Annotated in this window: 120 protein-coding genes, 1 tRNA gene and 3 pseudogenes; 48 read left to right on the forward strand and 76 right to left on the reverse strand. The window is 41.9% G+C overall.

Annotated elements, in window-relative coordinates; all coding sequences use genetic code 11:
* Positions 1-166: 166 nt before the first annotated feature.
* The 7 genes from V7K60_RS01600 to V7K60_RS01630 form a co-directional block, all read right to left on the reverse strand.
* Positions 167-1,570, reverse strand: a complete 1,404-nt coding sequence (locus V7K60_RS01600; protein ID WP_334922414.1) for a ferredoxin:protochlorophyllide reductase (ATP-dependent) subunit N — start codon at positions 1,568-1,570, stop codon at positions 167-169.
* A 200-nt stretch (positions 1,571-1,770) separates the two neighbouring features.
* Positions 1,771-2,565 (reverse strand): DUF5331 domain-containing protein, encoded by a 795-nt coding sequence (locus tag V7K60_RS01605; RefSeq protein WP_334922415.1) that lies wholly within the window; start codon positions 2,563-2,565, stop codon positions 1,771-1,773.
* A gap of 32 nt (positions 2,566-2,597) precedes the next feature.
* A complete protein-coding gene (bchL, locus tag V7K60_RS01610) occupies positions 2,598-3,464 on the reverse strand; it encodes a ferredoxin:protochlorophyllide reductase (ATP-dependent) iron-sulfur ATP-binding protein (RefSeq protein WP_012410753.1) in 867 nt (288 codons plus the stop codon).
* Positions 3,465-4,148: 684 nt separating this feature from the next.
* Positions 4,149-4,403 carry a TIGR02450 family Trp-rich protein gene (locus tag V7K60_RS01615; RefSeq protein ID WP_334922417.1) on the reverse strand — a complete coding sequence of 85 codons (255 nt, stop codon included), beginning with the start codon at positions 4,401-4,403 and terminating at the stop codon, positions 4,149-4,151.
* A gap of 190 nt (positions 4,404-4,593) precedes the next feature.
* Positions 4,594-4,977, reverse strand: a complete 384-nt coding sequence (locus tag V7K60_RS01620) for a hypothetical protein (RefSeq protein WP_334922419.1) — start codon at positions 4,975-4,977, stop codon at positions 4,594-4,596.
* A 125-nt stretch (positions 4,978-5,102) separates the two neighbouring features.
* Positions 5,103-5,759 carry a GDYXXLXY domain-containing protein gene (locus V7K60_RS01625; RefSeq protein ID WP_334922421.1) on the reverse strand — a complete coding sequence of 219 codons (657 nt, stop codon included), beginning with the start codon at positions 5,757-5,759 and terminating at the stop codon, positions 5,103-5,105.
* Between the two features lie 175 nt (positions 5,760-5,934).
* Positions 5,935-7,383, reverse strand: a complete 1,449-nt coding sequence (locus V7K60_RS01630; protein ID WP_334922423.1) for a DUF2157 domain-containing protein — start codon at positions 7,381-7,383, stop codon at positions 5,935-5,937.
* Positions 7,384-7,862: 479 nt separating this feature from the next.
* Here V7K60_RS01630 and clpB point away from each other — a divergent pair, with 479 nt between their 5' ends.
* Positions 7,863-10,481, forward strand: a complete 2,619-nt coding sequence (gene clpB / locus V7K60_RS01635; protein WP_334922586.1) for an ATP-dependent chaperone ClpB — start codon at positions 7,863-7,865, stop codon at positions 10,479-10,481.
* 104 nt (positions 10,482-10,585) lie between these two features.
* Here the strand turns inward: clpB and V7K60_RS01640 are convergent, their stop codons facing one another.
* Complete coding sequence (locus V7K60_RS01640; protein WP_334922425.1) at positions 10,586-11,143, reverse strand: SRPBCC family protein; 558 nt, start codon at positions 11,141-11,143, stop codon at positions 10,586-10,588.
* A 422-nt stretch (positions 11,144-11,565) separates the two neighbouring features.
* Here V7K60_RS01640 and V7K60_RS01645 point away from each other — a divergent pair, with 422 nt between their 5' ends.
* The 3 genes from V7K60_RS01645 (at position 11,566) to V7K60_RS01655 (ending at position 13,392) form a co-directional block, all read left to right on the forward strand.
* Positions 11,566-11,760, forward strand: coding sequence for a hypothetical protein (locus V7K60_RS01645; RefSeq protein ID WP_334821467.1), 195 nt, complete (start codon positions 11,566-11,568; stop codon positions 11,758-11,760).
* A 177-nt stretch (positions 11,761-11,937) separates the two neighbouring features.
* Positions 11,938-12,102: a rubredoxin gene (gene rd / locus V7K60_RS01650; RefSeq protein WP_292774831.1), complete on the forward strand. Its 165-nt coding sequence runs from the start codon at positions 11,938-11,940 to the stop codon at positions 12,100-12,102.
* Between the two features lie 51 nt (positions 12,103-12,153).
* Positions 12,154-13,392: an NAD(P)/FAD-dependent oxidoreductase gene (locus tag V7K60_RS01655; RefSeq protein ID WP_334922588.1), complete on the forward strand. Its 1,239-nt coding sequence runs from the start codon at positions 12,154-12,156 to the stop codon at positions 13,390-13,392.
* A gap of 288 nt (positions 13,393-13,680) precedes the next feature.
* On the opposite strand, the gene V7K60_RS01660 is transcribed toward V7K60_RS01655, so the two are convergent.
* Positions 13,681-14,709 carry a catalase family protein gene (locus tag V7K60_RS01660; RefSeq protein WP_334922427.1) on the reverse strand — a complete coding sequence of 343 codons (1,029 nt, stop codon included), beginning with the start codon at positions 14,707-14,709 and terminating at the stop codon, positions 13,681-13,683.
* A gap of 179 nt (positions 14,710-14,888) precedes the next feature.
* Between V7K60_RS01660 and lpxD the strand changes: the two genes are divergently transcribed.
* The gene (lpxD, locus tag V7K60_RS01665; protein WP_334922429.1) at positions 14,889-15,941 is read left to right on the forward strand and encodes a UDP-3-O-(3-hydroxymyristoyl)glucosamine N-acyltransferase; all 1,053 of its coding nucleotides are present in this window, start codon (positions 14,889-14,891) and stop codon (positions 15,939-15,941) included.
* Between the two features lie 438 nt (positions 15,942-16,379).
* On the opposite strand, the gene V7K60_RS01670 is transcribed toward lpxD, so the two are convergent.
* Positions 16,380-17,285 (reverse strand): CoB--CoM heterodisulfide reductase iron-sulfur subunit B family protein, encoded by a 906-nt coding sequence (locus V7K60_RS01670; protein WP_334922431.1) that lies wholly within the window; start codon positions 17,283-17,285, stop codon positions 16,380-16,382.
* A gap of 422 nt (positions 17,286-17,707) precedes the next feature.
* Between V7K60_RS01670 and acpP the strand changes: the two genes are divergently transcribed.
* The 5 genes from acpP to V7K60_RS01695 all read left to right on the forward strand — a co-directional run bounded on the left by acpP (position 17,708) and on the right by V7K60_RS01695 (position 22,637).
* Positions 17,708-17,962: an acyl carrier protein gene (gene acpP / locus V7K60_RS01675; protein WP_094349173.1), complete on the forward strand. Its 255-nt coding sequence runs from the start codon at positions 17,708-17,710 to the stop codon at positions 17,960-17,962.
* A 234-nt stretch (positions 17,963-18,196) separates the two neighbouring features.
* On the forward strand, positions 18,197-19,447 hold the full coding sequence (fabF, locus tag V7K60_RS01680) for a beta-ketoacyl-ACP synthase II (protein ID WP_334922433.1): 1,251 nt from the start codon (positions 18,197-18,199) through the stop codon (positions 19,445-19,447).
* Between the two features lie 337 nt (positions 19,448-19,784).
* Positions 19,785-21,812 carry a transketolase gene (tkt, locus tag V7K60_RS01685; RefSeq protein ID WP_334922435.1) on the forward strand — a complete coding sequence of 676 codons (2,028 nt, stop codon included), beginning with the start codon at positions 19,785-19,787 and terminating at the stop codon, positions 21,810-21,812.
* Between the two features lie 115 nt (positions 21,813-21,927).
* The gene (locus V7K60_RS01690; protein ID WP_334922436.1) at positions 21,928-22,221 is read left to right on the forward strand and encodes a hypothetical protein; all 294 of its coding nucleotides are present in this window, start codon (positions 21,928-21,930) and stop codon (positions 22,219-22,221) included.
* Between the two features lie 5 nt (positions 22,222-22,226).
* On the forward strand, positions 22,227-22,637 hold the full coding sequence (locus tag V7K60_RS01695; protein WP_334922438.1) for a PIN domain-containing protein: 411 nt from the start codon (positions 22,227-22,229) through the stop codon (positions 22,635-22,637).
* Positions 22,638-22,730: 93 nt separating this feature from the next.
* Here V7K60_RS01695 and V7K60_RS01700 read toward each other — a convergent pair whose 3' ends face one another.
* The 4 genes from V7K60_RS01700 to V7K60_RS01715 all read right to left on the reverse strand — a co-directional run bounded on the left by V7K60_RS01700 (position 22,731) and on the right by V7K60_RS01715 (position 25,990).
* Complete coding sequence (locus tag V7K60_RS01700; RefSeq protein ID WP_334922439.1) at positions 22,731-23,078, reverse strand: hypothetical protein; 348 nt, start codon at positions 23,076-23,078, stop codon at positions 22,731-22,733.
* A 99-nt stretch (positions 23,079-23,177) separates the two neighbouring features.
* Positions 23,178-23,381 carry a hypothetical protein gene (locus V7K60_RS01705; protein ID WP_334922441.1) on the reverse strand — a complete coding sequence of 68 codons (204 nt, stop codon included), beginning with the start codon at positions 23,379-23,381 and terminating at the stop codon, positions 23,178-23,180.
* Between the two features lie 492 nt (positions 23,382-23,873).
* Positions 23,874-24,953 carry a hypothetical protein gene (locus V7K60_RS01710; RefSeq protein WP_334922443.1) on the reverse strand — a complete coding sequence of 360 codons (1,080 nt, stop codon included), beginning with the start codon at positions 24,951-24,953 and terminating at the stop codon, positions 23,874-23,876.
* Between the two features lie 53 nt (positions 24,954-25,006).
* Positions 25,007-25,990: a hypothetical protein gene (locus V7K60_RS01715; RefSeq protein WP_334922444.1), complete on the reverse strand. Its 984-nt coding sequence runs from the start codon at positions 25,988-25,990 to the stop codon at positions 25,007-25,009.
* 512 nt (positions 25,991-26,502) lie between these two features.
* On the opposite strand from V7K60_RS01715, the gene V7K60_RS01720 reads away from it, so the two are divergent.
* From V7K60_RS01720 to V7K60_RS01740, 5 genes are all read left to right on the forward strand, one after another.
* Positions 26,503-27,255 (forward strand): response regulator transcription factor, encoded by a 753-nt coding sequence (locus V7K60_RS01720; RefSeq protein WP_334922446.1) that lies wholly within the window; start codon positions 26,503-26,505, stop codon positions 27,253-27,255.
* 53 nt (positions 27,256-27,308) lie between these two features.
* On the forward strand, positions 27,309-28,628 hold the full coding sequence (locus V7K60_RS01725; protein WP_334922448.1) for a sensor histidine kinase: 1,320 nt from the start codon (positions 27,309-27,311) through the stop codon (positions 28,626-28,628).
* A 28-nt stretch (positions 28,629-28,656) separates the two neighbouring features.
* Positions 28,657-29,325 (forward strand): phosphate signaling complex protein PhoU, encoded by a 669-nt coding sequence (gene phoU / locus V7K60_RS01730; protein ID WP_334922450.1) that lies wholly within the window; start codon positions 28,657-28,659, stop codon positions 29,323-29,325.
* A gap of 430 nt (positions 29,326-29,755) precedes the next feature.
* Entirely contained in the window at positions 29,756-30,388 is a 633-nt protein-coding gene (locus tag V7K60_RS01735) for a Crp/Fnr family transcriptional regulator (protein ID WP_334922452.1), read from the forward strand.
* Positions 30,389-30,515: 127 nt separating this feature from the next.
* On the forward strand, positions 30,516-32,183 hold the full coding sequence (locus tag V7K60_RS01740; protein ID WP_334922590.1) for an iron uptake porin: 1,668 nt from the start codon (positions 30,516-30,518) through the stop codon (positions 32,181-32,183).
* Positions 32,184-32,339: 156 nt separating this feature from the next.
* Here the strand turns inward: V7K60_RS01740 and V7K60_RS01745 are convergent, their stop codons facing one another.
* Entirely contained in the window at positions 32,340-32,600 is a 261-nt protein-coding gene (locus tag V7K60_RS01745) for a hypothetical protein (RefSeq protein ID WP_334922454.1), read from the reverse strand.
* A gap of 232 nt (positions 32,601-32,832) precedes the next feature.
* Here V7K60_RS01745 and V7K60_RS01750 point away from each other — a divergent pair, with 232 nt between their 5' ends.
* Entirely contained in the window at positions 32,833-33,438 is a 606-nt protein-coding gene (locus V7K60_RS01750; RefSeq protein WP_334922455.1) for a DUF3318 domain-containing protein, read from the forward strand.
* Between the two features lie 251 nt (positions 33,439-33,689).
* Positions 33,690-33,881, forward strand: a complete 192-nt coding sequence (locus V7K60_RS01755; RefSeq protein WP_334922457.1) for a hypothetical protein — start codon at positions 33,690-33,692, stop codon at positions 33,879-33,881.
* A gap of 187 nt (positions 33,882-34,068) precedes the next feature.
* Here the strand turns inward: V7K60_RS01755 and V7K60_RS01760 are convergent, their stop codons facing one another.
* From V7K60_RS01760 to V7K60_RS01780, 5 genes are all read right to left on the reverse strand, one after another.
* On the reverse strand, positions 34,069-34,473 hold the full coding sequence (locus V7K60_RS01760; RefSeq protein WP_334922459.1) for a hypothetical protein: 405 nt from the start codon (positions 34,471-34,473) through the stop codon (positions 34,069-34,071).
* Positions 34,474-34,809: 336 nt separating this feature from the next.
* Positions 34,810-35,517, reverse strand: coding sequence for a Uma2 family endonuclease (locus V7K60_RS01765; protein WP_334922461.1), 708 nt, complete (start codon positions 35,515-35,517; stop codon positions 34,810-34,812).
* Positions 35,518-35,729: 212 nt separating this feature from the next.
* Positions 35,730-36,503, reverse strand: a complete 774-nt coding sequence (gene hisA, locus V7K60_RS01770; RefSeq protein ID WP_334922463.1) for a 1-(5-phosphoribosyl)-5-[(5-phosphoribosylamino)methylideneamino]imidazole-4-carboxamide isomerase — start codon at positions 36,501-36,503, stop codon at positions 35,730-35,732.
* A 184-nt stretch (positions 36,504-36,687) separates the two neighbouring features.
* On the reverse strand, positions 36,688-36,990 hold the full coding sequence (locus tag V7K60_RS01775) for a DUF3593 domain-containing protein (protein WP_334922465.1): 303 nt from the start codon (positions 36,988-36,990) through the stop codon (positions 36,688-36,690).
* Positions 36,987-37,322, reverse strand: coding sequence for a DUF2499 domain-containing protein (locus V7K60_RS01780; RefSeq protein ID WP_334922467.1), 336 nt, complete (start codon positions 37,320-37,322; stop codon positions 36,987-36,989). The genes V7K60_RS01775 and V7K60_RS01780 overlap by 4 nt, the downstream gene beginning before the upstream one ends.
* A 373-nt stretch (positions 37,323-37,695) precedes the next feature.
* On the opposite strand from V7K60_RS01780, the gene csaB reads away from it, so the two are divergent.
* Together csaB and V7K60_RS01790 are read left to right on the forward strand one after the other, a co-directional pair.
* Positions 37,696-38,739, forward strand: coding sequence for a polysaccharide pyruvyl transferase CsaB (gene csaB, locus V7K60_RS01785; RefSeq protein ID WP_334922592.1), 1,044 nt, complete (start codon positions 37,696-37,698; stop codon positions 38,737-38,739).
* A gap of 530 nt (positions 38,740-39,269) precedes the next feature.
* On the forward strand, positions 39,270-40,745 hold the full coding sequence (locus tag V7K60_RS01790; protein ID WP_334922469.1) for a glycosyltransferase family 87 protein: 1,476 nt from the start codon (positions 39,270-39,272) through the stop codon (positions 40,743-40,745).
* Between the two features lie 200 nt (positions 40,746-40,945).
* Here the strand turns inward: V7K60_RS01790 and pgeF are convergent, their stop codons facing one another.
* On the reverse strand, positions 40,946-41,725 hold the full coding sequence (pgeF, locus tag V7K60_RS01795; RefSeq protein ID WP_334922471.1) for a peptidoglycan editing factor PgeF: 780 nt from the start codon (positions 41,723-41,725) through the stop codon (positions 40,946-40,948).
* Between the two features lie 77 nt (positions 41,726-41,802).
* On the opposite strand from pgeF, the gene V7K60_RS01800 reads away from it, so the two are divergent.
* Positions 41,803-42,621, forward strand: coding sequence for a biotin--[acetyl-CoA-carboxylase] ligase (locus V7K60_RS01800; protein ID WP_334922473.1), 819 nt, complete (start codon positions 41,803-41,805; stop codon positions 42,619-42,621).
* A 90-nt stretch (positions 42,622-42,711) separates the two neighbouring features.
* Positions 42,712-44,283 carry a M23 family metallopeptidase gene (locus tag V7K60_RS01805; RefSeq protein WP_334922474.1) on the forward strand — a complete coding sequence of 524 codons (1,572 nt, stop codon included), beginning with the start codon at positions 42,712-42,714 and terminating at the stop codon, positions 44,281-44,283.
* A gap of 86 nt (positions 44,284-44,369) precedes the next feature.
* On the opposite strand, the gene V7K60_RS01810 is transcribed toward V7K60_RS01805, so the two are convergent.
* Positions 44,370-45,050 (reverse strand): riboflavin synthase, encoded by a 681-nt coding sequence (locus tag V7K60_RS01810; protein ID WP_334922476.1) that lies wholly within the window; start codon positions 45,048-45,050, stop codon positions 44,370-44,372.
* Positions 45,051-45,390: 340 nt separating this feature from the next.
* Here V7K60_RS01810 and V7K60_RS01815 point away from each other — a divergent pair, with 340 nt between their 5' ends.
* The 4 genes from V7K60_RS01815 (at position 45,391) to V7K60_RS01830 (ending at position 49,941) form a co-directional block, all read left to right on the forward strand.
* Positions 45,391-45,888 carry a bifunctional nuclease family protein gene (locus V7K60_RS01815; RefSeq protein ID WP_012406891.1) on the forward strand — a complete coding sequence of 166 codons (498 nt, stop codon included), beginning with the start codon at positions 45,391-45,393 and terminating at the stop codon, positions 45,886-45,888.
* A 155-nt stretch (positions 45,889-46,043) separates the two neighbouring features.
* On the forward strand, positions 46,044-47,174 hold the full coding sequence (locus tag V7K60_RS01820) for an aldo/keto reductase (RefSeq protein WP_334922478.1): 1,131 nt from the start codon (positions 46,044-46,046) through the stop codon (positions 47,172-47,174).
* A gap of 179 nt (positions 47,175-47,353) precedes the next feature.
* Entirely contained in the window at positions 47,354-49,162 is a 1,809-nt protein-coding gene (locus V7K60_RS01825; protein ID WP_334922594.1) for an ABC transporter ATP-binding protein, read from the forward strand.
* Positions 49,163-49,323: 161 nt separating this feature from the next.
* Complete coding sequence (locus tag V7K60_RS01830) at positions 49,324-49,941, forward strand: Uma2 family endonuclease (protein ID WP_334922479.1); 618 nt, start codon at positions 49,324-49,326, stop codon at positions 49,939-49,941.
* 28 nt (positions 49,942-49,969) lie between these two features.
* On the opposite strand, the gene V7K60_RS01835 is transcribed toward V7K60_RS01830, so the two are convergent.
* Positions 49,970-50,200 (reverse strand): type II toxin-antitoxin system HicB family antitoxin, encoded by a 231-nt coding sequence (locus tag V7K60_RS01835; protein WP_334922481.1) that lies wholly within the window; start codon positions 50,198-50,200, stop codon positions 49,970-49,972.
* Entirely contained in the window at positions 50,197-50,412 is a 216-nt protein-coding gene (locus V7K60_RS01840) for a type II toxin-antitoxin system HicA family toxin (RefSeq protein WP_334922483.1), read from the reverse strand. The genes V7K60_RS01835 and V7K60_RS01840 overlap by 4 nt, the downstream gene beginning before the upstream one ends.
* Before the next feature lie 95 nt (positions 50,413-50,507).
* Between V7K60_RS01840 and V7K60_RS01845 the strand changes: the two genes are divergently transcribed.
* Complete coding sequence (locus tag V7K60_RS01845; RefSeq protein WP_334922485.1) at positions 50,508-51,110, forward strand: hypothetical protein; 603 nt, start codon at positions 50,508-50,510, stop codon at positions 51,108-51,110.
* A 135-nt stretch (positions 51,111-51,245) separates the two neighbouring features.
* Here the strand turns inward: V7K60_RS01845 and V7K60_RS01850 are convergent, their stop codons facing one another.
* Positions 51,246-52,127, reverse strand: coding sequence for a LysR family transcriptional regulator (locus tag V7K60_RS01850; protein ID WP_334922486.1), 882 nt, complete (start codon positions 52,125-52,127; stop codon positions 51,246-51,248).
* A 675-nt stretch (positions 52,128-52,802) separates the two neighbouring features.
* Between V7K60_RS01850 and V7K60_RS01855 the strand changes: the two genes are divergently transcribed.
* Positions 52,803-53,360, forward strand: a complete 558-nt coding sequence (locus tag V7K60_RS01855) for a hypothetical protein (RefSeq protein ID WP_334922487.1) — start codon at positions 52,803-52,805, stop codon at positions 53,358-53,360.
* 77 nt (positions 53,361-53,437) lie between these two features.
* Complete coding sequence (locus V7K60_RS01860) at positions 53,438-54,082, forward strand: DUF3318 domain-containing protein (RefSeq protein WP_334922489.1); 645 nt, start codon at positions 53,438-53,440, stop codon at positions 54,080-54,082.
* A 279-nt stretch (positions 54,083-54,361) separates the two neighbouring features.
* Here the strand turns inward: V7K60_RS01860 and V7K60_RS01865 are convergent, their stop codons facing one another.
* Positions 54,362-55,159, reverse strand: coding sequence for a 7-carboxy-7-deazaguanine synthase QueE (locus V7K60_RS01865; RefSeq protein WP_334922490.1), 798 nt, complete (start codon positions 55,157-55,159; stop codon positions 54,362-54,364).
* 198 nt (positions 55,160-55,357) lie between these two features.
* Between V7K60_RS01865 and V7K60_RS01870 the strand changes: the two genes are divergently transcribed.
* Positions 55,358-56,407: a sugar transferase gene (locus V7K60_RS01870; RefSeq protein ID WP_334922492.1), complete on the forward strand. Its 1,050-nt coding sequence runs from the start codon at positions 55,358-55,360 to the stop codon at positions 56,405-56,407.
* 297 nt (positions 56,408-56,704) lie between these two features.
* Here the strand turns inward: V7K60_RS01870 and V7K60_RS01875 are convergent, their stop codons facing one another.
* The 6 genes from V7K60_RS01875 to V7K60_RS01900 form a co-directional block, all read right to left on the reverse strand.
* Positions 56,705-58,159: a YcjF family protein gene (locus V7K60_RS01875; protein ID WP_334922494.1), complete on the reverse strand. Its 1,455-nt coding sequence runs from the start codon at positions 58,157-58,159 to the stop codon at positions 56,705-56,707.
* 103 nt (positions 58,160-58,262) lie between these two features.
* Positions 58,263-58,339, reverse strand: a tRNA-Met gene (locus V7K60_RS01880).
* A gap of 46 nt (positions 58,340-58,385) precedes the next feature.
* Positions 58,386-59,339 carry an asparaginase gene (locus V7K60_RS01885; RefSeq protein WP_289799287.1) on the reverse strand — a complete coding sequence of 318 codons (954 nt, stop codon included), beginning with the start codon at positions 59,337-59,339 and terminating at the stop codon, positions 58,386-58,388.
* A 101-nt stretch (positions 59,340-59,440) separates the two neighbouring features.
* Complete coding sequence (locus V7K60_RS01890; protein WP_334922496.1) at positions 59,441-59,941, reverse strand: CGLD27 family protein; 501 nt, start codon at positions 59,939-59,941, stop codon at positions 59,441-59,443.
* Positions 59,938-60,396, reverse strand: coding sequence for a ribosome silencing factor (gene rsfS, locus V7K60_RS01895; RefSeq protein WP_334922497.1), 459 nt, complete (start codon positions 60,394-60,396; stop codon positions 59,938-59,940). The genes V7K60_RS01890 and rsfS overlap by 4 nt, the downstream gene beginning before the upstream one ends.
* A 609-nt stretch (positions 60,397-61,005) precedes the next feature.
* A complete protein-coding gene (locus V7K60_RS01900) occupies positions 61,006-62,280 on the reverse strand; it encodes a WcaI family glycosyltransferase (RefSeq protein WP_334922498.1) in 1,275 nt (424 codons plus the stop codon).
* Positions 62,281-62,653: 373 nt separating this feature from the next.
* On the opposite strand from V7K60_RS01900, the gene V7K60_RS01905 reads away from it, so the two are divergent.
* Positions 62,654-63,847 (forward strand): DNA cytosine methyltransferase, encoded by a 1,194-nt coding sequence (locus tag V7K60_RS01905; protein WP_334922500.1) that lies wholly within the window; start codon positions 62,654-62,656, stop codon positions 63,845-63,847.
* 100 nt (positions 63,848-63,947) lie between these two features.
* Here the strand turns inward: V7K60_RS01905 and V7K60_RS01910 are convergent.
* Positions 63,948-64,739 (reverse strand): annotated as a pseudogene (locus V7K60_RS01910) (Cfr10I/Bse634I family restriction endonuclease).
* Between the two features lie 264 nt (positions 64,740-65,003).
* Here V7K60_RS01910 and deoC point away from each other — a divergent pair.
* The 4 genes from deoC (at position 65,004) to V7K60_RS01930 (ending at position 69,963) form a co-directional block, all read left to right on the forward strand.
* The gene (gene deoC, locus V7K60_RS01915) at positions 65,004-65,684 is read left to right on the forward strand and encodes a deoxyribose-phosphate aldolase (protein WP_334922502.1); all 681 of its coding nucleotides are present in this window, start codon (positions 65,004-65,006) and stop codon (positions 65,682-65,684) included.
* A 98-nt stretch (positions 65,685-65,782) separates the two neighbouring features.
* Positions 65,783-66,808, forward strand: a complete 1,026-nt coding sequence (recO, locus tag V7K60_RS01920) for a DNA repair protein RecO (protein ID WP_334922504.1) — start codon at positions 65,783-65,785, stop codon at positions 66,806-66,808.
* Positions 66,795-68,447, forward strand: coding sequence for an MFS transporter (locus V7K60_RS01925; protein WP_334922596.1), 1,653 nt, complete (start codon positions 66,795-66,797; stop codon positions 68,445-68,447). Before recO ends, V7K60_RS01925 begins: the two co-directional genes overlap by 14 nt.
* A 367-nt stretch (positions 68,448-68,814) precedes the next feature.
* Positions 68,815-69,963 (forward strand): glycosyltransferase family 4 protein, encoded by a 1,149-nt coding sequence (locus V7K60_RS01930; RefSeq protein ID WP_334922506.1) that lies wholly within the window; start codon positions 68,815-68,817, stop codon positions 69,961-69,963.
* Positions 69,964-70,322: 359 nt separating this feature from the next.
* On the opposite strand, the gene V7K60_RS01935 is transcribed toward V7K60_RS01930, so the two are convergent.
* Positions 70,323-71,225, reverse strand: a complete 903-nt coding sequence (locus V7K60_RS01935; RefSeq protein WP_334922508.1) for a pentapeptide repeat-containing protein — start codon at positions 71,223-71,225, stop codon at positions 70,323-70,325.
* Positions 71,226-71,545: 320 nt separating this feature from the next.
* Here V7K60_RS01935 and V7K60_RS01940 point away from each other — a divergent pair, with 320 nt between their 5' ends.
* Positions 71,546-71,989 (forward strand): DUF29 domain-containing protein, encoded by a 444-nt coding sequence (locus tag V7K60_RS01940; RefSeq protein ID WP_334922509.1) that lies wholly within the window; start codon positions 71,546-71,548, stop codon positions 71,987-71,989.
* Between the two features lie 61 nt (positions 71,990-72,050).
* Here the strand turns inward: V7K60_RS01940 and V7K60_RS01945 are convergent, their stop codons facing one another.
* The 6 genes and pseudogenes from V7K60_RS01945 to V7K60_RS01980 form a co-directional block, all read right to left on the reverse strand.
* Positions 72,051-72,857, reverse strand: coding sequence for a peptidase (locus V7K60_RS01945; RefSeq protein WP_334922510.1), 807 nt, complete (start codon positions 72,855-72,857; stop codon positions 72,051-72,053).
* A 10-nt stretch (positions 72,858-72,867) separates the two neighbouring features.
* Positions 72,868-73,101: a preprotein translocase subunit SecG gene (gene secG, locus V7K60_RS01950; RefSeq protein ID WP_094328436.1), complete on the reverse strand. Its 234-nt coding sequence runs from the start codon at positions 73,099-73,101 to the stop codon at positions 72,868-72,870.
* A 151-nt stretch (positions 73,102-73,252) separates the two neighbouring features.
* Positions 73,253-74,851 (reverse strand): 2,3-bisphosphoglycerate-independent phosphoglycerate mutase, encoded by a 1,599-nt coding sequence (gene gpmI, locus V7K60_RS01955; RefSeq protein ID WP_334922511.1) that lies wholly within the window; start codon positions 74,849-74,851, stop codon positions 73,253-73,255.
* A gap of 221 nt (positions 74,852-75,072) precedes the next feature.
* Entirely contained in the window at positions 75,073-76,758 is a 1,686-nt protein-coding gene (locus tag V7K60_RS01960; protein WP_334922513.1) for an ABC-F family ATP-binding cassette domain-containing protein, read from the reverse strand.
* A gap of 156 nt (positions 76,759-76,914) precedes the next feature.
* A pseudogene (locus V7K60_RS35010) lies at positions 76,915-77,697 on the reverse strand (Rpn family recombination-promoting nuclease/putative transposase).
* A gap of 34 nt (positions 77,698-77,731) precedes the next feature.
* On the reverse strand, positions 77,732-78,274 hold the full coding sequence (locus V7K60_RS01980; RefSeq protein WP_334922521.1) for a hypothetical protein: 543 nt from the start codon (positions 78,272-78,274) through the stop codon (positions 77,732-77,734).
* Positions 78,275-78,294: 20 nt separating this feature from the next.
* Here V7K60_RS01980 and V7K60_RS01985 point away from each other — a divergent pair, with 20 nt between their 5' ends.
* The 3 genes from V7K60_RS01985 (at position 78,295) to V7K60_RS01995 (ending at position 81,433) form a co-directional block, all read left to right on the forward strand.
* A complete protein-coding gene (locus tag V7K60_RS01985) occupies positions 78,295-78,516 on the forward strand; it encodes a hypothetical protein (protein ID WP_334922523.1) in 222 nt (73 codons plus the stop codon).
* Positions 78,517-78,593: 77 nt separating this feature from the next.
* Entirely contained in the window at positions 78,594-80,609 is a 2,016-nt protein-coding gene (locus tag V7K60_RS01990; protein WP_334922525.1) for a hypothetical protein, read from the forward strand.
* Between the two features lie 95 nt (positions 80,610-80,704).
* Positions 80,705-81,433 carry a type I restriction enzyme HsdR N-terminal domain-containing protein gene (locus tag V7K60_RS01995; protein WP_334922527.1) on the forward strand — a complete coding sequence of 243 codons (729 nt, stop codon included), beginning with the start codon at positions 80,705-80,707 and terminating at the stop codon, positions 81,431-81,433.
* Between the two features lie 61 nt (positions 81,434-81,494).
* Here the strand turns inward: V7K60_RS01995 and V7K60_RS02000 are convergent.
* Positions 81,495-81,944 (reverse strand): annotated as a pseudogene (locus V7K60_RS02000) (DUF29 domain-containing protein).
* 68 nt (positions 81,945-82,012) lie between these two features.
* Complete coding sequence (locus V7K60_RS02005) at positions 82,013-82,375, reverse strand: helix-turn-helix domain-containing protein (protein ID WP_229497738.1); 363 nt, start codon at positions 82,373-82,375, stop codon at positions 82,013-82,015.
* Between the two features lie 244 nt (positions 82,376-82,619).
* Between V7K60_RS02005 and V7K60_RS02010 the strand changes: the two genes are divergently transcribed.
* On the forward strand, positions 82,620-83,066 hold the full coding sequence (locus V7K60_RS02010) for a hypothetical protein (RefSeq protein ID WP_334922528.1): 447 nt from the start codon (positions 82,620-82,622) through the stop codon (positions 83,064-83,066).
* 9 nt (positions 83,067-83,075) lie between these two features.
* Here the strand turns inward: V7K60_RS02010 and prfA are convergent, their stop codons facing one another.
* The 31 genes from prfA to rplC all read right to left on the reverse strand — a co-directional run bounded on the left by prfA (position 83,076) and on the right by rplC (position 101,111).
* The gene (gene prfA / locus V7K60_RS02015) at positions 83,076-84,173 is read right to left on the reverse strand and encodes a peptide chain release factor 1 (protein ID WP_334922530.1); all 1,098 of its coding nucleotides are present in this window, start codon (positions 84,171-84,173) and stop codon (positions 83,076-83,078) included.
* Between the two features lie 104 nt (positions 84,174-84,277).
* Positions 84,278-84,520 carry a 50S ribosomal protein L31 gene (gene rpmE / locus V7K60_RS02020; RefSeq protein ID WP_109011936.1) on the reverse strand — a complete coding sequence of 81 codons (243 nt, stop codon included), beginning with the start codon at positions 84,518-84,520 and terminating at the stop codon, positions 84,278-84,280.
* 133 nt (positions 84,521-84,653) lie between these two features.
* Positions 84,654-85,070, reverse strand: a complete 417-nt coding sequence (gene rpsI / locus V7K60_RS02025; protein ID WP_229547641.1) for a 30S ribosomal protein S9 — start codon at positions 85,068-85,070, stop codon at positions 84,654-84,656.
* Entirely contained in the window at positions 85,070-85,531 is a 462-nt protein-coding gene (gene rplM / locus V7K60_RS02030; protein ID WP_012410699.1) for a 50S ribosomal protein L13, read from the reverse strand. The genes rpsI and rplM overlap by 1 nt, the downstream gene beginning before the upstream one ends.
* A gap of 116 nt (positions 85,532-85,647) precedes the next feature.
* Positions 85,648-86,496: a tRNA pseudouridine(38-40) synthase TruA gene (truA, locus tag V7K60_RS02035; protein ID WP_334922533.1), complete on the reverse strand. Its 849-nt coding sequence runs from the start codon at positions 86,494-86,496 to the stop codon at positions 85,648-85,650.
* Positions 86,497-86,607: 111 nt separating this feature from the next.
* Positions 86,608-86,958 (reverse strand): 50S ribosomal protein L17, encoded by a 351-nt coding sequence (rplQ, locus tag V7K60_RS02040; RefSeq protein ID WP_069070759.1) that lies wholly within the window; start codon positions 86,956-86,958, stop codon positions 86,608-86,610.
* 32 nt (positions 86,959-86,990) lie between these two features.
* Positions 86,991-87,938: a DNA-directed RNA polymerase subunit alpha gene (locus V7K60_RS02045; protein ID WP_104906412.1), complete on the reverse strand. Its 948-nt coding sequence runs from the start codon at positions 87,936-87,938 to the stop codon at positions 86,991-86,993.
* Between the two features lie 310 nt (positions 87,939-88,248).
* Complete coding sequence (gene rpsK, locus V7K60_RS02050; protein ID WP_012410703.1) at positions 88,249-88,644, reverse strand: 30S ribosomal protein S11; 396 nt, start codon at positions 88,642-88,644, stop codon at positions 88,249-88,251.
* Between the two features lie 51 nt (positions 88,645-88,695).
* A complete protein-coding gene (gene rpsM / locus V7K60_RS02055; protein ID WP_104906411.1) occupies positions 88,696-89,076 on the reverse strand; it encodes a 30S ribosomal protein S13 in 381 nt (126 codons plus the stop codon).
* Positions 89,077-89,191: 115 nt separating this feature from the next.
* A complete protein-coding gene (gene rpmJ / locus V7K60_RS02060; RefSeq protein ID WP_015129703.1) occupies positions 89,192-89,305 on the reverse strand; it encodes a 50S ribosomal protein L36 in 114 nt (37 codons plus the stop codon).
* 117 nt (positions 89,306-89,422) lie between these two features.
* Positions 89,423-89,647 (reverse strand): translation initiation factor IF-1, encoded by a 225-nt coding sequence (infA, locus tag V7K60_RS02065; RefSeq protein ID WP_006276978.1) that lies wholly within the window; start codon positions 89,645-89,647, stop codon positions 89,423-89,425.
* Between the two features lie 176 nt (positions 89,648-89,823).
* The gene (locus tag V7K60_RS02070) at positions 89,824-90,378 is read right to left on the reverse strand and encodes an adenylate kinase (RefSeq protein WP_334922537.1); all 555 of its coding nucleotides are present in this window, start codon (positions 90,376-90,378) and stop codon (positions 89,824-89,826) included.
* A 2-nt stretch (positions 90,379-90,380) separates the two neighbouring features.
* Positions 90,381-91,691: a preprotein translocase subunit SecY gene (gene secY / locus V7K60_RS02075; protein WP_334922539.1), complete on the reverse strand. Its 1,311-nt coding sequence runs from the start codon at positions 91,689-91,691 to the stop codon at positions 90,381-90,383.
* A gap of 74 nt (positions 91,692-91,765) precedes the next feature.
* Complete coding sequence (gene rplO, locus V7K60_RS02080) at positions 91,766-92,209, reverse strand: 50S ribosomal protein L15 (RefSeq protein ID WP_334922540.1); 444 nt, start codon at positions 92,207-92,209, stop codon at positions 91,766-91,768.
* 103 nt (positions 92,210-92,312) lie between these two features.
* Positions 92,313-92,840 (reverse strand): 30S ribosomal protein S5, encoded by a 528-nt coding sequence (gene rpsE / locus V7K60_RS02085; protein WP_334730166.1) that lies wholly within the window; start codon positions 92,838-92,840, stop codon positions 92,313-92,315.
* Positions 92,841-92,933: 93 nt separating this feature from the next.
* Positions 92,934-93,296, reverse strand: a complete 363-nt coding sequence (gene rplR / locus V7K60_RS02090; RefSeq protein ID WP_334922542.1) for a 50S ribosomal protein L18 — start codon at positions 93,294-93,296, stop codon at positions 92,934-92,936.
* 2 nt (positions 93,297-93,298) lie between these two features.
* Positions 93,299-93,847, reverse strand: coding sequence for a 50S ribosomal protein L6 (gene rplF, locus V7K60_RS02095; RefSeq protein WP_114081987.1), 549 nt, complete (start codon positions 93,845-93,847; stop codon positions 93,299-93,301).
* A 79-nt stretch (positions 93,848-93,926) separates the two neighbouring features.
* A complete protein-coding gene (rpsH, locus tag V7K60_RS02100; RefSeq protein WP_094349096.1) occupies positions 93,927-94,328 on the reverse strand; it encodes a 30S ribosomal protein S8 in 402 nt (133 codons plus the stop codon).
* Between the two features lie 20 nt (positions 94,329-94,348).
* Positions 94,349-94,897 carry a 50S ribosomal protein L5 gene (gene rplE, locus V7K60_RS02105; protein ID WP_292774910.1) on the reverse strand — a complete coding sequence of 183 codons (549 nt, stop codon included), beginning with the start codon at positions 94,895-94,897 and terminating at the stop codon, positions 94,349-94,351.
* 96 nt (positions 94,898-94,993) lie between these two features.
* A complete protein-coding gene (rplX, locus tag V7K60_RS02110; RefSeq protein WP_069070771.1) occupies positions 94,994-95,347 on the reverse strand; it encodes a 50S ribosomal protein L24 in 354 nt (117 codons plus the stop codon).
* Positions 95,347-95,715: a 50S ribosomal protein L14 gene (rplN, locus tag V7K60_RS02115; RefSeq protein ID WP_069070772.1), complete on the reverse strand. Its 369-nt coding sequence runs from the start codon at positions 95,713-95,715 to the stop codon at positions 95,347-95,349. The genes rplX and rplN overlap by 1 nt, the downstream gene beginning before the upstream one ends.
* A gap of 46 nt (positions 95,716-95,761) precedes the next feature.
* The gene (rpsQ, locus tag V7K60_RS02120; protein ID WP_094349093.1) at positions 95,762-96,010 is read right to left on the reverse strand and encodes a 30S ribosomal protein S17; all 249 of its coding nucleotides are present in this window, start codon (positions 96,008-96,010) and stop codon (positions 95,762-95,764) included.
* A 6-nt stretch (positions 96,011-96,016) separates the two neighbouring features.
* On the reverse strand, positions 96,017-96,244 hold the full coding sequence (rpmC, locus tag V7K60_RS02125; RefSeq protein WP_179068334.1) for a 50S ribosomal protein L29: 228 nt from the start codon (positions 96,242-96,244) through the stop codon (positions 96,017-96,019).
* Between the two features lie 3 nt (positions 96,245-96,247).
* Complete coding sequence (gene rplP, locus V7K60_RS02130) at positions 96,248-96,673, reverse strand: 50S ribosomal protein L16 (protein WP_012410718.1); 426 nt, start codon at positions 96,671-96,673, stop codon at positions 96,248-96,250.
* 132 nt (positions 96,674-96,805) lie between these two features.
* Entirely contained in the window at positions 96,806-97,585 is a 780-nt protein-coding gene (gene rpsC / locus V7K60_RS02135; RefSeq protein ID WP_334922544.1) for a 30S ribosomal protein S3, read from the reverse strand.
* Positions 97,586-97,639: 54 nt separating this feature from the next.
* A complete protein-coding gene (rplV, locus tag V7K60_RS02140) occupies positions 97,640-97,996 on the reverse strand; it encodes a 50S ribosomal protein L22 (RefSeq protein ID WP_069070777.1) in 357 nt (118 codons plus the stop codon).
* Positions 97,997-98,104: 108 nt separating this feature from the next.
* The gene (gene rpsS / locus V7K60_RS02145; protein ID WP_012410721.1) at positions 98,105-98,383 is read right to left on the reverse strand and encodes a 30S ribosomal protein S19; all 279 of its coding nucleotides are present in this window, start codon (positions 98,381-98,383) and stop codon (positions 98,105-98,107) included.
* A gap of 93 nt (positions 98,384-98,476) precedes the next feature.
* Entirely contained in the window at positions 98,477-99,340 is an 864-nt protein-coding gene (gene rplB, locus V7K60_RS02150) for a 50S ribosomal protein L2 (RefSeq protein ID WP_292729109.1), read from the reverse strand.
* 102 nt (positions 99,341-99,442) lie between these two features.
* Positions 99,443-99,757: a 50S ribosomal protein L23 gene (locus tag V7K60_RS02155; protein ID WP_094349089.1), complete on the reverse strand. Its 315-nt coding sequence runs from the start codon at positions 99,755-99,757 to the stop codon at positions 99,443-99,445.
* Positions 99,750-100,388: a 50S ribosomal protein L4 gene (gene rplD / locus V7K60_RS02160; protein ID WP_334922546.1), complete on the reverse strand. Its 639-nt coding sequence runs from the start codon at positions 100,386-100,388 to the stop codon at positions 99,750-99,752. Before rplD ends, V7K60_RS02155 begins: the two co-directional genes overlap by 8 nt.
* Before the next feature lie 90 nt (positions 100,389-100,478).
* Entirely contained in the window at positions 100,479-101,111 is a 633-nt protein-coding gene (gene rplC, locus V7K60_RS02165) for a 50S ribosomal protein L3 (RefSeq protein WP_289799260.1), read from the reverse strand.
* Between the two features lie 929 nt (positions 101,112-102,040).
* Here rplC and V7K60_RS02170 point away from each other — a divergent pair.
* Positions 102,041-102,517 carry an NAD(P)H-quinone oxidoreductase subunit N gene (locus V7K60_RS02170; protein WP_292774912.1) on the forward strand — a complete coding sequence of 159 codons (477 nt, stop codon included), beginning with the start codon at positions 102,041-102,043 and terminating at the stop codon, positions 102,515-102,517.
* A gap of 35 nt (positions 102,518-102,552) precedes the next feature.
* Here V7K60_RS02170 and V7K60_RS02175 read toward each other — a convergent pair whose 3' ends face one another.
* The 3 genes from V7K60_RS02175 to V7K60_RS02185 all read right to left on the reverse strand — a co-directional run bounded on the left by V7K60_RS02175 (position 102,553) and on the right by V7K60_RS02185 (position 108,296).
* A complete protein-coding gene (locus V7K60_RS02175) occupies positions 102,553-103,026 on the reverse strand; it encodes a GNAT family N-acetyltransferase (RefSeq protein WP_334922548.1) in 474 nt (157 codons plus the stop codon).
* 428 nt (positions 103,027-103,454) lie between these two features.
* Positions 103,455-106,784 carry an efflux RND transporter permease subunit gene (locus V7K60_RS02180; RefSeq protein WP_334922550.1) on the reverse strand — a complete coding sequence of 1,110 codons (3,330 nt, stop codon included), beginning with the start codon at positions 106,782-106,784 and terminating at the stop codon, positions 103,455-103,457.
* A gap of 75 nt (positions 106,785-106,859) precedes the next feature.
* Positions 106,860-108,296, reverse strand: coding sequence for an efflux RND transporter periplasmic adaptor subunit (locus V7K60_RS02185; RefSeq protein ID WP_334922552.1), 1,437 nt, complete (start codon positions 108,294-108,296; stop codon positions 106,860-106,862).
* 511 nt (positions 108,297-108,807) lie between these two features.
* Here V7K60_RS02185 and V7K60_RS02190 point away from each other — a divergent pair.
* The 8 genes from V7K60_RS02190 to V7K60_RS02225 all read left to right on the forward strand — a co-directional run bounded on the left by V7K60_RS02190 (position 108,808) and on the right by V7K60_RS02225 (position 114,744).
* Positions 108,808-109,347 carry a phycobiliprotein lyase gene (locus V7K60_RS02190; RefSeq protein ID WP_334922553.1) on the forward strand — a complete coding sequence of 180 codons (540 nt, stop codon included), beginning with the start codon at positions 108,808-108,810 and terminating at the stop codon, positions 109,345-109,347.
* A gap of 265 nt (positions 109,348-109,612) precedes the next feature.
* On the forward strand, positions 109,613-109,933 hold the full coding sequence (locus V7K60_RS02195; protein ID WP_334818687.1) for an RNA recognition motif domain-containing protein: 321 nt from the start codon (positions 109,613-109,615) through the stop codon (positions 109,931-109,933).
* A 518-nt stretch (positions 109,934-110,451) separates the two neighbouring features.
* Positions 110,452-111,597: a GTPase gene (locus tag V7K60_RS02200; protein WP_334922555.1), complete on the forward strand. Its 1,146-nt coding sequence runs from the start codon at positions 110,452-110,454 to the stop codon at positions 111,595-111,597.
* Positions 111,598-111,618: 21 nt separating this feature from the next.
* On the forward strand, positions 111,619-112,050 hold the full coding sequence (locus V7K60_RS02205; RefSeq protein ID WP_334922557.1) for a hypothetical protein: 432 nt from the start codon (positions 111,619-111,621) through the stop codon (positions 112,048-112,050).
* Positions 112,051-112,374: 324 nt separating this feature from the next.
* Entirely contained in the window at positions 112,375-112,968 is a 594-nt protein-coding gene (locus tag V7K60_RS02210) for a hypothetical protein (RefSeq protein ID WP_334922559.1), read from the forward strand.
* A gap of 15 nt (positions 112,969-112,983) precedes the next feature.
* Entirely contained in the window at positions 112,984-113,139 is a 156-nt protein-coding gene (locus V7K60_RS02215) for a hypothetical protein (protein ID WP_334922561.1), read from the forward strand.
* Positions 113,140-113,145: 6 nt separating this feature from the next.
* On the forward strand, positions 113,146-114,360 hold the full coding sequence (locus V7K60_RS02220) for a GTPase (protein WP_334922597.1): 1,215 nt from the start codon (positions 113,146-113,148) through the stop codon (positions 114,358-114,360).
* 39 nt (positions 114,361-114,399) lie between these two features.
* Positions 114,400-114,744 (forward strand): hypothetical protein, encoded by a 345-nt coding sequence (locus V7K60_RS02225; protein WP_334922563.1) that lies wholly within the window; start codon positions 114,400-114,402, stop codon positions 114,742-114,744.
* Positions 114,745-115,343: the final 599 nt, after the last annotated feature.

Consider the following 115,343-nt stretch of genomic DNA (forward strand, 5'->3'; position numbering starts at 1 on the left):
TTATTAATTTAAGCAAGAGCCTTTTTGGACGTTCACTCTCAGTAATATATATGTACTGTTAAATGGCGATCGCTGTGCCAGTTGCGTAAGTCCTGGTAAAAAAAGGACGAACCTAAAAGTTCGCCCCTAACATAGTATTATGCTGTTGCTGAATCCAAACCTAAATCTAAATCTTCGCTTCTTCTCTCACTAACTTATCCCAACCCAAATCTTTTAAATTATTATTTCGACGCAACGGACGAGTTACCAACTCTAACATGTCACGCGCATTCGTAAAGCCGTGAATTTGAGCAAAAGTGAACTCCACCGACCACTTAGTATTAATACCGCGTGCTTCCAACGGATTAGCGTGAGCCATACCAGTAATTACCAAATCTGGTTTCAACTCATAAATTCGCTGAAGTTGATTGTAATTATCCGGCTTCTCCACAATCCTTGGCAAAGGTGAATTCATTTCCTGGCAAGTTTTCTCTAATAATGCCAACTCAGCAGCTTGATAGCGCTTATCCATGTAGGGAATGCCGATTTCGTGAACTGTCATCCCACAACGGATTAAGAATCTTGCTTGGGAAATTTCCAGCAAGTTATCACCCATGAAGAATACAGACTTACCGCGAATCAGTTTCACATAATCTTCCAAGCCTGCCCAAATTTGTGCTTCCCGTTCATCCAAACCCTTGGGAGTAATACCGAACACCGAGCAGATTTTCTCAATCCAAGCGCGGGTGCCATCGGGGCCAATCGGGAAGGGTGCGCCAATGAGTTTACACTTGCGGCGGCGCATTAAGGTGGTAGCTGTGCGGCTGAGGAAAGGGTTGACACCAGCGACATAATACCCTTCTTCCAGTACTGGCAATTCAGTGAAGCGCTTCGCGGGTAGCCAGCCGGAAACTTTGATGCCTTGTTTCTTCAGTTCCAAGGTTAACTGAGTAACCACAGGGTCGGGAAGGGAGCCAAAGAGAACTAAGGGTGGATGATCTACGTACTCAGATTCATCTTGGGCGACATCTTCTTTCTTCTTACCGAAGTTGAGCAATTTAGCGATCGCATTGCGTTCATTTTTCTCTGTTTCCGCCACCGGAGCCTTATCAGGACAACGGTTTGCCATTGCTGCTAACACGGTGTCTTCCCCTTGGGTGAAGGCGTAATCTAGACCATTTGCACGCGCTACAACAATGGGAATTCCAATTTCGGATTCCAGTTTTGGTGCTAAACCTTCCAAATCTGTTTTGATAATTTCGGTAGTGCAAGTGCCAATCCAGACAATTACACTAGGATTGCGATCGCGTTTAATCTGCAAGCACAACCGCTTTAACTCTTCATAATCACTCAGTTGTGCCGAAATATCGCCCTCTTCCAACTCTGCCATTGCATAGCGGGGTTCAGCAAAAATCATCACCCCCATCGCGTTTTGCAGGAAGTAGCCACAAGTTTTTGTCCCAATCACCAAAAAGAAGCTATCTTCAATTTTTTGGTATAACCATGCCACGCAGCTAATTGGGCAAAAGGTATGGTAATTCCCGGTTTCACATTCAAAGTTTAAAGCTTCTGGTTGTTGAGCGACAGTCATTTTGGTTTTTTCTCCCCTTGATATTTAATGGCAGGTCAACCAATTTCAGATTTTAGACTTCGGCTTTGCTCAGTCGAACGATTGATAATTTTGGATTGAAGGCTGGGACAACAAAAGTATCCTCTGTCTAACGACAATTTCCCTAATTCTTCATCCAAAACCCCAAATCTAAAACTTAAAATTGCGAAGAACGGCAATAATTAGGCGTTGGGGAAGAGGCGGGCAATTTCTGATTCATCAAAAACACCTGCTGGCAGTTCTTCCCCCAAAAAATCGTTACTTTCTTCAGCCTTTTGCAAAGCTGTTTCATCACCCCAGACATCTGACAACACGTCTTTAAACGCATTCTCATCTAGTGGACTATCTTCAAGCGCCTCGTCTTCGTCTTCATCCAGCTTTACTTCCGTTGCAGCTGTTATATCGAAGGCAATTTCCCCAAATTCATCTGCTTCTAAACTAGAGGTTTGGAGAGACTCATCTTTTGAGTTGTGTCCGTTAATTAAGGAAATATCGCCAAAGCCATTTTCTGTTTCCTCCAACTCGCTGATTCCCAGGCTTTCATCCTCAGAATCCACGATTGCGAACTCTTGAACTACCGCCACCGATACAAAGCCATTTGTATGAGCATGTGTCAATGTTTCATCTTCAGGCTTTTCATCAATGACAGCTGCTGCTTCTTCTACGTATTTCTCTACATCTGGGCTGACGACGAAGCGATTACCGAGAGCGAAATCTGGGTCAAAATGCAAATCCAGCACCTCAATTAGGGTATCGGCGTCAGGATTAAGTTTGGCAAAGGGCAACATTAACTGCGCTAGCTTTGGCTCTAGAGCGTTAAGAACTCCCAGGATGAGGTAAGAAGGTGGTCGCTTCCCGCCATCAGGGGTGTACACTGATTCCACTTGCATGTGCAGGGTAATCCAGTCTCGATTATTCTGGAAAAATTGCAACCACTTTTGCTTTATTGAATCTGTAAAGCTGTGAAAGAATGCCATGTTATTGTCCCCCATCCTGAGAACTTGGTGATTTATACAATCATCAAGTCTAGTTCCTCTTCTGAATTAGGAACCTGGGGTTTACCCGGATTTAGATAAAAATCGGACAACAAAGAGAACAACTCCCGATCTGGTGTGTCGTTAGGTACAACACCTTCGGGACGCGCCAAAATTTGGTCGGCGATGTTGAGATAGTAGTCGCAAACGTAGTCTAGGGAAGGATCTTGCTCTGCCATCTCAAACAAAGTTTTACCTTTCACACGGGAAACACGGATATCTTCAATTAAAGGTAAAACTTCTAGAACTGGCATGGGCACTGCTTCTATATATTTTTCAATCAAGTCGCGCTTGGAGGTGCGATTGCCAATTAACCCAGCTAAACGCAATGGGTGAGTTCGGGCTTTTTCGCGGACTGAAGCAGCGATCCGATTAGCAGCAAACAAAGCATCAAAGCCGTTGTCTGTAACAATCAGGCAGTAATCTGCATAGTTGAGTGGTGCTGCAAAACCACCACAAACTACGTCACCCAGAACGTCAAAGAGAATTACATCGTATTCATCAAAGGCGTTGAGTTCTTTAAGTAATTTTACGGTTTCACCGACTACGTACCCGCCACACCCAGCACCCGCAGGTGGGCCACCAGCTTCTACGCAATCCACACCACCGTAGCCTTTATAAATTACATCTTCCGGCCAGACATCTTCGTAGTGATAGTCTTTTTCTTGGAGGGTGTCGATAATTGTCGGAATCAAAAACCCAGTCAGGGTAAAGGTACTGTCGTGTTTGGGGTCGCAACCAATTTGCAGCACTTTTTTGCCACGTTTAGCTAGGGCGACGGATATATTACAGCTAGTTGTGGATTTACCGATACCACCTTTTCCGTAGACTGCTAGTTTCACTGTTGTTTCCCTCTTATAGCTTTTTGTCAAACTTGTGGCTCAAACATTTGCCTTCACCTTTCCTGAGATGGCGATGCGTGAGGTCTGTTGATGTCATTATTGGGCAAATTACCTAGAAAAGAAAGTGCCTCCTAATCTGTAAAACCGTCTTATCTGATGAATTAAATCTTAATTAGGTCTATTTGGCCCTTTATGAACCTTAAAGACTTTAAAAGCTCTTAAAAGACTCAATAAAAAATTTTTATTACTTATTTTTATAAAAATAGTTACAAAATACAAAAATTAGAAATCGGCTTTTTTGAATGCTTTTCATAGAATTAGCTGATGTTTTTACAACGTGTTTTCAAGGCATTGGGGCGCAGGGTCAAGGGGAAACAGAGGTATATGCAGCCTGATACTGGAAATACTACTGGAGTTTGCGTTAGCGTAGCTCACCGTACCCCTACAGGGAAGCAAGCTACGCGTAGCGTTCCGCAGGAAAGGTATCGTAGATAAATTACCAGTTTTCAGTCGGTAGTCACAACCATTTAATTGCTGCTTGAGAGTAAGTTAGTGTGATTTTGTAAAAAATTATTAAATTGTCAAATATTATCTAAGCTGATTAAAATCTTTTGGTTGCCGCCTCCTTCATTGACGGCATCCCACTAATGGGCATTCCCAGTCTCAGACTGGGAACGAGTCAAATCAGGACACCTCAGTTTCAATTTCCTGGATTTCCTGTAATGTTTGCCAGCCTGCTTGCCACTGGGAGCTATCTTGTAATAATTTGGCATTTATCCAAAAACGGACTTTAGGATCGCAAGCAGAAACCATTTCGGCGTAAACCCACTTAGCTTGATTTTTCCGGTTAACAACTTGGAAGTGCCGCCAGCCATCAACTTTTCGCTGTGCTGTCCACTTAGAACCAACTAGGTAAGGAAATTTTTGTTTTTTAGTCATTTGTCATTTGTCATTTGTCATTGGGCACTTGTACTGAACGACTTGCCCTCTTGGTAGTCGTTGGTGCAGCCTCTTGTAGAGAAGGGAGTCGAAGTATTGGGCATTGGGCATTGGGAAGAGACAAGGAAGAAACTTGTTCAATAATTCTCCCTCATCCCCCTCATCCCCCTTATCCTCCCCCAGTCCCCAATTAAGATGTCACCAAATCACCATTACGGGTAAACTTCTGGCAATGCAACTCACTATCTTGCTGGACACATAGCGAAAACCATCTGATATGACTCCAGCAGGTGTTGATGTTGTTGGTAATTTTGCGCTTTTTCTTGGAAAGTCGTTGCCTTACGACTTCGTTAGGGCAAAGTATTTCTAACGTACCCGTACCATCTTCATAATCGACGATGCGAAATAGACAGTCTTGCAACATAGCACGGCTACTGCTGTCGAAGAACCGCTTAAACCTCTGTAGCTTTTCCCCTTCAGTCATTTGGCTGATGGGTTTTATTTTCAAGAAATCCTCATCCTCAAAGTCAAAGTCATCATCTTCAAAGTCGTAGGGGTCAATCATTTTCAGCATCCACTAGGCGACCTGGAATTATGGTAACTCTGTGTGGGAGCAGGGGAATGAGAAGATACGGAGATGGTTTTGTACCATTGACTTGAAAGTTGATGGAGTTTAACAACACCTTGCACTGCTGAGAATTAAAAATGATATTTGCGATCGCGTACCCACATATTTATAGGTATTGCTTTACCTTGTGCATTCACTTTCACTTCCACTACTATCGGTTGCGGCTGTCCTGGTTTGATTGATCGGGCTTTAGAGATATCGTTATTAATATCGTTCCGTTGATCCTCTGGGATGTAGTAAGTTTCTAAGCCATAAGTAATCGAATTATAGGCACTATATTGACCTTTTAAGGCTATCTGATTTGCAGCTAGGGAAGTTGGGAATTGTCCACTTACGCGCACAGGTTTCCAAGCTTGAGGAATTCCACTAGAGGATTTTTGCTCTTCCAAAATTATATACAAGTTGGTTCCCTGCACCAAAGGCTCGCCTCGTTTGTCGGGAACAGGATTTTGCTTCACCAAATCTTCCCAACCAGGAAGTTTTTTTAAATTATCTATGCGAGAAATTTGATAATTTAGCGTCACAGAGTAACCGCGCAGCAAATCGTAAGGATCTACAGGTAGAGTTTGCAAAATAGCTGTTTTACCTGTAACAAGTGTGTAAACTGATTGGGCTGGTACTGCTAAGATGATCGCTGTTTGAATTAGCAGAGGAACTACAAACTGCCAAAGAGCTATAGGCTTTTTTGAAGGTTCATTTTGCAAAGGTAATGCTTGATTAGTTTCCATAGGGGATAATCCAAAAAATGAGTTTTAAGTATTGAACGATCAGCTTTTTTGAATTCATAAATTTTTTACACAAATTATGCATGAAGATGCACTTGATATTTATTAAACGAACTGTCAAAGATGCAAAGGAAGATATGGTTCAAGTAATTAGTGCTTTTTTTACAGAGAATTTGTATTATGACCGATTTTCATCAGAAGTTGATAAAACTGGTAAAAACGACAAATAACGTTCAAACCACAATCCAGCAAAAATTACAGTAATACCGCACAAAACAAAAACTAAAGATTTGAAGAGTAAAGCGGTGTCGTACTCTAGGGTTCGGCTGATAATTTGTAGTGTTAATAATATTAGTCCACCCCAAAAATCGCGTCGTTGTCCTAACTCCAGCGCTTCCCGAATTAGTTCAAATCCTAACACTGCTAAAAGGACATTAAAAGCAAATATGGGAATGGCTGGAATCAAAGTGATAGCTTGATGAACGAAGATTAATAAAGCAGTTATGACAATCAAGCTGCCAATAAAGATTGTTTTGATATCTATTCCCTGGCGTTCCCTGTTGCTTGTTGGTCGTAGCAAATGCCACCATTGCCACAGAGCTAAAACTGTGAAAATTGCCACATCAATAAAGGGTAGCGAAGTTGCTAAGTGATTATTTTGAAATTCAGTGTAATAACCAACAGATGGGGCTGACCATAACCAACGGAAAGACAGGTAGTAAAACGTGATGCTGAAAAACACCCTAGCTAGAGTCCTGGCAAAGGGCTGAAATAGCCTGGAAGAAACTCGCCAAAATAGTAAGTCATCGTAACTCCACAATAATGCTGGGGGGAGGGCAAAGGCGGCTATAGCAATCCAAGATGGAGCATCTCTATATGTCAGAACTTGCAGGGATTGGAGATGAAATTGCCAGGATGTAACAAATGCGATCGCCGCAATTCTGAAAATCCAACGGGAACGACACCAGTAAGCTAGAGGTACAAACACTACACCTAAAAGTAGGGGCAGATGTTGTATTACCAGCCGCGCCCATGTCAGCTCATTTTGTACAAAGTACCCATCAAATAATCCGATCGAATACCCAATTAGCACTAGAATCAGGGCAAGCATCCCCAAGGAAGTCAAGCGCAGACTGTAAGCCATTAGTAAAACAGCCAACCCCCAAATTAAGAACAGTTCGTAACTTGAACCGCTAATATGGAACATTTGCGCCAACAGCGCTATATTTGCGCCAATCGTCAACGCACCTAAAAGTAGCAAGCCTTCTCCGAAGACCTTTTGGCGGCGTTTTCGGCTTCTTGGGGAAATATTATTGCTTGCAGGTTGTCTCCACAAAATAAAACCAGCAATATTAGTTGTCAGGAATAAACTTAACAGTAGTGCTAACTTGGCTTCTCTATTCAAAGCTTGCCAGTTAGCAGCTACAAAAGTAATTACACCTAAGCCTAATAATGTTGCACCCACAGCGATCAAGATAAAAACGAAGCGATCGCGAGCGGCAGTTTCTAGATTATTAAATTGATACCTTTGTGCGAGTATTTGGTAAAAATCAGCATCAATAAGTCCTTCATCCTGCCATAGTTGCGCTTCTTGACGCAACTGGCGGCGAAAATTATCAAGTAACATGATTCTCTCCGAGGCTGTAAGCAAATGGAATGTGGAACGAGAACTATGCTCGTCAGATCGATGAAGCTAATTATACTTACAGTGTCGAGCGATTGTTTTACGCAATACAGGCGTGAAAGTAAACATGGGCTTGACACCATTTAAGGCGATGATCGCCTAGTTCATTGCCTCAAACATCTCACGACTGCCTAGAAAGTACAAATAATGATTGTTTTTTTCCACGGGCGGTAATACTACTACTCTATAAAGATGTGAAGACCGATCCAGCTAGTCGCCTCCATGTTTTTACAATGACGATATCAGAACAAAACTGATTCTTGTTCTGTATGCGATGGACACTTCGCCCAAAAAGTGTTCCCCCAAAGTTCTGATATCTGAAGACAAGCTGCCGTCTAGGCGATTATGTCGGAAGTCGGCACTCAGACAACTCTGGGCAGCATTGTCTCATGGTTGGGCGTCTACGTTCTTCAAAAAAGCCTATGCAACCAACTAATCCAGATCAATTTACAGAAAAAGCCTGGGAAGCGATCGCCCATACCCCGGATATTGTGAAACAATATCAACAGCAGCAGATAGAAAGTGAACACCTGATGAAAGCGCTGTTAGAACAAGATGGTCTAGCAACTGGCATTCTCACCAAGGCAGGTGTTAATCTTCAAAAACTGCGCGATCGCACTGAACAATTTTTCCAACGTCAGCCGAAAGTATCTGGTACCAGCAGTTCTGTCTACTTGGGACGTAGCTTAGATACACTTCTAGATCGGGCAGACGGATATCGCAAAGAGTTTGAAGACGAATATATTTCAATTGAACACTTATTGTTGGCTTACGCTAAAGATGACCGTTTTGGCAAAAGTTTATTCCAAGAATTTGGTTTAGACGAAGGCAAGCTAAAAAATATTATTAAACAAATTCGTGGGAGTCAAAAAGTGACCGACCAAAATCCAGAAGGCAAATACGAAGCACTGGAAAAATACGGGCGTGACCTTACAGAAGCTGCACGTAAAGGTCAACTCGATCCAGTGATTGGGCGGGATGATGAAATTCGTCGGACTGTGCAAATTCTCTCTCGCCGTACCAAGAATAATCCTGTGCTAATTGGTGAACCAGGTGTTGGTAAAACTGCGATCGCCGAAGGATTAGCACAGCGTATTATTGCAGGTGATGTACCTCAATCCCTCAAAGACTGCAAGCTAATTGCTTTAGATATGGGTGCTTTGATTGCAGGGGCAAAATTCCGAGGTGAATTTGAAGAACGTCTGAAAGCAGTATTAAAAGAAGTTACTGAATCTACCGGCAAGATTGTTTTATTTATTGATGAAATTCACACTGTTGTCGGCGCTGGTGCAACCCAAGGCGCGATGGATGCTAGTAACTTGTTAAAACCGATGTTGGCGCGGGGCGAATTGCGCTGTATTGGGGCGACAACCCTAGACGAATACCGCAAACATATCGAAAAAGATGCCGCACTAGAAAGACGTTTCCAACAAGTTTATGTCGATCAGCCCAGTGTAGAAGATAGTATTTCGATTTTGCGCGGGTTGAGAGAACGTTATGAAAACCACCACGGGGTGAAGATTTCTGATAGTGCTTTAGTTGCAGCCGCCGTATTGTCAAGTCGATATATTAGCGATCGCTTCTTACCAGATAAAGCAATTGATTTGGTAGACGAAGCCGCCGCGAGATTAAAAATGGAAATTACCTCAAAACCAGAAGAACTCGACGAAATCGATCGCAAAATTCTGCAATTGGAAATGGAGAAGCTTTCGCTGCAAAAAGAAAGCGATGCCGCTTCTCGTGAACGTTTAGGAAGATTGGAAAAAGAAATTGCCGATCTCAAAGAAGAACAAAAAACTCTGAATACTCAATGGCAATCTGAAAAAGATATCATTGATAAAATTCAGTCTGTGAAAAAAGAGATTGAACGGGTCAACTTAGAGATTCAGCAAGCAGAACGTGACTACGACCTTAACCGCGCTGCGGAGTTAAAATACGGCAATTTAACCAGTTTACATCGTCAACTGGAAGCAATAGAAGCGGAATTGGCAAGCACTCAAAGAAGTGGGAAATCACTATTACGAGAAGAAGTCACTGAAGGTGATATTGCCGAAATTATTTCTAAATGGACAGGAATTCCCATCAGCAAGTTGGTGGAATCTGAGAAAGAAAAGCTGCTGCATTTAGAAGATGAACTGCACCGCCGCGTGGTTGGACAAGAAGAAGCAGTCACAGCTGTAGCGGATGCAATTCAGCGATCGCGAGCTGGATTAGCCGATCCTAATCGTCCCATTGCTAGCTTTATTTTCCTTGGGCCTACGGGTGTGGGTAAAACCGAATTGGCGAAAGCACTGGCGGCGTATATGTTCGATAGTGAAGATGCGCTGGTGCGAATCGATATGTCTGAGTACATGGAGAAACACGCTGTCTCTCGCTTAATCGGTGCGCCTCCAGGATACGTGGGTTACGAAGAAGGCGGACAACTTACAGAAGCGATTCGCCGCCGTCCTTACTCAGTGATTCTTTTCGACGAAATCGAGAAAGCACACCCCGATGTCTTTAATATCTTTTTGCAAATTCTTGATGATGGTCGCGTCACTGATGCCCAAGGTCATAAGGTGGACTTCAAGAACGCTATTATCATCATGACCAGCAACATCGGTTCGCAGTACATTCTTGATATCGCCGGGGATAACGCCCACTACGACGAAATGCGCCGTCGAGTCATGGAAGCAATGCGAAATAGCTTCCGTCCAGAGTTCCTGAACCGGATTGATGAAATCATCATCTTCCACGGTTTGGATAAGAGGGAATTGCGGCAAATTGTGCTGTTGCAAGTGGAAAGATTGCGGCAAAGATTGAGCGATCGCAAAATATCTCTCAAACTATCGGATGCTGCACTTGACTTTTTAGCAGAAGTAGGCTATGACCCAGTGTATGGGGCGCGTCCACTGAAGCGGGCGATTCAGCGAGAGTTAGAAACTCAAATTGCTAAATCCATCTTGCGCGGCGAATTCAACGACGGCAACACCATTTTTGTAGATGTGCAAAATGAAAGGTTGTCCTTTAGCCGTTTACCAGTTGAAGTCTTTACCGGATAATTACACCTCACAAATCACACACAAAAACCCGTTTTCTCACAGAGAGCGGGTTTTTGAATTATCTATAGGTAAAGTGAAAATCCAATCAGCAACGTCTGAATTTTTTATTGAGTCTTACACATAACTTGTCGCATTTTACGCATATTTGCAGGCAACTCAAAATTCATCGCTTGTTGAATAAAAATAGATGGAATCGGAATTAGAGGTGTCGCTTGCACAGTATAAGCAAGTATTGTGCCATTACCACAATCTTTTAGTTCTAAATTGGCGTCAAAGTCCTCAAAAGTTCCATTTACCATGCGAAATTGGATTTGCTGCCCCAGCACTTCTACAACATTGAGGTAAATTTCCACTTGAGCCGTGAAAAAGAAAAAGGCTTTTTGTGCTGCTTGATACAGACGTTTGACTTCACCTTTATCTACTACCTCACTCTTGGTGATATCAGGAAAATATTGTACCCAGCGGGGATAATCAGTTAATTGCTGCCAAACGTGCGATCGCACCATCGGCAAATACATCCAGGCTGTTACTGAACCACCCGACATCTTGTGTGATCGCGTTTCTACCAAAATTTCACCCTGTACCAGCAACTTTTGCTTGTCTTGACTCCAAGCCATATCTGAACCTGCAATAATTGAATCTGATATATAAGACGCAGACATAATGATTAAGTTACTCCTCAACTCATCCATTTAAATAGAGTTGAAACTACAAGCCATAAAACTTGATTTAGATCCAACCCATTATTAAATTAGTTCCAGTTTAATACTTATCTTTTCTGGAAAGCATGATTTTTCGCTAATCATTTCAGTTACTTTACTGTAAAAACTGTGTTTCTTATCACAATTAACATAATTAATACTCCAGTGAGTTTTATCAAAGTAATACTTGTAAATGAAAAACTGCGTTGTTAACAGCTAGAATGGCACAAACACGATTTAACATCAAGTACCTTACCTCAATGTTTGGATAGTATCTCTCAATTTTTACGTGTTATTTATGATGAAACTGCAACTTCATCGTAACTTCATATCTTAATTATCAATATCAAGTGTAATGTCTGTTGAGTTAAAAGGAAAATTAGGTGAATCAATCTTCTTTAAATCGTAGATTAATCCAGATTTTTGGTATACTTCTCGGCATTAGCGTTGCCATCTGGGTACTTAGAGGTATTGGTATTCTCACTTTTATCCCAGGTGGAATTATTTGGTTACTGCTACTTGGGGCGATCGCGATCGGAATTATCAGTTACGCCCAAAGGACATGGTGGCGTTTTTAATCTGATTTGTTTTGAGAATAGCTGGTATAGTCTCGGAAATTTCCCCTCAAGTACAACCTTTATTTGATAATTTTCATGTCGTAGTCTCGTTTAAGAATTGTAGCTTGCCTATTTTGACTCACTGTCAAAAGTATTTAATAGGGAAGCAATGCCAAAAATTTACGAGGGGAAACGAACATGGCAAAGTATAAATGTACTGTTTGTGGCTATATATATGACCCAGCAGAAGGCGATCCAGATAGTGATATAGCACCGGGAACAGCCTTTGAAGATATACCAGAAGATTGGTCATGTCCAACTTGTGGTGCGACAAAAGACGACTTTGAACCTGATGAAGAGTGAAAATAACAGCTAGCCTAGAAAGTAGGTGCTGTAAAAGAGATATTTTTGAAATTGTTACCGTTACAAATTGTAGTTATTGGGGGTGGGGCTGCGGGATTTTTTGGCGCGATCGCTTGTGCTAAAGCCAATCCTGATGCCCAAATTACTTTACTCGAAGCTAGTCGCCAACCCCTAGCGAAAGTACTAATTTCTGGTGGCGGACGCTGCAACGTAACTCACGCTTGCTTTGAGGCGGAGGAGTTAGTGCAAAATTACCCCAGAGGTGCAAAAGCTTTGCGGGGTGCTTTGACTCGGTTTGGGCCTCAAGACACAGTAGCTTGGTTTGCTGCTGGTGGAGTCTATCTCAAAACGGAAGCCGATGGCCGGATGTTTCCTGTCACCAATACTTCAGAAACCATTGTGGAATCTCTGATTAAAGCAGTGGCGACATCTGGGGTAAAACTTCGTATCGGTACGCATGTAACTTCAGTGAAACGAACCGCAGCAGAGGGTGGGTTTGATATTCTTCTGAAGTCGGGAGAGACGATTAAATGCGATCGCCTACTTCTGGCGACTGGTAGCAGCCTTGCGGGTTATAAAATTGTCCGAGAGTTAGGTCATGAAATTGAACCGCCAGTACCCTCGTTATTTACCTTCAACATTGTCGATCAAAAATTGCGGGAATTGGCTGGAGTTAGCGTTAACCCTGCTCAATTGCGGTTATCTGCGGGCAGAAAATCTCAATTGCAACAAACTGGGCCATTACTAATTACCCACTGGGGTTTGAGTGGCCCGGCTGTTTTGAAGCTTTCGGCTTGGGGTGCAAGAGTTCTGCACGAAAGCCGCTACCAAGCCACATTATTGATTAATTGGCTGCCTGATTTGCACCAAGAACAAGTGCGAGAAAAAGTTTTAGCAGTTAAAGATGAATGGGGAAAGAAAGCGATCGCATTGCATCGTGGAGTTGATCTACCTCATCGTCTCTGGCAATACATCATTGCTCGTGTAGGCATTACTACAGAAGACCGTTGGGCAGAAATATCTAGTAAAACCTTAAATCAACTGGTGCAAGAACTTACTCAAGGAGAATATTTAATCAACGGTAAAGGAGCCTTCAAAGAAGAATTTGTTACCTGTGGCGGTGTTAAACTCAAAGAAGTCAACTTCAAGACAATGGAAAGTCGGTTAGTTCCTGGTCTTTATTTTGCCGGAGAAATCTTAGATATTGATGGCGTCACCGGTGGGTTTAACTTCCAAAGTGCTTGGACAACTGGGTATTTAGCAGGCGTAGCAATGGCGACTAGCGATTAGTACCACCATCGGGATTATGACAGCTTAAGAGAGTTCGTAGTAAGCAGTTTAGTGCTTAGAAAATAAGGACTAAAGTCCTTACTACGGTTCTGGGCACTGCTGATTGGGGGCTTTTTTAGCTGTTACTTTTAACTACGACAAGATTATTGGTTCTGATTTTGATCAACCAAGTAGCAGTATCAAGGCAACAATAGAAAAACCTCAGTTAGATTCACTCAGTCAATCTCTACCCCCGTTTCCTTGCCAATTGCGAGTCCGGTTGAAGATAAAAAAGCATCTGATTACTAATTACGAGTTAGTATCAGGCTCATCTAAAATCTCACTATAAGGTTGAGGTTCTCTTAGGCGCTGTTCAGCATACTTATGGCGTAACTTCACAGCTTCTAAGTAGATTTTTTTCCGAGCTAAATTAATAATACCTAAAGGCTCATGTTCAGGTAAGGTGTGCCAAGGAGAGAAAGATAACCCCTCATTTAATCGGTTGCGTTCTTCAAATTCGAATTTCTGAGCCGGAATTTTGACAGTAGCCAGTTTAATATATGGTGCATCCTCTTCCTTCCACTCTTTAGTGGGATCTTCAATAGGTGTCTTTTCGTCATCTACAAAAAGCTGTACTAGAAAGTCAAAATTTGCTTCTTTTGCTTCTTGAGTGAGATATTTGACTACTGCTTCACGCAGATAATTTTCGGAATCAGGTTTCCCATCGGAAATTTCATCCGGTTGGTGTGGCTGAAGTGAGAATTTAATCACATGAGAGCCAAGTTTATACGGAGTCGTACTCCAGTATGGGATGAGTAAGGGATTCGCTACCTGTTTGCTGCTAGCAGCTTGGATAATTTCAAATACTGGTGCAAGCGATCGCAATAATTCTGGATCAGCCTGATCACTACCAACTTTCCCCAAATCAGCAAACTGTTGCAGGGTTCGCGTTATAAAAACTGGGTGACTAAGAAAAATAAAATCTTGTGTGTACTTCTCGTCATCAAGTACCTTTTCCCCTTCTACCTCCAGAAGTTTGATAGCTAAACCGTGAATATCTGGTTCCAAGTCTGATTTGAATTTGCCACGTTTTTCAGGTGCAGAAGCATTAGATAACCGTACCCAAATTGGATAACTCCGTTTTTTGGCAAACACACCCACCCGCCAGGATTCGGGTATGCTGTCTTCGACAATGAATTCTCCCCAAACCAAACCATGACTTTTAGGATGTGTTTGGCGCAAGTCAGGCCCTTTCTGTGCTTGTTCCTGTAAGACATTTGCCAATATGGCATCGGTTTCTGCTGACTGTGTGGGTAAGGATAAGCTCAAATCGCTCATACTTTTTTCCTTGAGTACAAAATTTTCACCAATCAATACAATTTAAGTACTGTAATGAGTATATAGGCTCAAAATATATTTATGAGAGTTTTAAAATTAACTTTATAAATAAGGCTTTAAGTTAACATTCTTCAATAAAGCTACTATCCTTTGTAGATCAATTTTGAATATAGCCAACAATGAAATTCAGTGAAATCCTCCGCCAATTTGGTGACGCAGCCACCAATCATAGCCTGACTAACAACCCAGACCATGACCCTGAAATTACAGGGGTAGCAGCCATTGATGAAGCTACCAACGGTACGATCAGTTATGTAGAAAGTGCAAAATTTGGGTCTTTTGTCGGCAATACCCATGCTAGTGCTTTAATTTTGCCCCAAAACGAAAAATTACAAGCGCTTGCACAAGAAAGAGGTATTGTCTGGCTAGCGACCTCAGATCCGCGACTGTTGTTTGCCAAAGCGATCGCACTTTTTTATCAACCATATCGCCCTATCCCAGAAATTCATCCTAGCGCTGTAATTCACTCCACTGCAAAAGTTGGTAGTGATGTTTATATTGGCCCCCATGCTGTGATTCAACAAGGGGTAGAAATTGGCAATGGTGCAATTATTCATCCGAATGTGGTGATTTATCCAGATGTTAAAATAGGCGATCGCACCACCTTACACGCTAACTGTACCATCCACGAACGCACCCGCATCGGTGCAGATTGCGTCATTCACAGTGGTGCTGTCATCGGTGCAGAAGGCTTTGGTTTTGTTCCTACCCGAACTGGTTGGTTCAAAATGGAACAATCCGGCTATACAGTTTTAGAAGATGGCGTGGAAGTTGGTTGCAACACTGGTATTGACCGCCCATCTGTCGGAGAAACACGGGTAGGTCGGAATACAGTAATTGATAGCTTAGTGCAAATAGGTCATGGTTGCCAAATCGGTTCTGGTTGTGCGATCGCAGGTCAGGTTGGCATGGCGGGAGGTGTTAAACTGGGAAATCGCGTTATTTTAGCTGGACAAACAGGAATAGTCAATCAAGTGAAGATGGGAGATGGGTCGATGACATCTGCTCAAACTGGAATTCACAACGATGTTGCACCAGGAGAAGTTGTCTGCGGAACTCCAGCCCTTCCTTACAAACTATATCTCAAGGTATCTGCTGTTTATGGTCGCCTGCCAGATATGTATCAATCGCTAAAGCAATTGCAACGTCAATTCAAAAATAGCAATGAATAAGCTGAAAGTTATCTAAATTGCATAATCAAATTCAAAATTACTCTTGTGGGGCGCGAATCTTGCACGTCCCATTCTGTATTCTTATTCAAGAGGATTTTGTTTTAATTCCTATTGACAGATGGGAATTTGAATGAGAATAGTTGAATTAGTTTCGTCGGGTGAAATGGTACTTGTACCATATTATTTTTTGAGAAAAAGTGTGAGAGAAGCAGAAAAAGGTATGAAGTGAAGGATATCTGAACAAGGGAGAAATTTTCCCCCATACCTCTTTTCCTTTGCTTTGCTCCTGATATAAGTCGGCACAATAAAACTAAACTGTGTAAAGAAAAGTAAACAAGGCTCAAACCCTTTTTCCTTTTGCCCCCTGCCTTATCCCAACGATAATTATTTACGCCTACCTACTTATACAAGGGACTTAAGCCCCTTGTACTCCATAAACTAAAATCCTAATTTTTCCAACACTGGCTTTGTGGAAACAACGTGACGGTCTAAACCCAGTTCTTTTGGACTAACGCCAAGTGCCAAAGCAATCAACTGGGGTAAATGCAATACTGGTAAACCTAGCTTTTGTTCAATCACCTTTTCTACCTCTGGCTGACGCGAATCTAAATTTAAGTGGCACAGAGGACAAGGCGTAACTATACAGTCAGCACCAGATGCTAAAGCGTCCTGAATATGCATCCCCGCCATCTTAAAAGATTGGGTAGTGGCATAACTAGCAAGGGGCCAACCACAACATTGTGTCCGACCTCGGTAATAAATTGGTGTTGCACCCACCGCCCGAAACATATTTTCCATCGCTTCCGGTTGGAAGGGGTCGTCATAAGGCATAGATTTTTGGGCGCGGAGGAGATAACAGCCATAAAAAGCCGCACATTTTAATCCAGTTAACTTCCGGGTAACACGTTTGGTAATTTCCTCTAAACCGTAATCTGTTACTAAGGCGTAAAGAAGATGTTTAACGTCAGTACTGCCGCGATAAGGGGAACAGCCTTCTTTATTTAGCAAGCCATTAACCTGTTCAATATAAACAGGGTTAGAAGTCTTACATTCTTTCAGGTGTTCGTTGACGTGACCGATAACACCTTGACAAGTGCTGCAATGGGTAAGTAAGGGCAGATTTAATTCTTCTGCTAGGGCAATATTTCTAGCGTTGACTGTATCTTCTAGCAGTTGCGAATCTTCTTTAAATGTGCCAGAACCACAGCAAGCAGCTTTTTTAAGTTCAACTAGTTCAATACCCAATGCTTGGGTAAGCGCTTGAGTTGATTGGTAAAGTTCCCGACAGGCCCCTTGAGCAACACAACCGGGGAAGTAAGCATATTTCAGTGTCTGAGGTAGCATAGAAGTATGTTTGGGTTAGAGCGATCGCTCTAAACAATAACTGTTTTATCATTCCCTTGTTAGCACTAAAGTTATGATGTTTGACGTTTAGCTACCCTTTAACCTAGACAGTTAGGGGTCGCAGCATCTACATATTCTTAATTGCTAGCAAGACTGTAAATACTGACCGAGACATTGTAAAAAATTTTAGCAATAATTGAAAAGCCGAAGCATTTACACGGTATCAGTGATGGCGTAGCGCGCTCCACAGTTCAAGTGTTCCCAGAAAACTTACCCGATTTATTTTAGGAATGGGAGAGGTTTTCTAACAGAAAAACCCTTGGAAGTATGCGGGCGATCGCGCTTGACGATAAGATGTATATGCTCAAAACAATGTCTCCTCTAAAGAGCAGATCGTAGCAAGTGGTTAAGGACTTTTATTTATGAGCCAAGCGGAACTTTTTGAAAAGGTCAAGAAAATCGTTATCGAACAACTGAGTGTTGATCCCCCAGATAAAGTCACACCACAAGCCAAGTTTATGGAAGACCTGGGAGCAGATTCCCTCGATACCGTTGAGTTGGTGATGGCTTTGGAAGAAGAATTTGATATCGAAATTCCCGACGAAGCTGCCGAGCAGATTACATCGGTTCAAGACGCAGTAGATTACATCAATAACAAAGTTACCGCCTCAGCTTAACTGGGGATTGGAATTGGGGATTGGGATTGGGGAGATTTTTCTCTAATATCTAGCCACTCTTCACGTGACGCTGCTAATGTCACTAATGCTGACGTTAACGCCAGTCGCTTGAAGTCAGCAATCCGATGCCAGTCGCTCGTAAAGGAAACCTTTAAGACCGCGCTGGCTCACCAGTACCTAGTCGCTAACCTCAAATTTTTTGCCTGCTGCTTTTTCGCCATTTTTAACTGAATCATGACAGATCATACACGTAAACGCGTTGTTGTAACTGGTGTTGGCGCGATTACACCTATAGGTAACACAGCAACAGAATATTGGAATGGATTATTGAGTGGACGCAATGGCATTGACAACATCACATTATTTGATGCGTCTCGCCATGATTGCCGGATTGCTGGTGAGGTGAAAAACTTCGATCCGCATGATTACTTGGAGCGTAAAGAGGCCAAGCGCATGGATCGATTTTCCCAATTTGGGGTTGCAGCAGCAAAACAGGCTCTAGCTAACGCGGAGTTAGCGATCAATGACCTGAATGCAGAACAGGTAGGTGTGATGATCGGTTCTGGCGTTGGTGGAATTAAGGTATTAGAAGACCAGCAAACTATCTACCTCAACCGTGGCCCCGATCGCTGTAGTCCATTCATGATTCCGATGATGATCGCCAATATGGCCGCAGGATTAACGGCAATTCACACAGGTGCTAAAGGGCCAAACTCTTGTCCTGTAACTGCCTGTGCTGCTGGTTCCAACGCTATTGGAGATGCTTTTCGCTTAATTCAAGGGGGATATGCCCAAGCGATGATTTGTGGGGGAACGGAATCAGCTGTCACACCCTTATCGATAGCTGGGTTCGCCGCCTGCAAAGCACTCTCTTTTAACAATGATGACCCGGCTCATGCTTGCCGTCCCTTTGACCGCGATCGCAACGGATTTGTTTTGGGTGAAGGTTCAGGAATTTTAATTCTAGAAGAACTGCAACACGCCATCAGTCGCGGCGCTCACATTTATGCGGAAATGATCGGTTATGGCATGACCTGTGATGCCTACCACATCACCTCCCCCGTACCTGGTGGACTTGGAGCCGCTAGAGCAATCGAACTAGCGCTCAAAGATGCCAGTATAACTCCCGAACAAATTAGCTATATTAACGCCCACGGCACTAGCACCCCAGCTAATGATTCAACTGAAACCTCAGCAATCAAAAAAGCCTTGGGAGAATATGCCTATAAGGTGGCAATTAGCTCCACCAAATCGATGACAGGTCATTTATTGGGCGGTTCTGGAGGTATTGAAGCAGTCGCAACAGTACTAGCGATCGCTAATGACCAAATTCCACCGACAATCAATCTGGAAAATCCCGATCCAGAGTGTGACTTAGATTACGTGCCTCACTCTAGCCGCGCTCAAAAAGTCGAGGTGGCAATATCCAATTCCTTTGGGTTTGGCGGTCATAATGTCACACTGGCCTTTAAGAAATACGTTTAAAAGAAATTAGGAGGCAGGAGTCAGAATTCAGTAGTTTGATCCGACTCTGCTCGTTTGCCCCATGAGGCCACTTGCTTCAAGTCGGGAAACCCGCCCAACGCAGTGGCTCCCCAATGCCCCATGTCCCATACCCAAAGTATCAAAAATATCATTCTGATATAAAGTAAGCGTTCAGCATGACCCAATTATCAGCTTGATTTATCACCAGAAACTCAGGAGATCCCGCTTGTCCATCGACAAGCGGGAGTGGGATGATAAGGATACTGTGGGGAATCTAAAATAACCCCAGCAAGAGAAGCTACGAAGAGTGCTAACCCGTCGTTAAAAACAAGAGATTATGACTGTTGCAACCCAATCCGCCAAAGAATTGTCCGTCGAAGAACTGGCTATTAACTCGATCCGCTTCTTAGCTGTTGATGCCGTAGAAAAGGCAAAATCGGGACACCCAGGACTACCAATGGGTGCGGCTCCAATGGCTTTTGTACTTTGGGATCGCTATTTGAAGTTTAATCCCAAGAATCCCAAATGGTTTAACCGCGATCGCTTTGTCTTATCTGCTGGTCATGGCTCAATGTTGCAGTACGCCCTACTGTACCTGACAGGCTACGATAGCGTCAGCATTGAAGATATCAAGCAATTCCGTCAATGGGAATCTAAAACCCCCGGACACCCGGAAAACTTCATGACCCCAGGTGTGGAAGTCACCACTGGCCCCTTGGGTCAAGGAATTGCCAATGGAGTTGGTTTAGCGATCGCTGAAGCGCACCTGGCCGCTAAATTTAACAAACCCGATGCCAAGATTGTTGACCATTACACCTACGTGATTGTGGGTGACGGTTGCAACATGGAAGGAATTTCTGGTGAAGCTTGTTCTTTTGCAGGACACTTGGGATTAGGCAAACTCATCGCTTTGTACGACGACAACCACATTTCGATCGACGGTTCCACCGATGTGGCATTCACCGAAGATGTTTCTAAGCGTTTTGAAGCTTATGGCTGGCACGTCCAACACGTCGAAGACGGCAACACCGATTTAGAAGCGATCGCCAAAGCACTTGAAGCAGCCAAAGCTGTTACTGATAAGCCTTCTTTCATCAAGGTAACAACCATTATTGGTTACGGTTCCCCCAATAAAGCAAACACCGCTGGTGTTCACGGTGCTGCCCTTGGCGGAGACGAAATCGCATTGACTCGGAAAAACTTGGGTTGGGAATACGAGCCTTTCGTAGTCCCAGAAGAGGCCCTCAACCACACCCGCAAAGCAGTGGAACGTGGCGCAGGTTACGAAGACGAATGGAACAAGACTTTTGCAGACTACAAAGCTAAGTATGCCCAAGAAGCGGCTGACTTTGAGCGCTACATAAGCAGCAAACTACCTGACGGTTGGGATAAAGTACTACCCACCTACACCCCAGAAGACAAAGGACTGCCTACCCGCAAACACTCAGAAATCTCCCTCAACAAACTAGCGGCAGTTTTACCTGAATTGATTGGTGGTTCGGCTGACTTAACCCACTCCAACCTTACCGAAGTCAAGGGCAAAGGCGACTTTCAAAAAGGGCACTACGAAAACCCCAACATCCACTTTGGTGTACGGGAACATGCTATGGGCGCAATCTGTAATGGGATAGCGCTGCACGCTTCGGGATTAATTCCCTACGGTGCTACCTTCTTGATCTTCACAGATTATATGCGTGCTGCCATCCGCTTATCCGCCCTTTCCCAAGCTGGCGCGATTTGGGTGATGACTCACGATTCCATTGGACAAGGTGAAGATGGCCCCACGCACCAACCCATTGAAACTCTGGCTTCCTTGCGAGCCATTCCTAATTTAACTGTGTTTCGTCCCGCAGACGGTAACGAAACCTCTGGCGCTTATAAAATAGCGATTGAAAAGGCGAAGCAAAACGCTCCGTCTCTGTTGGCGTTCACCCGTCAAAACGTCCCCAACTTGGCAGGTACATCGGTTGAAGGCGTGGCGAAGGGTGGATACACCGTGGTAGATAGCGAAGGTACACCTGATATCATCCTGATTGGAACTGGTTCAGAACTGAGCCTCGCTGTCGGTGCAGCCGAAAAACTTAAGACTGAAGGTAAGAAAGTCCGTGTTGTCTCGCTACCTTCATGGGAACTGTTTGAAGCACAGGATGCGGCTTATAAAGAGTCAATTTTGCCAAAAGCTGTTACCAAGCGTTTGTCTGTAGAAGCTGCCGCTAGTTTCGGTTGGCACAAATACGTGGGTACTGAAGGCGATACTGTTAGTATCGATCGCTTTGGTGCTTCGGCTCCAGGTAATGTTTGTCTAGAGAAGTTTGGCTTTAGCGTTGATAATGTATTAGCTAAGGCTAAACAATTGTTAGGTTAATAGCAACAGAATATTCTCAAAATTTTGTAGGGGTGGGCATCTTGTCCGCCTTTTATTTTATGCAGAGGGAGATTGTTTATAATTGAGGTAATTAGTTAAATCCTGAGAGGAAGTTATGCAAGAAGTTTCTAGCTATCATCAAGAACTTACTAACCGGATATCGCCAATTGTAGACAAGTTATTTAAAAGTAATAGTTTATATCAAGTAAAGTTAAACCAACGTGAGATAATCCAAATGTTAGTTGAACTATTTGGGCAATTCTCACCAGAAGAAATGAGGAAAATTGCAAATGATGATTTGACAGACAGAATTGATAGCATTTTTATTTTAGAGGCAGTTTCAGGTACGTTAAATGATTTAACACCGGAGCAAATCAAAATGTATGATGAAGCAGTAAAGCGAAAATAGACAAAGTGACTTATTTATTAGATACAAATATTATTAGTTATATTTTGAAGAGAAATATAATTGTAGAACAGAAGTTTCGGGAAGTCCGTCGTCTGAAACAAGATGTGTTTATTAGTTGCATAACTTACTATGAAGTCAAACGAGGTCTTTTAGCTATTAATGCAACTAGGCAGTTAGCTGAGTTTAATAAATTTTGTCAAATCTATAAAATTATATTAATAGATGATTTAGAGATTATTGAACTAGCGTGTGAAATTCATGTGGATTTACAACATAGGGGTTTGAAGATACAAGAACAAGATATATTGATAGCGGCTACAGCGATCGCACGCGGATTAATTCTGGTTTCTAATGATTCTGACTTGCTACGAGTTGAAGGACTAAGCTTAGACAATTGGCTATCAACAAAGTCTTAGAAATAACAGCTTCGTCTCTACTTAAATTTACATTTGTCCTTGTAACACTCGTGTTTAGAAACCGGGTTTTTCTGAAAAGCCCGGTTTCTAGTCCTAAATTCCGACTAACTTATCTAAAATAGCCCTAGCGCGATAATCCTTTACTCCTCCTGCTGTCCGATAAAAAACCTCCCATTCATCAGAAGTAATTTGTAAATATGATTTGTATTTATCTGCTGATGCTCTCAGCTTTTGTTTGTAATCTGGATAGGAATAGATTTTAAGGTAGCGTCCGCGATTACCTGTGCGGCGAACCTTTATTTTCCACTCGCGATTATAGCTGTCACGTAAAACTGTTTCTCCCAAATCATGTTTACCATTATGGCGTATGTTGTCGAATAATTTGGCATCTTGGGCGATTTCTTTACCAAGCCTATATAAACTATAGAAATCTAATATCATTACGTTTACCTCCAAAACTATTTCAAAACAGGGGTTTTAAATTTATTCTTTTAATTTGCATGATTAGTCAATTTAAAACCAATTTGAAAGCGAACTTAATTATCCAAAAACTGACTTCTTTATCCCGTAGATAGCTAATCCAGCAACTGCACCAGTCCCAGCAAATCCTACTAAACCTATTCCGTAAGCAGTTCCTCCGATTGCTAGGCCTGCACCTCCAATACTGTGATACACAGTCACTCCTACCACTGCACCTACTGTTGCAAATGTAGATGCTTCATTAATATTTTGAATAATATCCATTTTTTAAACTCTGAATAACTTGTTATTAGCTTATTTAATTTTTTGAGGAAATGCTACTAAAGAAATACGTAATTAAAATAAAGATTCATTAAAGTATGGTTTGAGGTAAACTTGAGCCTTTAGACTCAACTCAAGCATAATTTTTTAAACAGATACCTATTAAGATTTGTATTTATACCGTCAAAAGTGGAGGTTGCGAGAAAGGTAACATTATTTAGTTAAACTTCAATTCTCTATTATATATTTGTGTAATCAATTATACTTGTAATGTAGATAAGATTATAGGAGATATTAAAACTTAGTATTATGTCTAGTCAAGAACAAAATTCTAACAAAGCATTAAAGCAAACGCAGATTAGTGTAACAAAGAAGAAAGTACAACCTCCCTCAGACCTCAAAAAACCAAAGAAAACCGAATAAAAAGCATTAGAGTTACTTGTAGAGACTTAAATTCAATTAAGTCTCTGCAATTTTCATCAAAAATAAATCAGCTTATTTATTTTTTGCTTGAGTCTTTGCCTGTTCTAAAGCTATTTCTTTGATTGCCTGATATGAATTAACATTTGAAGTACCTTCAATAGCTTTAACTGCCAAATCCTGAACTTGTTTGAGAGCGGATTCAAGTTGTTTAGAAAGATTTTGAACTCGCGTCTCTTGATTTGTAATAGTTTGTTCTAGAGATTGCAGTCTTTGTTCATAGAAACGCTTTTGCCCTTCCACTTCCTTAGAATATAAATCTGATTTTACTTTAGCTTGGTAATGGGCAATACCTTTGCCTTCTTCTGTAGCTTTTTTGATAGCTGCTTCTTTATCTTTTGGAAAAGCCTCTACCTTGGCTTTTAACTCTTCAAATTGTTTCTCTCTTTCCGAAATTGCTTTCTCCCGTTCAGCCCACTGTTTTTCTGTTTCTTGTAGTGATTCTTCCAGTTGCTTATATAGCGCTTTCTGCTCTTGTTCGTATTCGTCATTTTGCAGTTGTTGCTGGAATTCTAGATTATATTTGTACTCTGTTGTATCACGCTGCCGAGTTTTATTCAAGTTTTCATTCCGTTCTTTTATCGCCTGTTGCTGTTCTTCCTGTTCTTTTCCCCAAGTATTTCTTTGCCCTAGTATTTCTTGGAATAACACTTCAGAACGTCGGCTATATTCTTCCTGATAAGATTTAGTATTATCTTCATAGGCTTGGATAAGAGTATCCAAGATATCATCAGAAATTTCTAAATTATGCAACTGTGTTAATTGTTTAATTTCTTCTTCTAAAGTTCGCTTGATTTCTTCCAAATTAGAGGCTTTTATGGTTAGCTGTTCTGATAATTCATTAGCAGCACTGCCAAAACCTAATTGAATCTTCGCCAAGCTTTCAATTGTATTGTTCATCTTTTCTTGGACACTAGAAAGCTGATTCATAGCTATTTTTTGTTCTAATTTAGGCTGTTCTTTAGTTCCAGACTGGTTTTCTTTACCAACTTTATCGAGTTCTGATTTCAGTGCTGCTTTTTCTTTTACTAACTCCTCATACGCCTGAAGAATTTCTACTTTAGTATTCTTATCAGTCGGTTTTTTCCCCACCACAACAAACCTCCTCTTCAGGAATTCAAGATGATTAAGATGCTACGAATTCACAACTATTTAGGGTTAGAACTACCAAAAGCCCTCATGGCTAAGTCTTGTGCTTGTTTTAATGCAGTTTGCAATTGAGCAGAAATGCCTTCTATTTGCTCAGACTGTTTCTTAATTGTTTCTTCCAGAGATTGAATTTTTTGTTCATAACTCTGTTTGTTCGATTCCCATTCTCTTTCAAATAAATCAGCCTCAATTTTAGCTTTTTGGCTTGTTTCTTTAATTGCTTCTTCTCTAGCCTTCTTAACGGCTTCTTCAAGTTCGTTAGGAAATATAGTTACTTTTTGTTGATAATCTGCAAAGAGTGGTTGGCGTTCAACGAATATCTTTTCTCGTTCTGCCCAATTTTTCTCTTTCCTTTGATAATTTTCTTGTATTTCCCTTTGTTGTTGGCGCTTTATCCCTTCGTAGCTGTCTGTATTGAGTTTACGAGTAGTTTCTAACTTATACTGAAATTCTTCTTGTTCTTGCTGGCGATTTTTGGCTAATAAATCATTGTATGCTTGAAGTTTTTCTTCATACTCTGCTTGCTCTTTTTGCCATTCTTTCCGCCTGATTGTAATTTCTTTTTCTAGCGCTTCCCTTTTGCTAATAGTATCTTGTTCGAGAATTTTTAATTTTTCTTGATGTTCTTGACTTAAAACGTCTAAAGTATCCGCTACAACTCTAATTTGTTGAAGTTCTTGTAGGCGTTGAATTTCAATTTCTATAGCTCGGTTCAATTCATCTAACTTAGAATTTTCCTGAGCTAGCTTTTCAGATAATCCATTGAGAATACTGCCAAACTCCAATTGTAAATCAGCTAAACCTTTGACAATACTATCAACTGTATATGCAGAAGCTGCTTGCAGAATTCCTTGACTTTTTGCCTTTTCTGCTTCCTCTTGTTTGGTTGCTATTTTAGATTCAAGTTTTTTTCTTTGAATAATAATTTGTTGAAATGCTTGCATTAGTTGTTGTTTGCTGTCCTTGACTCCAACTGTAGTCATCTTTCAACTCCCTTCAATAGGCAAATTATTTATTGGGTAGCAAGCCATACCAATAACTACCCTATGCAGACATCAGAGTAGCCTTTGAATCAACATTTTTAACGCAGTGGAAATACTGAAATGATCCACATCTAACACTTAGTGGGTACGAATTTTCCACATAGATGTCCTTCTGTTTTTCAGATATAGTTTTCTTTTTTAGATTTTATAGTATTTTTGTACTATGATAAATATACCTAAATTAATCTCCTCTGTCAAGATAATCTTCATGCAATAATGTCTTTGGATCTTGTGAAGACAGAATCGAAAATTCAAAGTTTTTAATTAAAAAACTATTAGAAGCTTGCAGCCACAGTGATTTATGATTTAAGAGACTGCTGTGGTATATGTTACTTTTTGTAAATAAAATCTAAAAGAATTAACCCTAGTAGAAGCGCGGTTACAGTAAGGCGAGATAATAGACTTAATCATCCTAATTGATACAAGCACAGTCCTAGACTTTTGTGATATCAATGTATACCAGTGAATCAACCAAATATTCTGCCAGAACGGACATTGGACAAACCAGCCGTATTCTGGTAGTAGAAGATGAAGAATTAATCCAGGAAATGCTAGCTGTAGCTCTGGAAGAAGAAGGTTACGGGGTGATAACTGCCCCCGATGGGCGGTCTGCTATAGAGTATCTTAAAAGTTTTGAAACCAATTCAGGGGAACTTCCCTTTGATCTGGTCATTCTTGATTTGATGCTGCCGCAAATCAATGGGCTAGATGTTTGCCGCTTGCTGCGTCATCAAGGCAACCCAGTACCGATTTTAATGCTCAGTGCTAAGGGTAGTGAAACTGACCGTGTTTTGGGGTTAGAGGTGGGTGCAGATGACTACCTGACCAAACCCTTTAGTATGCGCGAGTTAGTTGCTCGTTGTCGCGCTTTACTCCGCCGCCAACGCCTAAGTAATTTGCCACAAATACCAGTATTAAAATTTAAGGATGTCTCCTTGAATCCTCAAGAATGTCGCGTGCTGGTTCGCGGTCAAGAAGTGAGTCTTTCTCCCAAAGAGTTCCGCTTGCTGGAACTGTTTATGAGTTACGCCCGCCGGGTATGGTCACGGGAACAATTGCTCGATCAGGTTTGGGGACCAGATTTTGTCGGCGATAGTAAAACTGTTGACGTTCACATTCGGTGGTTGCGCGAAAAATTAGAGCAAGACCCCAGTCATCCCGAATATATTGTGACTGTAAGAGGTTTTGGCTATAGGTTTGGATAATTAGTTGAGATAGTTGTTAGTTTTTAGTAGTCACCAAGAAACTAACAACTCAAATGCTTTTATTGGGATTTTTTCTGGGTTTAACGGTAGGCATTGGGTTTTGGGTTTGGCAACAGGTTCAACTAAACCGCTACCTGGGGCGCTTACTCCGACCGTTAACCTCGCATTCTTATAAGAAGGTAGTGCTGCTGATTCCTGGGTTGCGGCAAGAAATAGCAATGGTGAAACAGCAACGGCAAGATTTGCAGCAGTCGTTGCAAACTTACCAAGACCTGCTAAATTTTGCTCCAGTGGGATATTTGCAGGTGGATGAAGAAAATCAACTACTGTGGTGCAATCAACAGGCGCAGGAAATTTTGTATCTGCAAAGGTGGCAACCAGAACAGGTGCGCTTGTTATTGGAGTTGGTAAGGTCTTACGAACTTGACCATTTAATTGAGCAAACTCGCGATTGCCAAAAACCACAAATGGGAGAATGGATATTTCATCCATCTTGTGATGATGCAGCAGAGATAGCAACAATCAAATCTCTGGCTTTGCGGGCTTCTAGCTTCCCTTTACCCAATGGACAAGTGGGAGTATTTTTAGAAAATCGTCAACCCCTATTAGATATAAATCAAGTACGCGATCGCTCTTTTTCCGATCTAGCACACGAACTCAGAACGCCGCTAACTTCGATTCGCTTAGTTGCGGAAACTTTACAAAACCGTTTAGAACCGCCTTTAAATCGCTGGGTTAACCGCCTCATGCAAGAAGTTGACCGGCTGATTAACTTGGTGCAAAGCTGGTTAGAACTTACCCAAATGGAAGCAAACCCAAATATGCAATTGCAAGCTAAAGCTGTAGAATTGCGATCGCTGATTGCATCTGTTTGGGAAACACTAGAACCTTTAGCACAGCCTCAACATCTATCTTTTTCTTATTCTGGCCCAGAAAATCTTTGGATTAAGGCAGATAAAGCCAGGATTTACCAGGTTTTTCTGAATTTGCTAGACAATAGCATTAAGTACAGTCCTCCTGCTACAAGCATTTACATTGAAGCGAAAATCTTATCAACAAAGGATAACGATTCTGCTTCCCCAATCTTAGAAATAAGTCTTATTGATTCTGGAGTTGGCTTTTCTGAGGCAGATTTACCCCACGTTTTTGAGCGATTTTATCGAGGAGATAAAGCGCGAACTCATTCCCCCCAAGATAGTAACTCCATAGGAGCGATCGTTGGTAATGGATTAGGATTAGCGATCGTTGAGCAAATTCTGATTGCCCACGGAGGTTCAATCAAAGCAATGAACCATCCAGAAACTGGCGGTGCATGGATGCAACTCCAATTTCCTGAAGTTATGGCAAACTCCTTAAGCCAAGACTATAGTTAGTAATATCTTCACCTTTAAGACAACAAGTGTGAAAGCTGTCAATTATACTCCCAATCCGCAAAGACCACAACTCGCACGCGCCATTAGGCGCTTAGAGCGGGATGTATTACGCATGGGTGCTTTGGTAGAACAATCATTTCGCCTCAGCCACCAAGCGTTATGTGCTCGTAACTTAACAGCAGCTGAGGAACTCCCCCGATTAGATAAAAAGATTGATCGCTTTTATAGACAAATTGAATCAGACTGTACGGCGATTATGACGCTACAAGCGCCTACAGCTCCAGATTTGCGCTGCTTGAGTGCCTTTATGCAGTTGGTGCGAGACTTAGAGCGCATTGGCGATTATGCTGAGGATTTAGCTGAGATTGCGATTAAAATTTTTCCTTACGCGCCTCATACGTCAATGCCCGACATTGAAGCTATGTCCCTTCACGCGCAGTCGATGCTAGCAACTAGCTTAAAGGCTTTGGGAGATTTCGATGAAGCTGGTGGACGCCGTTTAAAGCATCTGGATGATACTGTAGACGATGCCTACGATCGCGTTTATCAGACTTTAGCTCAACAACGGGATGTGCCTGGTGTAGTCGAGCCAATTATACTGCTGGCACTGGCAATTCGTTGTCTGGAACGCATGGCAGATCATGCTACGAATATTGGTCAAAGGGTAGCATATATTGTCACAGGTCAACGCTCATAATTGATATGCCACCCAGATCCCCGACTTCTACCCTCCAGGAGTCTGCAAGAAGTCGGGGATCTAAATCCAGCGATTTAGTAAGCGCCATTCCACCCTACCATCTTTATAATTATTTGCGCCTCCATACTTACTTAGTCTTCAGAAAATACTAAATAATTAAAAATAAGTTAATTCAATATTTTACTAAAAGCTTACCTATTCTTAAACTTACACAATTAAAGTAACAGATAAACAACTAAAAATTTTGGCTCTATCTCACTGATAGATACCTTAAGCAAAAGTTGTTGCCATCAGAAGATTTTGAGTTAGTCCCTAGCTCTGATTGAGAAGAATAGACTTTCAGATATACAGATGGTTTTTGATACAATTTATTAGAGTTTCTTAATCATTTAAATAGCGAGATTCCCTGATAATTATGTAGTTACGGTTAATGATATATTCCCCAAGTTCTACTTCAAACTCTTCTGCTGTGTCAAATAGCCCTGCCTTCAGCAGACAATTACCTCAGCAGATATTTAACCGTCGGGAGGTAATTCCACCTCAAAATGACGTACTTTGGCGGATTGAATACGGTGCAGTTCGTACCTTAACGTGGAGTGAAGATGGAACATTCATCACTCTCGGTTATTGGGGACTAGGGGATCTGATTGGCTATCCTTTGTCTAGAGTCAAGCCCTACCAGATTGAATGTCTCACGGGTGTGGAAATAAGCATTGTGCCACCTCATTTGTGGCATCAGGATATTAATGCTTTGTTGTCTCATATTCAACAAGCAGAGGATCTACTAAGCATTGTGCATCGAAAACCAATTTCGCTACGCTTATGGCAGTTTTTAGTATGGTTAAGTGAAAAATTTGGACGTGACGTAGCTAAGGGCAAGCTAATTGATTTAAATGTTACCCATCAAGATATTGCTGAAGTCTTAAATACTACGCGAGTAACAGTTACCCGACTCTTACAGCAGTTAGAGGAAGAAGGAACAGTTTTACGTCACAAACGCCGGATTATTTTGCGCTTACCAAATAAATTAATTAAAAACTATAGTCAGCAGTATGTTAACTAATTGCTTGTAATAATCACAGGATCAAGGTATAATCGTTGCTGTGATTGTGTGTGAAATCCACAAAACAGAAGTGCTTAAAGCATTTCCTCATGGCTGGATTATTGTAGGTGTGAGTGAAATTAAAAACATGACAAAACGATTCTGGAATCTTTTTAAGGTTAGTCCGATTGTATTAGCTGCTACATTTTTCGTTGCTAATAGTGCCTTAGCTGCTGAAGTCAACGAACAGGTAACAAATGTTGGCCAGTTATCTGAAACTCAAGAGTCTAACGAAATGAGTCAGGTGACATCAGTTTCTCAGTTTTCGGATGTGCAGCCTACAGATTGGGCGTTCCAAGCTTTACAATCTCTAGTTGAGCGCTACGGCTGTATTGCAGGTTATCCTAACAGTACTTATCGTGGGAACCGTGCTTTAACCCGTTATGAATTTGCCGCAGGTTTGAATGCCTGTTTAGATCGGGTTAACGAACTGATTGCTACAGCTACTGCCGATTTGGTCAGCAAACAAGATTTAGCTACTTTACAGCGCTTACAAGAAGAATATTCTGCTGAACTAGCAACTCTGCGCGGTCGTGTTGATGGACTAGAAGCCCGCACTTCTGAATTGGAAGCTAATCAGTTCTCTACTACTACCAAGTTGGTTGGAGAAGCAATTTTCAACGTATCTCAGGCTTTTGGCGATACTAGAGCGCTTCCTTCTGGTTCTGCTGCCCCCCGGAGTGACTTGAATTCCAACACGACTTTTGGGGATCGGGTTCGTTTGAACTTGTTGAGCAGTTTCACTGGTAAAGACCAGTTGCAAGTTCGGTTAACTGCTGGGAATATTATTTCAAATGCTGGTGTGATCGGCAATGCTGGTGTAACCGGTACTGGTACTAACGAGACGCGCTTGGGTTTTGATGTAGGTGCTCCTGCCGACAACAGTCTTAGCATCGATAAAATCAACTATGCTTTCAATTTCAGTGACGCAATACGTGTCAAAGTTGACGCTAGTGGTGGTGAGTTATGGGAGAATACTTATAACTTCAATCCAGACTTTTCTAGTTCTGCTAGAGGTGCTATCTCTCGTTATGGACGTTTCAGCCCTATCTATCGCCAAGGCGCTAGTGGTGCTGGTTTGACTGTTAGCTTTAATCCTAATGGCCCTATCAGCTTGACGGGTGCTTATCTAGCGGGTAATAATACTGCTACTAGTAGTGCAGGCAACCCTGCTGATACTAATGGGCTGTTTGATGGTGACAGTACCATTTTCGGTCAGTTATCTTTCAAACCCAACAAAGCATTCAATATCGGTCTGAGCTACGCCCGCACTTATCAAATTGATCCCACTCGAGGTGGTTCTGGCTTATTTAAAGGTACAGGCAGTGCTTTTGCCAATCAGCCTTTCGGTGCTACTCGTACTGATTCCAATAACTACGGTGTACAAGTTAATTTCCAACCCAGTTCTAAGTTGACTGTTGGTGGTTGGGCTGGTTATACCGTTGCCGATGCTTTAGACGATTCTGGAAGAGATGCAGACATTTTTTACTGGGCTGCGACTCTTGGTATAAAAGACTTTGGTAGAGAAGGCAATCTTTTGGGTCTGATCTTCGGTCAACCACCCAAAGTCACTGACGGTAATGGAGGTATTGTTGAGGAATCTGGCACTACTTATCATGCAGAAGCTCTTTATCGGTTTCAGGTCAGCGATAATATTGCCGTTACCCCTGGGTTATTGGTAATCTTTAATCCAGAGAACAACAACGATAATGACACTCAGTACGTAGGTACTCTGCGTACCACTTTCACCTTCTAAAATCGGTCATGGGAAATAAATATCACAATTAGATAGACAAAAGCCCACCTTCAAGTGGGCTTTTGTTTAGGAAGAAAATTGGGTATTGCTAAATTTAGGTATGAAAATGATTCAGTGTGATTTCAAAAATTTGTAGAGAAGCAAAATTTTGCGTATCTATGTAGGATGATAATCTGGCTGATTGGATATATCTTTTGGAGGGCGATCGCTACTCCAAGCCCACCACACAGAACCACAGTGACAGTAGTAGAACTCTTGCCATTTGCGACGACGGTCTTCTGTAAGTACAGGCGATCGCCGATTTAGCCAAACTTTCTCAGCTTCTAGGCTACTTGAGTGGCAGTTAGGACAGCAAAAATCATAAGCATGTATTGCCTTATTTGTCCATTCAGGTGGGAGGGTAGCAAAAGCGTCCATGTAGTTACAAATATAGTCTTAATGGCAAGCCAAAACTTTGAGGTTTTGAATTTGGCGGCAAACGAATACTATAAAATCCTGCCACACTATCAAACTGCTTCATCAATATTTTTATGGATCGATCTGAATTTATTCAATACTGCCAAAGCATCTCATAAATCAAAGGTTAACATGAAAACTTTATTTTTTACACGCCTAGTTACTATGCACATTATGGCTAATAATTAAATTTATGGAGCCAAATGTTGAAATTCGCCGTTTGCTAGATGTGATGCCAGCTTCTGGTCGGATGACGACAAAAATCGTCAGCAAGCCAGAGCAAGCAAAAGTAATTGACGCTTCCTTTCCCCAACCCTGGAACCAAGCGCGACCGATATATATTAATTTTGATTTGTGGCGTCGCTTGACAAAGCCGCAACGAGACTTGCTGCTGTTGCAGATGGTTAGCTGGTTGACGGGAGTAAAGTGGTTTAAACCCGACATTTATCAAGGTGTGGTGTTAGCTGGGCTATTAGGCGGATTCTTGGAAGCAGCACAGTCAGATGTAGTGGGTGTAGCTGTAGCTGGGGGATTAAGTGCGATCGCTGCTTTTCGGATCTGGCGCACTAATAAATCTCAAGAGTCAGAGTTAAATGCCGATGCAGCTGCAATTAAGATAGCACAACGGCGCGGTTATTCAGAAGCTGAAGCAGCACAGCATCTATTATCTGCAATTGAAGCGGTAGCCAAAATTGAAGGGCGTTCCAGTTTCAATTTTACTGAGTTGATTCGTTGCCAAAACTTACGAGCGATCGCAGGTTTATCACCAGTGGGTATACCAGAAAGTTATGATAAGTAGAATAAATGTCTCTGCTGCCCATTTGTAGCAACATTTAAAGTGAAAAGTCTTTATATGAGTTTTTGAGAGCGATCGGTCAAAAACCTCGATGAGGCTATTCTACACTGGAATAAGAGAATGTGTGTTTAACTGACTTAGATATCAAAAACTGGGGAGTTTTGTCATACCTTCTCGGTGTTGCTAATGAGGTGATTACCTCGTGTGGTAAAACTTAACTTAAATTCTGTCAGTTACTAACGGAGTTGATAGGAATGGGTACTTTAATTTTTATTGGCTTGATAGGGGTTTACGGAGGCGGGGCTTGGAAGTTTTGGAATGGGTTTGGACGGACTAATTTTAATCCAACTTTGACCAATCGGGTTGGTTTGTCTTTGCTATGGCCAGCTTTGTTTATTACAAATCAATCTTATCGTCGAAACTTTAGAAAGGCGTTGAAGGGCTAGGGATTACTATTAAACCTAATGTCATCACGATCCTGACGCTGGCATAATATCTCAACAGAAAATATCCCAACCTCCCTTCCTTAGTAGGAAAAAGAGGTTGGCCTTGCTCCTTTTAGGAAGGAGAGGAATTAGGGAGGGATAAGTTCGTTAACTGTTGGGAAAGTATTTCAGCTGATGAATTTACGAATTATTTGTGATTGGTTAGCAGATGGATTGCTCCACCTACAGCAGCACCATCAACAGCATTGCCAAGGGTGTCTTTGCTATCGCCAGTAATTACACCAGTCAATGCGCTAGTCCCTGCACCGACTCCGACATCTTGAGCAGCGTTCCGGTGACGGCGATGATGGGTGCTTCTCAGACCATTTGCACCATTGACAGCTGCGCCAGTGACACCACCCCTAACAGCATTTTTTAATACATTATGACGTCCCCTAACTGCTCCGGTTACAACATTGGTAACAGCCCCAATACCTGCATCTCTTAGTACTTGGTCATCAGCAGCAGCGGGTTTGGCAGGAACTAAGGTGACACCAGCTAAACTTGCTGCCATGAGGCTGGGTAAAAATGCGCGTCTTAGGATATTATTCATTGTGTTACCTTCTCAAAACATCAAACAATTGTCTAAAAACGAAAGTTCCTGGAGTTGGAAAAAATCTAATTTTTTATCTGAACAACAGCAACTATTTATTGTTTGACAATATATATATATTATTACATTTGCAAAGTTATAACTGCATCCACTGAAAGCATGAATATAAATTCAGTCCAGAGAAAGCCTTGCTGATTTTTTAACCCATACAAGGGATTACATCTTGACAAAATAAATTCAATATGAAGTGTAGATATTTTCACTACTAGCAAAGGATTTCTAATGAGAAACCACGTAGTGTTTACCCTATCTATCTAAAGAGAGTTGCTAAAATAATTAAACTAACTCGTCGGCGTTAATATTTAATTCTCTGAGTTTAGTAGCCAAGCGTTGCGAGCGCTCCCATCCTGTTTGTAGCAAATTACCCTGATTATCCCACCAGCGCAACCAGGGTAATTCTAAATTTTGATAGCGACCTTGCCAAATCCCCAACTCTACACCCATCGGTTCAATCGGATAATGTCCGCGTTCATTGGCAGGTATTAGCTGATATTCACCCCTAAGCAATTGATACGCCTGGACACTGGCTTTTTTCACTTCATAAATGCCATAGAAAGGAACTCTAATTGCTTGCTCATAAACCCAAAATTTTCCTGTAATGGGTGTTTTGTCCCGTTCTTCTGAACCATCCCCTGAAACAAATTCCAACACAATCAGAGGTGCAACGTATTCTTGCCATAGCACATAAGAACGGCGGACTTGACCATTTAAAGTTGGTGGTACATTTGGCACATAAAACCAATCTGGGGCTTCTGCTCCTCTTTCTGGTGGTTCAGTCATGCGCCAATAAATACCGCTATCTTGACCAATGCAATATTGTCCATTGGGATGCAGCTTCTGCAAGATTGGCTCAATAGAATCTGTCAGCAATAAGCTTTGAGGATGTTCTTGCAAGTTTTTCACAAAATTCCCGTCAGATTCTGGTAGCTGCGTGTGGTCTGGTAGGGTTGATTCAATGCCTAATGGTGTCTGTGCTGAGGTCATGGGAACCTCCTAAATGTGGGGGGATAATAAGTAATATGACATTTTTTATAGTTGGTTGCGGGCATGGGAACACAAGGCTTGCTGAATGCAGGAATGAAAATGATTTTGTAGAGACTAGCAATTCCAAGATTCATACATTTAATTAGCAACGCCGAACAAACTCCTGTCTACAAATAGACTGTATTTGGGAACTTATGCAAAGACAGAAAATGTCAAGCAAAGCTAGAAAAACCTAGATTCGGTGGAATATCCTGAATTCGCCCAGGCCCGATCGCTCGTAATGCTTCTTTGAGTAAAATATCCCCAGTATACAAGGCACGTCCGACAATTACGCCAGTTACGCCTTGAGGTTCTAATGCCAACAAACTCAACAAGTCGGTGAGGGAACTTACCCCACCAGAGGCAATTATCGGGATGGAAATTGCTGCTGCAAGTTCTCGCAAAGCTTCTAAATTTGGCCCTGTAAGTGTACCATCTCGGTGGATATCTGTGTAAATTATGGCGGCTGCACCCAATTCTTGCATTTGTACAGCCAGTTGAGTTGCTAAAACTTCCGAGGTTTCTAACCAGCCGCGAGTTGCTACTCGACCGTTACGAGCATCAATACCGATAATAATCTGTTCGGGAAATTCTTGGCAGAGTTCTTGCACTAACTGGGGTTGTTCTACGGCGATAGTGCCGAGAATCGCCCAGTGTATGCCTAGATTGAATACCTGTTGCACACTGGTGCGATCGCGCAATCCTCCACCAATTTCAATGGGTACTGACACCGCTTGAGCGATCGCTTCAATTGCCCCCAGGTTTACTACTTTACCTGCTTTGGCACCATCTAAATCAACTATATGCAATCTAGTAGCACCTTGATCTACCCACTGTTTGGCAACATCAGCAGGATTTTCGCTAAAAACTTGCGAGCGATCGTAGTCTCCTTGATACAGTCGCACACAGTGACCTTCTAGTAAATCAATCGCTGGAATTACGTCCATTTAACTCTTCCTCATTGCAATCAAAATGCTATCTAAACCTCGTCTAACTTGAGAACTGTAGTTTTTTACCAAAGTTTTGCGATTGCTTCCTACCCTGCGGCAACGCTAAGAGCGAACGTCGCAATGACACAACAGAATAATTCAAAACTCCAGGTTTCAACATAGACGAGGTTTATAGCTGAATTTACTGTTTTTCATTTTTCATTTTTAATTGCCTTACAGCTTGCCCAAAACCCAGCACAAGCAAGATGTTAGAAAGCGTCAAAAATAGTTCTGCACTACCGTGCAACCAATCCACATTGGCTAAAGACTTACCATAATGCAATACAGCATAAATCCCCGCCGGGATGGTAATGGCAACAAAAACGAGAGTGCCGTAAAATCCATACAGCGCCAAACGCGGCATTTGCGGACTGCGGCTGATAAACCACAAGAAACCCAAATAGGGAAACAGTGAAAGTGCAAACAGGGTTTCTTTAGAAATCATTGCTCTGATTTAATAGGTTTTGGTTCAACAGTGTTGACAGATTTGGTAGAACGCCAAATCAAAAACGCGGCTGCCCAAAGCGTAAAATTACCAACTAAAGTCATGGTAGCTTGAAGCGTTACCAGCCATTCCAGTGATTCGGCGTTATCGAAATAATGCCAGGTACAGGCACACATCGCGCTGACTAAAGCTGGTAACATGGCAAGGGATAATCCCCACCAGCTGCGGTTATTAGTCAGTTCGCCGTAAGTCCAGATTAACCAAATGGCGACAATCCACTCAATAACGCTAGAAACATGAATAATCCAGGTGGGAATCGAAAGGGCGTGCATAAGAAAGTTAGGAGTTAGGAATTAGGAGTTGAGACGGGATTAATCGCGTCTGTACAGGGGTTAGGAGTTAGGAGTAGGGGTGTCAAGGTGATATGTAGCTTGAATTTTATATTTGTTTAAACAAAATCTTTGCTTGTTCTTTTAAAATTTTAAAGATTTCGAGTTCAAAGGCTCAACGTCCGAGTTCAGAAGCTCAACGTCCGAGTTCAAAGGCTCAACGTCCGAGTTCAGAAGCTCAACGTTCGAGTTCTGAGGGAGTTCTAACTATCTTCTGCACTATTCAAAATAGAACTTGGGAATGAGTTTACCATCTGTATCGGGGACAGAGATTCATTTAACAATAGCTATTAATCCAAAATCCAAAATGGTCAAAATGCGGGCATTATTGTCTGGGTATTACGGTAAAGGTAATGGTGGTGACGAAGCTTTGTTGGCAACGCTTTTGCAAATGTTACCACCTGATGTAACGCCTGTGGTGCTTTCTGGTAATCCAAAGGAAACGCGCGATCGCTACAATGTAGAAACCTACGATCGCATGGCTCCCTTAGCTGTACTACAAGCTTTACGCTCTTGTAATGCCTTAATTTGGGGCGGCGGGAGTCTCATTCAGGATGTTACCAGTACTATCAGTCCATTTTATTATGGGGGGCTGATGGCATTAGCGCAGAAAATGGGTTTGAAAACTGTTGCTTGGGCGCAGGGTATTGGGCCTTTGGTGCGTCCGCAAACTCGTTGGTTAGCACGGCAAACTTTTGGTAATTGTACCAAAGTTAGTGTTCGCGATCGCGCCAGTGCTGCTTTATTATCTGATTGGCAAATTCCCTGTATTATAGCTCCTGACCCGGTTTGGGCGTTGGAATCTAAACCAGTCCCAGGACTTTGGGATTTACCTGCGCCGAGAGTTGCGGTAACGTTGCGATCGCATCCCCAACTCACAGAAATACGTCTGGCAAATTTAACTCGTGCTTTGGTTGACTTTCAAAAAGCTACACAGGCTTTCATTTTATTACTGCCATTTCAAAAAAGTGAAGATTTAAGTATTGCCGAAGCCATTCAACCACACCTTAAAGATGTTAGCAAGATTTTGTGTCTGGAAGATCCGCAACTTTTAAAAGGTGTGTTTCGCGGCGTTGAAATGGCAATTGGGATGCGTTTGCACAGCTTAATTATGGCTGCATCTGTTGGTTGTCGCTGTTTTGCTCTCAGTTATGACCCCAAAGTAAATCGCCTCATGGAAGACTTGGAAATGCCTGGATGGGATTTAGCGAGTTTACCAGATGACACCAATTTGATTGGTCTGACTTGGATGGAGCATTACGCCAATGGCGATCCGTTATCACCTGAGCAAATACAATCTTTAGTAGATAGGGCATTAATGCACCGCGAGTTATTGAGCCACGCTTTATCTAATAAGTAATAAGACTTACGCACAGGTAACGGAAAACGTAGACGCAAAGCGGCTTCCCACATAGTACCACAGAGAAGCCAGTGCGCCCTTGCGGTTCTCCGACTTCTTCGCTCTTAGCGTTCCCGTTCGCGCAGCGTCTCCGTCAGGAGAAGGGTAGCAACTGGCGCGACGCAGAGAAGCCAGTGCGCCCTTGCGGTTCCCCGACTTGTTCGCGCAGCGTCTCCCCTTGGGAGAAGCAACTGGCGCGTCACGGAGAAATGAGAGTTTGAGAGGGTTTTTGCGTAAGTCCTAAATAAGATAAAGCAATATATACCAAAAAAATGCAAAACTTCTAGAACTTACGCACTGTAGAAAATAATCATGTTGTGTATCAACGTAAATACCTTTTTTCAGCCTTTTATGAATGATTATTTTGGCAGGAAGGGAGTAATTGTCAAAATTTTGTAAGGTAATTATGAAATTACTTAAGTATGTATTATCACAATTGTTTTTAGCGATATTATTTAGGGAACACAAAAATAATTATTGAGAGAATTCTGATGATCAGCTTTGGCTTTTGGAACCTAATTATACTAATTTTAGTTGCTTGGGTTCTTAAAAATAATTGGCGATTAGATGATGAACAGGCAGCCTGGAAAAATTCTTTATTTTTAAAATCTTCTGTGATTCAACAGTTGATAAAATTTTTTCGTAAACCAATTGTTAACTTTATCGTTCAAGCAGGTGTTGTATTAGTCGTTACAAGATTTCTCTGTTATACAGCTTGGCTAATTTATTTCCTAAATCAACCACATCCACCCTTCTGGGATTTTCAGTGGTATTATGTAGCCAGTAAATTGGCTCATCAGCATTTGAGTCCCTTTAATGTCGAGATTTTTAACCAAACTTTCTGTACCATAACTAAGGTGTGTGGATCTCTTCCACCGTTTGTCTATCCACCTAATATTATTCCTCTTATCTGGTTTCTCGGTGATTTTTCGCTTAATAATGCATTTAAAATCTCGATTGTGATGCATATATTAGCAATCGGTTTGGCCTTCTGGGGAGCAAATATCCTGCTGGAGTCGAAGTCGCGAGCTTTGAAAACTATTTGCACAATCTTGGTTGCCTTGATTTATGGCTTAGTTCGCGATTTTCAAGTTGGTAATATTGCTATTTTTATTGCAGTTCTGATCTTATGGATGTTTATCTTGGCTAGAAAAAATCAAGATATTCCAGCAGGAATTTGCTTGGGACTTGCCCTTTGTAAACCAACATTAGCTGCATTATTCATTTTATATTTTCTACTTAAAAAACGGTTTTTTCTAGTTTTTGTATCTGTTGTCACAGTCACTTTTCTAGCACTTTTAGGTCTAGCTTTGACAGGCAATTCTTTGACACAATTCCTGTCAGATGATAGTCAGGGATTTTCACTCTGGCTAAAAGATCCATCAGTTAACCCTTATATTTCGATCAGTCGCCTCGATTTGATGGTTGTGGGTCCAAGATTATTCCCTAATAACCCATTCTTTGCCAAGCTTTTGTCAAATATAATTGTTCTGATACTCGTTAGTTGTGTCGGTTGGTATTTGTATCTACAACAATCTCTTACAGCTTGGTCAAAAAAAATCTATTTAGTAGAAATAGTATTAGTTTCTTGCTTGAGTATTAGCATCAACTATTCACAGGAAACTAGTTCTGTGATGTTAATACCTGCTGCTGTTTTTTTGCTAAATGATTTGCTGTATCAGATCAGACATTGTAAATTCTCTAGGATAAGAATGTCTGTTTGGTTAGCAGGAGTTTGCTGTATTGCAATGCAAACAGCAGTTATTCATGGCTGGCTCATCCACTCTCTAGCAAAGCACTGGAACGTGAAAGCAGGGGAATTGCCATACTTTATGAAAGTAACTATTTTCGCCCTACCGAGTTATGCCGTTTTAGGAATCACTGTAAGTATTTTAGTTTTAGCAATTAGTTCCCTTCGTCAAAAACAGATTCTAAAATTTGAATCATTTAATCGGGTGTCAATATAATTCGTAATTGAGAATTTATAGTTCGTAGTTGCAATCAGTACTTGTGTACACTCCATTGATTGTTGACCACTGAATCACAGACTTCAGTGCTTGCTCTATAACCATTTAATTACGAATTACGTAGCTTGCTTCTCGTCGGAGGCGAGTATTACGAATTAGTAATTATTTGGTTATATTGATGCTAAAGTTTAAAACCAGTTTTACCTTTTACCGCTAACAATACCTGACCATTGAACTTTTTTCTCTTTTTCTCGACGGTAAGAAAAGAAATGCTCTGGAGTTTGGAAAGTACAATAAGGTGCGATCGCAATTTGTTCTGCACTAATTCCCATATTTTCCAGTTGTAAGGTATTCACTCGCCGCACATCCAACCTTACCTTTCCGGAATTTGGATCTTCTAGCAAAGGTGAATTTGGTAGTTCATGCAATGCCGTTACAATTTTTTCTTCGTCATTATGTGATATGATGCTAGCCCCGATTTCGGCAGCCACTTCGATAGAGACTTGGTAAACCTCACCAGCGATCGCTGGGCCCATCGCAATCCTCAAATCATCGAGTTTGCTGCCTTGAGATTGTAGCCGAGCGATCGCCAAGGGAACAATCTTTTTAGCAGTCCCTCGCCAGCCTGCGTGTAGTGCTGCTACCCGTCCAGTTTGCACATCCCCAATCAGCACGGGTGTGCAATCTGCGCTAGCTACCCAAACCGCTTGTAGAGGCTGTTCGCTCATTAAACCATCCGCCGATGCTAAATCCTCCTCAGCAGTGCTTAAGAAGCTTTCAACTTCTTGGGGGGTGAGAACAGTATTGCCATGAACCTGCTTTAAGCGATAGACTGATGCCTCTGGTTGCAATACTTCTGTGATAACTTGTGGCGATCGCGGCCAAAACTGCTGGGTAAAGAAGCCGTGATGCCAACTTTCCAGAATACTACAAGTTAGATAGGGGAGTCCTTCCCAATTGTGCCAGTGCCAAGTGTGCATCTTCAACCAAACCTAAACAGAAATCACTCATCAGCCAATCAATGCTAACTTGAACAACGGAATTTGGGTTAACTGCTGTGGGATTTAATCTGCAAAACTTGGAAGCAGCCTTGCAAGCAGGGCGTAAGCATACATATTTACCATTTTCTCTTCACTTTTTTGAAAGCGTCTCCTCAACCAACCAAACCCTCTGGAACTTACTCAACCAAGGGGCTATTTCAGGGACAGTAGTAATTGCAACTCAGCAATCTGCTGGCCGGGGACAATGGGGCCGCCAATGGATTTCCCCGGTTGGGGGATTATATGTTTCCGTGGCGATTTCTTTCGACCATAAAATAGAGGCTACTGACAGCTACCAGCTAACTTTCGCTACTGCTTGGGGAATTGCGTCGCAATTGCGCCAATGCGGTATAGATGTTGGGATAAAATGGCCCAATGATTTAGTTTTAAATGGTCGCAAACTAGGCGGCATTTTGACAGAAACCAAAGTGAACAAAAGACAAATCACCCAAGCAGTAATTGGTGTTGGTATTAACTGGACAAACCCAGTCCCAGAAACTGGAATCAATCTGGAATCGTGGCAAGCTTCCCAAGATATTAGACCAATTTCTTGTCTGGAAATGCTCACCTCTAGAGTCTTGCTAGGAATAGAATCCGGTATGGAGTGCCTTTTTCAAGAAGGAGTAAATATACTCTTGTCTGGCTATCTAGATTTGCTTACAAACATGGGCGATCGGGTGTACGTCAATAATCTTTCAGGTACAGTAGTTGGGGTAACTCTTCAAGGAAATTTACGAGTTGATTTAGAAACACATCATACAAAGGAACTAATTACACCGGAAATTTATATTGAACCCGGTACAATCAGTTTGGGGTACCATAAATCTTCCGTTTAAATTTGAGGTTTGTTCAAAATTTCGCTCTTTGGGCAAGACAAACCACTAGCATCATCTCTTTAGGCTAATTACACACAACTGAGAGAACAAATGACGCAGCGCAATCATTCTGCCCATCATCGTTTGCATTACTTATGGCAGCAAGGTCTAACAAAAAAACGTTTTGCCTCGACGCTACCAGCTCAGAGCCTCTGTTGGCTGAGTAGCGTTAGCCTCCTTAGCGGTGGCTTCGTGTTTGCCCAAACGGAAGCACAAATAGACAACATCGTTCCTACTGTTGAAAGTTCTCAACCAACAGCAGTTACAAATCCAGTTAAAGCCTCGACTTTTAAGAAACAGGCTGTTGCGCCGGAAGCCTCTCAAGCGCAACCGGAATTTTCCCAACGGCAAGCCAGACTCAGACAGAGACTAGGCAAGCCAGAGGTTGCTCAATCAAAAGAGCCAGTTAGGCAGTCTACACCCAAAATCGAAGCTGCCCAAGCTGTTGTGATTATCAGACAGTCAAAGCCCAAAGTAGAAGCCTCCCAGGTTACTCCTGTAAGGGTGAGACAGGAAAAACCCAATACCCCTGCCCACTATGCACCTGAAAAACTTCCAGTAGTTGCTCAACCATCAAATAACTCTAACAGCCCTGTTGGTGCAACAGCAGAGAAAACCAAGGATTATAATAACGCCTATATCGATCCTAATAGTTATGACAATGGTGCAACAGGTACTTATCAAGCACCAAACTCTGTAATTGTTACAGAACGCTCCAGTGGTTGTCGAGCCATTTTGCCATCAGGGCAAAGCGTATTAGGCGGCGTTTGCGCCAAAGTACCCCAGAGGAGTGTAGCTGATTCTAATGGTAAACCAGCACCTAATTGGCTCAGAAGAAGTCAAAACGCCCAATTACCAGTAGTTCCACCAGTGCGGCAAATTGCAACTACTGGCAACACCAGTAGATGGCGTGCTGCTCAAAGTGGTTCTAGCGGTGTCACCAAGAGCGCATTTCGCCCGAATCGATTTATCCCGACTCCTGCTGAATTCAGCCCCACAAGAGTAAGTGCAACTCCCATTGCACCGAGTGGTGGGACTTTACCACCACCAATGGCAGATGGCAACATTGCACCCCGCCCCAGCAACGTAGCTTACGACTTCTCACTGGCATCAGTATTGCCGCAAATTCCCTACATGGGGAGAGTCGCCTATAGTGGTACGGGAATGATGTATCCCTTGTCTATTCCCGCTCCCATTACTTCTTTGTTTGGTTGGCGAGTTCATCCAATCACAGGTAATCAACGCTTCCATGCTGGTACAGACTTAGGTGCGCCTACGGGAACACCAGTTTTGGCGGCTGCTGCTGGTCAAGTGGAAACTGCTAACTGGATGGGTGGTTATGGTTTAACCGTTATCCTGAATCACAAATCTGCTGAACAAACTCTTTACGGTCACATGTCAGAAATCCTCGTTCAACCCGGTCAATGGGTACAACCTGGAACTGTCATTGGGCGAGTTGGTAGTACCGGGAACTCCACAGGCCCTCACTTGCACTTTGAAGTTCGCCATCTGACACAAGATGGGTGGGTTGCTACTGACCCAGGCGTGGAATTACAAAGTGCCCTCAGCCAGTTAGTGCGAGGCTTGCAAACCGCCCAGGTAAGCCAGCAACCAGGCAGCTAGAAAAAAGTTAGGAGTCAGGAGTGAAGAGTTATGAATTTAAAACTCTTAACTCCTAACTTCTAACTCCTAACTCCTAACTTTTTTAGTTACAAATACCCGTGTTCTGCTAAGAATGCGGGTGTAATGCCATCTATACTATTGTCATCAGTGGCTTTGGTGTGGGCGTTGGCAGAATAAAGGAATTTTTCGACGTATTTGCCGAGAATATCCCCTTCTAGATTCACCAAACTGCCAGCAACCAAATAGCGAAGATTTGTCTCGCTGTATGTCAGGGGAATTACCGCTACTTTGAATTGGGAGAGTTCTGGCTCATAAGCGGCGACTGTGAGGCTGATGCCATTGACGGCGATGCTACCTTTAGGGACAATATACCGTGCGATCGCAACGGAAGCAATAAAGGTCATTTCCCAAGAACTAGCTGTTTGTTCTGCCACTAGCAATCGACCGATGCCGTCTACATGACCCATCACAAAATGACCGCCAAGTTTGCTGCCTACCCTGAGTGACGCTTCTAAATTGACATATCTCTGTTGGGTTTGCTCACCTCCTAGAGTGGTGCGGCGTAGAGTTTCTGGTGAAGCAGTGGCAATAAACCCGTCTTTTAAAACTTGTTCCACTGTCAGGCAAACACCATCTACAGCAACACTGTCACCATAAGCCAAATCTTGCATAATTACTTCACCCGAATGGCTTACACAAGTAATTTGCCAAGAATCGCCCCCTAAGGGTTCCATCGTTCCTAATGCCTGGATTAATCCTGTAAACACGGCTTTTTTGTCAAACTAACTCTATTTATTGCCTAATTTTGCCTGAAATCAATTGGTAATTGTCACATAAATCTCGAACATCCAAGTATATTTTCTGACTTTTTTTCGCATAGGAATATTAACACATTAGCATCCTTCACAGGGCATACTTGGGTAAGAAGGTTATTGTCTAAGAAGACCAATTTGACTTACTCTGGTTTTCACCACAAGTTCGGAGTTTAATAGAAGCAATTATAGAGAACGAATGCTTATGTTTATTATTGTCACCAAACCGCCTAAAAATGGGTGCTATTTATTACACGGCATCCAAGGCTCTCAAAGCATTGTAGAGGCTTAGGCAATGATTGAAATGAAAGTCGCTGGCATAGCATTAGATGCCATAACCCGCAGCCCGATCGTCCTTTTGAAAGATTCTTCAGATCGGCGGGCTTTGCCAATTTACATTGGTCAGGAACAGGCTAGGGCAATTATGGGCGCACTGGAGAATCAGAAGCCTCCCAGACCCTTAACCCACGACCTAATTGTGAATCTTCTAGAGACTTGGAACATGACTCTAGAAAAGGTCATTATTCATTCCCTGCAAAAGGATACATTTTATGCAGCTTTAATTGTCCAACAAGGCGAAGTCAAAAAAGAAATTGACGCGCGTCCTAGCGATGCGATCGCTATTGCCCTCCGTACAAATACTCCCATTTGGGTAATGGAAGAAGTCATTGCCGATGCTTCTATCCCTGTTGATCGCGATGCAGATGAAGCCGAACAGCAAGCCTTCCGTGAATTTATTTCCAATCTCCGTCCTGAAGATTTGATCAAGCGCTTTGGTAATGGCGACAGCTAAATTAAAGTTATGAGTTATGAGTTAGGAGTTAGGAGTTATGAGTGATTTTGCTTCAACTCCTAACTTGTAAGCAAAAAAAGTTAGGAGTTAAGAGTTATGAATTACTTCCTTCAACTCCTAACTTATAACTCCTAACTCCTAACTCTTTGTTAAAAATGCAATACCGACGCTTTGGAAAAACGAATCTGCGCCTCTCGGTTTTTTCCTTGGGAACAATGCGCTACCTAGCTTCTTTTGAAAATGCTCACCAGACTATTGAACAAGCCTTAGCGCTAGGAATTAATCATCTAGAAACCGCCAGAGGTTACGGCAAAAGTGAGGAGTATCTTGGTAGAGTGCTAAAAGCTGGGTTGTCAGTACCCCGAACGAGGCTTTATGTCACTACCAAAATCTCAGCCACAGCAGATGCTGACACTATGCGTCGGTGCATCGATGAATCCCTAAAACGATTACAACTAGATTATTTAGATTGCTTAGGTGTTCATGGTTTGAACACTTGGCAACATTTGGAGTGGGTGCAAGCCAAAAATGGTTGTATGCAAGCTGTAGAGGAAGCTGTTGCTGATGGTCGAGTACGACACGTTGGTTTTTCCACCCACGGGTCATTAGAGGTAATTCAGGCTGCAATAAACACAGATTTATTTGAATTTGTTAATCTGCATTATTACTATTTTTTTCAACGGCACGCACCAGCGATTCAACTAGCTGCCGAAAAGGATATGGGCATTTTCATTATTTCCCCTGCTGATAAGGGAGGACGCCTCTACACGCCACCACAAACTCTAAAAGACCTGTGTTACCCGTATTCACCCTTAGAATTAAATTATCGATTTTTACTTGCCGATCGCCGTATTACTACTTTGAGTATAGGGCCAGCTAACCCAGGTGAATTAATAGAACCTTTGCAAATTGCTGACCATGATGAAGAGTTAACATCAGCAGAAATTTCCACTTTCTGGCGGTTAGAAAATCACCAAAAACTTGCTTTGGAAACTGATAATTGTAGCCAGTGTTATGCTTGTTTGCCCTGTCCAGAAAATATCAATATTCCAGAGGTATTACGTTTACGTAATCTCACCGTGGCATACGATATGAAAGACTATGGCCAATATCGTTACGGAATGTTTGAAAATGCCGGTCACTGGTTCCCAGGAATGAAAGGCAACCGATGTACAGAATGTGGTGACTGTTTGCCTCGCTGTCCAGAAAAGTTAGATATTCCAGCTTTGTTAGAAGATACTCACCAAAAATTAACTGGGAAAGTAGGTCGGAGATTGTGGGGATAAAAATATAAACAGGAGTCAGAATTCAGAATTCAGAATATCCGTCTCGTAACTCTGACTTCTGTCCCCTGAGTTCTGAGTTCTTTATTGGTAAAATTTATAAAGATTTAATAGAGTCAGGAAGATCCGCCCAAGCTGGGGTATCTCGCGCAAAGAAAGATGAAGATTAAAAAAAAAGAAAGATCCTACGTCAATCACTGACAGTTTTTCGCTACAGTGGACGGGCTGTAAGCTTAGTATGGACTACTAGCCGATCGCTTACTATTCTTCTAGCAAGTTTAACTTTAGTGGCTGGTCTTTTACCGGCGGCGATATCCTACATTAGTAAGTTAATTGTTGATGCAGTGGTATTTGCATCTCAAGTTAATTCACAAAACAATGGTTTTGTCAATATTTATCCGTCTCTATTTTATGTAGGATTAGAAGCGATCGCTGTAATTTTACTAGCAGGCGGTCAACGGGGAATTATCATTTGTCAGTCTCTATTGCGGGCGCTAATGGGTCAGCGAGTGAATGTACTCATCTTAGAAAAGGCGCTGACACTGGATCTTAGGCAGTTTGAAGACTCAGAATTTTATGACAAATTGACCAATGCCCGACGAGAAGCATCAGTTCGTCCCCTTTCCTTAGTAAACCGCACCTTTGGATTAGTGCAAAGTGCCCTTTCCCTGATTACCTACGGGATTTTGCTAGTAAATTTCTCAGTTTGGGCGGTGGTGGTACTGGTTTTGGCAGCTATGCCTGTATTTATTGCGGAAACAAAGTTTGCTGGAGAAGGCTTTCGCTTGTTTAGTTGGCGTGCGCCAGAAACTCGTCAACAAAACTACTTAGAAAATCTACTAGCAAGAGAAGATTTTGTCACAGAAGTCAAACTCTATCAGTTGGGAGAGATGCTGCTAGAACGTTACCGCAACCTGTTTGAACAACTCTATGGCGAAGACCGCGATTTGACTCTGCGGCGAGGATTATGGGGATATCTACTGAGTTTAGTTAGTACTGGGGCTTTTTACCTAGCTTACGCTTGGATTGTGTTGGAAACAGTGCTAGGTAAGATTTCTTTGGGAGATATGACAATGTATCTCACTGTGTTTCGCCAAGGACAATCTACTTTTTCCAATGCCCTCACTTCTATTGGAGGGATGTATGAGGACAACCTATATCTATCAAATCTTTACGATTTTCTGGAAGAAGAAGTACCAAAATCTTGGGGTAAGGCAACCATTGGTTTAAATCCCCAAGATGGTATCCGTTTTGAGAATGTCTCATTTACTTATCCGGGAAATTCCAAGCCAGCATTGAGAAACATTTCGCTGCACTTAAAACCCAGAGAGAAATTGGCAATTGTGGGTGAAAACGGTTCCGGTAAGACTACCTTAATCAAACTACTTACCCGACTCTACACGCCAGACTCCGGGCGAATTTTCTTAGATGGGTTGGACTTGCAGGAATGGGATGTGGATGTATTGCGGCGTCGTATTGGTGTGATTTTTCAGAACTTTGTCCGCTACCAGTTCACTGTGGGGGAGAATATTGGCGTAGGCGATGTAGAACATCTCGAAAACAAAAAACAGTGGCAAACTGCTGCCCAAAAAGGCATGGCCCAATCTTTTATTGACCAATTACCTCAAAGCTTTCAGACTCAACTTGGTCGTTGGTTTAAGGGAGGACAGGAACTTTCTGGAGGACAGTGGCAGAAGATTGCTTTATCTCGTGCTTTTATGCGATCGCAAGCAGATATCTTGGTGTTAGATGAACCAACATCAGCAATAGATGCCCAAGCTGAGTTTGAGATTTTCAATCATTTTCGCGCTATTACTAAAAATCAAATGGTACTTTTGATTTCTCATCGCTTCTCGACGGTACGGATGGCTGACAAAATCCTAGTTATAGAAAACGGCGAAGTTATAGAACAAGGAACTCACGAAGATTTGTTAAAGCTAGGAGGACGTTATGCCAAGTTGTTTCTGTTACAAGCCGCCGGTTATCAATAGGAAAAGAAGCTAGTAGACTTTGTTTTAGATAGCGCTCGCTCACTTTGTAGAAAGCACATAATATTTCTATACAACCACGTTAAACTGTTCGGTAAACATGGGTGAAATTTCTTTAGTACCTAGATTAACCGTATTGTTAAACATTGTTACCCGATAAAACTATGCAAATAACACAACAGCGATACTATACGCCAGAGGAATATTTAGAGCTAGAAGAAGTTGCTGACTACAAAAGTGAATACATTGACGGGCAAATAATTCCTATGGCGGGTGGAACAGCGAATCACAATAGAATCTCTCTAAATCTAAGTGCTGCTTTAAATTTTGCGTTTCGACAGCAAGATTACGAAGTTTTCATGGGTGATGTTCGTCTGTGGATATCCCAAAAGCGAACCTACACCTATCCAGATGTGATGATTCTGGCAGGTGAACCAGAGTTTTTTAACAACCGAAGGGATATAATTTTGAACCCACAAATCATTGTTGAGGTTTTATCAAAATCTACCAAAGGGTACGATCGCGAAGATAAATTTCAGGCTTACCGAACTATTTCTACCTTTCAAGAATATTTATTAATTGACCAAACTCAGATTCATATAGATCAGTTTTCCAAAATTGGGAAAAAGCAATGGACGCTTCGTGAATATGATGAAGAAGATCAAGCGATCGCACTTGTAACCGTACCATTTGAGATTTCCTTACAGGATTTATACAACAAGGTGAAGTTTGAGCCTGTTGAGTTTGAAGGGGAAAGCGCTGATGTTGAGGAATTGGGGTAAGGTGCGATGCCCTGTATCTGAAAAATATTTAAGCCACTTTTAACGGTTTTTGAGGAAAAGTAATTGGCTCTGGCAAAGCTTTTCCTTGCTCCTTATACCATTCAATCAGAGATTCAATCACCTCTTGCCCATGTTTAGCGGCTTGTTCATAAGTCTTACCATGAGTGTGGAATTGCTGCCAAGGGAATTCTGGCAAGTGTACTAAGTAGCAATTATCCTCATCTGACCATTGAATTACCATACTATAGCGATCATTCATTCTTCTTCCTCTATTTCTGCGAGTTGCTTCAAAACACTATTGACTTGCTTTTCCAAGTATCGGGGTGCATCGTCTCCATCTTTTCCAGCAATGGTAACTGGTTCATCAGGTATCAATGGGTGAGTCCAGAAGGTATGACTACCTTTTGCAGGACGATAGACAAACTCAGCCTTCATCAAAATTGCTTTTAACTCTCTGATTTTTTTGGGCATCTACCCTAAATTTAAATAACTATGTTATTATCTTTTTGGTACATAAATACTATATAAATAACTCAGATTTTTACTAAATATTTTTGAGGTCAAACTTGTCTCTATCAGAAGCTATCAAGTTTAAAATTTATGAAATTGTAGAGAAAAGTCCAGATTGGTTTCCAATATGCTTTAGTTTCTACAAAAATGCAAGTAATTACTTAATTGATGAAGGTCATCCTAGTCAAATTTCTTATAAAGACTTGTTTCTCCAAGAATATGTAAGCGGAGATGCCTTAACTTCTGGTTACATTATAGGTCAATTTCATGCCCTAATAGCGTCTCAAAAGGCAGCATTTATTGCTATTGCAGTACCCGATGTACCTTTGGCAAATTCACAGAGAGAACATAACAATTCTATTTTGCAAGGGATAGCTCAACCATTTAAAGCAGAATTTGATGGTACATCATGGGGTGAAGACGGAATCATTGAATGGGATGCTCAAGATACTTTTGCACCAATTCATCCAGAGCTTGCTTTAAATAGGGATATTTGGAGGTTCCCTCTGGAAGTAGGTACGTGTTCACCAACAACTTTATGGGTTCGCTTTATGGATTGGGGTGGTTGGGCAAGATGGCCTTATCATTCTCAATATATCTATTTATTTGCAGCCCCAAAGCAGCTTAGGAGAATGAAGGACTCTCTACTAAAATTTTAGTGAGTAGTAAAAATTGGGTTGAGTAAGTAGCATCTATAATTAATTTTTTACTTAAAAAAACTATATTTTTAAATACAAAGTTTAAATGTTTTGTTATTTCGCGTAGCATCTTCGTCAGAAGAGGATCGTCATTTCTCAACAGATACTCCTGACGACTTGTAGAAATTCCCTTAGTACAGGTGTCATATCTTCTTCCCGCCACACTATAGCCGTTTCTACTAATGGTGTTTTCTCCTCTAGAGTACGATAAACTACACTAGTTCTCTGAAGATTTTGCAATGAAGACGGTGCGATCGCAATCCCCATTCCTGCTGACACCAATCCGATAATCGTCTGCATCTGAATCGCTTCTTGAGTCACTTTTGGGCTGAAATTTCCTTGCTGACAAAGACTCACGATTTGGTCGTAAAGTCCGGGCCCCAAATGGCGAGGGAACATGATAAAGTTTTCGTTTACTAGCGATCCCACTGAAATCTTTTCTTGTTCAGCTAAGGGATGAGTTTTTAACATAGCCACAATCAAAGCTTCTTGCTGAATGCATTCTTGATTGAGTGTGTTGTCTTCTAAAGGTGGATGGGCAAAACCTACATGAATGCGGCGATTTTGTAGCGCTTGCTCCTGCTGAGTTGTGGTTAATTCCTGCAATACTAACTCTACTTCTGGAAACTGTTCTCTAAACCGCCGCAAAATCACAGGAAGCAAATCATAAGTTGCCAAACTGGTAAACCCAATTCGTAATTGTCCCTTTTCACCTCTTCCCGTTTTTTGGGTTAGCTCAATTGCTTTTTGTAGTTGAGCTAAAAGTTGATAAGCTTCTTGCAAAAAAACTTCCCCTGCTTCTGTTAGTTGCACCTGTCGTTTGGTTTTACGGTGAAATAGTTCTACTCCCAATTGCGCCTCTAATTGCTGAATTTGTTGACTTAAGGGTGGTTGAGCGATGTGCAGTCGCTCGGCGGCTCTACTGAAGTGCAGTTCTTCAGCTACAGCAATAAAGTAGCGCAAGTGTCGCAATTCCATTTTTTTGATATTTTATAAGTTTCAATTTTCTATAAAAAGACGCAAATAGCGCAGACTTTTTAGAAGATTTGTAATAAAAACTAGACGTGCGATCGCTAGAATTAATACTGATTTATGCATAAAGTTTATTGAGAATCAAAATTAACAATGCATTGTTCACTATAATCATTGACTGAAAATAATTGGTTGCTTGTAATATAAAATTATATCAATTTATATGCTATGTTGATTCGCTTTTAAAAGCAGTAATTGAAGTTTTTACGTATATTTTCAAAAATAGAGGATGCTATATATAAATTATTTAACCTTGGCTTTAGCTTTCAATTTGATTACAAATCATGCCACCATGCTTGATCTAGCAATATATTAATTCAAATTAAAAAAAGAATTAAACTTTAAGCGAGTTAGTGCTATATCCTTCACTGCTAAGATTTGAAAAATAGTAATTATTGCTTCTTTAATAATGAGCAAGAGTTATTCAAAAAATATCATTCATAAGACCGAAGGAGCACCTATTTTCGTTATCTTCAATGCCCCATACCCCATAACCCATGCCCAATACCCTAATTGCATACTTCTATAGGATTAGAAGTATCCACACCAACCCAAACAACTACCCCTAGCAGGTTAAACTAGGTCTGGTAACAACTGCTCCACGTTCCTTATGAGGCTTTTATGGGAGCTAACCTCAAACAGATTGCCAACTATTTAGACAACCTTGGTTGGGACTACCGTTTTGATGATGAAGAAGACCGAATTATAACAGGCGTGGAGGCTGATAACTTAGAAGATTTCCTAATAGTTGTCCAACTGGATGAAGAAGGAAAATTTTTTCGGGTATTTGCCCCTCAAGTTCTGGGAGGAATCCAAGACCATCCTCACAAGGCAGCTATCCTCCAGACAATGCTTGCCATTTCGTGGGAAACTAAAATGTTGCAGTGGGAATATGACCCATCCGATGGCGAAATCCGTGCGATCATTGAGTTTCCTTTAGAAGACTCAATTCTCACAGAAAGACAATTTCACCGTTGTTTAAGTGGATTAATTCAGATTGTGGATGGCATAGCAATACCTCGCCTGAAAGAAGTGATGGCAACAGGTCTCGATCCGGGGAATATAGAACTTGGGGAAAGACTATTACTTAGTATCCAAGAAGAAGCCCCAGGATTGTTAGATTTACTAGAAAAAGCAATGGAAGCGCGAAAAAAGCGAGGAAGTTTTCCTAGTGAGTGAGACGGATCATCACTTAAATAGCTATACTCCAAAGTGATACCCTCACTATATACTGAAATTTTCTGGGGCTGGATATTATGACATCCTATGCAACCTCCTCTGCCAAAGCGGAAATGAGCGAACTCCGGCGGTTGAAAGCCTTACTACCACCAGAACTGCAAAGCTGGGTCACGGTTGAAGGCACAACTGAGGTCAATCCACCCCTGGTTCGCTGCGAAGAAATTGGTAAAGACCAGGTAGAAATTCAAATTGATTTGGTGAAATGGGATGCCCTCGCAATGGATCAGCGTAATCTGCTGTTCTGGCATGAGGTTGCTCGCGTTCAAAATGACACAATTCCTAAAGATGGTTGGGAAATGGCAGCACTAGCCATCGGTTTAGGTGGTGCTGTCGGGGAATTGTGGGTACAAGATGGATTGCTGCTGGTGTTAGCTTTGTCGCTTTGTGGCGTGTCAGGCTGGCGACTGTACCAAAAGAATAGTGGGGAAAAGCAACTAAGAGAATTGCTCAATGCTGATGAAAAAGCGATCGCTTTAGCAACTCGTTTTGGTTATAGCCTCCCCAATGCCTACAAGAGTCTCGGTAGCGCCTTGAAAACCCTGATTGATAATACTGCAAGTAAGCGCCAACGGTCGAGATACGAAGCAAGACTCTCTGCCCTCAAACGCAGTGCCAATAAGGCAAAAGCTAAATCGAAAACTCCAGATGAGGGCGCACTATAGCAACCATAAATTAGGTTGGGTGGGTATTTGCTCACCCCCGAAACACCTAAATCAACGTGGCTTTAACAAACCTCTCCCTGCCTCGAACTTTAGTTCAAGTTTCTCTTAAAGTTGGAGAGGGAAGATTTTACGTAATAAAACCTCTCAGTGGTCTTTTGATTTAGCTAATTAGACTACCTACTAAGGAGGCTGCTGCCTCCTTAATTAGCAGCAACAGCCCAATTACCATTTCATAAAATCTTACTTTTTTCTTGACTACATCTTTATCAAACTCAAATTTTACAACTGGTTCAGCATTTTATGCGTTTGGGGGATCACGCGCACGTGCTTGACAAACCCCTTCATCAAAGCTTGCCACGTCAAAACTTGATCGCTGGAAGGCGCAAGTACAAATAATGGAGAAAATTGTTCTGATACAGCCAAAGGCGTGACAGGTTGTAAAAATACTGGGATATCTGGACTAACCTCTGCCACCAACGAAGCTGAACGTTCTAACTCGGCAGGATCTGTGTTTTGAGACACAATTATCTTGACAAAAACATTTAAATATGAGTCATAACATAACTGGAGAAATTTACTATGTTCTTGCCAATGACTTTCGCCACTAACACTGGGCAATTTGAAATCCATACCTACAGAGTCTAAGTATGGGATAATCATTGCTAGTTGTTCTGGGCGATGTCCGCCGGTTTCTAAGTATATAGGTAGACCAGTTATGGCTCGCACTTGGGGTAGAAACTGCGTTAGAAATGAGGCATGAAGAAGTGGTTCGCCGCCAGTTAAGCTAATGCTATCGTGTAGACAAGGTAGATTTTGCTGTTCCACCCATTCGATTAATATGGGTAATGGAACGGGGTTAGAGTGGATTTCAAAGTCGCGCAATCCAGGCGATCGCTCTATCCGACAAGTTGTAGGTGCACTCCAAGTGTGGGCACTATCACAAAAGTGACAGCGCAAATCACACAAAGCAAAACGAATAAATATCTGACGTGTCCCTACATTCAGTCCTTCCCCTTGAATGGCAGAAAAGACCTCAATCAGGCGTGCGGTAGGTGTAACCGTATTTTTAGCAATCATTTGATGAGAGCAACGCGATCGCGCTGCGTCGGCACAACAGCAAGGATGTTTTTTGGCTTCTTGTTCTATTGTGAATCGTCGCTAGCGATCTCCAATCTCAGCCCTAGTAAATAGCAGTTAGTCCTGATTACCACTAATTCCGATATTAGGTTAAGTAATTGTGTAGGACAAAGTAATGTTTGGCAGATTACATTATACATGGCAACGAAAGTGCAGAGCTTCATGACTAGCCAACCGACAGAGGTCGATTTTCCAGTTAATTCCCTAAACGACATTGCTATAGTGCAGGTGCCGACGCGGTTGAGCGTGCTGGAGGCTTTAGGCTTTAAGCAAACCTGCCAAGGCTTAATTGGGCCCAATTCACATCCCAAGCAAATCATCATTGACTTTCACCAAACTACTTTTATCGATAGTAGTGGTTTAGGTGCCCTGGTAAGTAATTTTAAATATGCTCAGGTCAAGGGTATTACATTAACACTGCGGGATGTAACACCTCAAGTCATGGCAGTTCTAAAACTCACAGGGTTAGATCAGGTTTTTCCTTTAGAGCTTGTAGAGGATGGGTCGTTAATAGAACAAGATGACGTAGTAGATAATCGGAAGACAACTTCCCGTAAAGTAGAGCAGTTACCTACTACTCACCCTTCTATGGCATCTTGGATGAAACGGTTCTTAGATATTGTCGGGTCAGTGATTGGTTTATTAATTACAGGAATTTTGTTTATTCCGATTGCGATCGCTATTCAAATTAACGATCCCGGTCCCATTTTCTTTAGTCAAATTCGTTGTGGCTGGATGGGGAAACAGTTTAAAATTTGGAAATTCCGCTCTATGTGTGTGGATGCGGAAGCGAAGAAATCCCAAGTCAAAAACCAAGTGCAAGGTGCTTTTTTCAAGAATGAGAATGACCCCAGAATTACTAAGGTAGGGCGCTTGTTACGGCGAACTAGTCTTGATGAATTACCCCAATTTTGGAACGTCCTCAAAGGAGAGATGAGTTTAGTAGGCACTCGACCACCTACACCCGATGAAGTGGAACGTTATGAAGTACCTGAGTGGCAACGTTTAGATGTAAAACCCGGTATGACTGGCGAATGGCAAGTAAATGGACGTTCTACAGTCCGTAGTTTTGAAGATGTAATTCGTCTGGATTTGCAGTATCAAAAAAATTGGAGTTTAGTGTACGATTTAAAGCTAATTTTCAAAACTATAGCTATTCTGTTTAATAGAAACAGTGGTGCTGTTTAGCTAATTATCCTTATTTACAATTTTTTGATAACTCGCAACTCTCACGATATTCTTAAATACACCCAAGCCTATTTTAGGCTTGGGTAAATTTTAGGTTTACTTACAGCACCAGGCAAGTGTCAGCTAAGTTTAGATTTTAGATTTTAGACTGATCCCACGGATGAATCCTCTTGATTAAAACAAAGATGTTTATGTATTTTTATCCACTATTCAAATCAGGGTTTGAAAGCAATTTTGGATTTTGAATCATTCAATCCAAAATCCAAAATTCAAAATTTGGTAATCCTGTGTATGAGATTATCCCATCGCCTTCTGAACACTAACTACTTCAACCTGCTGCACCTCTGGCAACAAACGCTTCACACCTTGCTTAACAAACCCCTGCAAAAAACCAATCTGCTGATTTTGCTGAAATACTTTTTGCAAAGTTTGCCGCAAATTATCCAAATTTAAACCAGTTCCAGAATCTATCGCTATTTCCTGCTGTTGGAAATAATCAACTAGACTTAACCCTGCGACTCTAGTCAGATAAGCTGCACTTACTCCCTGCACTACGCCACCAGCAACAAAGGTAACGGCATTACTTTTCAGAACAGTACTAATAGCCTTTGTAGAAAGTTCAACTAAACCTAATTTCAGCATCAAACTTCCCATTGTTCCAGCTACAGTTTGTGCCTGTTCTAGGGAGAATTTTTGCTGATAAATATTACCCAAATCCATTACCATTTGAGCATTAATTGCCGCAGTTGCCAGAATATCAAAGGCTGGTACTGGATTAGCAAAGGCAGCGGCGGCAGCTATCCACTGATATTGTTCAATAATTGGGGTGGCGCGATCGCGTCTGGCTCCATTCAGCCAATTTTTCGCCTCAGCTTTCAACAATCCGGCTTTCCTCATGGTTGTCAACCAAACTAGCCGTTGTCCTTGCTGTGCCAAAACTTCACCCAACTGCTGAGTTAACTGCTGGATATCTGCTGCTGGTTGCTCCATCCACTCTTGCACAGAACCATCAGCCTCATGCTTTCGGACTTTGATGGCAATGGGAGAGGCCGCAGTTGCAACTACATTTCCCTGCATCCGCTGTTTCAATTGACTAAAGATGTTGGCGCTTTCATCGGTTAAATACTGGTCTTGTTTGTTGAAAACCAGCATATTAGGCTGATTTGCTGCTTTTAGCTGCTGTAAGGTTTGAAATTCTGAGTCTGTCAAATCACCGTTTGTCAGAAATAGAACAAAATCAGATTTTGCTACTTCTACCAAAATAGCCGCATCTGAATTTTCACCCACTTCTCTAAATAAAGGTGCTGTCTCTTGTAGAGACACGAAATTTTGTGTCTCTAGATTTTGTAGCACTTGAATTAAAGTGCTTTTACCCACGGATTTCCCGCCAGTCACAGCTACTTGAATTTGTTGTCTGTCTGATTCCAGCAACAATTGGGCAACTTGTTTTCTAAGTGTCTCTAAAGCTGGATGATTTTCTGCTTCTTGTGCTAGTTGGTTAATTACAGTTTCAGTTTTAGCGATCGCACTTTCCACAGTCGCTCGATCAACCACCATACCATCTAGCTGCTTTAAACTGTCTTTGGGGCGATTTTGCTGGAATAACCACAAACCACCGCCTACAGCTAAGGCACTCAACAAACCAAACTCACCCACCTGCACTATAGAATCGTGCCAACTGTCCAACATCCACAGAGAAAAGGAAAGTCCCAATCCTCCCACTAAAATTGGTCGCTGCAACTTCACAACCATGATTCTCCGCGCCTTTTAGATGGCTATTTCTTCCAGAATAGATCAAAATAAAACAAAACCCTGCAATCTTTACTGATTGTAGGGTTTTGTTTTACATTTCATTTGGTGGCGGGAAGTGGATTTGAACCACTGACCTTCGGGTTATGAGCCCGACGAGCTACCAGGCTGCTCTATCCCGCGTCGCTCTTAACTTTTATACTATAACCTATAGTCAAGAGTTTGGCAACTACAAAAATGATAATTCTCCAATTACTTCTAAACGCTTGTATTTTCCCAAGGTGACAAACTTTTCTGAGAGGCTTTCGGCGGCGCTGGGACTAATCCACCCCATTTGCTGGAGTAAGTGAATAGCAACAGCATATTTTGCCCGTTTCGCCCCATCCATGACTTTGATTGCCAATCCCAAGCCTTCACCGAGTCTACCAATGCACTGCACTCCTTCGGCACCAGTTTTGCTGACTAGTTCTCCTGGAGTTAAGCGCATCAGTTCCGTATCAAATTCTCCATCTCCTGCTACCATCGCGGGATGATGAGTCATGGCACGGACGATGCGCTCCATATCCAAGTTGGTACTAGAGGCCAACAGTGCATATAAAGATGCCATGTGACCGAGTTGCATCAGATAAGTTGGTGCGCCACAGTCATCATGAGCGCTGATAAATTCTGCTGCTGGCATTCGCAGCAACTCTGCTACCTTGCCCAAAATTAACTGCTGTATTGGGTGCTTGCGATCCAAGTAGTTATTCAAGGGCCAATGGCGTTGCTGACAAACAGCTAACATTCCCGCATGTTTTCCAGAGCAATTGTATTCCAGAGGACTCCGTTTGCCTTCAGGAATTGGACACTGGAGTATAGTCGGGTCAAGATCCGCCCGCCAAAGGATGTTAAATACCTGTCGGACTTGATCTATTCTTCCTTTATGGGAACTTGTGATAATTGCTAAGTCGCGATCGCTGAGTTGATAGCGTTCCAGTGTACCTGTGGTGGTGACAGCTAGTGCCTGAAACGGTTTGAGGGCTGAACGGATAAATGCAGCAGTTTCAGAATTTCCAGCAACAGTTAGAACCCGTCCTCGTTCGTCGCAGACAACAGCTTGGACTATATGCCTGGATTCAATAATACCTTCCCGCAGCAACCGGACTTCCAGTGCTGTGGCTTGAGTTCGTTTTCCCATTGTCATGGGTTTATATTTATCACCTTTTTTAATTAATTAGTCATTGGTCATTGGTCATTAGTCTTTAGCTAATGACTAATGACTAATGACCAATGACCAATAATTCTTTAAAACAAATGCCAACCTATAGTACCAATAACGTACATTCCCGCCAAGCCAGCGAAGGTAAATTGTAACCGCCGCAGAATGGGTTTGATTTCGTATGAGACAATTAAGCGATCGCGGTTAAGGACTTCCTGTGGCTTTGTCCAAGTTTGACCGTCGTACCAGCCGGACTCTTCATAAAATACTGTGGGACTACAAAGGCGATCGCACACGTAGAACCAGCCTAAGTACAACCTCACTAGTATAAGCACTAACCCAACACTTGCTCCGGCTGCACCACAGAGAATAAAATGTGCAATATACTTGTGAGGGGAAAAACTTGCCGCAGCTATCGGCCCTGCAAAAAGCCAAGATAAACCCCAAATCCAAACAAGTTTCGTGATATACTCGCGCCAATCTAAAGTCGTATCACGAAACAGCCAGGAAGTTTTTAACTCTTCGTATTCATTGAGCGGTTGTTGGTCTGTAGGAACTGGGCAATTAGAAACCGAAGACCTAATCATGTTGGCTTACCCTCACCCTCATCAGATTCTGGAAGGGAAATACGTTCTGCATGAATCCAGAACGCTTCTAAATTATAAAACTCCCGTTCTTTGGGCATCATGATGTGAACAATCACATCACCATAGTCTTGTAGTACCCAACTCCCCTCGACTTTTCCTTCTGTCCTTAAGGGACGCCGTTGCAACTCAGTTTCGACTTTTCCTTCAATTGCTTGAGCGATCGCCCTGACCTGTACCTTAGAATAGCCAGTCATCATCACAAAGTAATCAGCCAGGTAAGATACCTCTGCTACTTTGAGCAATAAAATCTCACCTGCTTTGCGGTCTGATGCCGCAATTGCGATCGTTGCAGCTAATTTTTCGCTTGCCTCTTCGGTTTGGCCGTGGCTTATTACCGCACTCTTAGTCAGTGGGACAGATTGCAATGGGAAATTTCCTTGGAAATAATCAGTCATTAAACCTCAGGTGCTTTCTTCCTTTTGAAACAATTGTTGACATTTACTTACAAACAACAAACAATTGATCTGACAAATGTGTCAATAGGTTTTTTTGAATACTAACAAAAAAACAGGTGTCTATGGGCCTAGTTTGATAATTGACTATTTAGATTTCGATATCCGCAACAGCTGATTGCTGATGGTTATTGTGCAGCGATAAATCAACCAATAGCTTTCCGGCAGGAATTGACAGCAAAAATAATCGCAGATTCATCAAACAGCATAGCAATGTAAAGTTAGTAATTCGCAGTTAACTATACATCTACGCTTTATACTGTCTGTCTGCTAAAAATTACGATACAACACAGCATATCTAATGACTGGTCTAGCAAAAGTACAATTTTTATACGTATATTATTAAGTGCTATTAAATACCCTGTTGCCGATTGCCCACGGTTTGAATGAAGTGAAACCGTGAGATTTTTGGTTCAACAATCCACCTGAAAACCTGCTTGTCTATCGCTGTATTTTGATTAGTAAAATTAGTTACCCTCAATATCTTCTGTTACTTATATATGAGGGCATAATTGCAATTTATACAGATGCAACATAACTTTGTTGCAAAGATTAAACTTCTTGTTTCGTAACTATGCCTGTAGACTGAATTGTTCTACGTTCTGCTATCAATGAGTAACACAAGGACTCATACTGATTTAAAGCTTGCTCAAAAGCATATTGCTCAACGGCATATTGGCGACTTTTGTAACCCAGAGTTTTGACTTTTTCGGGGTTTTGGTACAAATCTAAAATTGCCATTGCTAAAGCTTGGGGATCTTCTGGAGGAACAATAACTCCGCCGCCACTTTGCCTAATGGCTCTTGCTGCTGTACCATTGTCGGGTACAGAAGCAATTAAGGCCCCTCCACTAGCAAGTAGCACTTGAATTTTTGAGGGCATATTGAAGGATACAACATTTTTCTTTTGCACCACTAAACCAATATCCGCAGCTGCTAACATCTGTGGCAAATCTTTGCGGGGTTGAAATGGCAGTAATAACACATTATCTGCGCCGCAGTCTAAACATTCCTGTTGCAATCGCTGTAGACCTTTTGCCTCTCCAACGATGACAAAGACAATATCTGGGATATGGCGCAAGACAGAAGCAGCTTTGACGACACTTTCTAAACCTTGGGTTAGGGCAATGTTACCAGAATACAGTACTACAAATTTGCCGTTGAGATTATGTGCTGCGCGGAAAGGGTTATCTTCTTTAGGTAAAGGACGGATAAAATTTACATCTACCCAGTTGGGAATTTGCACAATTTTGTGAGCTTCTACGCCCTTAGAGCGCAAATTGTCCACAAACCCATCGGCAATGACACTAATTTTACTGGCACTGCGGTAAGCAAATTTTTCTAATAGTGTAAACAACTGGATGAGTAATTTATTTTTCAGCAGACCGACGTGGACGGCTGCTTCTGGTAATATATCTTGTAGATTTAAAATCACAGGACAAGCACGTAACCATCCTAAAAGCGCAACTGGTACACAACTTGGCAAGGATGGCGATGTTGAGAGGATCACATCTGGGCGCCAACCGATGAGGGCGGGTACAAAACTAGTGACGACGAAACTAGCATCTAGTAACACCCTATCTAATAGGTTGGGTTGTGGACGAATCCAAACGTAACTGCGTTGAATTTGAACGCCATTTTTGTATTCGTTGACATACCATTTGCCCCGATATTCCTGGTAAATTTGCCGCTCAGGGTAGTTGGGCATAGCGGTAACTACACGCACTTCATGCCCACGTTTCACTAGTCCCTCTGCTAATTCAGTCATCAGTGGGGCAATACCAATCGGTTCTGGATAGTAGTTGTAGGAGTAAATTAAAATCCGCATAAAATTTAGTCCGAAGTACCCCGGTTTTTTATTTAATGACAAATATTTGTCTGAAGTATCATTTGGGCTTGGAATCCCCTATATTTAATTGTGACTCCAGACTCTTTTTATGTCAGGTATTTTTTTTAAAGATTGAGTAAACTTTGAGATGTAATACTTAGGGACACTGTAAAAAATTTTTACTATTTAAGCAGTTTTTCAATTGTTATTTTTTGATTGGTACTTACGTAGAAACCTTAAGTAGATTAGGTTTTACCAACCCTTAAAACCAAATCGGGATAGTTAGTATTAACTCTCTCCATAAGTTACGCACATAAACCATTTTTCTAGAATCTAAATACTAATAATACTTTTTGCTCGTACTAGTAATTCAATGAGTGATCGCCCTTGTATTTTTTCTTTTTTTGCTGGCTCAGGTTTCCTAGATTTAGGTTTTGAAACCAGCGGTTTTAATATTGTTTATGTCAATGAAATCTTCGCCCCATTCATCACCGCCTATCGCCATTCACGGGAAGTTCTGAAAATGCGATCGCCTGAATATGGATATCATCACGGTGAAGCAGCAGATGTAACAAATCTTATTGTCACAAAAGAAGCACAACACCTTCAAGAATTAGTCAAAGACTGCCGCAAATCTCATAATATAATTGGTTTCATCGGCGGCCCTCCCTGTCCTGATTTTTCTATTGGTGGAAAAAATAGAGGACGTTTAGGAGATAATGGCAAGCTTTCTGCTTCTTATGTTGAATTAATTTGCCGCAATATTCCTGATTTCTTTTTATTTGAGAATGTTAAGGGATTGTGGAGAACGACAAAGCACTGCTTGTTTTTTGAATCGCTCAAGCAACGATTACAGGAAGAAGGCTATATATTAACAGAGCGATTAATTAATACTATTGAATATGGTGTACCCCAGGATAGAGAAAGAATTATTCTAATAGGCTTCAAAAATAGTTTTCTTAAGGATATAGAAATAAAAGTCGGTACTGAAAAGTTACTAAATGATAGGTATTTTCCTTGGAAAAATCAGATTTTATATCCTCAAGAAAATGTTTTCGCTTACCCTTGGCGTAAGTGCGATCCATTCCAAGAAAATTCTATCATCCCTTGTCCTGATGGCATCCCTCAAGAATTAACAGTTGAATACTGGTTTAGAAAAAATAATGTACTTAAGCACCCCAATGCTGAAAACTGTTTTCAACCAAGAGCAGGTATCACAAAATTTGCTGCTATTGATGAAGGAGATGATTCTAAAAAGTCTTTCAAGCGTCTGCACAGATGGCGTTACTCTCCGACAGCTTGCTATGGAAATAATGAAGTACATTTGCATCCCTATCAAATCCGGCGAATATCTGTGGCGGAAGCTTTAGCCATACAATCCTTGCCTGCAAGTTTTTTACTTCCAGAGAATATGTCTCTTACAAATATGTTTAAAACTATTGGCAATGGCGTACCGTATTTGGCATCGAAGGCGCTAGCTAAAACTATTTTTGACTTCTTAGTAACTAAAGAATACCATTCTAAAAATGAAATAAAACAATTGGAGTTACCATTAATTTTTAGTTAAATTGCTGTAGAACTCAGTAATGTTCAATAGCCGCTGCAACTAACGGCACTAAATCTGCTTTCCTAGTATATGGGTATATACCATCTACCAGATGAAAAGTCTATTCTAGCGCCACACCATGAGGTGCAATTGCCGTACTAAATATTCTTCTATCAGCAGGGTTTAACTCACTGACAACCATGTAATATTTCCAATCTTGCTGTAATACATAAGCAATAGCTTTAATCATAGCTGCTTCAAACAAAAGCTGATAACGCCTATATAGACGATTTGAAGTTTTGAGAGCAACTGCTGTTTTAACTTCTTCTATATGTAGTTTTTATTTCAAAAAATTATAGAGTACTAAACTATCTGGATTTATTACCTGTTGCTGTAAAAGCGAGTTAATTATGGGCGCAATTCCTTGATTTTCAATAACAACTATAATATAGTCTGGACTAGGCATAAAAATTTTGTCTTTAAATGGTTTAATTTTTGATAAAAAATTATTTATATTAACAAAATTATCTTTGGTAAATAAGTTTAAAAAGTTTGAATATGCTTCATTTATTCCTTCTAATTGTAATTTTGAATTAGGCATAGAAAAAGCCGCAATACACATGCCAGTTTCTTTATTAATATCATAGATAATTTCAGACGAGAAGCTAGTTGCTATTAACTCGTTCCATCCTCCTATCGCCTTGTTGAGAGCGCCGACTTGTGGATTTTGTGAGTAATTTTCTCTAAAAGCTTTAATTGTTTCGTTTTTGATCCAGTCTAAAATCTCACTAACTGATAAGTTTTGAGCTAATTTAGTCACTATCTCAGAAGATAAATTTCTGTAGATAGCTCTGCTGTTGATGCGAAATTTGCCATTTGATATTTCTGTAAACCATACCGCGTCATTAAGCATTTTCCTGTTTTTCCAGATAAGTAAGGGAAAAATTTTTGGCAAATAAATATTCTTGCCAAAAAGATTTTACCTTCCTAACCTTATTAACACTTAATGTCAACTTAAATACTTACAGGAATTCCGGGATATCTGTAAAGCTGATATTCAAGACAAGTCAGCAGTTAGTTTTCAGGATAAACTCGTAATAAATGTGGTTTAATATATATATAAGAAATGTTTTAATTTTTTATATAGTTTAATAATCAATCACTGGCAGAAGACACGATGGCAGCAGACTATCCAGACATTGATATTGCGCCATTTATCGATCACTCCTTGTTAATGCCAACGGCTACTCCAGAGCAGGTTGAGCAATGGTGTGAAGAAGCATATAGATTCAACTTTGCGGCAGTTTGTCTATTCCCCGCTAATGTCAAGCAAGCAGTCGAACTGCTCCACGGTAAAAACCCGAAAGTTTGTACGGTGATAGGCTTTCCTTCTGGTGCAACAACTTCAGCAGTGAAACTGTATGAAGCTCAAGAAGCAGCGGATAGTGGGGCCACTGAGTTGGATGTAGTCATTAACTTAGGCTGGTTGAAAGCTGGCAAAACTGAAGAAGTCCATCGGGAGATTGCCGAAATTTGCGAAGAGACTGGGCAAACGGTCAAGGTAATTTTGGAAACTAACCTGTTGACAGATGCTGAGAAAAAAATAGCTGCGGAAATAGCTATGGAGGCGGGAGCAGCATTCTTAAAAACTAGTACAGGTTGGAATGGTGGTGCAACTGTGGCAGATGTGCGACTTTTGCAGGAATTGGCAAAAGAAAGGGTGGGAATTAAGGCTTCAGGTGGTATTCACACTATCAATCAAGCCTTAAACTTAATCGTAGCGGGTGCTACTAGATTAGGCACATCTCGCGGTATGGATTTGATCCGTCAGCGCGATAACTTGGGAAAGGGTGAATAGTCATTTGTCTTTTGTCCTATGTCATTTGTCATTTGTCATTTGTCTTAAGCTAATCACCCCTGACCAATGACTAATGACTAATAACTACATAATGACTAATGAGTAGAACCTACAAGGCAACTGGTATTAATCTTAAAACCCAGGCGCTAGGAGAATCGGATAAAATAGTGACGATTTTGACACGAGAATTCGGTCTAATTCGAGCCGTGGCTCCAGGGTCACGTAAGCACAACTCCAGCCTGGGCGGTAGGAGTGGAATGTTCGTTGTGAATGAACTATTGATTGCCAAAGGGCGATCGCTTGATAAAATTACTCAAGCACAGACGTTAAAAACCTATCCTGGTTTAGCTAAAGATTTGGGAAAACTGGCTGCAAGTCAATATTTAGCAGAAATAGTTCTGTGTGAAGCTTTGAGCGAACAACCCCAAGAAGAACTTTATGATTTGTTCAATGAACATCTCCATCGCTTAGAGGCGGTGTTAAGTACAAATCCATCTGGTGTTTTGGCTCATCTGGCTCATGCTGTCTTTCACCTTTTAGCCTTAGCAGGACTGACGCCACAAGTGCAAATCTGCTGCCTATCTCAACGTTCCCTTAAGCCAGACTTCACAGACCCCAACTGGCAGGTAGGATTTAGTATCCCTGCGGGTGGAACGGTTTCCTTAGAAGCTAGGGAACGTTTACGAAAAGAAAGGGAAAGGGAGATAAGGGCAGAGGGGCAGAGGAGCAGGGGAGCAGGGGAGCAGGGGGAGATTAATAACCAATACCCAATGCCCAATACCCCATCTGCAATGACGCCAGTTGCTTCAACGGATAGCGCAGCGTTAGCGAGTAATCTAGCGTCGGGAACCTCCGCAACGCACTGGCTCCCCAATGCCCAAACAGTTGTTATGCATCGGCAAGAAATACCTGTGATTTCTAGTCGTTTGGGTGCTATGGAACTAGCTTTGCTTCAACAGCTGTCACAACCAGAGATAATGCAAATTGATGGTGCTAGAGATCGTAACTGGTTATCTGTTGAGCAGATTTTGCGCCAGTATGCTCAGTATCAATTAGGTCGCCCTATTCGCTCTGCTACTTTAATCGACTCTTATTTTGCTGCCAACCATGATGCAACCGTCTGATTTAGATAAAAAAATCCTGCCTTTGTCACCAAGCCTCGCCAAAAAACAGAATAGGGTATCAGATCCTACAGTTAGAAATCACTTGAGTGCTGTTCCCAAGTCTACACCTAGTCAAATAAATGGCCAAGAAATGTCCCCAAAAGATGTTTCTAGAAACGATCAAAATTGGACAGAGGAGATCCCAAAAACTGATCTTCCAAGCCAATCAGAAACACAATCTGAGGACAAATTAACCACTGCTGAGGTAGATAGCAATGGCGTTCGGAATGGGCAGAATTTACCAGTAGCCACTATTCCAGAAAAAGAATTACCGAAATTAGATGCCTCTGGTTCAGGTGGAGAAGCTATTGCAGGGAATGTAAAACAGCTAGGATTTTTACCTGTATTAAAAAATCCTAATTTCTTGGCTCTTTGGGGCGGTCAAGTTTTCTCTCAACTAGCAGATAAAGTTTATTTGGTGCTAATGATTGCCTTGATTAATACTCAGTTTCAAGGAAGCAATCAGAGTATTAGTGGTTGGGTATCAGTCTTGATGATGGCTTTTACTATTCCAGCCGTATTGTTTGGTTCTGTTGCTGGTGTGTTTGTCGATCGCTGGTCGAAAAAGGCTGTGCTGGTAGCAACGAATATTTGGCGCGGTATCCTAGTTTTGTCAATTCCCTTCCTGCTGTGGTTGACTCATGACTGGAAACCCATAGGAGTACTGCCAGTGGGTTTTTTGATCATTCTGAGTGTGACTTTTTTAGTTTCCACGCTGACGCAGTTTTTTGCACCGGCGGAACAGGCGGCAATTCCCCTAATCGTAGAAGAACAGGATTTACTCTCGGCAAATTCGCTTTATACGACAACGATGATGGCATCGGTGATTGTTGGGTTTGCTGTCGGGGAACCCTTGTTAGCGATCGCTGATGGACTTTGGCTGCAAATTGGTGGTAGTGGTAGTTTGGGCAAAGAACTTTTAGTTGGTGGCAGTTATGCGATCGCTGGAGCAATTTTGTTCCTCCTGGCAACTAAGGAAAAACACCACCACCCCGATACAGAATTTCCTCACGTATTCTCTGACTTACGGGACGGCTTTGCCTATCTAAAAGCAAATCATCGCGTCCGCAATGCTTTGCTTCAACTGATTATCTTGTTTTCTGTTTTTGCAGCATTAACTGTTCTAGCCGTTCGGATGGCGGAAATAATTCCCAACATGAAAGCTTCCCAGTTCGGCTTTTTACTAGCAGCTGGCGGTGTTGGCATCGCTGGTGGAGCAACAATTCTCGGTCAATTTGGTCAACGTTTCTCCTATACTCAGCTAAGTCTGTGCGGTTGTATGGGTATGGCAGCATCCCTGATTGGTCTGTCAGTATTTACAACTCAACTGTGGCTCGTCTTGTTACTGGTGGCGCTAGTGGGCATCTTTGGGGCACTAGTAGGAATTCCCATGCAAACTGCAATCCAAACAGAAACACCTCCAGAAATGCGTGGTAAAGTTTTTGGCTTGCAGAACAATGTAATTAATATTGCCCTATCCTTACCTTTAGCATTAGCTGGTGTTGCAGAAACCTTTCTGGGATTACAGGTAGTTTTTTTGGGATTAGCTGCGATCGTCTTTTCAGGAGGTATATTAACCTGGTATAACTCACACAAGTAGTTACAAGTAGTTATCAGCTAACAGGAGTTATTAATCATTACCTTGACGTAATTAATAATTTACTTAAAGCTTTTGTGTTCATGGTAAACTGTTGCCAGTGAAAATTTATCGCATACTTGCTGGATATGAATCTGACATTAGTCAGAATAAGTTGTTTAAATATCAGAAATTAACAACTTATAAGTAGAATAAATAAAGCCATAAATCCACTAGTTTAATGAGCTGATAATCAGCTTTTTAAACTAGTATAAAGTTGTGGAAATTTTTAATAAATAAAAAAACCAGCAAGTATAGCTAGATAAAAGAAAAATCACAAAGGACACACAAGTAGTAGATTAAACCCGCTTTTCTTACAGCTAAATAAAGAATGCGTATAGCCTGGATTGGAAAAAAATCACCTTTTTGCGGCAATGTCACCTACAGTCGAGAAATTACAAATGCCTTGCTAGATAGGGGACATCAAGTTAGCTTTCTTCACTTCGCCCAGGAAGAGTCTGAACCTGATAATTGGCCAAATCTTCGAGAGGTTTCCCTACCTTTCATTTACAAGTCCCAGGTTTACACAATTCCCACTTTTAAAGCCACCAAAGTTTTAACCGATTCGCTACGGGAAATCAAACCAGATGTAGTCCATGCTTCCTTGACGTTATCTCCTCTAGACTTTTTTCTACCGGAAATCTGTGAGGAACTGAGGTTGCCCCTAGTTGCCACTTTTCATACACCGTTTGCTGGCAAGGGGGCAAAGCTGGTATCGGGAACACAACTTTTGGCTTATCAGCTCTACGCACCTTTTTTAGTTAACTACGATCGCGTAATTGTATTTTCTCAAATTCAGCGAGAATTATTGGCAGGGATGGGCGTAAGGGAAGAAAATATTGCCGTAATTCCCAACGGTGTTGATACCGCCAAGTATTCTCCAGGACTTTCTAAAATCACAGCAGAATTTAAAGCCGAACGCTTATTTGTTTATCAGGGTCGCATAGCGCCAGAGAAAAATGTCGAAGCTCTCCTCCGCGCTTGGAAGCAGTCGTCAATGGCGCCTGGTAGTAAGTTGCTAATTGTTGGCGACGGCCCGTTGAAGTCTTCCTTAGAGCCGTTTTTTGGTTCAGAATACGGCATTATTTGGTTGGGATTTGTCGCTGATGAAGACCGACGCATCGAAATTTTGCGGGGCGCAGATGTATTTGTTTTGCCTTCATTGGTAGAGGGTTTATCCTTATCTCTGTTAGAAGGAATGTCGTGTGGGTTGGCTTGTTTAGCAACAGATGTAGGTGCAGATGGAGAAGTATTGGAAAAGGGTGCAGGTGTCGTTATTAGTACCAAAACAGCGCGATCGCAATTGAGAACGCTCTTACCAGTGTTGCAAGACCATCCAGAGTTAACAACCCTACTGGGGCAAAAAGCTAGACAGCGTGTATTAGACCGCTATACCCTTAGTAAAAATATTAGTCTGCTGGAAGAACTTTATAAAGGAGTTTTAGCACAGCGACCTTTACCACTAAGTCGCAGAGCTTAGAGAAAGGGAATAAAGTGCGATGCCTACAGTGGTCACTGAGCTTTGCCGAAGTGCGGGCTACGCCTACGCATTTTTACGCTCATTATTGTTCTCCAGATGCATCAGGTGCAGTTTAGCTTTTCTTCATCAGTCTTATATTCGGTTTTAACCTTGCTCCAATAATCAGCACATAAGAGTGGCGAAATCCCGATATTTGGCGAGTAAAACTTTGGCAGCTTGAAAATATTCTTAATACTCAAAGAACAGATAGTGTTCGCTTTAATTTCTTATCTAATATTCGTGATGAAAATATTAGGAATGCTTTAAAAGAACGACCCACTACAGCATCTCTTCTAGCCAGTGAAGAATATATACCTGTTTTAACAGAGACTTCTTCGGCGTTGAGTACCAATGGAACAGCGTTCAACAACGACTTCACCATTGGGACATATAGTATTCCACAATATTGCATCCAAGAGCCAAGCGTCTTCCCAATTAGCTCCTTCCAAGTTAGCACCACTCAAGTTAACAGCGACCATCTGAGCGCCTCTCAAGTCAGTACTTCTCAAGTCGGTGTCCCTCAAGTCAGCATGGTTCATTTCAGTGAGAAAGAGATTGGCACCACTCAAGTTAGCACCCCAGAAATTGACGTAATTCAAATTAGCCCGTTCCAAGTCAGCACCCCTCAAGTTAGCGTAACTCAAGATAGCTCCACCCAGCTTGATATCACGCAAATCAGCTCCTTCGAGGTTGGCGTGATGGATAACTATGTCGCGAAACTTTCTCTCCCCATTGGTATAACGTTGGAGCAATTCCTCAACCTTAATTACCCTGGTAGGATCGCTATAAATACTCCCATCTGGCATAGTGGTATTACAGAAAAGGGTTCCTTCTCGAATAATGGAACTCCAGTTAGCTCCCAGCAAGTTGGCATCAGTCAGGTTAGCGCGACTCAGGTCAACTCCAGTCAAATCAGCACCCCTCAAGTCAGCAAAACTCAGGTTGGTTTCAGCCAAATTAGCACCCCTCAAATTAGCACCATTCAAGTTAGCCCGCCTCAAGTTGGAATACTTGATGTCAGTTCCTTCCAAACAGGCATTGCTCAGGTCGGCTCCAGTGAAATCAATACGATATCTAGTGATTCCACTCAGATTCGCGCCTTTGAGTATGGTATCCCTAAAGGCGGGTACTCTGTAATGGAAATTCATAACTTTTCTCAAATCAACGCCGCTAAAGTCCTGCTCTCCAGCATCATATCGTTGGAAAAATTCTTCGCTTTCCATAATTTAACTCTCGCATCAAGCAACACATATAAAATAGATTGTATATACAACGTTAGTAATGACTGATAAAAACAGAAATCCTGATGTCCTAAAGCAAAGTGGTGACTCTTCGACTAACTCCAGAGATTAAAGCGGAGCTTGATACCCTTGCCTAGAGTACACGGCGTAATCAGTCCTAGTTGGCAGCAGAGGCGATCAGTCTGTGTGTGGAACAAGAAAGCTGGCAAATTCAGATGCTTGAATAAGCGGTAAAAGTTGCTGATAGTCTACACAAGCTAAATGAAATAAATAAGAAACAATCCTAGTTATAAAATCAACAGATGACTGCAATTATTGATCTAAAAACATTATATAAATCCAATTACCTGCAATGGTTAGAGGAGACTATTAAATGTCTCAAAAATCGACAATTAGCAGACGTTGACTATGAAAACTTAATAGAAGAATTGGAAGATTTGGCTAAAAATGAAAAAAGGCGAGTAAGAAGTTTATTGGAACAGATTATTAAACATTTATTACTTTATCAATATTGGGATATAGAAAAGCCAAGAAATGCTAATCATTGGCCTGCGGAAATTATTAGTTTTCGGAACCAAGTAAATGAAGATTTAAGTGCCAATTTACGCAATTATTTAGAGGAAAATTTCAGCATAATTTATAGCAATGCCTTAGATTATGTTAAAGCTAAAACAAATTTAACCAATTTACCTGAATTATGTTTTTATACCTTAGAGCAAATTTTAGATAAAAATTGGTTGCCTTAACCTTAAATTTTGATTTTTTACATAAAACATATTCATATTTTAACTCAGCAACACCATAAAATTAAGTCGCTGAATTATCTACTAAAGACCATCCCAAAGTAGTTGGCTGTTCATAAACCCGCTTTAGAGTATTTACATCTCTGAAAGAAATAGACGACGGGTTACGAACTTGAGAAAAATATAGCGCATCAGTTTGTAGCGGACTATGACCCCAAATTCCCAGTGCATGACCGAATTCGTGGCGGGTAGCTGCAATGAGATACTCACCTGTTTGAGTAGGACTTAGCAAGATGGTGAAACGGTGGGATAAAACTTTGTTGCTGGTGTATAACTCGTAAGTAGTTTGTGCCGATCGCGCACGGGGTATATTACTACCAGGGGAAATTTGTAGAGGTGGCGCTTTTCGCACAATTGTAATATCAGCGATTTCTGGCTGTTCAACTACTGTTAAAGGTAAATAAGTACTCCACTCATGTACACCCTGCAAGACACCATTAACCCATGCTTGAGCTTGTTTTTCGCTGATGGCTTTTGGTGGTTCTACGTAAACTCGAACAGGAAATTGCGACCAGACTAAATAACCTACTTGGGTTATTGTAATTTGGGAAAAGTAGTCACCACTGTTAGTGTTATCTTGCCACTGCGCCAGTGTGGACGGTAAGGAATGAGGTTTTGGGGAAGTGGGGAGAGAAATTATTAAATCTGAATGTACATATTCTGGTATTATTGCAAACCCATTACTGGACTGGATATTAGTAAAAACGATTAACAGCCCTGTGCCAATAAACAAGGCAAGAGCTGTAATTAACCGTCGTGAAATTAAATTTATCAGGGTGTTAAGTATTGGGTTTTGGGTTGTTTTCCCCATTTACCTATCCTTATTTAGGCAACCAACCAGCACTTAAAACTACTGTTAAACCGAGAAAAATTACTGTCAATGCCCAAGTAATTCGGTTTAAGGTGTTTTCAGCACTTTTGGTACTACTAAATAGCTGGGCTTGTCCGCCAATGGCGCCAATGCCATCACCTTTAGGGCTATGCAGCAAAACTAAGATAATCAAACCAGTGGCGGAAAACGCCCAAATACCTTGCACGATATTAGTAACTGTCATGGTAGGAATCTCATTTATAACAAGTTTTAAAAAACAGAAATCAGGAGTTAGGAGTTAGGAGTTAGGAGTTAGGAAAGTCTTAATTGATCACTCTTCACTATTAATTCTTAATTATTAACTCCTCATTTTTCACTCTTCACTCCTAACTCTTTTACAGTCCTACTTGCACGGGGGTGCGAGTACGTTGTAGCTCGTATTCTGCTGTTTTCAGCAGCGATCGCCCGGTCATTTCTGGTGGCTGAGGCAGCTGTAAAATCTCTAGAATTGTGGGGGCGATGTCGGATAGCTTGCCATCGCTTCGCAGTTCGACATTTGTACCATATCCAGGGATTTTGACTTTCTCGCCTTCTACCAAGATAAAGGGGACTGGGTTAGTGGTGTGGGCTGTCCAGGGATTACCCCCTTCATCTAGCATATACTCTGCATTGCCGTGATCGGCAGTAATAATTGTTGTACCACCGACTTTGATAATGCTCTGTAGCAAGCGTCCCAAGCAGCGATCGACTGTTTCAATTGCTGTAATAGTAGCTTCGATTTGACCAGTATGCCCTACCATGTCTGGGTTGGCATAGTTAATTACAACTAGAGAATACGTACCCTTTTGAATCGCAGCGATCGCTACATTTGTAACTGCTGCTGCTGACATCGCTGGGGCATGATCGTAAGTCGCTACCATCGGGCTGCTTACCAGTTCCCGATCTTCTCCGACAAAAGGTTCCTCTAGACCCCCATTAAAGAAATAGGTGACGTGGGCGTATTTTTCTGTTTCAGCGGTGCGGAACTGATTCAAACTATGATTGGCTATGACTTCTCCCAGAATGTTATTGAGGTTCTGAGGCTTAAAAGCTACAGCCACGGGTAAGTCTGAATCATACTGCGTAAACGTGACAAAGGACAGCGGCGTGATTTGCTGTCTTTCAAAACCGTGAAATGTGGGACTGACCAAAGCTTGAGTCAGTTGTCTGGAGCGATCGGGGCGGAAGTTGAAAAATATCACCCCATCCCCTGGTTGTATTGCGCCGGGAGCAATTCGGATTGGGTTGACAAATTCATCTTTTATCCCCTGGTCGTAAGATGCTTGCAAGACTTCCACAGCCTTGAGACCATTACCAACACTATCTTGTATCATCATGTCGTAGGCGCGTTTGACCCGATCCCAGCGGTGATCGCGATCCATCGCGTAGTAGCGACCGCTGAGGGTGACTATGCGCCCAATTCCTGCGCGGTCTATATAATCTTGCAGCAGCGCGATCGTTCTTACACCGTCAGTTGGGGCGGTGTCACGACCATCGGTGATAGCGTGAATACAAACTTCTGGAATTCGCTGGTTTTTGGCTAAGTCAAGTAGTCCGAATAGATGGGTGATATGCGAATGTACCCCTCCCTCAGAACAAAGCCCGACTAGATGCAGCTTGCTATTCCGAGAACGGACTTCCTGGCAAATTTTGACGAGTGCTGGATTTAAGGCAATAGAACCGTCTTCGACTGCATCGGAGATGCGTACCAGTTCTTGCGGTACCACTCGTCCAGCACCAATGTTCAAATGACCAACTTCTGAGTTGCCCATTTGACCTTCTGGCAACCCTACGGCTTTTCCTGATGTGTGGATGAGGGTATGCGGGTAAGCTGCCCATAAACTGTCCACAATAGGAGTTTTAGCAGCAACAATAGCGTTTCCTCGCTTTTCCTCGCAGTAGCCCCATCCGTCTAAAATGACTAGCACCACAGGAGCAACAGGTGCTTTGGTCATAGTAAAATTGCCCTTTACTTTTTGTAATACTCGAATGATACCACTGCTAATCCACGCCGGAAGTGAATTTTTGCTTATTAATTTCTTTTATGAAAGACTTGCAGTTTTTTGAAATATTTTTTAAATTTTAATAATTTTTCTGTGATGTTTTAGAATGCCAATAAGGAGTGATTACTTAAAAGTAGCGTTTTCACGCTACTTTTAAGTAATTATCCAATCCCTTATTTCCTTTTTGTGGAAGCTTTTGCAGCTTTCTTCGCCGCTTTTTCAGCAGCGATCGCAGCTAACTTTGCTTGTTCTTTTTCTTCGGCAATTTTCTGGAGATAGTAATGATAATCTCCTAAGTAAACCCGGAATTCACCATCACGAATTTCGACGATTTTGTTAGCTACTTGAGAAATAAAGTAGCGATCGTGTGAAACTACAATTGCCGTACCATCATAATTTTTGAGCGCTTCTTCCAGCATTTCTTTCGCTGGAATATCTAGGTGGTTTGTCGGCTCATCTAAAATTAGTAAATTCGCGGGACGTAATAGCATTTTTGCCAAAGCCAAACGAGCTTTTTCTCCTCCACTTAATGCCCCAACTGCTTTAAATACTGTATCACCACTGAATAAGAAGCGTCCCAAAAGTGTGCGGACTTCTTGATTATCCCAGTCGGGAACTTCATCATGGATAGTTTCCATGACAGTTTTCTTCAAATCCAAGGCTTCAGCTTGATTTTGCTCAAAGTAACCGGGAATAACGTTATGATCGCCTAATTTAACGCTACCTTCTGTGGGTGGTTCCATACCCATAATTACGCGCAGAAGGGTAGATTTTCCAGCACCGTTGGGGCCAAGAAAAGCAATGCGATCGCCTCTTTCAATTAGGAGATTTGCTGCTAAAAACAAGATTTTATCACCATAAAGATGAGTTAAATCTTTAATATCTACTACCTCGCGTCCACTGCGGGGTGCAGGGGGAAAACGGAAGTGTAGAGTTTTGACTCCAGCAATGGGTGCTTCAATGCGCTCGATTTTGTCGAGTTGCTTTTCCCGGCTTTTTGCCTGGGTACTGCGGGTAGCACTGGCGCGAAATCTATCAACAAAGGTTTGCTGTTTCTCTAATTCTTTCTGTTGGCGTTCGTAAGCACTAAGCTGTGCTGATTGACTTTCAGCTTTTTGTGACAAATATGCCGAGTAGTTACCAAGGTAGGTACTGGAAATGCCACGTTCAGTTTCCACAATTTGGGTGCAGAGGCGGTCAAGGAACTCCCGGTCATGGGAGACTATTACCATCGGCGTAACTAGCCCTCTGAGGTAATTTTCTAACCACTCGATGGTTTCTAAATCTAGGTGGTTAGTCGGTTCATCCAGTAGCAACAAGTCGGGTTTTTGCAGGAGGATTTTACCCAAACTCATCCGCATTTGCCAACCACCACTGAAGGCACTGACGAGGCGATCGCCATCTTCTAGCCCAAACCCCATCTCTGGTAAAATTTTCCCGATGCGTGCATCTAAGTTGTAGCCATCCAAGGCTTCAAATTTGCGCTGCAAGCGATCCAACTTGTCGATCAGTCGATCCAGTTCCTCTGTCGTAGCCGTTTCCATTTCTTGTGGTATGTGCGCCAGAGACAACTGTACTTCGTTGGCTTCTTTGAAGACAGTCCAAAATTCTTCTCTAACGGTGCGGGTGGGGTCTACTTCAAACTCTTGGTTGAGGTAGGCTATATGTAAGCTATTGGGACGGATAATTTCGCCGGCAGTAGGTTCAATTTCCCCAGAGATGATTTTGAGTTGGGTAGATTTTCCAGCACCATTGACACCGACTAAGCCAATGCGATCGCCTGGTTTAACTTCCCAGTTGATATCTTTGAGAACTTCGCCTGTGGGATAAATTTTACTTATATGTTCTAGTCGTAGCATTAAGTTTCTCTCAGGTAGGGAGTGGGTGGTTGAGGACGAAGTACTAACACCGCCTCTAATATTAACAAAAATTAACTATAAATTCGTCGTGATGCAAGTCTGGAAGCCGCAAACCAAATTTGGCTTGAGCCACGGATAAAATTTACCACATCGATCTCAAGGATGACTTTGTGTTACTTGTCCAACTTCTTCGACACTCAAATCTAACGCCTCTGCTACTTGTTCTACAGTCAACCCTGCTGCCAACATTGCTGGTATTGCTTTTAGTTTCCCTTTAACCTCACCTTGTTCAACACCTTCCTGAAAGGCTTCCTGATAAAATCTGGTTTGCTTTAACTCGCTTAAGCCAAACATTTCCTCTATCTCCTCCCTACTCATTGCAGGAAACTTGTAAGCCAAAATAGTCTCTATAAATTGTAATAATTGCTGCTGTTTTGGTGCTGAACTTAGTTCTGTCTATCAACTCCCTTGCTTTAGCGATCGCTATATCGTCGGTTGCAATTACTAATTTAGCAGTTGCAATGCCAATTGGAAGCGATGCAGCTTCACCTAATTCATCCAAATAAATGCGCCTGACGCGCCCACTTGTGAAAAACTCACGGTAATGTTTAATATCGCCTGTATCTACATTCCTGTTTGGGTATAAAACCACAGCACCCCAATCATTTAATGGTTGATTCTGACGGAGTATAAACGTATTTCTGCAATTAGCCGTGAATAAATTTCCCCATCAGCTTGAAATTGCACTTCAACAAAGTAAATCGGGTTCTCGCTTCCTTGTGTCGGTATAAACACACCATCTATTCTGAAGGCTGTTTGTTTGATTTCAACTGATGAAAATTGATAAAGGCTAGCTTTTTCTGGAAGATTACCAATAAGTTCAAAGAAGATATCAGGGAATTCTTGAAACAGCCGATAAAAGATGATATCTGTTTTCACATTTTTATATCACTTGAAGATTTTGATTTGCTGTTCATGTGTTACTTTGTTCTTCAGAACCATCTCGCACTTTCAGCAGTTGCTCTTTTGCCATCCCTAATATACGTGAAAGGGGCACTAATAAATTATCATCAAATGCTTCTCCTGCATAAATATTATTCAGTTCAGTAGGGGATAATTTAAAGGTGTCACAAAATTTAGTAAACTCCTGGTTACTCAAGTCAAGCTCTTTTTGTCTATCATGAAGTAAAACTGCGATCGCTCTAGTTCCATGCTTCGGACGCTCACTAGTTTTTACATATTTTTCCATTAAATAATTTACTTTTCTGGTATCACCGCCGATTTTTTTAATTAAATCAGTACAAGCCCTTTTCAGCGCTTTCTTTAAAACTTCTTCTTCATTTAAAATTTTAATAATTTCACTGGCATATTCTGGTTTAAAAAATCCCACCAAATTCCCTTGATGATAAACTGGTATATAAGGATTATTCGTTTCAACTTGCCAATCTAAAGGCTCATTACGTAGTGACATAGCTGCACCCCTAAATATTTTAAGATTGCACCATTTTAAAACCATTTATTCCTTAACTGCCAGTATTGATATTAGGAGCATCTCACTTTTGTAAAAATACCCTAACTCTGGCGATTAGAAATCGCAGTTATACAGACAAAACCCACCTCCGTGGGTTTCAAATTCCTGAAGTCCGCGCAACTGTTATGTATTTCTACCAGAACCTCGAACTCAACCAAAATAGCGATCGCCTTGTTCATCACCAAGTGGCTAAAGGGTTGCCAGAGGGGCGTTTGGTAGTCTTATGAGGCTATTGTTAGATATTTAAGCATAATGGGCATACTGTAAATATCAAGTAAGTAAGCATCGAAACAGGGTAAACAGTATGTTGACAACAACGTGGCAAGAAGAGATTGCATCCTTGAAGCAAAATTTGAACAAGGAAATAAATAAAATTTCACGTAATTATGATATTAATGTACGTAATCATATTTGTATAAATAACCTGAAATCAAAGTTAAAGCGATTAGATGAAATTGAAAATATTCTTAGTATAGATAAATATAAAATTGCTTTTATAGGTACTATCGGTCAAGGAAAAACGACAGCTATATGCCATCTTTTTAACTTAATAAGTGACTTCACAGTTTCCAATAATAGTGGTAGTAAAACGGAAAATGTAACTGGAACAAAAGAGTTGCTGTCAACAGGAGCAGGTAGAACTACTATATGTGAAGTAATTATCAAACCATCTGAAAAAACTTACATAGAGATAGAGCCTTATACAGTTGATGAAATGGAAAATATTATTTCTGAATTTTGCGAATATATTGCAAACAAAGATAATCCTAAAACAGATCAGAGAATAATTATTTCTAAAGAAGTTGAAAGAGCTATTAGGAATGTTATAGAAATGAAATCACGCTCTAAAACAATTTATGTTAGCAATAAACCAAAAAAAGAAACAATTGACCCAGCTAAAGAAAAATTTGATAAATTGGGATTAGATGAACTAAAAAAACTTGCGTTTAATAATGCAAAGCTTCAATCTCGAACTATAAATAAAATTGAATTTAATAATCAGAATAATGAGCAAGAGTGGATAAAAAATACCTTTGCTGCTATTAATGCTGCTGAGTTAAAAGAATTTGCTATTCCGAGAAAAATATATCTTTATGTGAGCCATGATGTTTTATCTGGTTCAAATTTATCTCAGTTTGATTCAGTCATTGATACTAAAGGACTTGATGAAAACCCAATTCGTAAAGACTTGAAGAAATATATTGAAAATCAGGATACTATCTGTCTCTTTGTAACTCCTTTCGCTGCTGCACCGGAAGCTAATATTACTAAATTAATAGGTTATCACCTTACATCTAAATCCAAGGACTTTAATCATAGATTTGTAACTTTGGTATTGCCTCACAAAGATGAACCTGAAAAAGTTAATGAATGTGACGGAGATTATGATACAGGAATTCAAATCAAAACAGATGAAATTCAAGCTACATTTGAGAAGTTAAACTTAGATTTCTTGATAGAAAATATCTTATTTTATGATGCATTGAGGTACTATCGTAATGATATCTACAGTGAAGAAAATATACAGGCGGATAAAGATGACTTTATCGAAGGTATAGCGGGTGTAGTAGAACGTAGACGAAATATTTTATTGGACGAAATCAAGAATATTCAAGAAAGTTTTACAAGAATAAAAAGCGGTAATGGTTTAACAGTATCAGAAATCGAGGCAATTGAAACTGCCATTAAAAAGATAAAAGATTTCGAGGATTTGAGTAAAAGAGTACAAAGTTTTCTTTATCAAGATAAAGGTCAACAAGATAAAGGTTTTGTTACTAAATATGTTGAACATTATCGTACCATTTATCCAGCATGGAATACTAAACACGCTATTCATAGAAACTTTGGCTTTTATGAGCCAAAGAATATAGATATATATTATGATATGAGGGTTTTTGCTGAGGGAATAAATGAAGATGAAATGTTGAAGAAGTTTACAAAACAACCAAAACAGGAATTAGAAAATATCCTGAATGACCTGACATCGGCAAATGAATCTTTAAAGACATTTATTCCTGAATTAATTATACAGCTTAACTCATTGTATGACGATTTTATAAGTGAAGTAGGAAAACAGATTCAAGAGGAAGCTCAAACTAAACTATCACCTCAAAGCGAAGATTCTAAATTCTGGGAGGCTCTAATTAATGAGAAAGGTAAGGTAAGACCTCCAGATCAAACCTATACAGACAATGTATGTCAGACATTGAAGCACGAACTTGAAAAAGAGAAAAGTTTAAACAATTTTTTAGAGATTCAAGCAGAAAAATATTGGAAAAAGTTAGTTATTAAACTATTAAGCTTTTTCGGAGAAAAATAGACAGATAGCGATTGGAAATTGCATAGTAAATACAGAGGACGCAATATTATTGCGTCCTGATAATTCATTTTTTACCTAAATAAAACTTACTATCTATGAATAGCTTAAGTGAAGAAATATCCATCCAACTAAAGATATACAAGAGAAGTTATACAGAATATACAAAATGCTTAATTAGAGGAAGAGAAATTGTTATTGGTGGAAGACCAGAAGAAAAAGTTAGGCAAATATTTATCTATTTTTTGGTAAATAAAAGTGGTTTATTTCCAAATGAAATTGATATCAAAGTTGAATCTAATAATCATGATATAGAAATATATAAAACTGTCAAAAATAAATATTTTAAACCATATCACCCTCCTTTGATGATTGTGGAAGTGAAGCGAGAAGAAGAAAACTTACATAATCATGAGGAACAGATTGAAAGATACCTAAAAAAATCTGGTTCAGAAATAGGTGTTTTATATAATTATCATGAAATTATTGCATACACAAAAAAAGACGCAGTATTTACAAGTGATTATCTCAATAGTCTTAAAGATATACCACCGTTAATTTTACAAAATTCTAATAAGTTAGAGAAGGATATATTAGAATTTGAAAAAGCTGTACACGGAAGTTTTGATAGTTTTATTTATCTTGTTAAGAAGTATGGTGAATATAAACTGAATACAATAAGTTTTAGACTTAAAGGTGAACAATTACCTGTATCAGGCACTTTCTTTGAGTCTCAAGATCATCAGGTGAACTATCTTAAAAATGGTAAAAGACGGCAAAGCTTAAATTATCAAGATTTTGAAAAGCTAGTTTCTATTATTTATTGACAAATAGAAGGTGTTTCCAAGTAACAAATGAGGGTAAGAAAAATGGTAGAAATTATTCTTCCTAGTCTTGACGAGTATCGCACAGAAAATTGTCTGCGATCGCATCATCAAATAAATAGGGACAATGCTCTGGAAAAGTTCGTAATGGTAAGTTAGTTTCTCGTAGCGCCAAATCTACTCCCGCTTCAAAGCCATCTAACAAAGCTTCTTCGATTCAAGACTTTAAGCTGGGGTTCTGCCGCAGATGCCTATGGATGGCACGGCGCTGTTCTCGAATTGTTAAAAACCAATTGCGAGAGCGTTGTTCGGGTTGATACTCCCACTTCAAGAGATGACTGAGTAATACACTCAGACGACTCACGAGTTCCCGATACTCCTGTCTGCCCAAAGCTTGAATTTCCTCTTGCAGGTGTTGCCAGTCTAGTTCCATAACTAGCCTCTGTTCTAATGCTTTAGCCTGCTGCTGTGTCCAGCCATAGAAGTCTTGTTCATACAAAAAAGGTTTGTCCATAGAGTTAAATCTTGCCAGCAACGACCACGAGCTAGTTTGATAATTTAAATTCAATCTTGAACAAATATTCAACTTGCTTTAGCTTCATCCCCAGATGCTTCAGCCACAGCAGCCAATCTATCTGCCGCAGCTTGAACAATCTGAGCCACTTGACTCAGAGGCATATACTTGATTTGTCTAAGAATCAGGCTCAAATCTGAGTTTTCTGGTAGTGGCTTGCCATTTAAGTAGCCGAGTAACTGCTCTAAGGTGTAACCGGCTCTTGCTGCAATTTTTGCCAAGTTTTCAGTATCTGGAACGCTGTCACCTCTTTCCCACGACTGAACAGCGGTAGTAGAAACTCCCAAAAGCTTACCAAAGGCTCTCTGACTCATGGAGCCACGAGTTGTTTTGACGATTTCTACCAGTTTCTCTCTACCTTCTGTATTCACGGCTTGGTAGTTACTCAACTGTATTTACAAGTTTACTTATACGTTTATTAGTTTGTATGAATTTATCTAACGTTATACTTTGTTAATCTAGACTAACTACCCCTGTTAGTCATATATTTAATATGTAACTGTAATAAAGCAGGAACTGCTAACCCAGTAATTTTTAGCTTAAAAGACTTCGCTTGTTAAGGCAAGGAAGCTAGTAAGGGTATTACTGCCAATCAATATACGAAGACGGTGCATCATGTTTCACAAGCCACGCAAACTTAATCAATATCGCCGCAAAGGTAAAAACCTTATAGCCACTAATAAAATTAAACCAGAACAGTGGCATATTTCGGAGGCTGAAGCGCAAGAAGCCCTGAAAGCTAAAGGCTACGACGTGAAGCAAATCAAGAAAATCCACCGTCTGAAGCATCAGATATGTATTTCCTACTGGGATGCAAAAGGTAACGTATGCAGCAGCTTTTTTAGCTACCGGATTTTTGCGCGTTGGCAAGAAGAAGCAGAAAAGTTAATTTATACCTGCCAAACCCTGAAGGAATGGGCGAAGCTAAATTACGTTATGAAGTACGAATTTGCCTATTACCATTATCCCAGTGAAATGGAAGATGCACTTCACGAAATATTAGAAAACCACTTATGTGTGTTAAAAGCAACTGCACAAAAAGTGGTTTTACAGGATATTTAACAATAAAAATTAGTTAGCGGCAGAAGTCGCTAACTCCGCGAGACGTTCTTGCTGGTCTAGAGATATGCAAGATTGGATAAGCGTCTCTAAATCACCCTCCAGAACAGGGTTAAGAGAATAATTCTGACCTAAGCGGTGGTCAGTAGCGCGGTTATCTTTATAATTATAAGTGCGAATTTTTTCCGATCGCGATCCAGTACCAACCTGCGATCGCCGCATGGAAGTTACAGCCTCCTGTTGTTCGCTTAACTTGATTTCATACAACTTCGCCCGCAGAATTTGCATCGCCCGTTCTTTGTTTTGCAACTGGCTGCGTTCTTCTGTACAGAAAATGCGTATTCCGGTTGGTTTGTGCATCAAGTCAACGGCTGTTTCCACCTTGTTGACGTTTTGTCCACCAGCACCGCCAGAACGAGCTGTGGTCATTTCAATATCTTTCGGGTCAATATGAATTTCCACATCATCGACCTCTGGCATAATCGCCACAGTAGCTGTGGAAGTATGAACCCGTCCCCCAGATTCAGTTGCCGGTACGCGCTGCACACGATGCACTCCAGCTTCAAACTTCAACTGGCTGTAAACGTCATTACCTTTAATTTCTAGAATCACCTCTTTCCAGCCACCCATTTCTCCTCGAGATTCGCTCACTAGAGAAACTTTCCAACCTTGAGTCTGGGCATAGCGGGTGTACATCTGCATCAAATCGCCAGCCCAAATACTCGCTTCATCGCCACCAGTACCAGCGCGAATTTCCAACATGATATTCTTTTCATCATTGGGGTCGCGTGGTAGCAGTAAAACTTTCAAGCGAGACTCTAAATATTCTATTTTTTGTTCAAGTTCCTTTACTTCCAGTGCTGCCATTTCTTGCAACTCTGGGTCACTGGCAGATTCTTTGTAAACCTGACGCGCTCCACTCAAGTCTTCTTGGGCTGCTTTCCAAATTTCATAGGTATTAACTACCTCTTCCAAAGAAGAACGAGACTTAGCAATTTCTTGATACTCATCAGGATTGCTAGCGGTATCGGGGTCGCCAAGACGACGTGTTAACTCATTAAAGGTTTGCTCAACGGATTTTAGTTTATCCAGTAAGTATGATTCAGCCATGACGAGTGCGATCGCTCCTTAAAAAAATAACAAATTGGCTCGAGCATATAAATGAAAATCGACCCAGCTGATGCAGGGCCGTCGTTAACAGCAGAGCCAACCCGCTACTTTTTGTTTTGATCGTCGCCAGATGTTTGAGTGCTGCTCATGCCGTACTTGCGGAGGAAGCGCTCTACTCGACCTTCAGTGTCAATAATCTTCTGAGTACCGGTGTAAAATGGGTGATTTCCAGACCAAACATCTACGTGCAATTCTGGCTTGGTAGAGCCAATGGTCATAACAACTTGACCGTTGCAGTAAACTTTAGCATCTGGATACCACTTGGGGTGAATATCAGCTTTAGCCATTGTTCTTTTTGTGATGAATCTATATAAATTATAACTTTCAGGTTTCAATTGGAGCTAGGGAGTGGAGAGTGGGCAGATGAGGGATATGAGGCAGTGGGAAGAAACCAATGCCCAATGCCCCATGCCCCATACCCTAACGCTTAGAGTACTGAGGCGCTTTCCGAGCTTTATGTAAACCATATTTCTTCCGTTCTTTTGCTCTCGGATCGCGAGTCAAATAACCTTCGGTTTTCAAAGGTGGGCGGTTGTCTGGGTCTAGTTGGCACAAAGCACGAGCAACTCCCAAACGGACAGAATCAGCCTGTCCGGTCAAGCCGCCGCCTTCTGCTTTCACCAAAATGTCATATTCGTTTTCTAGTCCCAGAGTTTCCAGGGGTGCTTTGATCACTCCCAGGTAGTTGGGGTTGAATTGGAAATACAAGGTTCCATCTTTACCATTCACAGTCAGTTGACCGGTGCCTGGAACCAAGCGTACCCTTGCTACTGCATTCTTACGACGACCAGTACCCCAGTATACGGCGCGACCGCTATTAGCATCTGCTACTACCATTAATTTTCTTCTCCAGGAATTGTACTAACTTTTAGTTCTTTAGGTTTTTGAGCATCATGGGGATGCGTAGGCCCAGCGTAAACTTTCAACTTGGTGAACAGCTGCTTACCGAGGCTATTTTTAGGTAGCATACCTTTAACAGCTTGTTCTAAAATTCGCTCTGGTATGCGGTCTTGCAGTTTAGCGAAAGTTTCCGTTTTCATCCCGCCGGGGCGACCAGAATGGCGGCGGTAAAGCTTTTGAGTGCGCTTTTTGCCTGTGACTGCTACTTTCTCGGCATTGATGACGATTACGAAGTCACCTGTATCTAGATGAGGTGTATATTCGGGTTTCTTTTTGCCTCTCAATACCTGAGCGATTTCGCTAGCGAGGCGACCAAGGCGTTTATCGGTGGCATCTACTATGTACCACTCACGCTCAAGGGTTGCTTGAGAAGGAAGGTATGTTTTAACTGTTGTCATTTATCATTTGTCCTTTGTCATTTTTAATTTGTCATTAGTCATTTGTCATTAGTCATTTGTCAGTTGTCCTTTGTTATTCACTAATGACCATTGTAGAGACGCGATTAATCGCGTCTCTACTGACCAATGACTAATGACTCTTGACTAGTGACGAACTTTGGCAAGGTGTCGTACCAAATCTCTTTTGGAAAGGGAAAATCGGGATAGCCGATTCGCAACAAGCACAAGCCTTGAGGCGGTGCGGCGTATTTCACTTCTTCCCGGCGTTGTTCTTTCCAGAGTTCGGTGAAGCTAGAAAGTGTTCGTTGTCCAGAACCTACTTGTACCAGCATCCCTACCAACAGCCGTACCATGCCATACAAAAATCCATCTGCCTGTATTTCAATATGGATAAATGGCCCACTGCGACGACACTCTGCTGCTTGCACCTCTACCCAGGAATGCGATCGCTTTGAGCCTGCACGGTGAAAAGCAGCTAAGTGATGTTTTCCCAAGAGAGGTTTCAAGGCAGCTTGGATTAAAGATTCATCCAGGGGTGCATAATAATAATGCCAACTGAAGGGTCTTACAAACAAGTTTTGTCGATCTTCAGTATATATTGTGTAGCGATACCGTCGATAGGCTGCACTAAAGCGAGCGTGCCAACGGTTATCGACACTAGTTGAAGCCCTGATTAATATATCTGGCGGCAGATAGCTGTTGAGGATTGTTGCCCACTTGTGAGGCGGAATTAAACCTGTAGCTTCAAAATGGGCTACTTGAGCAGCAGCATGAACTCCTGAATCGGTTCGCCCAGCACCATGTAATGTCACATGATGCCCAAGAATAGTAGCGATCGCAATTTCGATCTCTTCTTGGACTGTCCGGTGTTGTTTTTGCCTTTGCCAGCCATGAAAATGAGTGCCCAGGTATTGGATTACCAAGGCTACTCGATGAGTTTGTGTAGGCTGGTGGCTTTCTAACATACAGATTTTGTCCTACGCTACGGGAAGCCGCCAAAGGGCGTCTATGTCTTTTGTCTTTTGTCATTTGTCAGTTGGCCTTTGTTATTCACTAATGACCAATGACTAAATGACTTAAACCAATTCAATTATTGCCATTTTTGCATTATCACCCCGACGCGGTACGGTACGCAGGATGCGGGTATAACCGCCCTGGCGATCGCCATATCGAGTTGGAGCTTGCTCAAATAGAGCGTGAACCAGTTGTTTGTCGAAGATATAGCCAAGGGCTTCCCGGCGTGCTGCCAAGGAGCCATTTTTGGCTAGGGTAATCATTTTTTCCACTTCACTTCGCAGAACTTTCGCTCTAATTAAAGTGGTGGTGATCTTACCATGACGGATCAGTTCGGTGGCGAGCGATCGCAATAAAGCACGGCGTTGATCGGCTGGTTTACTGAGTTTTTTGACGCGACAACGGTGACGCATAATTATGCACTATGAATTATGAACGGTTTTTCTTAAGGGTGTTTAGAGCCTCTTTCCATTGGCAGGGTGATGCCCAAGCGTCGCTGCAAAGCTTCCACAACTTCTTCTGCTGACTTCTGCCCAAAGTTCTTAATTTCTAAGAGGTCTTCTTGGGTATAATCCAACAAATCTGCCACAGAATTAACTTGCGCCCGTTTGAGACAGTTATATGCCCGCACAGAAAGTTGTAACTCTTCGATGGGTATCTGGGCAGTTGGGTCGTCTGGAATATCCGAACCTGTGTCTGTTGGTTCTAGGGAGATGTCTTTCAACGGGTTGAATAAATCTACCAAGATCGCAGCGGCCGAAGATAGTGCTTCCTGGGGAGAAATACTGCCATTTGTCCAAACTTCCAACAGTAGTCGGTCTTTTGGAATCAAGCCTTCCCCACGAGATTCTTCAACACTGTAGTTGACTTTTCGCACTGGCATAAATATCGAGTCGATTTGGAGAAAATCCAAAGATGTGGCTTCCTCACGTCCTCGCTCTACTGTGCGATAGCCTTTGCCTTTCTCGATCCGAAATTCCATTTCCAGCTTTCCACCCTCAGCGATTGTGGCTACATACTGAGTCGGATCTATGATCTCTACTTCACTGGGCAAATCAAAATGCGCCGCAGTGATTGTTGCAGGGCCGCTAACGAGTAATCTACCAATTTGAGGCTGCGAAGAATAGTTTTTCAGGATAACTTCCTTCATTCTCATGAGGATTTCCAGCACATCTTCCCGCACGCCTGGAACTGTAGCAAACTCGTGTGAAACGCCTGCAATCCGCACGGCTGTAACTGCTGTACCTTCTAGGTTAGACAGTAAAACCCGCCGCAGTGCGTTGCCAACAGTTGTTCCTTGACCGCGTTCTAGAGGTTCCAGAACAAATTTACTGTAATGGTTCCGACTTTCGTCAGTATTCGACTCTACACATTCAATTTGAAACTGCGCCACGGATGAGCCTCCCTTTTTCTAAGGTGCTGCTAGCAGACAAATCAATTGCCTCCAGAATTGAATTTATGTCCTGTAGATTATAGGTATATCAAACTATTAGTATAAAATTACGGTATAGTTTGACACTCCCATTGAGCTTGCAGGCGCTAATAATATTTTCGGTAGCCCGAAGCTTAACAGCTTTCCCGGCGGGAAAATCTGATGTGCTTCTGGTCGCCCAAGTTTTCACCCAATGACAGTTTGCACGTTAGACGCTCAAGCGGTCATTACTGGATGTAACTTTTCCTCCTCACTGCCCAAGTCTTGGTATTTAAACTCGACGGCGCTTAGGTGGACGACAACCATTGTGAGGAATCGGGGTAATATCCCGAATCAGTGTAATTTCCAGTCCTGCTCCTTGAAGTGCCCGGATAGCGGTTTCTCTACCTGCTCCTGGCCCACTGACCATTACTTCAATTTGGCGCATTCCTTGATCAATAGCTCGACGGGCTGCACTTTCAGCAGCGGTTTGTGCTGCAAAGGGAGTTCCCTTTTTTGCTCCCTTAAAACCGCTAGAACCAGCACTAGCCCAGGAGATCACATCTCCATTTTGATCGGTAATGGTGACAATGCTATTGTTGAAAGTAGACTGGATGTAGGCCATCCCACTGGGTACATTCCGTTTCTGCTTCTTGCTCCCGGATTTTTTAGTTGGTTGTCTCGCCATACTTGTTTAGTTGATTTAAGGTAAAACTTGCTCGGATTAGCAATTGCAAAATTATTTCCCTGGAGCCTTCTTCTTCCCAGCCACTGTCTGCCTTCTGCCTCGACGGGTTCTAGCATTGGTGCGAGTTCTTTGTCCTCTGACTGGTAAGCCCATGCGATGACGACGACCTCTGTAGGTACCAATGTCAACTAAGCGCTTGATGTTCAAAGACTCCAAGCGCCGCAAGTCGCCTTCAACTTGATAGTTGGTTTCGATTTCCCCTCGTAGGGCTGTCACATCGGCATCACTTAAGTCCTTAACGCGAGTATCTGGGTTCACACCAGTAGCCGCTATAATTTCTTGAGAACGTGATAAACCAATTCCGTAAATGTAAGTCAGACCGATCTCGACGCGCTTATCGCGTGGAAGGTCTACTCCGGCAATACGTGCCACAATGAACTCTCCCTATTGTTCTCGCAATTACTGTTGGTTGGAAAAACGTGATTAATCGCGTCTTTTCGTTTTAATGATGATATGCGTCCTGCAACTGGCTCTGTTGGTAAGAGCGTTATCCTTGACGTTGTTTGTGCTTGGGGTTCACGCAGATCACCATGACGCGACCACGACGTTTGATCACGTTACACTTTTCACAAATTTTCTTGACTGAAGCTCTAACTTTCATGCCTTTTATTTTTTGACTCCAAATATAAAATTATAGCATTTCTAGGGAAGTTAATCCAGTTGAATGACTAATAAACAGTCAAAAAAATGGTTTTATGGTAAAATTCTCTACATATACTTACTTCTTTCGTAGTCGATAGGTAATTCTGCCTTTGGTCAAGTCGTAGGGAGTTAACTCTACCTTGACGCGATCGCCGGGCAAAATCTTGATATAATTTCGGCGAATCTTGCCGGAAATGTGTGCCAGCACGTTAAAGCCATTGTCCAAGTCAACGCGAAACATCGCATTGGGCAAGGACTCTGTAACCGTGCCTTCCATTTCAATCAAATCTTGCTTAGACAATTTGTTTTTTCCTCAACTCAACAATTTCGTGTTCAGTTGCAGCGCTTCATCTGCAAAGAAACACATTTTAAGAAATATATCAACAGTTTATTAATATATCTTAGCTAAAATTGATCTTCTTCTTGGTAGGGGGAAGTGGGTAGTAGGGAATTATCTACTCCTTATTCCCCTTCTTTTCAGAAAGCGATTACCTTTTGTAGTTCACCAGTGACATCTTCTTGGGACTGATTGCCATTGACTGTTAGGAGTTTTTCGCGATCGCCATAATAATCAATTAGAGGTGCAGTTTCAGCACGATATACTTCTAAACGACGACGAATAACCTCTTCCGTATCATCTTTTCGTCCTCTAGCTAGCAAACGTGCGATCACAATTTCATCTGGTGCATCTAGATTGACTACCCTTTCGCCACCTTGATGTATTGCTTTCAACAACTTCTCCAGAAAAGCTGCTTGGGTCACTTTTCGGGGAAAGCCATCCAGAATCCAACCATTTTTGGCATCTGGTTGGCTGAGGCGCTCCTGTACCAAGTCCTCCACTAGCTGGTCGGGTACTAACTCGCCGCTATCGACATAACTTTGAGCTTTGATTCCCAAAGGAGTCTGCTCTTTCATGGCTTGTCTCAATATTTCACCAGTAGAAATATGGGGAATATTCAAGTGTTCAGCCAAGGTTTGAGCTTGTGTTCCTTTACCCGCTCCAGGTGGCCCCAAGAAGATTAATCGCGTCACTATTATTTCACCATTCCTTCATAGCGCTGAGAGATGACATAAGTTTGGACTTGTTTGGCTGTCTCAATTGCCACACCAACTAAAATTAACAACGAGGTTGCACCTATGCCCCGGAAAGTTTTCACATTCAAAGCGCTTTCTACGGCTGTGGGGATAATGGCAACAAAGCCCAAAAAGATCGCACCCAAAAAAGTTAGTCGGTTGGAAACGCGTTCGATATACTCGCTAGTTGCCTTACCGGGACGAATTCCAGGAATACTAGAACCCATTTTCTTCAAGTTTTGCGCTACGTCTACTGGGTTGAGAATCAACGAAGAATAAAAATAGCTGAAGAAAACGATGGAAACCATGTACACCAAGGCATAGACCCAGGAGCTAGAACCGCCTGGACTCAAATAAGTGTTAACTATATTCGCCAATTCGGCATTTTTAGTAAAATTGGCGATCAGCAGTGGCAAGCTAAGGATGGCAGCAGCAAAAATAATTGGCATTACGCCGCCTTGATTTAACCGCAGGGGCAGATAGCTACGTTGCTCTGCCAAAACTCGCCGACCTACTTGGCGACGAGCCGAAATAATTGGGATGCGGCGCATTCCTTCCTGGACAATCACAATACCAACAATTGTCGCTAGGAAAACTAAGATCAGCACGATCACGCGACCGACTGCTTCCCTACCGCCAACTTGCACCAAGTCGATGGTATCGCCCAAAGCTTTTGGTAAAGAAGCGACAATGTTGACAAAAATCAACAATGATGCTCCGTTACCAATTCCCCGTTCTGTAATCAGTTCTGATGCCCACATGACGAACATCGAACCAGCTGTCAGAGCGATCGCAGTTTCAGCGACAAATATCGGCCCTGGCTTTAAGGCGAATTGCTGGAGGAATAATGCCGAAAAAGCTGTACTTTGAAGAATTGCCCAAACTACAGTGACATAGCGGGTAATTTGCGATATTTTTCGCCGACCGGCTTCGCCTTCATTTTTCTGTAAATTTTCTAAAGATGGAATCGCCGCAGTCAGCAATTGGATGATAATAGACGCATTAATGAAGGGCAAAATCCCTAAAGCAAAGACTCCCAAAGTCGAAAGTCCTCTCCCGGAAAATATATCCAATAAGCCGAATATGGAATTACTGCCCGATATAGCTTCGGCAAATCTCGGTCTATCAATCCCTGGTACGGGTAAGAAAATACCCAGGCGAACCAAAATTAAAATACCGACGGTGACAAGCAGCCTACCTCTGAGGCCAGCTGCCTGCGCCATCTGCATAAAAGTTTCTTGAGCCGTTGGGGCTTTATCTCGACTGATCATAGAGTGCTACCTTTATAGTGAACCAAGCACTGGCAGCGAGTTGGCTTGCATTTAAGTGCGCTGTTCCGGCTCACTCATAAGACTTCACAACTACCACCAGCTGCCTCAATTTTGCTACGAGCTGAAACTGTAAAAGCTGCCGCTTGTACTTTGAGCGGAATGCTCAATTCCCCGTTACCTAAAACTTTCAATGGTCCTTTGACAGCAGTCAGGATACCTGCCGCTTTCAATGAGTTCAAAGTTACTTCCGTATTAGCGGGAAGGGAGGCTAGCTTCTCTACATTAATCGTAGTGTAAATCTTCTGATTAACAATCGGAAAGCCCTTCAGCTTAGGTAAGCGGCGGTACAATGGCTGTTGACCACCTTCAAAACCTGGTCGGGTACCACTACCAGAACGAGATTTTTGACCCCGCATACCTAAACCAGCACTAGCGCCTTGACCGGCAGAAATACCTCTAGCTACACGCTTCTTGCGTTTCTTTGAGCCTTTTTGCGGCTTAACATCATGGAGTCTCATAAGTTATCAAGTTCTCATTTGTCGTTTGTCATTTGTCGTTTGTCATTTGTCATTTGTCCTTTGTTATTCACTAATGACTAATGACCAATGACTAATGACTAAATTAGATGTAGAGATTTTGAATAGGAATACCGCGATCTTCGGCGACTTCAGAAAGGGTACGCAGTGTAGATAAGGCATTAACTGCGGCTCTAGCATTATTGAGCGGATTGTTGGAGCCAAGTTGCTTGGCTAAGACGTTACGAACTCCTGCCAATTCCAACACAGTTCGTACAGCACCACCAGCAATTACCCCAGTACCAGGTGAGGCTGGACGCATAATCACTTTTGCACCGCCACCGACACCATCAATGGGATGGGGGATGGAGTTGGATTTGGTGATTGGGACATCAATGAGGTGTTTTTTGCCATCGGCTACGCCTTTTTTGACGGCGCCAATTACATCTGAGGCTTTGCCTACTCCGACACCAACTTGACCACGTTCGTTACCAACGACAACGATCGCTCGGAAGCTGAGTTTCTTACCACCTTTGACCACTTTACTTACGCGTCGGATTTGGATAACCCGCTCTTGCCAAGTGGTTTCTTCTTTTTTGGCACGCTTTGTTCTACTTTTACGCTCTGTTGCCATAATTTATGCTCTGGTGAACGTCATTTGTCAGTTGTCATTTGTCATTTGTCCTTTGTCATTTGTCCAATAACTAATGACTAATGACCAATGACTTTAGAAATCTAAACCAGCTTCGCGTGCTGCATCAGCTAGTGCTTTGACACGACCATGATATAAGTTACCACCGCGATCGAAGACTACTTTGGTGATGCCTTTTTCTAGCGATCGCACTGCGATCAACTTACCAACTTGCACCGATGCATCGCGGTTTGCACATGACGCTAAACTAGATTTCAACTCTGGTTCTACAGTCGATGCGGACACGATGGTTTGATGCTGAGTATCATCAATTAGCTGGGCATAAATATGCTCATTAGAACGAAATACCGCTAAACGCGGACGTTCTGGTGAGCCAATCACTTTGCCGCGAACGCGTCGATGACGACGGTTTTTTGATTCTCTACGAGTAAGTTTCATTTCTACTTCTTACCACCCTTACCAGTCTTACCAGCTTTCCGTCTGACCACTTCACCGGCATAGCGAATGCCTTTACCTTTGTAAGGTTCTGGTGGACGAACGGCACGAATTTTGGCGGCTGTGTTACCTACAATTTCTTTGTCATAGCCGCTGACAATGACGTTAGTGGTACCTTCTACGGCAAACTGAATTCCATCTGGTGGTTCAATTTGCACTTGATGGCTATAACCCATATTTAAAACTAGGTTACGCCCTTGAAGTTGTGCTCTGTAACCAACACCTTGAATTTCCAAACGGCGCTGAAAACCTTGGGAAACTCCCTCGACCATGTTGGCAACTAAAGTGCGGCTCAAGCCGTGCAATTGCTTCGATGTTCGAGTTTCATCCCGACGATTTACGTGTAATATTTCCCCCTCTTGAGAGAGTGAGACATTATCTCTGAGAGTGCGAGAAAGTTCTCCTTTGGGTCCTTTCACCACAATATTCGTACCATCGATCGCCACTTCAACTTTGGCGGGAATAGTAATTGGACGTTTACCAATACGAGACATGACTTTTTGTCCTTTGTTATTTGTCCTTTGCCTTTTGTCCTTTGTCTTTCACTAATGACAAATGACTAATGACCAATGACTACCAAACGTAACAAAGTACTTCGCCACCCAAGTTCTGACGCCGCGCTTCGCGGTCAGTCATAATCCCACTGGATGTAGAAATAATGGCAATGCCAATGCCGCCTAGTACCCTTGGTAATTCTTTTCGATTTGAATAAACACGCAAGCCAGGCTTACTGACCCGTTTTAAGGCGGTGATCAGAGGCTGACGGTTTTTCCCCTTGTATTTTAGGGAAATCACCAGATTGCGTTTTACCCCTTCTTCTGCTTCTTCGATTTCAGCAATAAAGCCTTCCTCCCGTAGCACTTTGGCAATGCTCCGGGTCAATTTTGTCGCTGGCACTTGTGTAGTTTGATGCCGCGCCAGGTTGGCATTGCGGATGCGCGTCAGCATATCTGCAATTGTGTCGTTAGCCGCCATCGTTCCCTCTATAGATGAACTTATTGATCGCGAAAGGGCATTCCTAATTCTTTAAGTAAGGCGCGTCCCTCTTCGTCGTTTTTTGCTGTGGTGATGATGGAAATATCCATCCCACGCACTTGATCGATGCTGTCGTATTCGACTTCTGGAAAAATTAGCTGTTCTCTCACACCCAGAGTGTAGTTACCGCGTCCGTCAAAGCTTTTAGGGCTAACGCCGCGAAAATCTCGAATTCTGGGTAGTGACAGGCTAACTAACCGATCAAAAAAGGCATACATCCGTTCGGCTCTGAGTGTCACCATGATCCCCACAGGCATCCCTTGACGAATCTTAAAGCCAGCGATCGCCTTTTTCGCCCGTGTCACCACTGGTTTTTGACCTGTTACCACGGCAATCTCGTTGATAGATGCCTCTAGTGACTTCGCATTTTGAGCTGCTTCACCCAAACCTCGGTTAATCGTAACCTTAACCAACTTCGGTACTTGATGAACGTTGGTATATTGAAACTGATTGATCAGTTTGGGGACGATTGTCTCTTGATATAAGGTTTTGAGTCTTGTTGTCGGCATAGTTTTTTGTCCTGATATCCCTGGGCTTGGTCAGGGAAGCTTTAATTTTTGATTTTAGATTAAATTTAAAATCTAAAATCTCAAGTTGACTAATTCTTATTTATCGAGAATTTCGCCAGTTTTCTTGAGTTTTCTGACCTTTTTGCCTTCTGAGGTAAAAGTGTAACCAACACGACTGGCAACGTTTTGCTTAGTGGAATAAAGCATCACATTGGAGCTATGAATCGGGAACTCTTGGGTAATAATTCGCCCTGATTCCCCTTCTTGCTGGGGTTTGACGTGCTTGGTTTTAATGTTGACACCTTTGACGATAACTTTACTCAGTTGGGGAAGTGCCTGAGTAATTTCGCCAACTTTTCCTTTGTCTTTGCCAGCAATCACTTGTACGGTGTCACCAGTTTTGACGTGCATTTTGTGGAATACTTTGGGCGTACCCTGTTTGGTTGCCATTAAAGCACCTCCGGAGCCAGAGAAACAATTTTGGTAAAGTTTTTATCGCGTAGTTCCCGTGCAACTGGGCCAAAAACCCGTGTACCTCTGGGATTACCGTCTTTGTTGATGATTACAGCGGCGTTATCATCAAAGCGAATACTCATGCCGCTGTCACGACTTACAGCTTTACGAGTCCGAACAATTACTGCTTCCACAACATCAGACTTTTTTACAGCCATGTTGGGTGTAGCATCTTTGACAACTGCGATAATTTTATCGCCGATAAAACCATAACGGCGGTTGCCTCCACCTAAGATGCGGATGCACATCAGTTTGCGGGCGCCGCTATTATCTGCGACATTTAGGTAAGTCTGGGGTTGAATCACAATTATTCTCCCTTGTAATGTTGTTAGTTTCTAACAACGATGAGGTTTAAGTAGGCTTGACGTTCAGGACTTCTGTGATTTTCCAGCGCTTAGTTTTACTCAGGGGTCTAGTTTCCTGAATGCGAACGCGATCGCCTACTTTACACTGATTTTCTTCGTCGTGAACCTTATATCGTTGGGTGTTGACTACAATCTTGCCGTACTTGGGGTGAGGAGCGCGGTTTTCTATGGCCACTACCACAGTTTTTTGCATTTTATCGCTCACTACCAAGCCAACTCGTTCTTTAACTGCCATAATCTCCTACTTTTTTTCTTTAGCCGATTGACTTGCTGCCCGTTTGCGTTCTGTTTCTAGCGTCAGCAATTGGGCTAGGCGGTGGCGCAATTGTCGGAACTGGTGGGGCTTTTCTAGTTGTCTGGTGGCTTTTTGCAAGCGCAACTGAAATAGTTGTCTTTTGATCGCGACAATTTCATCAGAGAGCTTCTCGTCACTTAATTCTCTAGCTTCTGAAATCTTGGGAAGAGGCATAAGCTACTCCTGCTCTTGTGGTTGAGAGCGCACAATAAACTTAGTTTTGATGGGCAGTTTAAATGAAGCCAAACGCATCGCTTCACGGGCGATTTCTTCAGAAACTCCACCGATTTCAAACAAAATTCGTCCTGGCTTGACTACAGCTACCCAAAACTCTGGATTACCTTTACCGGAACCCATCCGGGTTTCAGCAGGACGCATGGTTACAGGTTTATCAGGGAAAATCCGAATCCAGATTTGTCCACCCCGACGAATATAACGAGTCATCGCCCGACGGGAAGCCTCGATTTGACGCGAGGTAATCCAAGCAGGTTCTTGAGCTTGGAGTGCAAAATCACCGAAGTTGAGGGTACTACCACGGGTGGCTAGTCCTTCCATCCGTCCGCGCTGTTGCTTGCGGAATTTAGTTCTTCTAGGGCTTAACATGGTTTGTTACTTGTCATTTGTCATTTGTGAGCCACTACGGTCTTGGGGTCTCCCCAAGTGAAGCACGTGACGTCCTTTGTCATTTGTCATCTGCCATTTACTAATGACTAATGACTAATGACTAATGACGATTTATCCTTCATTTGAGCGGTCTTCAAATTGCTGGCGACGACGTTGTTGACGGCGACGAGGTTCACGATCGCGATCGCGGGGGTCACGTTCGCGTTCGCGGCTGGCTGGTGGTAGGGGTGTCTCTTCCTGTCCAGGAATAATTTCTCCCTTAAACACCCATACTTTGATACCCAAAATGCCGTAAACAGTTTTTGCCGTGCAATAAGAGTAGTCAATGTCAGCCCGTAAGGTATGTAAAGGTACTCTACCTTCACGAGTCCACTCTGTCCGGGCAATTTCTGCACCGTTGAGGCGACCGCTAACTTGGATTTTAATACCTTGGACACCAGCGCGTTGGGCACGTTGAATCGATTGCCGCACTACCCGCCGAAAGGAAACTCGACGTTCCAATTGTTGAGCAATGTATTCGGCAATTAGGTAGGCATCAGCATCAACCCGTTGAACTTCAACTACATTGATGCGAATTTGGCGATTACTACCCAACAGTCCTTGGAGTCCGGTACGTAAGGATTCGATACCTTGTCCACCACGACCCACGACTACGCCTGGTCTAGCTGTGCGTACTTCTAAGTCGATTTGGTCAGCTTTGCGCTCAATCCGTACTTCAGAAATACCGGCGTTGTTTTGAGCCTGTCTACCCAGCTTTTGTTCTATGTATTGACGGAGTTTGTAATCTTCTTGTAGAAGTTCTGGATAGCGATCAGGAACAGCAAACCAACGGGATTGATGTTCATGTGTAATACCCAGGCGAAAACCAACTGGATGAATCTTCTGTCCCACGAATGCTTCCTCTAAAATTTCTTACTTTACGCAATTTATTCGTGTAAAAAAAGCTTATTTTTCTGGGGCGGCTGCAACAGCCACAGTAATATGACACGTCGGCTTGCGAATTTGGTAAGCTCGACCTTGCGCCCTTGGCTGGAAGCGCTTCAACGGCGGTCCTTGATCAGCATAAGCCTGAGTAATCACTAGTTGAGTCCGATCTAACCCAGCGTTGTGTTCAGCATTGGCAGCAGCGCTTCTGAGAACTTTCAAGATGGGTTCAGTAGCGCGATAGGGCATGAATTCCAGGATAATTAACGCTTCTCGGTAAGATCGCCCGCGGATTTGATCGAGTACGCGACGCACTTTGTAGGCCGAGATGCGGATAAAACGAGCGATCGCTTTTACTTCAGTAGTATTAGTAGCCATAATTTTCTCCAATTTTGTCCTTCGTCTTTTATCTTTTGTCCTTTGTCTTTTGTCGAAAGCTAATAACTAATGACCAATGACCAATGACAAATGACCAATGACTAATAACTACCTACCTGCTTTTTTGTCGCTTTTTCCATGACCCCTGTAGGTGCGTGTCGGGGCAAATTCACCCAACTTGTGTCCTACCATCTGTTCATTTACAAAAACTGGAACGTGTTGTCGTCCGTTGTGAACAGCTATGGTATGACCTACCATTAGGGGCAAAATTGTCGAAGCTCGTGACCAAGTTTTAATAACTTCTTTTCTGTTGTTGTCGTTGAGCTTTTCAATTTTCTTTAAGAGATGATCCGCAACGAAAGGACCTTTTTTTAGAGAACGACCCATAGTTCAATTTTGGATTTAGGATTTAGGAATTAGGAGTGAGGAGTTAGGAGTTAATAAGTTAGATTCAACTCATAACTCATAACTTCTAACTCTTTAAGATTCACGACCACCGCGACCGCGTTTAGAAGACTTACGACGACGACGCACAATCAACTTGCTGCTAAGTTTCTTGCGATTGCGTGTCTTCGCACCCAATGTGGGTTTACCCCAAGGTGTAACAGGCCCCGATCTACCGATAGGCGCTCTACCTTCACCACCACCATGTGGGTGATCGACTGGGTTCATGACGCTACCTCTAACCTTAGGACGGCGACCTTTCCAGCGATTTCGTCCGGCTTTACCTGCACTCAGGTTTCTTGCATCGGTGTTGCCTACTTGCCCAATAGTGGCGTAGCACTCGCGTCGAATCAAGCGGACTTCTCCTGATGGCAACTTGAGAGTTACATAATTACCTTCTTTTGCCACGACTTGGGCGCTAGCACCAGCAGCACGGACGATTTGACCACCTTTACCAGGAGTGAATTCTACGTTATGAACACTAGTACCCAAAGGAATCTTCCAGAGCGGTAAAGCATTACCATCTTCAAAAGGTGCTTCAGGCCCAGAAATAATTATTGTTCCAACTTTCAACCCGTTGGGGTGAAGGATGTAACGTTTTTCGCCGTCTTGGTAATACAAAAGGGCAATTCTGGCGTTGCGGTTAGGATCGTATTCAATTGCTGCAACTTTTGCAGGAATATTATGTTTATCCCTTTTAAAATCGATGATCCGATAAAGTTGTTTATGTCCGCCACCCCGGCGACGACTAGTAATCCGTCCGTGATTATTCCGACCTTTGGCGCGATGCTTCGAGGTTGTTAGGGATTTTTCTGGCTCGGTTCTGGTAATTTCCGCAAAGTCAGAGATTGTAACTTGGCGAGTGCTGGGGGTATAAGGGCGATAAGAACGAGTACCCATATTTTTAAGTGCTGAGTGCTGTTAGCGGATAGCTAGGGTTTAGCCCGTGCTGAGTTTTAAGTTTTGAGTTCAGTAACTCTTAACTCCTAACTCATAACTTTTTTAGACTTCTGGGAATAAAACTTGTCTAATCTTGTCTTCATCCCCAGGTGCGACGGTGACGATCGCTCGCTTATATTGGGGTTTATAACCAATAAATTTACCAACGCGCCGCTTTTTGCGCGGTGGTAAGATGGTGTTGACTTTTACAACCTTGACCTGAAACAAGTCTTCGATCGCAGCCTTTATTTCTGGCTTAGATGCCTTTGGAATTACTTCAAAGGTGTACTTGTTTTGCTCCATCAAAATGGTCGCTTTCTCGGTGACGATTGGACGACGCACTAAGTCAGCAAGGTCGCGGGGGTCAAAGCTAGGCACTGTAGACCTCCTGAATTTTTTCTAGGGCTGATGCCGTAACTACAATTTTGTCAGCGTGCAGTAAATCAAAAACATTTAGCTGGTCGGCTGCAATTAGTTTTAAATTTTCAATGTTGCGGGCTGATAAATAAACGTTATCTGTATCCGCAATTTCAGACAAAATTAACAGTGACTTGCTTTCTGGTACTACTCCCCAACGGGCAAGTGCTGCTACTAATTCTTTAGTTTTCGGGCGAGATAGCTCGGTGCTAAATTCTTCTACTACGATCAAGTCATCAATACGACCGATAAATGCTGTCCGCAGTGCTAAACGTCGCTCTTTGCGGTTCAACTTCAGGTCGAAGTCTCTGGGCTTTGGTCCAAAGATCACACCACCACCACGCCACAATGGTGAACGAATAGACCCTGCACGAGCGCGACCAGTACCTTTTTGTCGCCAAGGTTTACGACCGCCACCTCTGACTTCCGCACGAGTTTTTGTACTGGCATTTCCTTGACGAGCATTAGTCAATTGCCTTACTAAGGCGCGGTGCACAATATGAGACGCTGTTTCTTCCTTGGCAACGCGCAACTCGAAGGTCGTCTCGCCGACCTGTTCTCCTTGCCAATTTTTAACTACGCTTTCAACCATCTTTGTTATTTGTCCTTTGTCATTTGTCCTTAGCCAATGACCATTGTACAGACGCGATTAATCGCGTCTCTACTGACTAATGACTTTTAACTATCCCACTATTTTTGCAGGCACAACACTTACTAGAGCGCCTGGTTTACCAGGAATGGCTCCTTTAATTAGCAATAAGTTGCGTTCTGGGTCAACTCGCACTATCGTCAGCTTGCGGATTGTAATACGTTTTCCACCTAAACGACCTGCCATCCGCTTACCTGGATAGACACGACCGGGTGTTGTACCAGCACCAATAGAACCGGGTGCTCTGTGGTTTTTGGAACCGTGTGACATTGGCCCGCGACCAAAGTTGTTGCGCTTCTGGTTTCCCGCAAAGCCGCGACCGATGCTTGTACCGACGACATCAACAATTTGACCAGCGCTAAAAATATCTGCTTTAATCTCTTGACCTAAAGCATAATCACTAGAGCTATCGGTATGATATTCATTTAAGTGACGCAATGCTGGGGCAGATGATTTAGCCAAATGACCCAGTAGAGGTCTGTTTAGTGCCTTGGGTTTGACTTCGCCATAACCAACTTGAATGGCAAAGTAACCGTCGGTTTCTTTCGTTTTAACTTGTGTAACGGTGCATGGCCCTGCTTGAATGACAGTTACAGGAATAGATACTCCTGCTTCGTCAAATATTTGGGTCATGCCCAGCTTGGTGCCGAGAATACCTACAGACACAGTAACTGGTTCTCCTTTCTACTTGCTGACCTTGGAATTGGACTCTAGAGGACACGCTTTGTACGCATCAGTTTAGGCTGGGTTAGCCTGCGAAATTTAGAATGGTTTCAATAAACCGCTCCAAATGCTTTCGGACACAACAAACCGTGTCCGTACTGCTTGGTGAATCTGTTTAGCTTCACTGATTAGATCACCAGAACAGCCACAAGTTTCTTCCCGTTGGGAAGGAGTAACTTCTGGAATCAATGCAAGGCGCTACAGCTTTAAGCTGTGTGCAGCAATGCTTTCGTCCAAGCAATTGCTCTGGCACTTTCTGGAGGCAGCGCTGTCGGCGGGTTTTCCGATTTGTACACGCCCGAAGGGCGGCTTCCCGGAGATTGGCTACTGCCGTGTTGCAGTTGGACTTAAGCGGTTATTACCGCCCAGTATCCGTTAACTGAGACTGACGTAATGCCATAAAACCAACATTGCTGCTCAGTCTTTACTTCCTTAAACACCTTAAACTATTGTTTAAGCTTTTGCCTGCTTTTTTAGAGGCATAGGAGTAAATGTACCTTGGAGCTTAGGATTAACTTTGTTATTCTTCCATAAGCTCTAATGTTGACCTGAAAGCTTTCTTAGTTTACCAGTCTACGATCGCTCTGAGTTAAATTATCCAATTTGGATTAAGTCATCAGCTTTTGATGCTAACACTACTTCAGAATGACAGTAAAAAGTCAACCTAATTTGCGTTTTTGGTCACAATCTAATAATATAAATTATTTATTTATGTTTGTCCAGTAATTTATAGAGCTATTTTTAGGGAGTGAGGGAAGCAGGAGGACAAGGGAGAATAACTATGCCCAATGCCCAATGCCCAAAAAAATGCTTTTAATCTATCAGTTCAGGGTAAATAATAGAGATATCTAAGTGGGATAAGACGAAAATCTATGGCACTAATTACCACTGGCAACGGTTTAATCCGCGATCTGGAAAAATTTGGCGCTCTTGGAGTGTATGTACCTCTGGAAGGGGGTTATGAAGGTCGATATCAGCGCCGACTACGGGCAGCTGGCTATACTACCCTTCACATTACTGCTAAAGGACTGGGTGATGTAGCTGCCTATCTCACAAGAATTCATGGAGTCAGACCTCCTCATCTTGGTAAAAAAAGTACTGGTAGCGGTGCGGCAGTCGGTCAAGTGTACTATCTTCCACCAATTCTCAATTCTCATTTAGAACAGCTACCACCAAAATCAAAGGGGCTGGTCTTGTGGATTATTGAAGGGCATATTCTTTCCAATGAGGAACTTGAGTATTTGACGAATTTGCCTCAACTAGAACCACGAGTGAGAGTAATCATTGAGAGGGGTGGCGATCGCTCTTTCCGTTGGACTTCTCTAGAAAAAACTCTGTTAGCTAGTTAGTCCTTTGTCATTAGTCATTAGTCATTTGCTTATGACTAATGACTCAATTCAATCAGCATTTCAATAATGCTGAATCGAAAACCACAAGATGCAAATAACCGCCGTGAAGCCTCGTTAGCAATTGCTGTATCTAGACGAATTTGCTTGACGCCCATCTGATGAAAGCGTTCAACACTTAGCATCACCATCTGCCGCGCAATTCCGTTTTGGCGATATTCTGGCTCGACCCAGATATCATGAATAAAAGCAAATTCCTGTAACCGATAAATTGGTATTTCTCGCTCAACTGTTGCCACCATAAAAGCTACAATTTGCCCTTCATTTTCGGATACCAGAAATACACTGCGATCGCTATTTGTCAAACGCGTCAACCATTGCTCATAACGCTGTTCTGGATGCGGTAGAAAACCATACTTGGCGGAATCCCAAGACTCATGCAAAGCACAAATTTGGGCAACCATTGGTAAAACTGCGGGTACGTCGGTTATTGTGGCGGGGCGGATCAGCATAAGCTTTCAAGCACAAAAAGCACAAAAAGGAAAGAATGCCTTGCAGTGAAGTATTAGTTTTTATTCACTTATATCGTGTCCGGCTAAACAACTTATCATTTAGACCGCAGTTCTTGCAGGGGGAAAGGGGCTTTTCCGATTTTTGCACAGATGCGGTAATCATAAGTGATTAACCGGACTTGATATTACTCAGCCAAGATTATCGTTTTGTTGACCCTGAGCGTCATAAACTTTGGAAAACTTTGTTTTTAGCATTGGGAAGGGCTGGCTTGGTTAGAACAGGGGCGATGTCTAAGTGGAAATCTGAAATGGTTATAAGGTTTAGAGACTATGGCAAACGGCTGTCTATTTATAACCACTCCAGAAACAAACAGCAATCGCAATCACTAGCAAAATCGGTATTACGCTATGTGCAACTTAAATGCTGATTAGGTGATAAGTTTTTTCGTAACTCCACGCAATCGGGTTAACACTGGCTTTGCCCAATTTCCACCAAGCAAATCGTGCAGCAGAATATAAAAACAGGGGATGATAAATAGTGTCAGCATCGTTGCGATCGCCATCCCAAAGAAAACTACAATCCCTAAAGGCTGCAAAAACTCAGAACCTTCACCAATGCCCAATGCCAAAGGAAACAGTCCCAAGATAGTAGTAACTGTAGTCATGATAATTGGGCGCAAGCGTTGAGGAGCAGCTTTCACGATCGCAATTTGGCGACTACAACCAACTTCTTCCCGAATTTGATTCGCCAGTTCCACCATGAGAATCCCTGCATTCACCACAATTCCCACCAGCAGAACGACACCAACAATTACAGTTGCGCCAATTGCAGTTTGGGTAATGTAAAGTCCAAAAATTCCCCCAGCTAACGCTAGTGGTACGGTGAAGATAATTACCAATGGGTCAATCAGTGAATTGTATTGTACTGCCATGACTACAAAGATTAAGAACACCGCCAATGCCCCCAAAGTTTTTAAAGCATCCTGAAGTTGCTGATTAGTTTCTTGGGCAGAACTAGGCACAATGGAAACACCATCAGGTAAGTCTACATCTTTGAGTACCTCGTTGACTTCTGCGATCGCTTCACCAAGACTAGCTCCCTCACTGAGATTTCCTGCGACAATAAAAGCTTGGCGCTGATTAATCCGTTGCACCTCACCAGGCGCTTGACCTTCTTGAATCTTCGCAACATTAAAAAGGCGGATTAGTTGATTGTTTTCTGTAAATAGCGGTAATTGCTCTAACTGGGAAGGACGCTGAATCGCTTCTTTATTTAGTTGCACCCGCACATCAACTAAACGATTACCGCGTTGAATTTGCGTGGGAACTGAACCTTCAATTGCTGTTTGAACTGTTGCACCAATTTGCCCGGCGCTCAACCCTAAAGCTGAAACCCGTTCCCAGTCGGGGCGAATTTGGATTTCTGGTTGTCGGGGGTCGGCATCTGGTCGGAATGTCGCTAATTTTGCCCTTTCTTGTAATGCTTGCAGTACTTGAGCGCCTGCTTGCGTTAAATTTTCTTCGTTCTCACCTTGCAGAACCACGTCAACTTCTGACCCTTGCACTGGAGAATTACTCAAGATTAAACCCCGCACCTGACCAGGATTGAGGCGTAGCAGAATTCCTGCTAAGTTGAGTTTGTTAAATTCTTGAGTTACTTTTTTGACGAAGGCTTCGACATCTGTGCCTGGTTTTAGATTGATGGTACTACTGGCACGTAAAGGATTTTCTGTAGTACTGCTGCCAAATAAATTACCACCCACTGTTGTGAAAGCAGACTCGGTTTCTGGTTGTTTGAGCAAAATGTCATCGACAATTTGCATAACTTTTTGAGAAGTTACTAAAGGTGTACCGGGAGGAAACTGCGCTCTCAAGGTAGCTTGTCCGGTACTGATGCGGGGTAAAATTTCTTGGGGAATTTGACCAAACATAAAGAAGCTGCTGCCGCCTAAAATTAGCAAAGCAGCAGTTACTACGAAAAAGCGATAGCGCAAGACCTTGGTTAAGAAGTTACCGTATCCCCGCGTAGCGTCTTCAAATCGGTGATTAAATTGTCTAAGTAGCCAAAATTCACTAATCCGACTAGACCAGGGAATTCCTAAAAGTCGAGAAGACAGCATCGGCACTACTGTAATGGCGACAACCAGAGATGCTGCGACTGCGAAGCTAATTGTCAGAATCAGTTCATTAAATAGCAGGGCAATAAAGCCACCAATTAAGAGGAATGGCACTACAGAAACTAAATTGGCACCTGTGGCAGCAACCAAAGCAGATTCTACTTCTTGAGAAGCAGTAGTCGCACTGTCAATAAAGAATTTAGAATTTCTCCCCTTCTTTTCTGCTCCTCGGTCACTGAGCGTAGCCGAAGTGCTGCTCCCCTGCTCCCCTGCCTCCATCTCCCTCTGATTGGGAGTCATCCCCGCTTTTTCGGAAATGTTCTCCAAGATCACAACCGATGTATCAATTGCTTGACCGACTCCTAATGTCAGACCTGCCAAACTAAACACATTCAAGGTTAAACCAAATATTCTCATTAAAGCGATCGCCGCCAGAGTACACAGCGGAATCGTCAAACTGATAATGAATGTTTGCCTGAACGATCCTAAAAATAACAACACTGCTGCTGCTGCTAACAATGCTCCAGAAATCCCCGAAAAGATGACATCATTTAAAGAATTGCGGATGAAGACAGATTCATCTGTGGTGGGACTCAAAGTCATGTCTGCTGGAATTAAACCCGATTGTCGTAATTGTTCAATTCGCCGCTTCACAGCATCTACAACTGTGATTGTGTTGGCTTCAGGCTGCTTTTGGACTGAAAATTTCACCGCAGGCTGACGATTTAGATAAACAAATACTCGCTGTTCTTCTGTATCGTCAATTACCTTTGCAAAATCTCGTAAATAAACGCGGCGGGAAGGTGCAGGGGTAGTGGTAGTAGTATTACTGCTATTACTGGTATTAGCACTAGCAGGAGAAGAAACTTCCAAAGAAAGGTTTTCAATTTCCTTGGCATTTTGGAAACGTCCCACAGTGCGAGTCAATGGCTCGGAATTTTGCCCCAGAATCCGACCACCAGAAGTATCTTGGTTACGGGCTGTTAATTCTTCTAAGACATCATTTAACCCGACACCCAAAGCTTGCAATCGGTTTAAGTCAACAAGCACTCGTACTTCTTCCTCTGCGCCACCAGATACATCAACGGAAGCGACTCCCGGCACGACACTGAGTTCACGGGTTAACTCTTCATCAGCAAATACGCGTAACTCTTTACCTGGCAATGAAGCAGAGGTCAGTGCCAATTCATAAACCGGCAATTGAGAAGGATCGACTTTGAATAATCGCGGCTCCTCTATTGTCTCTGGTAGTTGTCCTCGATTTCGGTTAAAAGCAGCAGTTGCATCGTTTAGAGCTTGGTCAATATCGCCCCCTGGTTGGAAGTATAAATCGAGGCTTACCTGTCCTTCACGTGTACGGGAAAAAACTTGCACTACATTCTCGGTTGCTGATAAAGCTTCTTCTAAAGGTCTGGTGATTTCATCTACCGCTACTTCTGGTGAAATACCAGGAGCTTCTAAGCGAACGCCAATTCGGGGATAAGTAATTGACGGTAGAAGATCGACTTGGATAGTTGTGAGAAAAAATACCCCAATGACAATTACTGCCACAGTGAGCATGAGTGTGCCAATGTGTTGGCGAATAGCGATCGCACTAAGGCTAAATCCGCCATTGCCATTATTATTGTTTGTCTGTTGCATGATACTAAGTGATAAGTGCTAAGTGCTGACTACTGAGTACTTTTTTCTTTGGTATGGTGGTTATCGCTCACCGTACTATTGCTTTTCTGAAAGAATTGAAAGACTTACAGTGTCACCTTCTTTTAACGGCTTACCACTACGAACAACATAGCGCTCTCCCGCTTGCAAACCGGATAAAATTTCCACTTTGCTATCAGCCCTTTTTCCGAAAGTAACTGCACGTGTCGCTACTTTCGTCTTGCCATCTGTGTCTTTCACCACAAATAGCGTCCCCAACGGGTTTTCTTGCTCTTTTCCTGCTCCTGCTTGTTTTTGAATAGCTGTTTGCGGCACTACTACCCGTTGTTGAGTCTGGTTTTCAAAGTTGACTCGTGCCAGTAGTCCACTGCCAATTTTACTTTGAGTGTTAGGAATCAATACCTCTACAGGTATCAAGCGAGCTGTGGCATCGGCAGCTGGGGAAATCCGCGTAACTCTGCCAATTAATGCTTCTTTAGGGAAGGCATCTAAGCGCACTTGTACAGACTGTCCAACCTGAATTTGTGACAGTTCTAATTCGGAAACTTGGACGACGACTTTGACACGGTTAAAGTCGCCAATTTTCAAGACTTCGTTACCTGCTTGCAGCAAGTTGCCTGGTTCTGTCACCCTTTGTGTGACTACGCCAGTGATGGGAGATACCAGCCGAGTATAAGACCTGCGTTCTTTGGTTTGAGCAACCAATGCCTGTTGAGCAAGTACTCTACCTTGAGCAGCAGCAACAGCTTGCTGTTCTGTCCGAACTTGTTCTTGGGCTGCCCGGAGTGCCTGGGCGGCTGTTTTTGCCTGGGTACGTGCTTGCTGGGCAGTTTGTTCAGCGATCGCTCCAGCTTTGAACAACCTCTGCTGCCGCTCTGAATCTGCTTGAGCTTGTACTACTTCTAGGCGCGCCCGTTCAACGTCTGCACGAGCATTGCTTACCTGATTTGTTGCCCTAGCTACTTCTGATTTGAGGGCTGCTAGCTCTGCTTCTGCTTGCTTTAATTCGGTCGAAAGGATGGCATCATCTAACCGCCCGACGTTTTGCCCAAGCTTTACTGCATCGCCGACATCAAAGTTTAAAGCCAACAACCGAGCTTCTACTTGCGATCGCAGTGACACAATTCGGAAGGGTGTTGTATTCCCTGTGTATTCTGGTTGTGTTTGTAGCGTATCAGTTCGAGCGATCGCCACATCTACAGCCGTTGCACTAACACGTTGTCCACTACCAGGACTCTGAGATTGTGCATCAGCCGGTTCTTCCTTGGGTAGCGCTCCACAATTTGCTGTCAGCAGTCCGATGCCCAGCAAACAGGGAATCAATAATATGGATGCAAAAGGGGAAGACACCTTTGTGCTAACGCTACTCCTTGTATCTGCAACAGCCATATCAGTCTTCACAATTGAATCTAACTGGGTATTAATTACCTGGTTAGCGGCTGCGAAAGGTGAGATTTTCGCCTGCTTGTGCGGCTTATTTCTGTCCAAAATCATTTATTTTTCTTGTATTTGGGGAGCTTTTTGGGTTAAACAGCCGTGCATTACCAAGTAATTTTGAGACATTATGAATATTGAAAAGCGGCGAGAGTCAATTAGCTATCTTCTTGCAGAATTTTGTATCAAAAATTACTTTTTATTCCGAAAATTTCTCACCACTTTAACTTTTTAGATTGAGTCAGCAGCTTTTTAGCTGCGGATACAATTCTTAGCTCAGTATAAATATTTTTAAATTTCTTGCAATCTGCCCTTAGTAGAAGACTTGTATTTACTGAAGATACGGGAGTTTTACGCCCCTACTTCTAAAATAGGCAGTATTAAATAACTATACTTAGGCTTGCTATAGGAAAATGCCTGGTAATTTTTACGCTCAATCCAATATATTAAGAATAGTAAACATAAATTGCTTTTTTTGGCGTTGTGATATTTCAATCAAGCGGTTGCATAGACAGCGGAGATAAGGGCGATACATATTACAGCCACCAATATTAGGTCAGGAAAGTTAAAAGTGAGATCATTGCTAAAAATTGTACAAACCGCTGACGAAGCCCAGATTTCCGAATTTTTCCAGGAATCAGCGGGTAACTGGCAATCGCAACGGCGCTACTACACCCTACCCAAGGGAGAAACCAAGGAGATGGAGAGTATAGTTACGATCAATTTTCTCAACCAAGGCTGTGATGAATTGCAAAACCTAGCTCAGATGCACGATTTGCCTGATACAGGTAGTTTGATCTGTGGTGCAGCAGTGACATGGGAAAGTACAGATGTACTAAATCCAAGGAAAGAGTCGCAAGGTTCAACATTATTTGGGGCTATGGGAAACATTTTGTACCGCGATCGCGGTTTTGCCATATCCAAACCAGTCACCGCTCAGTATTATTTCTCCAACCCTAAAACAATGTGTTTGCGAACTGAGTACAACGGTTCAGTCTTTGAAGAAGAGTTAAAGCTAATTGGCAGCAAATACCGCACCAGACAAACTATTATCTCCCGTGCTGGTGAGCAGTTGATGATTGGTCAATATTTAGAAAAGAGAGTGGATTAGTTGATCTCGTGGGTGCGGTTCACTAGAGCCTCACCCGTTTTGAGACTAGCCAGCATCTAGCTATTAACCGCTTATATAACTTTTTATAACAGTTTTTCAAACCTTTTTCCCAGAAAGTTGGTTGTTATGTCATCATGGGAAGTGAAATGAGACTTAATTCGGTGACAGTGTTTGTTTTTAGTATTGACAGGCTTTTCCCTTTTGGTATTACAGACTTCTCTCCGAAATCTAAATCTCTACAAACTTATGATTTTGGAGACATTTGATGTCAATTTACGTAGGTAACCTCTCTTATGATGTTACACAAGATGCGCTGAGTGCTGTATTTGCAGAATATGGTGCTGTAAAGCGTGTTCAACTACCCACAGACCGTGAAACAGGTCGTTTACGCGGCTTTGCTTTCGTAGAAATGAGTTCAGAAGATGAAGAAGCAAAAGCCATTGAAGCTCTTGATGGTGCTGAATGGCTTGGTCGTGACCTCAAAGTAAATAAAGCCAAGCCCAAAGAAGACAGAAGTGGTGGTGGTTCCTTCGGTGGGAACCGTGGTGGTGGCGGCGGCTACAACCGTAGCAACAACCGCTACTAAGCTTAATTGAATTTAGAAAAGGCTCAGGCAGGAATGCTTGAGTCTTTTTTATGGAAAACTTTGATTCTAAATAATTTTGGCCAATCATTTATCATACCGTACTGATGATTCTCTAAGGGACTTCCAAAGAATAAAATATTCCAAAAAAAACAAAAGACAACATGTTTTTAAGAATGATAATAATTATTGGTAATGGCATAATTTATTTTTTGGAAGTCCCTAATACCCGCCATCGACTCTACCAGTCGAAAAGAAACTTACGCTAAGAAATTGATTAGTTGTTTTGAATATTGCGTAGCTTGCCGAGGCATCGCCTCTTATAAACCTGTACCAATTGATCTGTCTGAAATTTCAAAGCCTCAAATCCTTACTGTGCCGTACAAAAAAGTTGTACTAAATAACCTATACATCAACTTACCCTCGTAAATTGACCAAAGTATTGATAAATAAGTATAATTACTGACATACTTTGCTCGGTTATTGCTTAGGCTAGGTAGAGCATTCAGATAGAGAAAAAGATGTCTGACCAAACAGTTTTAGCCACTAAGCAATTAGACTATGGCTTTTTACTCCTCACACACATAGTCTGCGCTGACCAACAAATTCACAGCGAAGAAGCAAAGGCCCTACAGGAACTAGCTAATATTAGCAAAATGGGAGAACGCACTATTGAGGAAATGGAGAAAATCCTCGCGCAAGCAGAAAACTTTTTATCGGTAGAAAATGTAGCGCGGAAAGTTCCACCTGGTAAGCAAAGTGAAGCTATGCGACAAATACTAGCAGTGGCTTATCTTGATGGTTTCTTCTCTCCTTTAGAACGAGAAATGGTTGATCAGATAGCAGAAATTTGGAGTTTTTCTCAGGGAGAGATAGAAAGACTAATTGAACAAGCTGAAAGCTTTGGTACTGCTAAAGCTACCCCTCAAGAGCAGTCAGCACTATCGTTTGGTGCGCGCATCTTAAAGGGAGCAGATTCTTTATTGTCCCGCGTATTGGTGGATAATTTAACAAAAATTGCTCCTGAGAATGTAGGACGACAAATTAAGCAACTACGTCAAGAAATTTTATTATCAGGCCCAGAATATGATAAAGCTATTCAGGAATGTGCAGCGATCGCCACTGAAGATTACAAGTTTGCAGAATTAGGTCTTACAGGAACTAGAGAAACGCTTTACAATTTGGGAAAAGGTATCGAAGAACAACTTACGGCCATTCAGCGCCAAGCGGTTGGTAAAGGACAAGCGAAAACCGCAGCAGAGGTAGCAAAGCAGCTTGAAGATACCAAGAAAGCTCTAACAGTAAAAATTATTAAAGAAATTGAAAGCGTGCGTCAGTCACTTGCTGCTAAACAACGTGCTCTTAATCATTTCAGCATCGCATTTATGGGTAAAACCAAAGCTGGAAAAAGTACTCTACACGCCATTATTACAGGCGATGGTTGGGATGGAATTGGTGTTGGTAAACAGCGTACTACTCGTTTTAATAGAGTATATGAATGGAAAAATATTCGGATTATCGACACCCCCGGAATCGGTGCACCTGGGGGGAAAACAGATGAAGAAATCGCTGAAAGTGTAATTGAAGAATCTGATGTAATTTGTTATGTCGTCACAAATGACAGTATTCAAGATACAGAATTTAAGTTTTTGCAACTTTTAAAATAAAAAGCCAAGCCACTAATTATTTTGCTGAATGTCAAAAATAACTTGCGTGATTCTCGGCGCTTAGAGCATTTCTTAGCCAATCCAGAAAAACTCTTTGTTATGGATGGACAAAATAGTTTGGGTGGACATATTGAGCGTATTCACCGCTACGCTAAACAACATTACGCTAATGACTACTTTGATATTATTCCTGTAATGCTTCTGGCGGCACAAATGTCCTGCGAACCAGAACATGAAGAGATTAAAGATAAGCTATTTCAAGCAAGTCAGATGCATAAGTTTCTGGATTCTATTCGCTTGTCTTTAGTTGAGTATGGAAAAATCAGGCGAACGCAAACATTACTAGGTTCTACTGTAGGTGCAATTGACGAACCTAATCAATGGGTAACAGAACAAGGTCACATATATCAAAAATTTGCAGATACCTTGAAAGATAAATACAAAACTATCTGAAAAGACATTCAAAAAGCAGCAAGAGACAATCAACAATATTTATTACAAGAAATTCAAGCTATTTTTCAAGATGCTTTTAATTCTATTCCATCTTTTGCAGAAGAATATTGGGATGCAAGCGAAAGCCAAGCAAATCAAGGATGGAAACAAAAGCTTAAAACTATTCGGTTTGAACAACGGCTGAGAATAGCTTCTGAAGAAAGTAGCCAAAATTTTAATAAAGAAATTGGAGAGATCCTTAAGGAAGTTGGTAATGAATTACAAATCGTTGCTCGATTAATTAATAATAATTTTAAATTTCAAAAACAGGATACAGATTTATTCATGCGTGACCTAATGAAAATAGGTGGTAACATCCTTGTCATAGCAGCACCTATTATAGCTTTATTCATTCCTGCCCCTGTAGCCGCAGTTGTAGGAATTATAGGTTTTGCTCTTAACCAAATTTCTGGGTGGACAAAATCTAAAGAACAGAAGAGACGCGAGGCTGTACAAAAGATTTCTAACTCTTTGTCTAATCAACTTATTGATCATCAACAAAATATTATTCAGCAAGCAAAGAATGATTTCAATAAATATACTGATGCAGTATCTAATAGTATTAATATTTATTTTGAAGAAATGATTAAAGGTTTAGAAATTATCTATGAACAACTTGAAACAGCTAAAAGTAGGTTGAATGATAAATCTAATTACATAAATCGTGCTTATGCCAAACGTATAATTGATTGGGGTGTCGGCAAGTATGAACCACTTACAGACGAAGTAATTATCAAAACAATAGTGAAAGTAGAGCGTGACTTTGGCAGTAGTATGAAAATTCATACTAAATCTAAATTACGGTTAACCAAATCTTTAAAAGATATCACACGAATTTTACAAGAAGATATTTCTATTCAAACTAGTAACGAAATATAGAGGAAGAACAAAATCGTGAATCAGAATAAACAAATATTGAATTCTGCCGCTGTTAATGATAAATTCAAAAAGTCTTTAGTTAAATTTGACCACATATTAGCTCAAGGCAAACACCTTGAATTATCAGCCATTCGTAAAAAGCTGCGTGATGAATTAAAAGCTTATCATTAAGAGGGAATTTTATCATTAGCTTTTGTTGGTCAATATAATGCTGGTAAATCTACCACAATTTCTGCTCTTACAGGACGGCGTGATATTCGTATTGATTCTGATATTGCAACAGACAAAACTGCTAGTTATGACTGGAATAGCATTAAAATTGTAGATACACCCGGACTTTTTACAGACCGTAAAGACCATGATGAGATTACCTATGATGCTATAAATAAGGCAGATTTATTAGTTTTCTGCTTGACATATATGCTGTTTGATTCGATTACGGTAGCTAATTTTAAAAAATTAGCCTATGAAAAAGGCTATCGTTGGAAAATGATGCTGCTTGTCAATAAAATGTCCGATGAAGCAGGAGAAGAAGAACAAAAAATTGCTAACTATCGTCAAAGTCTTAAAGAAGCAATTAAACCTCATAAACTAGATGATTTTCCTGTGTGCTTTATTGATGCGAAGGACTATTATGAAGGTGTAGACCAAAATGATGATTTTCTCATTGATATCAGTCGATTCCAAACTTTTTTGGATGAATTGGATAAGTTTGTTGAAAAGCGTTCAGTATTAGCTCGGTTTGATACACCAGTCAGAATAGCACTCAGTTGTGTTGATGAAGCTCAGTTGAGTTTTACACGTGATAATAACCAAGATTCAGCTTTTTTAGAGGTACTAACGCGCTTATCTCGCACAGTTCGGAAAGAACGCGATCGCCTACGTATAAAAGTTAATAATATAGCTCTACAGATGTCCGCAGCAATAGCAAAAGAAGGTACAATTCTTGCTGCTGGTGTTGGAAGTGAGCAAGATTTTACAATGCTGAATAAACAGACTGAAATCAATATAAAACAGTACTATGAAAAAGCAGAAGCTCAACTTCAATATGTAATAAATACAGCAGTTGAAGATATTCGGCAAGAAGTTGAAGAAGTGCTACAAAGTAATCTAGTACAAACCTTCATAACTTTCTTAAAAAAAAAACAAAGTTTTTCTACGGATAGTGGCAATGGGGATATGGATGTAGAACGAATAAAAGATCAAATTAATTGGCTCAAAGATATTGGTGAGAAAGCAGGAGTCGAAGTCAGCAATTCTGCCAAACGAGAATTTTTATCTACTGCTAGTAGTAGCGGTGGTTTTTTGCGTTCTATGGATGTAGCGGGTAGCGGTTTACATCAGACAGTGTTAGCTGTAGGAAAATTTGTAGGCTTTGATTTTAAGCCTTAGCAAGCAGTTGGTATTGCTAAAAATATCGGTAACGCTGCGATGTTTCTTGGACCAGCAGTAGCGTTAATTTCATTAGCAACAGATGCTTATACAGCACAACAGGAACAACAGCGAGAAAACAAAATAGCAGATATTCGTAGTGATATTACCAGCCAGTTTCAAGCAATTGCTAAAGATTTAGAAAATCAGATTGAATTACAACTACAGGAATTTGAACAACAAGTTTACGGGGAAATTGAGCAGCAAATTGCAACAGGTCGTCAGCAAGAAGAAAATGCGATCGCAGCTTCTAATACTTGGGTTAAAGAATTATTAGAAGTACGCAAAAATTTTGATTTGATTCTCCGTTATATAACCAAGGTGACAGAAAATCTAGTTATTTGAATAATACCTGTTGTGAACTGCAATCAAAGCAATTTTGACGATTTATGTTTGCAGTTCACCGCACATACGTGGAATAAGGGACTTCCAAAAAATAAATTATGATATAATCAATAATAATAATCATTATTAAAAATATGTGGTTGAAGCAAACGCTCCTCCAACTCACGAAAAAGTAATTCTTCTAAATAGTCTGCTTTCATATATGTTTTGAAGACTAAATTGGATAGTAGCAGGTATGATTAGGCGATCGCTTTAAACTTTGATTTTTATCTGATCGCACCCTTGAGCAAGTTAATAAAAAAAACCCGCTGATTAGGGTAGGATTCCAGCGGGGTTAAATAATACAGTTTTTTCAGAGAAACCAACACTAAACTTAATTACAGAGCTACTAGAAACTTTTACGACTAATAGCAACTATTTATAAATGTTTATGAACTATTTTTTTAGCATGATGTCTGTGATGTTTAGTGTGATGAACTTTAGCAGATTTTACGCTGGTATGATGGATAGTTTTAGCTTGAGCTTGAGATGCAAAAGCGGTTACAGGCGCAACAAAAATTAGAGCCAAAAGTAAAGTTTTAGCGAACTTATTCACTTGA

The sequence above is a fragment of the Nostoc sp. genome, from assembly GCF_036917555.1.
Lineage (GTDB): Bacteria > Cyanobacteriota > Cyanobacteriia > Cyanobacteriales > Nostocaceae > Nostoc.

Excerpts from the sequence above, each read along its gene's own strand:
- V7K60_RS01600 (WP_334922414.1), bottom strand. The coding sequence starts at position 1,570 with ATGACTGTCGCTCAACAACCAGAAGCTTTAAACTTTGAATGTGAAACC.
- V7K60_RS01605 (WP_334922415.1), bottom strand. The coding sequence starts at position 2,565 with ATGGCATTCTTTCACAGCTTTACAGATTCAATAAAGCAAAAGTGGTTG.
- V7K60_RS01615 (WP_334922417.1), bottom strand. The coding sequence starts at position 4,403 with ATGACTAAAAAACAAAAATTTCCTTACCTAGTTGGTTCTAAGTGGACA.
- V7K60_RS01620 (WP_334922419.1), bottom strand. The coding sequence starts at position 4,977 with ATGCTGAAAATGATTGACCCCTACGACTTTGAAGATGATGACTTTGAC.
- V7K60_RS01625 (WP_334922421.1), bottom strand. The coding sequence starts at position 5,759 with ATGGAAACTAATCAAGCATTACCTTTGCAAAATGAACCTTCAAAAAAG.
- V7K60_RS01630 (WP_334922423.1), bottom strand. The coding sequence starts at position 7,383 with ATGTTACTTGATAATTTTCGCCGCCAGTTGCGTCAAGAAGCGCAACTA.
- clpB (WP_334922586.1), top strand. The coding sequence starts at position 7,863 with ATGCAACCAACTAATCCAGATCAATTTACAGAAAAAGCCTGGGAAGCG.
- V7K60_RS01640 (WP_334922425.1), bottom strand. The coding sequence starts at position 11,143 with ATGTCTGCGTCTTATATATCAGATTCAATTATTGCAGGTTCAGATATG.
- rd (WP_292774831.1), top strand. The coding sequence starts at position 11,938 with ATGGCAAAGTATAAATGTACTGTTTGTGGCTATATATATGACCCAGCA.
- V7K60_RS01660 (WP_334922427.1), bottom strand. The coding sequence starts at position 14,709 with ATGAGCGATTTGAGCTTATCCTTACCCACACAGTCAGCAGAAACCGAT.
- lpxD (WP_334922429.1), top strand. The coding sequence starts at position 14,889 with ATGAAATTCAGTGAAATCCTCCGCCAATTTGGTGACGCAGCCACCAAT.
- V7K60_RS01670 (WP_334922431.1), bottom strand. The coding sequence starts at position 17,285 with ATGCTACCTCAGACACTGAAATATGCTTACTTCCCCGGTTGTGTTGCT.
- acpP (WP_094349173.1), top strand. The coding sequence starts at position 17,708 with ATGAGCCAAGCGGAACTTTTTGAAAAGGTCAAGAAAATCGTTATCGAA.
- fabF (WP_334922433.1), top strand. The coding sequence starts at position 18,197 with ATGACAGATCATACACGTAAACGCGTTGTTGTAACTGGTGTTGGCGCG.
- tkt (WP_334922435.1), top strand. The coding sequence starts at position 19,785 with ATGACTGTTGCAACCCAATCCGCCAAAGAATTGTCCGTCGAAGAACTG.
- V7K60_RS01690 (WP_334922436.1), top strand. The coding sequence starts at position 21,928 with ATGCAAGAAGTTTCTAGCTATCATCAAGAACTTACTAACCGGATATCG.
- V7K60_RS01700 (WP_334922439.1), bottom strand. The coding sequence starts at position 23,078 with ATGATATTAGATTTCTATAGTTTATATAGGCTTGGTAAAGAAATCGCC.
- V7K60_RS01705 (WP_334922441.1), bottom strand. The coding sequence starts at position 23,381 with ATGGATATTATTCAAAATATTAATGAAGCATCTACATTTGCAACAGTA.
- V7K60_RS01715 (WP_334922444.1), bottom strand. The coding sequence starts at position 25,990 with ATGACTACAGTTGGAGTCAAGGACAGCAAACAACAACTAATGCAAGCA.
- V7K60_RS01720 (WP_334922446.1), top strand. The coding sequence starts at position 26,503 with ATGTATACCAGTGAATCAACCAAATATTCTGCCAGAACGGACATTGGA.
- V7K60_RS01725 (WP_334922448.1), top strand. The coding sequence starts at position 27,309 with ATGCTTTTATTGGGATTTTTTCTGGGTTTAACGGTAGGCATTGGGTTT.
- V7K60_RS01735 (WP_334922452.1), top strand. The coding sequence starts at position 29,756 with ATGATATATTCCCCAAGTTCTACTTCAAACTCTTCTGCTGTGTCAAAT.
- V7K60_RS01740 (WP_334922590.1), top strand. The coding sequence starts at position 30,516 with ATGACAAAACGATTCTGGAATCTTTTTAAGGTTAGTCCGATTGTATTA.
- V7K60_RS01745 (WP_334922454.1), bottom strand. The coding sequence starts at position 32,600 with ATGGACGCTTTTGCTACCCTCCCACCTGAATGGACAAATAAGGCAATA.
- V7K60_RS01750 (WP_334922455.1), top strand. The coding sequence starts at position 32,833 with ATGGAGCCAAATGTTGAAATTCGCCGTTTGCTAGATGTGATGCCAGCT.
- V7K60_RS01755 (WP_334922457.1), top strand. The coding sequence starts at position 33,690 with ATGGGTACTTTAATTTTTATTGGCTTGATAGGGGTTTACGGAGGCGGG.
- V7K60_RS01760 (WP_334922459.1), bottom strand. The coding sequence starts at position 34,473 with ATGAATAATATCCTAAGACGCGCATTTTTACCCAGCCTCATGGCAGCA.
- V7K60_RS01765 (WP_334922461.1), bottom strand. The coding sequence starts at position 35,517 with ATGACCTCAGCACAGACACCATTAGGCATTGAATCAACCCTACCAGAC.
- hisA (WP_334922463.1), bottom strand. The coding sequence starts at position 36,503 with ATGGACGTAATTCCAGCGATTGATTTACTAGAAGGTCACTGTGTGCGA.
- V7K60_RS01775 (WP_334922465.1), bottom strand. The coding sequence starts at position 36,990 with ATGATTTCTAAAGAAACCCTGTTTGCACTTTCACTGTTTCCCTATTTG.
- V7K60_RS01780 (WP_334922467.1), bottom strand. The coding sequence starts at position 37,322 with ATGCACGCCCTTTCGATTCCCACCTGGATTATTCATGTTTCTAGCGTT.
- csaB (WP_334922592.1), top strand. The coding sequence starts at position 37,696 with ATGCGGGCATTATTGTCTGGGTATTACGGTAAAGGTAATGGTGGTGAC.
- V7K60_RS01790 (WP_334922469.1), top strand. The coding sequence starts at position 39,270 with ATGATCAGCTTTGGCTTTTGGAACCTAATTATACTAATTTTAGTTGCT.
- pgeF (WP_334922471.1), bottom strand. The coding sequence starts at position 41,725 with ATGCACACTTGGCACTGGCACAATTGGGAAGGACTCCCCTATCTAACT.
- V7K60_RS01805 (WP_334922474.1), top strand. The coding sequence starts at position 42,712 with ATGACGCAGCGCAATCATTCTGCCCATCATCGTTTGCATTACTTATGG.
- V7K60_RS01815 (WP_012406891.1), top strand. The coding sequence starts at position 45,391 with ATGATTGAAATGAAAGTCGCTGGCATAGCATTAGATGCCATAACCCGC.
- V7K60_RS01820 (WP_334922478.1), top strand. The coding sequence starts at position 46,044 with ATGCAATACCGACGCTTTGGAAAAACGAATCTGCGCCTCTCGGTTTTT.
- V7K60_RS01830 (WP_334922479.1), top strand. The coding sequence starts at position 49,324 with ATGCAAATAACACAACAGCGATACTATACGCCAGAGGAATATTTAGAG.
- V7K60_RS01835 (WP_334922481.1), bottom strand. The coding sequence starts at position 50,200 with ATGAATGATCGCTATAGTATGGTAATTCAATGGTCAGATGAGGATAAT.
- V7K60_RS01840 (WP_334922483.1), bottom strand. The coding sequence starts at position 50,412 with ATGCCCAAAAAAATCAGAGAGTTAAAAGCAATTTTGATGAAGGCTGAG.
- V7K60_RS01850 (WP_334922486.1), bottom strand. The coding sequence starts at position 52,127 with ATGGAATTGCGACACTTGCGCTACTTTATTGCTGTAGCTGAAGAACTG.
- V7K60_RS01855 (WP_334922487.1), top strand. The coding sequence starts at position 52,803 with ATGGGAGCTAACCTCAAACAGATTGCCAACTATTTAGACAACCTTGGT.
- V7K60_RS01860 (WP_334922489.1), top strand. The coding sequence starts at position 53,438 with ATGACATCCTATGCAACCTCCTCTGCCAAAGCGGAAATGAGCGAACTC.
- V7K60_RS01865 (WP_334922490.1), bottom strand. The coding sequence starts at position 55,159 with ATGATTGCTAAAAATACGGTTACACCTACCGCACGCCTGATTGAGGTC.
- V7K60_RS01870 (WP_334922492.1), top strand. The coding sequence starts at position 55,358 with ATGGCAACGAAAGTGCAGAGCTTCATGACTAGCCAACCGACAGAGGTC.
- V7K60_RS01875 (WP_334922494.1), bottom strand. The coding sequence starts at position 58,159 with ATGGTTGTGAAGTTGCAGCGACCAATTTTAGTGGGAGGATTGGGACTT.
- V7K60_RS01885 (WP_289799287.1), bottom strand. The coding sequence starts at position 59,339 with ATGACAATGGGAAAACGAACTCAAGCCACAGCACTGGAAGTCCGGTTG.
- V7K60_RS01890 (WP_334922496.1), bottom strand. The coding sequence starts at position 59,941 with ATGATTAGGTCTTCGGTTTCTAATTGCCCAGTTCCTACAGACCAACAA.
- rsfS (WP_334922497.1), bottom strand. The coding sequence starts at position 60,396 with ATGACTGATTATTTCCAAGGAAATTTCCCATTGCAATCTGTCCCACTG.
- V7K60_RS01900 (WP_334922498.1), bottom strand. The coding sequence starts at position 62,280 with ATGCGGATTTTAATTTACTCCTACAACTACTATCCAGAACCGATTGGT.
- V7K60_RS01905 (WP_334922500.1), top strand. The coding sequence starts at position 62,654 with ATGAGTGATCGCCCTTGTATTTTTTCTTTTTTTGCTGGCTCAGGTTTC.
- deoC (WP_334922502.1), top strand. The coding sequence starts at position 65,004 with ATGGCAGCAGACTATCCAGACATTGATATTGCGCCATTTATCGATCAC.
- recO (WP_334922504.1), top strand. The coding sequence starts at position 65,783 with ATGAGTAGAACCTACAAGGCAACTGGTATTAATCTTAAAACCCAGGCG.
- V7K60_RS01925 (WP_334922596.1), top strand. The coding sequence starts at position 66,795 with ATGCAACCGTCTGATTTAGATAAAAAAATCCTGCCTTTGTCACCAAGC.
- V7K60_RS01930 (WP_334922506.1), top strand. The coding sequence starts at position 68,815 with ATGCGTATAGCCTGGATTGGAAAAAAATCACCTTTTTGCGGCAATGTC.
- V7K60_RS01935 (WP_334922508.1), bottom strand. The coding sequence starts at position 71,225 with ATGGAAAGCGAAGAATTTTTCCAACGATATGATGCTGGAGAGCAGGAC.
- V7K60_RS01940 (WP_334922509.1), top strand. The coding sequence starts at position 71,546 with ATGACTGCAATTATTGATCTAAAAACATTATATAAATCCAATTACCTG.
- V7K60_RS01945 (WP_334922510.1), bottom strand. The coding sequence starts at position 72,857 with ATGGGGAAAACAACCCAAAACCCAATACTTAACACCCTGATAAATTTA.
- secG (WP_094328436.1), bottom strand. The coding sequence starts at position 73,101 with ATGACAGTTACTAATATCGTGCAAGGTATTTGGGCGTTTTCCGCCACT.
- gpmI (WP_334922511.1), bottom strand. The coding sequence starts at position 74,851 with ATGACCAAAGCACCTGTTGCTCCTGTGGTGCTAGTCATTTTAGACGGA.
- V7K60_RS01960 (WP_334922513.1), bottom strand. The coding sequence starts at position 76,758 with ATGCTACGACTAGAACATATAAGTAAAATTTATCCCACAGGCGAAGTT.
- V7K60_RS01980 (WP_334922521.1), bottom strand. The coding sequence starts at position 78,274 with ATGGTTTTAAAATGGTGCAATCTTAAAATATTTAGGGGTGCAGCTATG.
- V7K60_RS01990 (WP_334922525.1), top strand. The coding sequence starts at position 78,594 with ATGTTGACAACAACGTGGCAAGAAGAGATTGCATCCTTGAAGCAAAAT.
- V7K60_RS01995 (WP_334922527.1), top strand. The coding sequence starts at position 80,705 with ATGAATAGCTTAAGTGAAGAAATATCCATCCAACTAAAGATATACAAG.
- V7K60_RS02010 (WP_334922528.1), top strand. The coding sequence starts at position 82,620 with ATGTTTCACAAGCCACGCAAACTTAATCAATATCGCCGCAAAGGTAAA.
- prfA (WP_334922530.1), bottom strand. The coding sequence starts at position 84,173 with ATGGCTGAATCATACTTACTGGATAAACTAAAATCCGTTGAGCAAACC.
- rpmE (WP_109011936.1), bottom strand. The coding sequence starts at position 84,520 with ATGGCTAAAGCTGATATTCACCCCAAGTGGTATCCAGATGCTAAAGTT.
- rpsI (WP_229547641.1), bottom strand. The coding sequence starts at position 85,070 with ATGGTAGTAGCAGATGCTAATAGCGGTCGCGCCGTATACTGGGGTACT.
- rplM (WP_012410699.1), bottom strand. The coding sequence starts at position 85,531 with ATGACAACAGTTAAAACATACCTTCCTTCTCAAGCAACCCTTGAGCGT.
- truA (WP_334922533.1), bottom strand. The coding sequence starts at position 86,496 with ATGTTAGAAAGCCACCAGCCTACACAAACTCATCGAGTAGCCTTGGTA.
- rplQ (WP_069070759.1), bottom strand. The coding sequence starts at position 86,958 with ATGCGTCACCGTTGTCGCGTCAAAAAACTCAGTAAACCAGCCGATCAA.
- rpsK (WP_012410703.1), bottom strand. The coding sequence starts at position 88,644 with ATGGCGAGACAACCAACTAAAAAATCCGGGAGCAAGAAGCAGAAACGG.
- rpmJ (WP_015129703.1), bottom strand. The coding sequence starts at position 89,305 with ATGAAAGTTAGAGCTTCAGTCAAGAAAATTTGTGAAAAGTGTAACGTG.
- secY (WP_334922539.1), bottom strand. The coding sequence starts at position 91,691 with ATGATCAGTCGAGATAAAGCCCCAACGGCTCAAGAAACTTTTATGCAG.
- rplO (WP_334922540.1), bottom strand. The coding sequence starts at position 92,209 with ATGAGACTCCATGATGTTAAGCCGCAAAAAGGCTCAAAGAAACGCAAG.
- rpsE (WP_334730166.1), bottom strand. The coding sequence starts at position 92,840 with ATGGCAACAGAGCGTAAAAGTAGAACAAAGCGTGCCAAAAAAGAAGAA.
- rplR (WP_334922542.1), bottom strand. The coding sequence starts at position 93,296 with ATGAAACTTACTCGTAGAGAATCAAAAAACCGTCGTCATCGACGCGTT.
- rplF (WP_114081987.1), bottom strand. The coding sequence starts at position 93,847 with ATGTCTCGTATTGGTAAACGTCCAATTACTATTCCCGCCAAAGTTGAA.
- rpsH (WP_094349096.1), bottom strand. The coding sequence starts at position 94,328 with ATGGCGGCTAACGACACAATTGCAGATATGCTGACGCGCATCCGCAAT.
- rplE (WP_292774910.1), bottom strand. The coding sequence starts at position 94,897 with ATGCCGACAACAAGACTCAAAACCTTATATCAAGAGACAATCGTCCCC.
- rplX (WP_069070771.1), bottom strand. The coding sequence starts at position 95,347 with ATGGCAACCAAACAGGGTACGCCCAAAGTATTCCACAAAATGCACGTC.
- rpsQ (WP_094349093.1), bottom strand. The coding sequence starts at position 96,010 with ATGGCAGTTAAAGAACGAGTTGGCTTGGTAGTGAGCGATAAAATGCAA.
- rpmC (WP_179068334.1), bottom strand. The coding sequence starts at position 96,244 with ATGCCTCTTCCCAAGATTTCAGAAGCTAGAGAATTAAGTGACGAGAAG.
- rplP (WP_012410718.1), bottom strand. The coding sequence starts at position 96,673 with ATGTTAAGCCCTAGAAGAACTAAATTCCGCAAGCAACAGCGCGGACGG.
- rplV (WP_069070777.1), bottom strand. The coding sequence starts at position 97,996 with ATGGCTACTAATACTACTGAAGTAAAAGCGATCGCTCGTTTTATCCGC.
- rpsS (WP_012410721.1), bottom strand. The coding sequence starts at position 98,383 with ATGGGTCGTTCTCTAAAAAAAGGTCCTTTCGTTGCGGATCATCTCTTA.
- rplB (WP_292729109.1), bottom strand. The coding sequence starts at position 99,340 with ATGGGTACTCGTTCTTATCGCCCTTATACCCCCAGCACTCGCCAAGTT.
- rplD (WP_334922546.1), bottom strand. The coding sequence starts at position 100,388 with ATGGTTGAAAGCGTAGTTAAAAATTGGCAAGGAGAACAGGTCGGCGAG.
- V7K60_RS02170 (WP_292774912.1), top strand. The coding sequence starts at position 102,041 with ATGGCACTAATTACCACTGGCAACGGTTTAATCCGCGATCTGGAAAAA.
- V7K60_RS02175 (WP_334922548.1), bottom strand. The coding sequence starts at position 103,026 with ATGCTGATCCGCCCCGCCACAATAACCGACGTACCCGCAGTTTTACCA.
- V7K60_RS02180 (WP_334922550.1), bottom strand. The coding sequence starts at position 106,784 with ATGCAACAGACAAACAATAATAATGGCAATGGCGGATTTAGCCTTAGT.
- V7K60_RS02185 (WP_334922552.1), bottom strand. The coding sequence starts at position 108,296 with ATGATTTTGGACAGAAATAAGCCGCACAAGCAGGCGAAAATCTCACCT.
- V7K60_RS02195 (WP_334818687.1), top strand. The coding sequence starts at position 109,613 with ATGTCAATTTACGTAGGTAACCTCTCTTATGATGTTACACAAGATGCG.
- V7K60_RS02200 (WP_334922555.1), top strand. The coding sequence starts at position 110,452 with ATGTCTGACCAAACAGTTTTAGCCACTAAGCAATTAGACTATGGCTTT.
- V7K60_RS02210 (WP_334922559.1), top strand. The coding sequence starts at position 112,375 with ATGCGTGACCTAATGAAAATAGGTGGTAACATCCTTGTCATAGCAGCA.
- V7K60_RS02225 (WP_334922563.1), top strand. The coding sequence starts at position 114,400 with ATGTTTCTTGGACCAGCAGTAGCGTTAATTTCATTAGCAACAGATGCT.